This window comes from Pseudoalteromonas sp. SG45-2, from assembly GCF_014164115.1.
Taxonomy (GTDB): Bacteria; Pseudomonadota; Gammaproteobacteria; order Enterobacterales; family Alteromonadaceae; genus Pseudoalteromonas; species Pseudoalteromonas distincta.
The window spans coordinates 1-91019 of sequence record NZ_JACJEO010000021.1; the positions used below are offsets into that span (position 1 = coordinate 1).

100 protein-coding genes are annotated in these 91019 nt (G+C 39.9%); 31 read left to right on the forward strand and 69 right to left on the reverse strand.

Translation table 11 applies throughout. The annotated features are described in order from the left end of the window. Positions 1-868: 868 nt before the first annotated feature. From rplQ to H5116_RS15200, 18 genes are all read right to left on the reverse strand, one after another. Entirely contained in the window at positions 869-1270 is a 402-nt protein-coding gene (gene rplQ / locus H5116_RS15115; protein WP_002959450.1) for a 50S ribosomal protein L17, read from the reverse strand. 39 nt (positions 1271-1309) lie between these two features. Continuing rightward, positions 1310-2296, reverse strand: a complete 987-nt coding sequence (locus H5116_RS15120) for a DNA-directed RNA polymerase subunit alpha (protein ID WP_002959452.1) — start codon at positions 2294-2296, stop codon at positions 1310-1312. Positions 2297-2320: 24 nt separating this feature from the next. Further along, on the reverse strand, positions 2321-2941 hold the full coding sequence (rpsD, locus tag H5116_RS15125) for a 30S ribosomal protein S4 (RefSeq protein WP_002959461.1): 621 nt from the start codon (positions 2939-2941) through the stop codon (positions 2321-2323). 21 nt (positions 2942-2962) lie between these two features. Continuing rightward, entirely contained in the window at positions 2963-3349 is a 387-nt protein-coding gene (gene rpsK, locus H5116_RS15130) for a 30S ribosomal protein S11 (RefSeq protein WP_002959471.1), read from the reverse strand. 12 nt (positions 3350-3361) lie between these two features. Further along, a complete protein-coding gene (gene rpsM, locus H5116_RS15135; protein WP_002959473.1) occupies positions 3362-3718 on the reverse strand; it encodes a 30S ribosomal protein S13 in 357 nt (118 codons plus the stop codon). Between the two features lie 125 nt (positions 3719-3843). Beyond that, the gene (rpmJ, locus tag H5116_RS15140; RefSeq protein WP_002959476.1) at positions 3844-3957 is read right to left on the reverse strand and encodes a 50S ribosomal protein L36; all 114 of its coding nucleotides are present in this window, start codon (positions 3955-3957) and stop codon (positions 3844-3846) included. A 22-nt stretch (positions 3958-3979) separates the two neighbouring features. Continuing rightward, positions 3980-5308: a preprotein translocase subunit SecY gene (secY, locus tag H5116_RS15145; RefSeq protein WP_002959478.1), complete on the reverse strand. Its 1329-nt coding sequence runs from the start codon at positions 5306-5308 to the stop codon at positions 3980-3982. 10 nt (positions 5309-5318) lie between these two features. After that, complete coding sequence (rplO, locus tag H5116_RS15150) at positions 5319-5753, reverse strand: 50S ribosomal protein L15 (RefSeq protein ID WP_002959480.1); 435 nt, start codon at positions 5751-5753, stop codon at positions 5319-5321. 4 nt (positions 5754-5757) lie between these two features. After that, complete coding sequence (gene rpmD, locus H5116_RS15155) at positions 5758-5940, reverse strand: 50S ribosomal protein L30 (RefSeq protein ID WP_002959482.1); 183 nt, start codon at positions 5938-5940, stop codon at positions 5758-5760. 2 nt (positions 5941-5942) lie between these two features. Continuing rightward, positions 5943-6449, reverse strand: coding sequence for a 30S ribosomal protein S5 (gene rpsE / locus H5116_RS15160; RefSeq protein WP_002959485.1), 507 nt, complete (start codon positions 6447-6449; stop codon positions 5943-5945). Between the two features lie 9 nt (positions 6450-6458). Next, positions 6459-6809 carry a 50S ribosomal protein L18 gene (rplR, locus tag H5116_RS15165; RefSeq protein ID WP_002959486.1) on the reverse strand — a complete coding sequence of 117 codons (351 nt, stop codon included), beginning with the start codon at positions 6807-6809 and terminating at the stop codon, positions 6459-6461. A 9-nt stretch (positions 6810-6818) separates the two neighbouring features. Next, positions 6819-7352 (reverse strand): 50S ribosomal protein L6, encoded by a 534-nt coding sequence (gene rplF / locus H5116_RS15170; protein WP_002959488.1) that lies wholly within the window; start codon positions 7350-7352, stop codon positions 6819-6821. A 13-nt stretch (positions 7353-7365) separates the two neighbouring features. Next, the gene (gene rpsH / locus H5116_RS15175) at positions 7366-7758 is read right to left on the reverse strand and encodes a 30S ribosomal protein S8 (RefSeq protein ID WP_002959491.1); all 393 of its coding nucleotides are present in this window, start codon (positions 7756-7758) and stop codon (positions 7366-7368) included. A gap of 21 nt (positions 7759-7779) precedes the next feature. Continuing rightward, the gene (gene rpsN / locus H5116_RS15180; RefSeq protein WP_006794245.1) at positions 7780-8085 is read right to left on the reverse strand and encodes a 30S ribosomal protein S14; all 306 of its coding nucleotides are present in this window, start codon (positions 8083-8085) and stop codon (positions 7780-7782) included. A gap of 10 nt (positions 8086-8095) precedes the next feature. Beyond that, positions 8096-8635: a 50S ribosomal protein L5 gene (gene rplE / locus H5116_RS15185; RefSeq protein WP_010554915.1), complete on the reverse strand. Its 540-nt coding sequence runs from the start codon at positions 8633-8635 to the stop codon at positions 8096-8098. Positions 8636-8651: 16 nt separating this feature from the next. Beyond that, positions 8652-8966 carry a 50S ribosomal protein L24 gene (gene rplX / locus H5116_RS15190; RefSeq protein WP_002959496.1) on the reverse strand — a complete coding sequence of 105 codons (315 nt, stop codon included), beginning with the start codon at positions 8964-8966 and terminating at the stop codon, positions 8652-8654. Positions 8967-8976: 10 nt separating this feature from the next. After that, positions 8977-9345: a 50S ribosomal protein L14 gene (gene rplN / locus H5116_RS15195; protein ID WP_002959498.1), complete on the reverse strand. Its 369-nt coding sequence runs from the start codon at positions 9343-9345 to the stop codon at positions 8977-8979. A 272-nt stretch (positions 9346-9617) separates the two neighbouring features. Beyond that, entirely contained in the window at positions 9618-11588 is a 1971-nt protein-coding gene (locus H5116_RS15200) for an AsmA family protein (protein ID WP_182716543.1), read from the reverse strand. 232 nt (positions 11589-11820) lie between these two features. On the opposite strand from H5116_RS15200, the gene H5116_RS15205 reads away from it, so the two are divergent. The 8 genes from H5116_RS15205 (at position 11821) to H5116_RS15240 (ending at position 18797) form a co-directional block, all read left to right on the forward strand. Beyond that, on the forward strand, positions 11821-12240 hold the full coding sequence (locus H5116_RS15205) for a hypothetical protein (RefSeq protein WP_002959502.1): 420 nt from the start codon (positions 11821-11823) through the stop codon (positions 12238-12240). 8 nt (positions 12241-12248) lie between these two features. Beyond that, positions 12249-12449: a helix-turn-helix transcriptional regulator gene (locus H5116_RS15210; protein ID WP_002959505.1), complete on the forward strand. Its 201-nt coding sequence runs from the start codon at positions 12249-12251 to the stop codon at positions 12447-12449. 155 nt (positions 12450-12604) lie between these two features. Beyond that, a complete protein-coding gene (locus tag H5116_RS15215) occupies positions 12605-13768 on the forward strand; it encodes a hypothetical protein (RefSeq protein WP_182716544.1) in 1164 nt (387 codons plus the stop codon). 276 nt (positions 13769-14044) lie between these two features. Continuing rightward, a complete protein-coding gene (locus H5116_RS15220; RefSeq protein WP_182693254.1) occupies positions 14045-14731 on the forward strand; it encodes a TorF family putative porin in 687 nt (228 codons plus the stop codon). Between the two features lie 192 nt (positions 14732-14923). Then, the gene (locus tag H5116_RS15225) at positions 14924-15637 is read left to right on the forward strand and encodes a YIP1 family protein (RefSeq protein ID WP_039490481.1); all 714 of its coding nucleotides are present in this window, start codon (positions 14924-14926) and stop codon (positions 15635-15637) included. A 55-nt stretch (positions 15638-15692) separates the two neighbouring features. Next, positions 15693-16859: an efflux RND transporter periplasmic adaptor subunit gene (locus tag H5116_RS15230; RefSeq protein WP_024595210.1), complete on the forward strand. Its 1167-nt coding sequence runs from the start codon at positions 15693-15695 to the stop codon at positions 16857-16859. Continuing rightward, positions 16859-17566, forward strand: coding sequence for an ABC transporter ATP-binding protein (locus tag H5116_RS15235; protein WP_024594267.1), 708 nt, complete (start codon positions 16859-16861; stop codon positions 17564-17566). The genes H5116_RS15230 and H5116_RS15235 overlap by 1 nt, the downstream gene beginning before the upstream one ends. Further along, positions 17559-18797 carry an ABC transporter permease gene (locus H5116_RS15240; RefSeq protein WP_039490486.1) on the forward strand — a complete coding sequence of 413 codons (1239 nt, stop codon included), beginning with the start codon at positions 17559-17561 and terminating at the stop codon, positions 18795-18797. Before H5116_RS15235 ends, H5116_RS15240 begins: the two co-directional genes overlap by 8 nt. Before the next feature lie 13 nt (positions 18798-18810). Here H5116_RS15240 and H5116_RS15245 read toward each other — a convergent pair whose 3' ends face one another. The 4 genes from H5116_RS15245 to H5116_RS15260 form a co-directional block, all read right to left on the reverse strand. Next, a complete protein-coding gene (locus H5116_RS15245; protein ID WP_039490488.1) occupies positions 18811-19140 on the reverse strand; it encodes a Bor/Iss family lipoprotein in 330 nt (109 codons plus the stop codon). Continuing rightward, positions 19137-19448 (reverse strand): Bor family protein, encoded by a 312-nt coding sequence (locus H5116_RS15250; RefSeq protein WP_182693249.1) that lies wholly within the window; start codon positions 19446-19448, stop codon positions 19137-19139. The genes H5116_RS15245 and H5116_RS15250 overlap by 4 nt, the downstream gene beginning before the upstream one ends. A gap of 183 nt (positions 19449-19631) precedes the next feature. Beyond that, positions 19632-23210, reverse strand: a complete 3579-nt coding sequence (locus tag H5116_RS15255; protein WP_182716545.1) for a M1 family aminopeptidase — start codon at positions 23208-23210, stop codon at positions 19632-19634. Positions 23211-23219: 9 nt separating this feature from the next. Beyond that, positions 23220-24101, reverse strand: coding sequence for an ABC transporter ATP-binding protein (locus H5116_RS15260; RefSeq protein ID WP_002959519.1), 882 nt, complete (start codon positions 24099-24101; stop codon positions 23220-23222). A 187-nt stretch (positions 24102-24288) separates the two neighbouring features. On the opposite strand from H5116_RS15260, the gene H5116_RS15265 reads away from it, so the two are divergent. Further along, positions 24289-24966 (forward strand): nitroreductase family protein, encoded by a 678-nt coding sequence (locus tag H5116_RS15265; protein WP_024604482.1) that lies wholly within the window; start codon positions 24289-24291, stop codon positions 24964-24966. Here H5116_RS15265 and H5116_RS15270 read toward each other — a convergent pair. After that, on the reverse strand, positions 24959-25267 hold the full coding sequence (locus H5116_RS15270) for a helix-turn-helix transcriptional regulator (RefSeq protein ID WP_010554926.1): 309 nt from the start codon (positions 25265-25267) through the stop codon (positions 24959-24961). The genes H5116_RS15265 and H5116_RS15270 overlap by 8 nt on opposite strands. 285 nt (positions 25268-25552) lie before the next feature. Between H5116_RS15270 and H5116_RS15275 the strand changes: the two genes are divergently transcribed. After that, complete coding sequence (locus H5116_RS15275; protein ID WP_002959525.1) at positions 25553-25897, forward strand: rhodanese-like domain-containing protein; 345 nt, start codon at positions 25553-25555, stop codon at positions 25895-25897. Between the two features lie 15 nt (positions 25898-25912). Here H5116_RS15275 and H5116_RS15280 read toward each other — a convergent pair whose 3' ends face one another. The 5 genes from H5116_RS15280 to H5116_RS15300 all read right to left on the reverse strand — a co-directional run bounded on the left by H5116_RS15280 (position 25913) and on the right by H5116_RS15300 (position 28180). Next, positions 25913-26314 carry a DUF1801 domain-containing protein gene (locus tag H5116_RS15280; RefSeq protein ID WP_182716546.1) on the reverse strand — a complete coding sequence of 134 codons (402 nt, stop codon included), beginning with the start codon at positions 26312-26314 and terminating at the stop codon, positions 25913-25915. A 37-nt stretch (positions 26315-26351) separates the two neighbouring features. Continuing rightward, positions 26352-26897: a PH domain-containing protein gene (locus H5116_RS15285; protein ID WP_182716547.1), complete on the reverse strand. Its 546-nt coding sequence runs from the start codon at positions 26895-26897 to the stop codon at positions 26352-26354. A gap of 66 nt (positions 26898-26963) precedes the next feature. Beyond that, entirely contained in the window at positions 26964-27581 is a 618-nt protein-coding gene (locus tag H5116_RS15290) for a LysE family translocator (RefSeq protein WP_182716548.1), read from the reverse strand. Then, positions 27582-27764: a hypothetical protein gene (locus H5116_RS15295; RefSeq protein WP_024599480.1), complete on the reverse strand. Its 183-nt coding sequence runs from the start codon at positions 27762-27764 to the stop codon at positions 27582-27584. A 17-nt stretch (positions 27765-27781) separates the two neighbouring features. Continuing rightward, positions 27782-28180 carry a DUF3224 domain-containing protein gene (locus H5116_RS15300; RefSeq protein WP_182712836.1) on the reverse strand — a complete coding sequence of 133 codons (399 nt, stop codon included), beginning with the start codon at positions 28178-28180 and terminating at the stop codon, positions 27782-27784. Positions 28181-28269: 89 nt separating this feature from the next. On the opposite strand from H5116_RS15300, the gene H5116_RS15305 reads away from it, so the two are divergent. Next, positions 28270-30048: an ABC transporter transmembrane domain-containing protein gene (locus H5116_RS15305; protein WP_182695858.1), complete on the forward strand. Its 1779-nt coding sequence runs from the start codon at positions 28270-28272 to the stop codon at positions 30046-30048. On the opposite strand, the gene H5116_RS15310 is transcribed toward H5116_RS15305, so the two are convergent. Continuing rightward, a complete protein-coding gene (locus H5116_RS15310; protein WP_182716549.1) occupies positions 30049-30681 on the reverse strand; it encodes an OmpA family protein in 633 nt (210 codons plus the stop codon). It lies immediately after the preceding gene. A 190-nt stretch (positions 30682-30871) separates the two neighbouring features. On the opposite strand from H5116_RS15310, the gene chrA reads away from it, so the two are divergent. Next, positions 30872-32026 carry a chromate efflux transporter gene (chrA, locus tag H5116_RS15315; protein WP_182716571.1) on the forward strand — a complete coding sequence of 385 codons (1155 nt, stop codon included), beginning with the start codon at positions 30872-30874 and terminating at the stop codon, positions 32024-32026. Here chrA and H5116_RS15320 read toward each other — a convergent pair. From H5116_RS15320 to speA, 4 genes are read right to left on the reverse strand one after another with little or no spacing between them, the layout of a single operon-like run. Continuing rightward, positions 31983-33242: a mechanosensitive ion channel family protein gene (locus H5116_RS15320; protein WP_182716550.1), complete on the reverse strand. Its 1260-nt coding sequence runs from the start codon at positions 33240-33242 to the stop codon at positions 31983-31985. The two genes, chrA and H5116_RS15320, sit on opposite strands and share 44 nt — an antisense overlap. Beyond that, positions 33239-34159 (reverse strand): acetyltransferase, encoded by a 921-nt coding sequence (locus tag H5116_RS15325; protein WP_002959541.1) that lies wholly within the window; start codon positions 34157-34159, stop codon positions 33239-33241. Before H5116_RS15325 ends, H5116_RS15320 begins: the two co-directional genes overlap by 4 nt. 25 nt (positions 34160-34184) lie before the next feature. Continuing rightward, the gene (locus tag H5116_RS15330) at positions 34185-35063 is read right to left on the reverse strand and encodes an acyltransferase (protein WP_182716572.1); all 879 of its coding nucleotides are present in this window, start codon (positions 35061-35063) and stop codon (positions 34185-34187) included. 60 nt (positions 35064-35123) lie between these two features. Next, on the reverse strand, positions 35124-37004 hold the full coding sequence (gene speA / locus H5116_RS15335) for a biosynthetic arginine decarboxylase (RefSeq protein ID WP_182716551.1): 1881 nt from the start codon (positions 37002-37004) through the stop codon (positions 35124-35126). A gap of 199 nt (positions 37005-37203) precedes the next feature. On the opposite strand from speA, the gene speE reads away from it, so the two are divergent. After that, on the forward strand, positions 37204-38067 hold the full coding sequence (speE, locus tag H5116_RS15340; RefSeq protein ID WP_182716552.1) for a polyamine aminopropyltransferase: 864 nt from the start codon (positions 37204-37206) through the stop codon (positions 38065-38067). Between the two features lie 180 nt (positions 38068-38247). Here the strand turns inward: speE and H5116_RS15345 are convergent, their stop codons facing one another. The 3 genes from H5116_RS15345 to H5116_RS15355 all read right to left on the reverse strand — a co-directional run bounded on the left by H5116_RS15345 (position 38248) and on the right by H5116_RS15355 (position 41759). Then, on the reverse strand, positions 38248-39849 hold the full coding sequence (locus H5116_RS15345; protein ID WP_182716553.1) for a methyl-accepting chemotaxis protein: 1602 nt from the start codon (positions 39847-39849) through the stop codon (positions 38248-38250). Positions 39850-39913: 64 nt separating this feature from the next. Next, on the reverse strand, positions 39914-41146 hold the full coding sequence (locus H5116_RS15350; RefSeq protein ID WP_182716554.1) for a hypothetical protein: 1233 nt from the start codon (positions 41144-41146) through the stop codon (positions 39914-39916). After that, complete coding sequence (locus H5116_RS15355) at positions 41136-41759, reverse strand: methylamine utilization protein (protein WP_182716555.1); 624 nt, start codon at positions 41757-41759, stop codon at positions 41136-41138. The genes H5116_RS15350 and H5116_RS15355 overlap by 11 nt, the downstream gene beginning before the upstream one ends. A 158-nt stretch (positions 41760-41917) precedes the next feature. Between H5116_RS15355 and H5116_RS15360 the strand changes: the two genes are divergently transcribed. Beyond that, positions 41918-43960, forward strand: a complete 2043-nt coding sequence (locus H5116_RS15360) for a glycoside hydrolase family 97 protein (RefSeq protein ID WP_182716556.1) — start codon at positions 41918-41920, stop codon at positions 43958-43960. Positions 43961-43979: 19 nt separating this feature from the next. Here H5116_RS15360 and envZ read toward each other — a convergent pair whose 3' ends face one another. Both envZ and ompR read right to left on the reverse strand, forming a co-directional pair. Next, entirely contained in the window at positions 43980-45296 is a 1317-nt protein-coding gene (gene envZ, locus H5116_RS15365) for a two-component system sensor histidine kinase EnvZ (protein ID WP_182716557.1), read from the reverse strand. A gap of 5 nt (positions 45297-45301) precedes the next feature. Further along, positions 45302-46021, reverse strand: a complete 720-nt coding sequence (gene ompR, locus H5116_RS15370; protein ID WP_002959552.1) for a two-component system response regulator OmpR — start codon at positions 46019-46021, stop codon at positions 45302-45304. 195 nt (positions 46022-46216) lie between these two features. Between ompR and greB the strand changes: the two genes are divergently transcribed. The 4 genes from greB (at position 46217) to H5116_RS15390 (ending at position 50252) form a co-directional block, all read left to right on the forward strand. Beyond that, positions 46217-46696 carry a transcription elongation factor GreB gene (gene greB / locus H5116_RS15375; protein WP_002959554.1) on the forward strand — a complete coding sequence of 160 codons (480 nt, stop codon included), beginning with the start codon at positions 46217-46219 and terminating at the stop codon, positions 46694-46696. A gap of 116 nt (positions 46697-46812) precedes the next feature. Next, positions 46813-47124 (forward strand): hypothetical protein, encoded by a 312-nt coding sequence (locus H5116_RS15380; protein ID WP_138489777.1) that lies wholly within the window; start codon positions 46813-46815, stop codon positions 47122-47124. 50 nt (positions 47125-47174) lie between these two features. Beyond that, complete coding sequence (locus H5116_RS15385) at positions 47175-47756, forward strand: CBS domain-containing protein (RefSeq protein ID WP_024595749.1); 582 nt, start codon at positions 47175-47177, stop codon at positions 47754-47756. A 168-nt stretch (positions 47757-47924) separates the two neighbouring features. Beyond that, positions 47925-50252, forward strand: coding sequence for a Tex family protein (locus H5116_RS15390; RefSeq protein WP_154904138.1), 2328 nt, complete (start codon positions 47925-47927; stop codon positions 50250-50252). A 71-nt stretch (positions 50253-50323) separates the two neighbouring features. On the opposite strand, the gene H5116_RS15395 is transcribed toward H5116_RS15390, so the two are convergent. The 3 genes from H5116_RS15395 to bioH form a co-directional block, all read right to left on the reverse strand. Then, the gene (locus H5116_RS15395; protein ID WP_138489779.1) at positions 50324-51178 is read right to left on the reverse strand and encodes a putative metalloprotease CJM1_0395 family protein; all 855 of its coding nucleotides are present in this window, start codon (positions 51176-51178) and stop codon (positions 50324-50326) included. A 4-nt stretch (positions 51179-51182) separates the two neighbouring features. After that, positions 51183-51491 (reverse strand): hypothetical protein, encoded by a 309-nt coding sequence (locus tag H5116_RS15400; protein WP_002959563.1) that lies wholly within the window; start codon positions 51489-51491, stop codon positions 51183-51185. A 90-nt stretch (positions 51492-51581) separates the two neighbouring features. Continuing rightward, positions 51582-52319, reverse strand: coding sequence for a pimeloyl-ACP methyl ester esterase BioH (gene bioH / locus H5116_RS15405; protein ID WP_182694084.1), 738 nt, complete (start codon positions 52317-52319; stop codon positions 51582-51584). Positions 52320-52393: 74 nt separating this feature from the next. On the opposite strand from bioH, the gene H5116_RS15410 reads away from it, so the two are divergent. Continuing rightward, a complete protein-coding gene (locus tag H5116_RS15410; protein ID WP_182694083.1) occupies positions 52394-53071 on the forward strand; it encodes a ComF family protein in 678 nt (225 codons plus the stop codon). Positions 53072-53294: 223 nt separating this feature from the next. On the opposite strand, the gene H5116_RS15415 is transcribed toward H5116_RS15410, so the two are convergent. Next, positions 53295-55850 carry a M14 family zinc carboxypeptidase gene (locus tag H5116_RS15415; RefSeq protein WP_182716558.1) on the reverse strand — a complete coding sequence of 852 codons (2556 nt, stop codon included), beginning with the start codon at positions 55848-55850 and terminating at the stop codon, positions 53295-53297. 146 nt (positions 55851-55996) lie between these two features. Between H5116_RS15415 and nfuA the strand changes: the two genes are divergently transcribed. Then, positions 55997-56572 carry a Fe-S biogenesis protein NfuA gene (nfuA, locus tag H5116_RS15420; protein WP_002959571.1) on the forward strand — a complete coding sequence of 192 codons (576 nt, stop codon included), beginning with the start codon at positions 55997-55999 and terminating at the stop codon, positions 56570-56572. Positions 56573-56581: 9 nt separating this feature from the next. Next, positions 56582-56851, forward strand: coding sequence for a hypothetical protein (locus H5116_RS15425; RefSeq protein ID WP_002959572.1), 270 nt, complete (start codon positions 56582-56584; stop codon positions 56849-56851). A 9-nt stretch (positions 56852-56860) separates the two neighbouring features. Here the strand turns inward: H5116_RS15425 and dinF are convergent, their stop codons facing one another. Next, a complete protein-coding gene (gene dinF / locus H5116_RS15430; protein WP_182716559.1) occupies positions 56861-58195 on the reverse strand; it encodes an MATE family efflux transporter DinF in 1335 nt (444 codons plus the stop codon). Between dinF and H5116_RS15435 the strand changes: the two genes are divergently transcribed. Further along, positions 58175-59212, forward strand: coding sequence for a polysaccharide deacetylase family protein (locus H5116_RS15435; RefSeq protein WP_165724171.1), 1038 nt, complete (start codon positions 58175-58177; stop codon positions 59210-59212). The genes dinF and H5116_RS15435 overlap by 21 nt on opposite strands. On the opposite strand, the gene H5116_RS15440 is transcribed toward H5116_RS15435, so the two are convergent. The 13 genes from H5116_RS15440 to H5116_RS15500 form a co-directional block, all read right to left on the reverse strand. Beyond that, positions 59202-60233, reverse strand: a complete 1032-nt coding sequence (locus H5116_RS15440; protein ID WP_182716560.1) for a chemotaxis response regulator protein-glutamate methylesterase — start codon at positions 60231-60233, stop codon at positions 59202-59204. The genes H5116_RS15435 and H5116_RS15440 overlap by 11 nt on opposite strands. An 8-nt stretch (positions 60234-60241) precedes the next feature. Then, positions 60242-60859: a chemoreceptor glutamine deamidase CheD gene (cheD, locus tag H5116_RS15445; protein WP_039489124.1), complete on the reverse strand. Its 618-nt coding sequence runs from the start codon at positions 60857-60859 to the stop codon at positions 60242-60244. Then, positions 60849-61673 (reverse strand): protein-glutamate O-methyltransferase CheR, encoded by an 825-nt coding sequence (locus H5116_RS15450; protein ID WP_033020851.1) that lies wholly within the window; start codon positions 61671-61673, stop codon positions 60849-60851. The genes cheD and H5116_RS15450 overlap by 11 nt, the downstream gene beginning before the upstream one ends. Before the next feature lie 83 nt (positions 61674-61756). Beyond that, a complete protein-coding gene (locus H5116_RS15455) occupies positions 61757-64063 on the reverse strand; it encodes a methyl-accepting chemotaxis protein (RefSeq protein ID WP_182695874.1) in 2307 nt (768 codons plus the stop codon). Positions 64064-64108: 45 nt separating this feature from the next. Then, positions 64109-64594, reverse strand: coding sequence for a chemotaxis protein CheW (locus tag H5116_RS15460; protein WP_002959588.1), 486 nt, complete (start codon positions 64592-64594; stop codon positions 64109-64111). Continuing rightward, complete coding sequence (locus H5116_RS15465) at positions 64591-66681, reverse strand: chemotaxis protein CheA (RefSeq protein ID WP_182716561.1); 2091 nt, start codon at positions 66679-66681, stop codon at positions 64591-64593. The genes H5116_RS15460 and H5116_RS15465 overlap by 4 nt, the downstream gene beginning before the upstream one ends. Positions 66682-66691: 10 nt before the next feature. Continuing rightward, complete coding sequence (locus H5116_RS15470) at positions 66692-67054, reverse strand: response regulator (RefSeq protein WP_002959593.1); 363 nt, start codon at positions 67052-67054, stop codon at positions 66692-66694. Between the two features lie 8 nt (positions 67055-67062). Then, positions 67063-67335, reverse strand: a complete 273-nt coding sequence (locus tag H5116_RS15475; protein ID WP_002959595.1) for an STAS domain-containing protein — start codon at positions 67333-67335, stop codon at positions 67063-67065. A 151-nt stretch (positions 67336-67486) separates the two neighbouring features. Further along, positions 67487-68104, reverse strand: a complete 618-nt coding sequence (locus H5116_RS15480; protein ID WP_024595084.1) for an SCO family protein — start codon at positions 68102-68104, stop codon at positions 67487-67489. Beyond that, entirely contained in the window at positions 68101-69030 is a 930-nt protein-coding gene (gene cyoE / locus H5116_RS15485; protein ID WP_182716562.1) for a heme o synthase, read from the reverse strand. The genes H5116_RS15480 and cyoE overlap by 4 nt, the downstream gene beginning before the upstream one ends. Positions 69031-69042: 12 nt before the next feature. Further along, the gene (locus H5116_RS15490) at positions 69043-70032 is read right to left on the reverse strand and encodes a heme A synthase (protein WP_182716563.1); all 990 of its coding nucleotides are present in this window, start codon (positions 70030-70032) and stop codon (positions 69043-69045) included. A gap of 28 nt (positions 70033-70060) precedes the next feature. Further along, complete coding sequence (locus H5116_RS15495) at positions 70061-70555, reverse strand: hypothetical protein (protein ID WP_024595087.1); 495 nt, start codon at positions 70553-70555, stop codon at positions 70061-70063. Continuing rightward, positions 70545-71285: an SURF1 family protein gene (locus H5116_RS15500; RefSeq protein WP_182716564.1), complete on the reverse strand. Its 741-nt coding sequence runs from the start codon at positions 71283-71285 to the stop codon at positions 70545-70547. Before H5116_RS15500 ends, H5116_RS15495 begins: the two co-directional genes overlap by 11 nt. A gap of 14 nt (positions 71286-71299) precedes the next feature. Here H5116_RS15500 and H5116_RS20480 point away from each other — a divergent pair, with 14 nt between their 5' ends. Beyond that, complete coding sequence (locus H5116_RS20480; RefSeq protein ID WP_076915320.1) at positions 71300-71608, forward strand: DUF2909 family protein; 309 nt, start codon at positions 71300-71302, stop codon at positions 71606-71608. Here the strand turns inward: H5116_RS20480 and H5116_RS15510 are convergent. The 5 genes from H5116_RS15510 to lexA form a co-directional block, all read right to left on the reverse strand. Continuing rightward, positions 71511-72386 (reverse strand): cytochrome c oxidase subunit 3, encoded by an 876-nt coding sequence (locus tag H5116_RS15510; protein WP_002959610.1) that lies wholly within the window; start codon positions 72384-72386, stop codon positions 71511-71513. The genes H5116_RS20480 and H5116_RS15510 overlap by 98 nt on opposite strands. 35 nt (positions 72387-72421) lie before the next feature. Beyond that, the gene (locus tag H5116_RS15515) at positions 72422-72952 is read right to left on the reverse strand and encodes a cytochrome c oxidase assembly protein (RefSeq protein ID WP_024595090.1); all 531 of its coding nucleotides are present in this window, start codon (positions 72950-72952) and stop codon (positions 72422-72424) included. After that, positions 72952-74544, reverse strand: coding sequence for a cytochrome c oxidase subunit I (gene ctaD / locus H5116_RS15520; protein WP_154904130.1), 1593 nt, complete (start codon positions 74542-74544; stop codon positions 72952-72954). The genes H5116_RS15515 and ctaD overlap by 1 nt, the downstream gene beginning before the upstream one ends. Next, a complete protein-coding gene (gene coxB / locus H5116_RS15525) occupies positions 74544-75686 on the reverse strand; it encodes a cytochrome c oxidase subunit II (RefSeq protein ID WP_182693453.1) in 1143 nt (380 codons plus the stop codon). The genes ctaD and coxB overlap by 1 nt, the downstream gene beginning before the upstream one ends. Before the next feature lie 483 nt (positions 75687-76169). Then, entirely contained in the window at positions 76170-76787 is a 618-nt protein-coding gene (gene lexA, locus H5116_RS15530) for a transcriptional repressor LexA (protein WP_024595093.1), read from the reverse strand. Between the two features lie 167 nt (positions 76788-76954). On the opposite strand from lexA, the gene H5116_RS15535 reads away from it, so the two are divergent. After that, positions 76955-77395, forward strand: coding sequence for a PaaI family thioesterase (locus tag H5116_RS15535; RefSeq protein ID WP_182716565.1), 441 nt, complete (start codon positions 76955-76957; stop codon positions 77393-77395). Here the strand turns inward: H5116_RS15535 and H5116_RS15540 are convergent, their stop codons facing one another. Continuing rightward, positions 77396-77776, reverse strand: coding sequence for a hypothetical protein (locus H5116_RS15540; RefSeq protein WP_024595094.1), 381 nt, complete (start codon positions 77774-77776; stop codon positions 77396-77398). A 313-nt stretch (positions 77777-78089) separates the two neighbouring features. Between H5116_RS15540 and H5116_RS15545 the strand changes: the two genes are divergently transcribed. Then, positions 78090-78815 carry a hypothetical protein gene (locus H5116_RS15545; protein ID WP_182716566.1) on the forward strand — a complete coding sequence of 242 codons (726 nt, stop codon included), beginning with the start codon at positions 78090-78092 and terminating at the stop codon, positions 78813-78815. Positions 78816-78877: 62 nt separating this feature from the next. Here the strand turns inward: H5116_RS15545 and H5116_RS15550 are convergent, their stop codons facing one another. Both H5116_RS15550 and H5116_RS15555 read right to left on the reverse strand, forming a co-directional pair. Further along, positions 78878-79198, reverse strand: coding sequence for a chaperone modulator CbpM (locus H5116_RS15550; protein ID WP_024599636.1), 321 nt, complete (start codon positions 79196-79198; stop codon positions 78878-78880). After that, on the reverse strand, positions 79198-80166 hold the full coding sequence (locus H5116_RS15555; protein ID WP_182716567.1) for a DnaJ C-terminal domain-containing protein: 969 nt from the start codon (positions 80164-80166) through the stop codon (positions 79198-79200). The genes H5116_RS15550 and H5116_RS15555 overlap by 1 nt, the downstream gene beginning before the upstream one ends. Before the next feature lie 232 nt (positions 80167-80398). Here H5116_RS15555 and H5116_RS15560 point away from each other — a divergent pair, with 232 nt between their 5' ends. From H5116_RS15560 to H5116_RS15570, 3 genes are all read left to right on the forward strand, one after another. Continuing rightward, a complete protein-coding gene (locus tag H5116_RS15560; RefSeq protein ID WP_149603346.1) occupies positions 80399-81052 on the forward strand; it encodes an endonuclease in 654 nt (217 codons plus the stop codon). Between the two features lie 100 nt (positions 81053-81152). Continuing rightward, complete coding sequence (locus tag H5116_RS15565) at positions 81153-82760, forward strand: S41 family peptidase (RefSeq protein WP_182692764.1); 1608 nt, start codon at positions 81153-81155, stop codon at positions 82758-82760. Beyond that, on the forward strand, positions 82760-83131 hold the full coding sequence (locus H5116_RS15570) for a hypothetical protein (RefSeq protein WP_182712894.1): 372 nt from the start codon (positions 82760-82762) through the stop codon (positions 83129-83131). Before H5116_RS15565 ends, H5116_RS15570 begins: the two co-directional genes overlap by 1 nt. Before the next feature lie 71 nt (positions 83132-83202). Here the strand turns inward: H5116_RS15570 and hmpA are convergent, their stop codons facing one another. Together hmpA and H5116_RS15580 are read right to left on the reverse strand one after the other, a co-directional pair. Further along, positions 83203-84384, reverse strand: a complete 1182-nt coding sequence (gene hmpA / locus H5116_RS15575; protein WP_024605008.1) for an NO-inducible flavohemoprotein — start codon at positions 84382-84384, stop codon at positions 83203-83205. A 20-nt stretch (positions 84385-84404) separates the two neighbouring features. After that, entirely contained in the window at positions 84405-85637 is a 1233-nt protein-coding gene (locus H5116_RS15580; RefSeq protein ID WP_182716568.1) for an NnrS family protein, read from the reverse strand. A 279-nt stretch (positions 85638-85916) separates the two neighbouring features. On the opposite strand from H5116_RS15580, the gene norR reads away from it, so the two are divergent. After that, positions 85917-87473, forward strand: coding sequence for a nitric oxide reductase transcriptional regulator NorR (norR, locus tag H5116_RS15585; RefSeq protein ID WP_182716569.1), 1557 nt, complete (start codon positions 85917-85919; stop codon positions 87471-87473). Between the two features lie 32 nt (positions 87474-87505). Here norR and H5116_RS15590 read toward each other — a convergent pair whose 3' ends face one another. Beyond that, positions 87506-88405, reverse strand: coding sequence for a LysR family transcriptional regulator (locus H5116_RS15590; RefSeq protein WP_182716570.1), 900 nt, complete (start codon positions 88403-88405; stop codon positions 87506-87508). A 119-nt stretch (positions 88406-88524) separates the two neighbouring features. On the opposite strand from H5116_RS15590, the gene H5116_RS15595 reads away from it, so the two are divergent. After that, positions 88525-89091: an NADPH-dependent FMN reductase gene (locus H5116_RS15595; RefSeq protein WP_008138682.1), complete on the forward strand. Its 567-nt coding sequence runs from the start codon at positions 88525-88527 to the stop codon at positions 89089-89091. A 21-nt stretch (positions 89092-89112) separates the two neighbouring features. On the opposite strand, the gene H5116_RS15600 is transcribed toward H5116_RS15595, so the two are convergent. Next, the gene (locus H5116_RS15600; protein WP_154904115.1) at positions 89113-89553 is read right to left on the reverse strand and encodes a TerB family tellurite resistance protein; all 441 of its coding nucleotides are present in this window, start codon (positions 89551-89553) and stop codon (positions 89113-89115) included. Positions 89554-89652: 99 nt separating this feature from the next. On the opposite strand from H5116_RS15600, the gene H5116_RS15605 reads away from it, so the two are divergent. Then, positions 89653-90033 carry a hypothetical protein gene (locus tag H5116_RS15605; RefSeq protein WP_039489163.1) on the forward strand — a complete coding sequence of 127 codons (381 nt, stop codon included), beginning with the start codon at positions 89653-89655 and terminating at the stop codon, positions 90031-90033. Between the two features lie 2 nt (positions 90034-90035). On the opposite strand, the gene H5116_RS15610 is transcribed toward H5116_RS15605, so the two are convergent. Continuing rightward, entirely contained in the window at positions 90036-90626 is a 591-nt protein-coding gene (locus H5116_RS15610) for a hypothetical protein (RefSeq protein ID WP_182712897.1), read from the reverse strand. Between the last annotated feature and the right edge of the window lie 393 nt (positions 90627-91019).

The window sequence follows — 91019 nt, forward strand, 5'->3', positions numbered from 1 at the left end:
GCGATTATAAAGTTGAACTTTATCTCGCTAGGGCTGCGCATATTACGCTTTCCTATTTTTTTGTCAACACTTAAATTTAAACTTTCTAAAAAGATTCAATCTAAGTTTTACTTAACACCCTGAGTAGTTCGTGCCTCGCTATGCGTTGCTGTTTCCCGTCTCAGTGGGGTCGCATTATAGGGAGATCCGAAAACAGATCAACCCTTTTTTGAAGAAAACTTGAAATAATGTGCTGTTCGCTGAGTATTTGAGCTAAACGCTCAAAAACACAACTAAACCTCCTGTATTGAGGGGTTTAAAGAGCTATTTAAAGTCAAAGTTATGGTAACTAGTGATCAGTAGAGACATATTTGGATCATCAATGCTCAAAAAGCCAACCAATAAGTTAAGAGTCGTGTTACTAAAATCATTTGAAATAGTCAAAAGCTGAGATTTAAATTCATTGGGCTATATTTTTATTTGAGAAGTGAGTTTACTAAGGCCCCAATGGTTAGCTTTACTATGAGGTTCTTAGTACCGGTATATAGATAAGAGAGCGACCCCATATATCTTCTGAGCAGCTCTAATCACTAAAAACTTCGTTAGGGATTGCTTAATGGTAGTTAAATTCGAAGTGCTATTATTAATAATTGTAAATCACTATATAAAGTGAAAATACTCTTTAACTAAAACCGGATAGGCTATTTTGGATGAATGGTAAGTAAAGGTAACTAGGCTAAGTTATTAAAACAGCAGTCGAAACAACCTATCGATTCAGAATCTATGAGTCGATGCACATAATAGAAGGTAATTACTGGTTCATATAGTTTGACAAATTTTAGGCAAGAAAAAGCCGAGCATAAGCTCGGCTTTTAGGTTTCTTTAAGACTTACTCTGCAGACTGTGCGTCTTCTTGAACTGCTTCGCTAGTCGCTGGGCGACCAACTAGTTCAATATAAGCCATTGGTGCATTATCACCAGTACGGAAGCCACACTTAAGAATACGAGTGTAACCACCTGGACGATCCGCGTTACGTGGACCGATTTCACTGAATAATTTACCAACAACTTCATTATCACGCGTGCGAGCAAACGCTAAACGGCGATTTGCTACACTGTCAGTCTTAGCCAGTGTGATTAAAGGTTCAATTACACGACGTAACTCTTTCGCTTTTGGCAAAGTAGTTTTGATGATTTCATGTTTCACCAAAGAACCTGCCATATTGCTAAACATCGCTTTACGATGGCTACTGTTACGGTTTAATTGACGACCACTCTTACGATGGCGCATGACCCTATCCTTCTAACTAAACTAATATAGTGATTTAGATTATTCAGCTAAGCTTGCAGGTGGCCAATTTTCTAGGCGCATACCTAGAGAAAGTCCACGTGAAGCTAGCACGTCTTTAATTTCAGTTAGAGACTTCTTACCTAGATTAGGCGTTTTAAGAAGCTCAACTTCAGTGCGCTGAACTAAATCACCGATATATTGAATTTGCTCGGCTTTCAAACAATTTGCTGAGCGTACTGTTAATTCAAGATCATCAACTGGACGAAGTAGAATAGGATCGAATTCTGGCTTCTCTTCTTTCTCTTCTGGCTCAGTTACATCACGTAAATCTACGAATGCATCTAATTGCTCAGCTAAGATAGTAGACGCACGGCGGATCGCTTCTTCTGGATCTAAAGTGCCGTTTGTTTCCATATCAATGATTAACTTGTCTAAATCTGTACGTTGCTCAACTCGAGCTGATTCAACCGAGTACGCAATACGTTCAACTGGGCTAAATGATGCATCAAGCAACAATCTACCAATTGGACGCTCATCGTCATCAGAGGATAAACGACTAGATGCCGGCACATAACCACGACCACGTTCAACACGAATACGCATGCTGATCTCGCTGTTATTTGTAGTTAAATTACAAATAACGTGATCTGGATTAGCAATTGTTACATCGCCATCGTGCTGAATATCAGCCGCAGTAACAGGGCCTACACCAGATTTAGTCAGGGTCAGAAAAACTTCATCTTTGCCTTCTAACGTTACTGCTAAACCTTTAAGGTTTAATAGTATTTCAATGATGTCTTCTTGAACGCCTTCTTTCGCGCTGTACTCATGTAATACACCGTCGATTTCAACTTCAGTTACTGCACATCCAGGCATAGATGAAAGTAATATACGGCGTAAAGCATTACCCAGAGTATGGCCAAAGCCACGCTCTAATGGTTCTAAAACTATTTTAGAACGCGTTGGGTTGATAGCGTCGATGTCGACTAACCTTGGTTTTAGAAATTCTGTAACAGAACCCTGCATTTTATCCTCTCTTAACTCTTAACTTTACTTAGAGTAAAGTTCGACGATTAGTTGTTCATTAATGTCCGCAGACAGGTCTGAACGCTCAGGTAGACGCTTAAAGCTGCCTTCCAATTTCTTACCGTCAACTTCAACCCAAGTCGGCTTTTCACGTTGCTCAGCCAACTCTAGAGCAGCGATGATACGTGCTTGCGTCTTAGACTTCTCACGGATTACAACAGTATCTTCTGGAGTAATTACGTATGAAGGAATGTTCACAACACGACCATTAACTAAAATCGCTTTATGGCTTACTAACTGACGTGCTTCTGCACGTGTGCTAGCAAAACCCATGCGATATACAACATTGTCTAAACGTTGCTCTAAAAGCTGTAACAAGTTTTCACCTGTGTTGCCTTTAAGGCGAGCAGCTTCTTTGTAGTAGTTACGGAATTGCTTTTCTAATACACCGTAGATACGACGTACTTTTTGCTTTTCACGTAATTGTAAACCGTAATCAGATAAGCGACCTTTACGAGCGCCGTGCTGACCAGGTGCAGTCTCAAGTTTACACTTAGAGTCGATAGCTCTTACGCCGCTCTTAAGGAACAGGTCAGTACCTTCACGACGACTCAGCTTGAGCTTAGGGCCCAAATATCTTGCCATGTTATTTCTCCTAACCTATTGTTAAACGCGACGTTTCTTCGGTGGACGACAACCATTATGTGGTATTGGCGTCACGTCAGTAATGTTGGTAATACGGTAACCAGCAGCATTCAAAGCACGTACAGCAGACTCACGACCTGGACCTGGACCTTTAATGAAAACTTCTAGATTTTTTAAACCGTATTCTTGAGCAGCAGTACCTGCACGCTCTGCAGCAACCTGAGCAGCAAATGGTGTAGATTTACGTGAACCACGGAAACCTGAACCACCGGCAGTAGCCCATGATAGTGCATTACCTTGACGGTCGGTAATCGTTACAATAGTGTTGTTGAAAGACGCATGAACATGAGCCATACCATCAGCAACTTGTTTTTTAACCTTTTTACGACGAATTGGTGTCTTAGCCATAATACTATCCCCTTATCGCTTAATAGGCTTACGAGGACCCTTACGGGTGCGCGCGTTAGTCTTAGTTCTTTGACCACGTAATGGTAAAGAGCGACGGTGACGTAGGCCACGATAACAACCAAGGTCCATTAGGCGCTTGATATTTAAAGTAACTTCACGACGAAGATCACCTTCAACAGTGTACTTGCCAACTGCATCACGCAGTACGTCAAGAATTTCGTCTGAAAGTTCACCGATTTTTGTGGTTTCGGCGATACCAGTCGCTTCTAAGATAGCCTTAGAGCGAGTCTTACCTATGCCATAAATAGCTGTTAAACCAATAACTGCATGTTTATGATCAGGGACGTTAATGCCAGCAATACGGGCCACTAACACATCTCCTATATTCGAATTTGGTAATCAAAAGTTTGAAAAGCCCGTAAGGATACTCAAACGAAGACCAAATCACTACTAAAAACACAGGCCGAGAAAACTCAGCCTGCACGACTGTTTACTTAGCCTTGCCTTTGCTTATGCTTAGGCTCACTGCAAATTACGCGTACTACACCAGCACGTTTAATAACTTTACAGTTACGGCATATTTTCTTAACGGAAGCACGTACTTTCATTGCTCAACTCCGTAAACTGACCTTATCGACCGTAGCCTTTAAGGTTCGCTTTTTTCAGCACAGAATCATACTGATGAGACATCAGGTGAGTCTGTACTTGTGCCATAAAGTCCATGATTACTACAACGATAATCAAAACTGATGTACCGCCGAAGTAGAATGGCGTTTGCCACGCCATCGTCATGAATTCAGGCACCAGACAGATAAAGGTTATATACAAAGCACCTGCCAATGTCAGGCGTGTCATCACTTTATCAATGTATTTAGATGTCTGCTCACCTGGACGAATACCTGGGATAAATGCGCCAGATTTCTTAAGGTTATCTGCTGTTTCACGTGGGTTAAAAACCAACGCTGTGTAGAAAAAGCAGAAGAAGATAATAGCCGCAGCTAAAACAAGCGAGTACAACGGTTGACCTGGAGTCAACGTAGTAGCAACAGCTTGTAATACATCAGCGACTGGACCTTCACCTTGGCCGAACCAGCTAGCAATTGTACCAGGGAACAGAATTATACTGCTAGCGAAGATTGGTGGAATAACACCCGCCATATTTACTTTTAGTGGTAAATGCGTGCTTTGGGCAGCAAATACTTGACGACCTTGTTGGCGTTTAGCGTAGTTAACAACAATACGACGTTGTCCACGTTCGAAAAACACTACAAGATAAGTAACAGCGAATACGATTACCGCAACCATCAACAGTACAAAAACATTCAAATCACCTTGGCGCGCCATTTCGACTGTCGAACCAATAGCAGACGGCAAGTTAGCTACAATACCAACAAATATTAGAACAGAGATACCGTTACCGATACCACGCTCTGTTATTTGTTCACCCAACCACATAAGGAACATAGTACCAGTAACTAAACTCACCACTGCGGTGAAATAGAAACCCATACCAGGGTTAACAACTAACCCCTCCATCATGCCCGGTAAGCTAGTAGCAATACCGATTGATTGAATAGTAGCTAGCACAAGCGTGCCGTAGCGTGTGTACTGGCTAATTTTTTTACGCCCTTGCTCACCTTCTTTCTTAAGCTCTATAAACGGAGGATACATATGCGTTAATAGTTGCGTAATAATCGAAGCCGAGATATACGGCATAATACCCAGTGCTAACACTGAAGCTCGCTCAAGTGCACCACCACTGAACATGTTGAACATTTCAACAATGGTGCCCTTTTGTTGCTCGAAGAAATCGGCAAGTACAGCGGCGTCAATCCCAGGGATCGGCACAAATGAACCTAGACGGTAAATTATGATAGCACCCAATACGAAGAGTAATCGGCGCTTCAATTCCGAAAGTCCACCTTGTGCACTTTTTGTATCTTGACCTGGTTTAGCCATTAGTACTTCCTTAGTCTTCTACCTTGCCTCCGGCAGCTTCAATAGCTTCGCGAGCACCTTTAGAGGCTTTAAGGCCTTTAACGGTAACAGCGCGTGAAACTTCGCCAGATTTAACAACTTTAACGAAAAGAACGTTCTTTTTAACTAGACCAGCTGCTTGTAACGCGCTTAGGTCTACCACATCGCCTTCAACTTTAGCGATTTCAAAAAGGTTTATTTCTGCAGATACTAAAGATTTGCGAGAAGTAAAACCAAATTTAGGTAGACGACGTTGCATAGGCATTTGACCGCCTTCAAAACCAACGCGTACTTTGCCGCCAGAACGTGATTTTTGACCTTTGTGACCACGACCACCAGTCTTACCTAGACCAGAACCGATACCACGACCAACACGTTTTGGAGCAGTTTTTGAACCTGCAGCAGGTGAAAGTGTATTCAAATGCATCGAATTAACCCTCTACCTTAACCATGTAAGAAACCTTGTTTATCATACCACGTACACATGCTGTGTCTTCTAACTCAACAGTGTGGTTGATACGACGTAAACCAAGACCGCGTAATGTAGCTTTATGTTTCGGTAAACGACCGATAGAGCTTTTTACTTGTGTTACTTTTACAGTTTGATTTGCCATGGTTACCCCAGTATTTCGTCTACGCGAAGGCCACGTTTTGCAGCGATTGACTGTGGAGAATTCATATTCTCAAGAGCCGAAATCGTTGCACGTACTACGTTGATTGGGTTAGTAGAACCGTAACATTTAGAAAGTACGTTCTGAACACCAGTCACTTCTAGTACTGCACGCATAGCACCACCTGCGATGATACCAGTACCTTCAGAGGCTGGTTTCATGAACACTAGTGAGCCAGCATGACGTCCCTTAACAGGATGCTGTAATGTATTGCCATTTAGGTCTACATTGATCATGTTGCGACGTGCTTTTTCCATTGCTTTTTGAATAGCAGCTGGAACTTCACGTGCTTTACCATAACCAAAACCTACTTTACCTGCGCCGTCACCAACTACAGTTAGTGCAGTAAAGCTAAAGATACGACCACCTTTAACTACTTTAGACACACGGTTCACCGCGATTAGCTTTTCAGCTAGATCAGGCTGTTGTTGCTTTGCTTCTACGTTAGCCATAGTCTACTCCTAGAATTGCAAACCGGCTTCACGCGCAGCATCAGCTAGCGCCTTCACACGGCCGTGATATTTAAAGCCACTGCGATCAAAAGCAATCTTTTCGATGCCTTTGTCAGCCGCACGTTCAGCAACCGCTTTGCCAACTGCTTGCGCAGCTTCAACGTTACCGGTGCCTTTAACTGTTTCGCTAATAGCCTTTTCAACAGTAGAAGCAGCAGCCAGTACATTACCCTCAGCATTTACAACTTGAGCGTATATGTGACGTGGCGTGCGGTGGATAACAAGACGCGTTGTGCCTTGTTCAATATAATTTCTACGAGTGCGTTTAGCACGACGTAGACGAGCTGTTTTTTTATCCATCGTCTTACCTTACTTCTTCTTAGCCTCTTTACGGCGTACATTCTCATCTGAATAACGAACACCCTTACCTTTATAAGGCTCAGGTTTACGGTATGCACGAATGTTAGCAGCTGTTTGACCAACTAACTGCTTGTCTACGCCCTTAACTAGAACTTCTGTTTGGCTTGGAGTTTCAATCGTAATTCCTTCAGGAACTGCGAAATTAACTGGGTGTGAGAAGCCAAGAGTTAAATCTAATGTTTTACCCTTCGCTGCAGCACGGTAACCCACGCCTACTAACTGAAGTTTCTTCTCGTAACCTTCATGCGTACCAACAACCATGTTGTTGATTAGAGCGCGAGCAGTACCTGCTTGAGCCCATGCATTAGCTACGCCATCACGAGGTAAAGTAGTAATAACGTTGTCATTTACTTGTACTTCAACAGCGTTGTTGATTGTACGAGTAAGTTCACCGTTTTTGCCTTTAACTGTGATTTCCTGGCCTTTTAATGTAACTTCTACACCGGCAGGAACAGTAATTGGTGCCTTTGCTATGCGAGACATAGTTCCCCTCCGATTAAGCTACAAAACCAATGATTTCACCACCAACACCAGCACTACGTGCTGCGCGGTCTGTCATTAGGCCTTTAGAAGTTGATACGATAGCGATACCAAGACCACCCATTACCTTAGGTAATTGGTCACGTTTCTTATAGATACGTAAACCAGGGCGACTTACACGCTGGATATTTTCAATTACAGCTTTGCCTTCGAAGTACTTCAACTCGATAGAAAGCTCAGGTTTAGTTTCGCCGTTAACAGCGAAATCTACGATATAACCTTCGTCTTTTAGTACTTTAGCTAATGCTACTTTCAGCTTTGAAGTTGGCATCGTTACAGATACTTTCTTCGCTGATTGACCGTTACGAATTCGTGTGAACAAATCCGCGATAGGATCTTGCAAGCTCATAGTCTTACTCCCATGATTCTATTACCAGCTAGCCTTTTTAAGGCCAGGAATTTCACCGCGCATAGCTGCTTCGCGAACTTTAATACGGCTCATGCCGAATTTGCGAAGGAAACCATGTGGGCGGCCCGTAATGTTACAACGATTACGTTGACGTGCAGGGCTAGAATCACGTGGTAAAGCTTGTAGCTTAAGTACCGCGTCCCAACGATCATCTTCAGATGTGTTAACATCACTGATGATAGCTTTTAGTGCAGCGCGCTTTTCAGCGTACTGAGCAACTAGTTTTGTGCGCTTTGCTTCGCGCGCTTTCATAGAATTCTTTGCCATAACCCTACCCTTATTTCTTAAATGGGAAGTTAAACGCTTCTAACAACGCACGGCCTTCCTCATCAGATTTCGCAGAAGTAGTGATAGTAATATCCATACCGCGTACACGGTCTACTTTATCGTAATCGATTTCTGGGAAGATGATTTGTTCACGTACGCCCATGCTGTAGTTGCCACGTCCATCAAAAGACTTTGCACTTACGCCACGGAAGTCACGAATACGTGGGATAGCGATTGATACCAAACGCTCAAAAAAGTCCCACATACGCTCGCCGCGTAGGGTTACTTTACAACCAATCGGGTAGCCTTCACGCACTTTAAAGCCAGCAACAGATTTGCGTGCTTTAGTGATTAAAGGTTTCTGACCAGAGATTGCTGCTAGATCCGCTACTGCGTTATCTAAAATCTTCTTGTCAGCTAGGGCTTCGCCCACGCCCATATTCAATGTGATCTTTTCGATCTGAGGGACTTGCATGACAGAGCTGAAACCAAACTTCTCTTGAAGTTCAGCAACTACTTTGTCTTTATATACTTCATGCAGTTTCGCCATCATTCTACTCCAACTATTAGATAGTTTTACCAGTAGATTTAAAGATACGTAATTTCTTACCATCTTCAATCTTGAAACCTACACGATCAGCTTTACTCGTTTCCGAGTTGAAGATCGCAACGTTTGATGCATCCATAGATGCTTCTTTCTCAACAATGCCGCCAGCTTGGTTCAATTGTGGAACCGGCTTTTGGTGTTTCTTGATCAAGTTTATGCCTTCGACAAAGATTCGACCAGATTCAGTAACAACTGAAAGCACTTTTCCGCGCTTACCTTTGTCTTTACCTGCTAGTACGATTACTTCGTCATCACGACGTATTTTTGCTGCCATGATTGGCTCCTTACAGTACTTCTGGGGCTAGTGAAACGATTTTCATGAACTTATCATTACGAAGTTCGCGAGTCACAGGGCCGAAAATACGTGTACCAATTGGCTGTAAGTTATCATTTAAGATAACAGCAGCGTTGCTGTCAAAACGGATCAGAGAACCATCTGGACGGCGAACACCTTTTCTGGTACGCACAACTACCGCGTTTTTAACATCACCTTTCTTCACTTTACCGCGAGGAATAGCTTCTTTTACAGAAACTTTAATGATGTCGCCAATCGCTGCGTAGCGACGGTGAGAACCACCAAGGACTTTTATACACTGCACTTTGCGAGCGCCGCTGTTATCAGCAACTTCCAGCTGAGTTTGCATTTGGATCATGTTAATGACCTCCGGTGTAGTAATTACAACGTGTCTTAAATTTGTTTAAAATCAAGACATTTCGATTAAATCCCACTCAAAAACAAACGAGTTGTCTCTTAAGGGCGGGCAATTGTACCAGCATTGAGGGGGTAGCGATAGGTTATTTTTTAATTAATTTGGAGTGATGGGAAATTAAAGCTGAGTAATTACGGCTATGTAGCTATTTTACAGGTGGTTACAAAACAAACAAGGCACCTGTAATGTGCCTTGTTTGTTTAAAGTGTAATAAATTAACCAAATAAACCTTTTAATTTATCTTTAATTTTATCTTTTGCTTTGTCTTTGGCTTTTTCTTTTGCCTCATCGACCTTCTGCTTAGCTTCATCTTTGAGCGCATCACCAACATCTAGCTTTATACCTACATCGTGGAAAGGCCCTTTTATACGTAGTGGTATTTTAAAGCCAGTGCTGTCATCGGTAGTTCCCTGACCTTCGATAGATCCAACTATACCTGTAACCAAACGATAGTTGACCGTTGTTTGCGGTAAATCAACGTCGCCTTCACCTGATATTCTAATAAGTGGGCTGATAAGTGATAGGTCGGTATTTCTGCCAACGCCATTAGTAAAGTTAAAACTTCCAGTTAATGCTGAAAAATCTGTTTGCTCAGATTCTTCAAATCCGGTATCAAGCCCTTCAGATGCAGCACCAAAGTTACCTGAAATGAGTTCCTTACCTTTACGAACCATCTCAGCTATATTTGCACCTTTTACAGCTCCATCAGCAAACTCAAATCCAAGCTTTCCATTAAGCGCACCAATAAACGACTTTTGACTTTGGCCAGTTGTGTTTAGGTTCCAATTTAAAGACCCCTTACCCATTAGCTTGTCAAAACCTGCCGCATCCGTTAATAAAGGCTGTGCATCTATTCCAGCTAAGTCAAAGTTAGTTGATATTTTATAAGGTACTTGCTGTGCGTTTACATTGATAACGCCTTTACCTGACCCTTCATAAGCAGAAAAGCTATCTAGGCTTAGTTTTGCAACGCTATTTTTTAAAGCAACAGTAAATTGATTTGCGCCTAATTTAATATCATTGGCTTTTAATCCACTTGAACGAATCACTACATTTGCATCTAGTGAATTTAATGCACTTAAATCAATTTTAGTGTCATCCCATACTATTGGCTCTGCAGGTTTATCTTCTTGCTCTTCTGGCTCTTCTTGTTTGGCCACTGCTTCAGGTAGATACGGGTTTAAGTCAAGCATACCTAAATCAATATCAGCATTTACTGCTAAACGCTTACCTAGGTTAAGCTCGCTCTTACCTTTTATTTCTAATGCGTCTAACGTCGCAACTAAATCTTCTAGATTAAATTTCTCACCTAGTAGGTGCATTTTACCGTTTACACTAAATCCGTTAAATGCATTGTCTTTAGCGTCTAGCTCTACACCTTGCCATTTCGCAATACTTTTAACAGACTCACCGCTTAGTGCTAACTGACCTTTAATATCTTGGCCTTGCTTAGCTATGCTCCCTTCGAACGTTAAATCAACTAAACGAGAATCTAAGGTTTGTTTAACATTAAAAGTAGCACCTTCAATTGCTTTAGCAGGAGTATCTAATTTTATATCAAGATCAAAACGCTCTTTCATATAAGTAATACCCCCTTTTACTTCTAATGTTTTACGAAGTGAAGGAAGTAAAATAGCGAGTTCTAAATCGCTAATTTGTTGTTTGGCACCTGTTTGACCATCTAGATAAGTAAATGTGCCGCCATAAATAGCAACCTCACCTAACTCAATATCAAAGTTATCTGGAAGCTTTATCGCTTCACCTGATTGGCTCTGCTCTTTTGGTTGCTCTGCAACTGCATCAAACAACTGCCAATTGGCTTTACCATTTTTGTCGGTTTCTAATAGGATATTTGGTTCGTTTATAACAAACTTATCTAATTTAAACTCACCACCAAATAATGAAAACCAAGGTATGTGTACAGCAAGCTGTTTCATACTCGCCATATCGGCGCGCGAACCTGATTCCATATTTGCAAAATGCACGTCGTTAAGTTCTAACTTTAATGCAGGGAATACGCTAAGTGTTTTATCACCTTTAATAGTAAGAGTGCGCCCAGTTGTTTGTTCTACCTGTTCTGAAACTTTGTTAAAAATAGTATCAGTAGGGATTAAAAACGGTGCGGCAACAATTAGTGCTATACATAGTAAAAGTATTACACCTACAATTTTAAGTAAGGTTTTCATGATCGTCCTTTCAAACGTGCAAATAATGTTCTTATCATAGCGAGTGTTAGCCTTAAAATCATTGTCGTTCTGATAAAAAAGCTTTTTATTAGATATTACATTCCCATCCTGAATCGCCCCTGAAACATTTTGATACCTTTAGGTTACAAATAAATATTGACCCAATGAAACCTTAAGGTTGCATTGATACCTACAGGTTACATATTGTAAAAATTTTAAAAGGAAATGAGCTATGTCTAATTACGATATTAAAAGTGAAGAAAAATTTATGGGCCAAAATGCATGGTTTTCATTATTCATGGGGGTCACTTTATTAATCATTAGTGTTTACCCAATGCTTAATCAAACATCAGCCCCACTATTGTTTTTAGGAACTGCTGCTTTTTTAGGTTCATTCTTTATGTTTGTGATCAGAGGCGGGTTTACATGGAGAATGAAATACCACCTTACATATAAAGATGAGTATTTAAATACCATCGACACTATTGCCTATAAACATGTCGTGCTTGGCTTACTTTTTAGTATGGGTGGCGTGTACTTACTCTCCGATACTCTTGCTTTAGAAGTATCTCACAGCATGATGGCTACATTTTACCTTGCTGTAATGAGTTTAATATACGGCGTATCAATTCTTTGGCAAAGCAAAGATTAGGAGCAAAAGTGCAAAATAAAATTGCAAAATACCGCAAAGAAGCAGGCCTTTCTCAACAAGACTTGGCTGATCTAATTGCGGTTTCACGTAAGACTATTAGTACAGTAGAAACGGCACGATTTACCCCTTCGGTAATAATTGCTCTAAAAATAGCAAAGCATTTTAATACCTCAGTTGAAAGTCTCTTTGTACTAGATAAAAATGATTAATACATGTTAAAGCGTTAGTCTCATTCTATTAGCAAAAACACCGATTTAGCTACTTCAATTACAACGTATGGAGGACAGCGCTGTTGTTATTAGCGTAATTGCGCTAAAATAGACCAGCAAAAAAATATATATCTAAACCGGAGATTCTACAAGGCATGAAAAAACTGCTAATTTCACCGTCAAAAATGACGCTAGGCGAACAAGAAAATCAAATCTATCAGAACATTCTGAAGCAATCTTCAGAATTAAGCCTTAACCTTATGGCCGTGAAAGTAGAAAACCACCCTGATGATTTTTTACCTTGGTGTTACGAATTGCTAAGTGCAAGCAGAGATCGTATGAACTACGACTTACTAGAGCCGCAGCAATTACCAGTACTTAAGAAGCTACACGATCAGCTTATTTCAGCTATCAGCTTTTTACAGGTTAAAACTTTACGTATTGCTCCGTGGCCTGTAGTAAGTGTATTTGTAGAACAACACAAAGACGTTATTGCTCTTGATGAACAGCTTCGCTTAGTAGACTACATTAAGAGCATTCGTGAACAATCTCTTAAAGATATGATTCCTGAAGATTTACTTGCGTTTAGCGGTAAGCACATGGCATCACTTGATCCAAGCACATATAACTTTGACGTTGAATGGTTTGCATCAACAAAAAGTGCGAAGAGCTTTCATCAAATGCTTAGCGATTTACCAGGTGCCTTTGACGATGCACTAGTAAATATTCCACTTGAAGGTGACATTACTCAATACGAATATCAACAATTTGTTGCTGCTTATTCAAAAATATTCACCGACAATAATGAAAAACCAACACTTGCGCCTGCAACACGACTACTTGCAATGCGTCGCCCTGATATATTTACTCCGATCACAAACAATCGATTAGATGCATTATGCGGTGCCCTTGGTGTTTCTAAACTAAAAAATAGTGATTTTGAGCGTTACTGGCAAGATATTGTAAAAGGTATTCAAGCTATGTCATGGTACAAAATGGCTAAACCTAGTAATGAGTTAGAAGAACAATTAGTTGCTATTAAAGCACTAATCCCATGTTTCTTTCACTATGCTGATGCAAAAACACCAGATAACTCTAACTACATCAAACTGTTAAGTAAGCCTAAACGAACTACAACTACGACAGGTAAAACTCAGCGTAGAGGTAAAGAGTCTGCAGAAATTTTAGTAGACCGCGCACTTGCTGCTGACGATATTCCTGAGCACATTCGCAGTAAGCGCGATTCAATTGTGAGTGAAGTTCAAAAAGGTCGTAGTGTAAACGAAACAATTAGCCTTATGCGCACTATATTTGGCTAAAAACTTCTAATTTAGCCGTACTTTTATGGTGCGGCTAGGTTAATTTATGCACCAGCAGTGTGCGCAACATCTTCCTACATACCATCTCTCTTCTCAATCTATAAAATACAAGCTCATGTTTTTAATGTATAAAAATAATTTTTAATAAAAAATAATGAAGCTGGCACATACAGTGCAATTATCTCGTTAGTTAAACAATAAAAAGCCGTCAGCCTAAAGGTTCCGAATACATAATAAAAACCTTGGCGAGCAAAAATCATATAACGGGAAATGGACATGCTAAAACTAAAAAAAACCATCGCTATAAGTGCTATAGCATTAATGGGCGCAACATCTTTAACGTCAACAGCCGTACATGCTGAAGTAACAGCAAACGCAGCGGCAACATCAAACTACTTATGGCGTGGTCAAGAGCAAACTGGGGGCGATGCAGCTATTTCAGGCGGTATTGATTACGCTAATGAATCGGGCTTTTATGCAGGTACTTGGGCTTCAAATGCATCGTGGGCAGATGAAATGACCTATGAGCTTGATTTATATGCAGGCTTTGGTGGCGACATTAACGAAAGCGTTAGCTATGATGTTGGCTATATTTATTACGCTTACCCAGATGCAGCTTCTGAAGCTGACGCAGATTTCTCTGAAATTTACGGTAGCATCAGTGTTGAAGGCTTTACATTTGGTGCTTCAGTACTTGCAACATCAGCTGCAAGTGGTGATGGTACAGACTTTGGTGATTCACTTTACCTGACAGCTGACTACGGTTTTGCTATTGGCAGTAACGGCACTGAAATGGCACTTCACTTAGGCCACTACTCTGGTGACTTTATTGGCGATGATAATATCTTAGATTACGGTGTATCAATTTCGAAAGATGGTTTCACTTTTGGTTTATCTGATACAGATATGGATGACTCAGATATTAAAGCTTACGTTGCTTATTCTGTAGACTTTAATTTATAAGAAAGAATGTGTTACTTGCTGCGACACGAAGGGCCTTTTGGCCCTTTTCTCGTTTTTGAACAAGACCCCTCACACCTGTTAACAAAACGTTACAATTGAATGAAAACAATACATACATTTTCCTTTATTCTATTACCTAGTCACTGGGCATTTATAACTGCCTAGCCATAAAATAGGTATAAAGGAATAATAATGAAATCACCTAACGCGTTTAGCGCCCTACTCGATATTTATATAAGTCCTAGTAAAGCTTTCAATGGTGTTGAACACGCCAAAGGTTGGTCATGGCTTGCTTTTATAGTCATGTCTTTAGTTTCAATGGCGAGTATTTATATTTTTTATTCCACTGTTGATATGCAGTTTTTGATTAATGAGCAAGTAGCAGCATCAACTATTGATGCGACGATTGGCGAGCAAAAAATGATTCGCCAAAGTATAGAGCAAAATGCAGAAGGCCAAATATGGTTTGGTTTGTTTGGCGGCGTAATTGCTCTGGCTATCATGAATGCATTAATGGCACTTTATTATATGCTTGTGGCTAAACAAGATCCTGAATCAGAACATAGCTACGGAGCTTGGTATGGATTCGCTACCTGGACAATGATGCCAGTTGTTATTTCAAGCCTAGGAACAATTGCTCTTGTACTAAGTGCAAGTACAGATCAAATATCTCAACAAGCCGTATTTAGCTACGCATCTATTAACCAATTAATAATAGGACTTGAAATTGGCCATCCTTTTTATAGCTTATTAGAATCAATAAATTTATTTAGCTTTTGGAGCATTGCGCTGGGAATGATCGGCTTAAAATGCTGGACTAATTTTTCAACTAACAAAGCACTCCTATTCTCTGCTCTTCCTTCAATTATTATTTTTGGTATTTGGGCAATCATTGCAGCAAGTTAACTCTTAAGTGGAGGTAGATACTAGCTCCACATTACTTAATTCACGGATAGATAAAATGAAAAAAGCAATAATCATCACACTCGCTGTAGGCGCATTTATAGCCCTAATTGTGTCAAAGCAAATTTCTGGCGATGAAAAACAAGCCGAAGTAAATATTGCTCAAGTAGAGCTTGGCGACATTGCTGACTCAATAATGGCTTCAGGTAATTTAGTTTTTAATACACAAGTGCAATTACGCTCTGAAGTGACAGGCCGAGTAGATAAAATATTTGTTCAAGAAGGCCAAGGAGTTAAACAAGGCGATATGTTAATGCGCCTTGATACAACTGCTTTTGAATCAGAAGTTACCCGTAGTAAAGCAATCCTTCGCGCCACAGAAATTGAAATTAAACACAATAAAACACGCCTTGCTAACCTAGAGCGCCAACTTAAAAGACAAAAAGACTTATATGATGTCGGTTTAGGTAATCAAGAGAGCTACGAGAATATTGAAAGCGCACGCGATCTAGCTAAAATCGATATTGAATCACGAATAGAGTCGTACAACCAAGCACAAGCGTCACTACAAATTGCGCAAGATCGCTTAAGTAAAAGTGTATTTAGAGCTCCAATGAGCGGCTTGCTTGCATCTGTAAATATTAAAGAAGGTGAAACCGTTATAGCCGGTACTACTAATATTATTGGCTCTGATTTAATGCTAGTAGCCGATCCTAGCGCTATCTTAGCCGAGCTACGTGTGGATGAAACCGACATTGCGAGCATTAAGCTTAACCAAAAAGCGAATATTTATGCGGCCGCATACCCTAATAAACCATTTAGCGGCACAGTAATCAATATTGGTACTTCAGCTAAAAACCAAGCCGGCTCTCAAGGTTTATCGTTTAAAGTAAAAGTATTACTCGATACTACTGAGCGCCAGCTATATGCAGGAATGAGTTGTAGAGCAGAGATCGCAACAAGCATTGCCGAAAACGGTTTAAAACTTCCAATAGAAGCAATCCAAAAAGAAGACGATAAAACATTTGTATGGCGACTAAATAGTGATAACACCGTTAGCAAAATTGCCGTAACTGTTGGAATATCATCTGATATAGAGCAAGCCATTACTGACGGCTTAAATGAGGGCGACAAAATAGTTATTGGCCCTGCGCGCCCAGTAAGTCTTCTGACTGAAGGTGATGTGGTAAAACTTAAATCAGATGCAGACAAGGAAGAAGCCTAATGTCTGCGGTAATCAAGCTAGAGCATATTAATAAACAATACAAAATGGGCTCAGAGGTATTTAAGGCACTTGATGATGTAAACGTACATATAATGCAAAACGAATACGTGGCGATTATAGGACCTTCTGGTTCAGGCAAGTCGACCTTGATGAACTTATTAGGCTGTTTAGATACACCCAGCAGTGGCGAATACTACTTAAAAGATAAACTAGTAAAAAGTATGACCGAGACAGAGCTTGCTCATCAGCGTAATGAAAGTGTCGGGTTTATATTTCAAAGCTTTAACTTAATACCACGTGCAACCGCACTAGAAAATGTAATGCAGCCTTTAGTATATCGCTTTATCCCTAGTAAACAGCGCAAGCAACAAGCTCTAGAAGCACTAAAGCGGGTAGGTCTCGGTGATAAAGTTAATCATTTATCTAGCCAGCTATCGGGCGGGCAACGTCAACGTGTTGCTATTGCCCGCGCTTTAGTCACAAAACCACATATATTATTAGGAGATGAACCCACAGGTAATCTTGATAGTAAAACGACCCGCGAAATTATGGATTTGTTTGATGAGCTGCATAACGAAGGTCACACTATTATTTTAGTAACACATGAGCAAGAAATTGCCGATCATTGCCAACGCGTGATTCGTTTAGTGGACGGTAAAGTGGTAAGTGATGTAACTAAAGATGAAGGAATCAAGCAGCATGTTTAAATCAGCTCTTGCGATAATGGAAGGCACTAAGGCCGCTTTTTCAGCTATTAAAGCTAATGCAATGCGCAGCGCACTGACCTGTTTGGGCATTATTATTGGTGTTGCCGCCGTAGTTACTGTCGTTGCAGTGATGCAGGGTTTTACAAAGCAAATAAACGATCAACTTGCTGATATGTCGCCAGATGTAACAACAATAAAGCCTTACACCAGTATTGAACTCGAAATGGTTGGTAAAAATGCCAAGCTTACCTACGACGATTTTTTAGCTTTAAAGTCGCGTATAAAAGAAGCTGAAACGCTAACTGCCCTAATGTTTACCTGGCGCTTTTCGGGGGGAGCTGAGTATGGAAATAAAAGCCATTCATCGCGTGTTATCGGTACCGAGCAAGACTATCAAAAAGCGTATCGTACTTATCCTGAACTTGGTCGTTTTATTCGTGCTGAGGACGATGATAAACGAAGAAGGGTCGCATTTATCGGCCCTTCAATCATAGAAAAGCTAAACCTTCCTGAAAACCCAGTAGGTGAATATATAAAGCTAGGTGGTGAATGGTTTAGAATTATTGGCGTTGCTGAAAAACAAGGTAGCTTATTTGGTTTTGACCAAGACGATTACATTAATATTCCAATTAGTACCATGAGTGCTTTAGAAGGCGGAAGTACACAAACTAATGTGCAAATTATGTTTAGGTTAAATGAAGGTACTAACGAAGAACAAGTGCTTGCAAAAATAACTCGTGTATTGCGCCAACTGCATAAACTAAAAGAGAAAGATGAAAACGACTTTGAATTTGAAACCGCTGAAAAATCTCGTGCCCAAATAGATAAATTTACCAGCAGTGCTACTGCTATTACTGCTGGTATTGTTGGCATTAGCTTACTTGTTGGCGGTATTGGTGTTATGAACATAATGCTAGTGTCGGTAACTGAACGCACACGTGTTATTGGTACATTAAAAGCACTAGGCGCAACACCTGGTTTTATTATGTTGCAGTTTTTAGTTGAAGCCGTTGTGCTTTCACTTTTTGGTGGTTTAATAGGACTCATTATAGGATATGGCGCCGCAGGGCTTATTTCGTTTTTAGTCCCAAGTATGCCTGATGCATATATACCAGTATGGGCTGTAATACTATCGTTCGGATTTACATCAATGATTGGGATTATATTTGGTTTAGCCCCTGCTATTAAAGCAGCAAGACTAAACCCTATAGATGCACTGCGTTACGAATAACTATTTTAAATAATTATTTAGCTTTAAATGGTACCTTATTACATTGTACTTCTACTGTTTTAGGGTACCAAGCTGGGCCAATTTGATTCACAACCACCTCAGCTAAACCATTAGTAAACGATTTATACGTATGAACGCTTTGCCACTCCCCTTGTGGGCAATGTTTTGTTAAATCTAACGGCTCTGATCCCTCGTACAACGCAAGTGCAAAATTATGATGCCACTGTGAACTTTTTAGCGTCTTATTGCTTACTTTGCTCTGCATACCGTTATCAAAGTAAATATTTGTACACCCCGTTAAAATAATCAGTGTGCAACCGGCTGCAAATAGCTTGATGCTCATAATGCCTCCCCTAGTACTTGCTCTTGGCACCACACTTTAATGGTATGAGGCGAGTATATTCCAAGCGTAATTAAACTCAGCGCTCCATCACTAAACGTTTGCTGTGACTGCATTTGAATAACCGGTGTATTTGAACATATTTGTTTTACGTCTACCCGCTGCTCACCCACTAATCCCCATAAATAAAATGGGCGGCTATCTTCGTAATTAGCTTGGCTCGTTATTTTTGCTGTTGCCCGTGGCTGAATGGTTACCGCAGAACAAGCACTGAGGCTTAATGCTATCGCCCCTATAATTAATGGTTTCATACTCTTCCTTATAAACTAAATACCAGTAAGGTAACTTTATAAGAGAACATAAAATATTAGCGTAAAAAGCTGTGGGGAATATGTAGAAACGCTATGAAGTTTTATACAGTTTATTACACATAAAGGCCGCATAAATGCGGCCTTTAAAGTAGTCAGTTTAAGTGGTTAGTAAATAAATAGACTTTAAAACTTAGCTAAGTTGTTTTTACTGTCTTTGTCGACCAGCTTAATGTAAGGATCAACCCCTGCAAATAATGGTTTTTCTTTTACTTTTAGCTCAATAGTATTGGTACCAGATACTATTTGATGCTTTTGCGAGTAAATAACAAAGTCTTCAGCGAGTAAGTTTTCAGGGTCGTCGCTAAATAATGCAATATCAATTAGCTCATCGAGCGGCTGCTCAGTTTCTTCACCTTGTCCATCGGCATGCTGCTTAGTTGCTTCAACGCTCAGTGTTACTGTATAAAAACCTTCGCCATCAACATCATCAGTAACCGACACTTCTTTCATTTCAAGCTCATAAAGCGTTATATATTTAAACTGATCATCAATAAAACGTTGTTCAGCTTGTGTTGCATCTCGCTTTAAATAACTAAGTAAATCAAGTGTGGTTGGATATGGCGTTGATTGATATTTAAACTCATTCAAAAACGCTTTAAGTGCTGCATTTAAGCGTTTTTCACCTAAGCGGTCATACAAAGCCATCATCGCAACTGAGCCTTTATTATAGTGAAGATACAGCTGACCCTGCGTTTTATATAGCGGCATTTCTTCAAAGGCTTCACCTGTACGGCCCATTAAGTATTTATCTAGCTCGTACTTTAAGAATTTACGAAGCTTCTCGGCGCCAAAGCGTTTTTTTAGCACCATTAGCGCACTGTATTGCGAAAGTGTTTCAGAAATAACAGCACTGCCCTCTACATTGGCCCCCGAAACTTGATGCCCCCACCATTGGTGCGCAACTTCATGTGCGGTTACATAGTAAGGTAGGTCAACTTTATTCTCATCTCTTAGGTCTGTAATAAAACCAATACTTTCAGAGTAAGGCACCGTATTGGCAAAACTTTGCGCAAACGAGCGATACTTAGGAAATTCAATAATACGTAACTGCTTATGCTGATACGGGCCAAAGGCTTGCGTGTAGTAATCTATTGAGTCTTGTACCGATTCAATCATACGGTCAACATTCCATGCATGATCTTTGTGGTAGTACACCTCAATATTTACACCGTTATGCTCAACCTTTTTACTTTCAAGCTCTGCCGAAAGCACAGAGTAAAAGTTTATAATTGGAGCATCCATTTCATAAACAAAGGTGCGGCGTCCATCTTTTACACTCTCACTTTTTAAGTAACCTGGTGTAATAGCAAATTGTGACTCATCGGTGCTTACCGTTGCCTTATAGTTTATAAAGCCATTAGCAGGCCCAAACTCATTTTGCGTATAATAGCGGCTGTCTTCTAGTTTATGTGCGCGTTCAAGTTCAGGTAAATCGTGCTTGCGGCGCTCATACTTATCGGCAATTTGAAAATACTTTTGATAACCAAAATTTGGCAATAATTCTCCATTATTTACAAATGTACCGTTGTGCACGAGTTGAGTATCAGATCTCCTATCAACAAAACCGTCGTGTTCACGAGAAACTGAGAGCTCGCCTTCTCGTACTTCATTGGGCATTAGCGGTTGTTCAAACTCAAACCATACCATGCCAAAATCGGTTAAACGCTCTACTATTTTTCCGCCCGCCATTTTTACATCCCAGCTTTTAGATTGGCTAGGCTCGTTGATTAACACACGGGTTATTGGCTCGTTTGCGGTATTGGTAAACTTAATTTTAGCCACGGCATTTAAAGCACGCTTTTTAGGATAAATATCAATGTGTAAGTCAACATCAGTTATTATAGGCAGTGGCAAGTCTTTGTATTGTGAAAACTCTTGCTCATACCTTACTTGTAGCGCTTCGTTATCATCACTTGTTACAAACTCGTTGATTACACGGGTGTTGTAATAAATGTTATAACCCGCGCCCACAAATACCAATAAACTTATAACGGCTGCAATCTGGCCTTTTAAAGACATGTTGTAACGCACTAAAGATAAACGAGTACGCAATGATTGCGACGGGCCGCGATGCCATAAAGCAAACCCTACAATAGCTAAAAACACACTCAATGCCCCCCAATATAGGGTATACCAATGCGCGCCTTGTAAAAAATGTCCATAACCATTTATATCAGAATACGGTACGCTACTGCTTTGAGAAAAATGATACATATGATGCTCAAACCCGTAAGCACCCATTACCATTTGAGCAATGTAATACAGAATAAATAAACCCATACCTATGTATTTATTAGGGCTAATTATTTGTAAAAAGAACGCCAATATAGCCATCATAATTAAAGGCAGTAATGTAAGGTAACCCAACCTAAATAAGTACTGACCAAGCTCTAGGTTAAATTGCCCCTTAAATAGCTGCACTGCAATGGTAAACATCATGCCTACTAAATAAAGGCCACAAACTGCAGTGATTAACGCAATAATTTTAGATACCCAAAACACACTGTTATGCACCGGGAAACTGTCAACAATATCACCCATACCACTTTGGCGTTCTCGCCAAACCAGCTCTGCGCTGTAATAAGCAATAATGATAAACATAAACAAAGCGGAGGAGTTTTGAATAATGCCCACCATGTTTTGTGTGAGCGGCCAATCCGTTGTGCCATATGCGCCAATAGGTGCAAAAAGTGGTGCGAGTAACATAGTAATACTGACACCCGCTAAAATCATAAAAGGGGCACTTAATATAACTTGCTTAAGTTCAAATAAGCTGCGCATTACTAATTGCGATTTCGTATTTACCCCTTTTGACTTGTAATTTTTAGCGCTGCTAATAAGTGCTGCTTGTTTGTTTTTTACAAACGTTGAGACAGCAAATTGCTTTTTCTGTTTTTTAGTGACTACGCGATTACCTAACTTTCCGAGGCCAAAAAACATCGCTAAACTTATTGCTACCCATAAAATACGGTTAATTAAAAAATCGCCCGAAAGCGTTAACACTTCAGTATTTTTATCACTTACAGTCCAGTAACGGGTTAAGTCAATTAACGACCCTGTGCCAAATGGGTCTGCGTAAACAACAATATTTCTAAACGCTAAATCGTCAAAATAGATACTCGCCAATTGGTAGGTTATATAAACCACCACGGCCGTTACATATACCGCCATCATGGTTTTAAAATAGACCGCCACACTATTAAAAATAGCACTGAGGACCAATAAGCTTGGCACTGCTAAATATAAAAAAGGCGCTGCGTAATATATAAACTTATTGGGGCCTACTAGCTCGCTATCGAGCCAGCCAACCAACAAGCCAAATTGAGATCCCAAAAATACGCCTAGTGGCACGCTTAAAAACACAATAAGTACAACTAAGTAAGAACCAAAAAAACGCCCTGATTGATAAGCAAGCGGGTTAACGGGCTTACTAAACACCAGCTCATCCATTTTGGTCTCGCTGTTGCGAATCGCTGAGCTTGCAACAAAGTTAACCACTAAAAACATAGCAAGCGTACAAAAGGTAACCGTTAAAACCATAATGGTATAAGGCGAGTTCATATGAACATTAGCCCCACCTAACGGAAACTTACTACTGGAGCTTATAAAAAACGCCATAAAAAAGAATATTAATGAGGTCACATAAAACGAAGGCTGACGCATAAAATAGCGCAGCTCAAACGCTAGCATATTAAAAAACATAGCGCCCCCTTATGCTACTTGGCTGTTACGATGATTAAGCAACGTAGAAAAATACACATCTTCTAGGTTTGCACTGCTGAGCTCAAAACCTTCAGGGGCTTCATTGGCTAATACATGTAATATGGTTTGCCCAGCAAATAAGCGTTTTGAAATAACAGGCAGCTGCGGTTCAAGCTCTAGCGCTTCTTCTTGGCTCATGGCTTTGCGCCAAATTTGGCCTTGGAGTTTATCGGTAAGGGCAATTGGATTGCCCTCTAATAGTATTTTACCGCCTGCCAGCACCGCCATGTTTGGGCAAAGCTCTGCTACATCTTCAACAATGTGGGTCGATAATATAACGACTTTTTGCTCGCCTAAGCTTACTAACAAGTTATGAAAGCGATTTCGCTCTTCAGGATCTAGCCCTGCGGTAGGTTCATCAACGATAAGTAAGTCGGGGTCGCCTAGTAAGGCTTGTGCAATACCAAAACGCTGGCGCATACCGCCCGAAAAGCCACTTACCGCTTTTGAGCGATGTTGATATAAATTAGTATGTGCAAGTAATCCTTCAACCGACTCTTTACGCTCTGCTTTATTATGAATTCCCTTTAAAACAGCCATATGGTCCAGTAAGTCGTAAGCACTAACACGCGGGTACACACCAAAATCTTGCGGTAGATAACCCAAACGTTGGCGCAGAGCCTGTGGGTCTTTAAAAACATCAATACCATCAAAAGTGATTGAACCCGAATCAGCCGACTGCAGTGTTGCAATGGTACGCATTAGCGATGATTTACCTGCGCCATTTGGCCCAAGTAATCCAAACATCCCTTTGCCGATAGATAAATCAACACCTTGTAGTGCATGTACGCCATTATCGTAGGTTTTAGATAACCCTGTTATTGATAGCATTTTTACTTCCTTGAATATGAGTAATTATTTTTATAATGTTTTATACCACAAGGAAAATAGGAACATAAGTTACTTGCTGGTTAAATTTGTAACAACAAATAAACATAATTTAAACTCATAACACTTGCCTGCACTGTATTCACTCGGTATAAAAACCACATATACTTTTTATAAGAAACGAAAAGCCATGCAAGATCACCAAAGCCAGCCGTTAAATGACTTTATAGAATATCCACATGAAGAAATGCTAAATCGTGCTAACGAGTTTTTACAAACCAGCCAACGCCGCCATAGCATTCGCAGCTTTAGCGATCGCCCAGTACCAAAAAATATTATTGAAGCATGTATAAAAGCAGCTGGCACAGCACCAAGTGGAGCGAATCATCAGCCTTGGCATTTTGTGGCTATAAACAGTAGCGATGTAAAAAAACAAATAAGAGAAGCCGCAGAAAAATTAGAGCGTTCTTTTTACGAAGGCAGAGCAGGTGAAGAATGGTTAGATGCGCTAAAACCGTTAGGTACCGACGCCAATAAACCTTATTTAGAGCATGCACCTTGGCTTATAGCTGTATTTAGTCAAAAAAAGGGCGGCGTAAGCAGCGATGATAAAAATACGAATTATTATGTGCATGAGTCTGTTGGCTTAGCTACCGGCTTTTTAATTCAAGCTTTGCACCGCAGTGGTTTGGCAACCCTTACTCATACTCCAAAGCCAATGAGTTTTTTAACCGACATATGTAATCGCGATAAAGATAACGAACGCCCATACATGCTACTTATTACAGGCTACCCAAGTGATGATGCAACAATACCTGCTCATGCACTGGATAAAAAATCACTCGATGAAATAGCTACGTTTATTTAGTATTTTCTTGTCGGCAAAACCACTCATATAGCAAAGCAATGATCGACTCAACTTTTGGATCGGTCAATGAGTAATAAATAGTGTGCCCTTCTCTGCGAGTAGCAACCATATCCGCCTTGCGTAAACTTGCTAAATGCTGAGATAACGCTGACTGTGCTAAAGGTACATTTTTATTTAGCTCACCTACACTTTGCTCACCTTGTAATAAACTACATAAAATCATTAAGCGATTTTTGTTAGCCATTAATTTTAAAAACTGTTCGGCTTGCTCTGCGTTGACAGCTAGTTGTTCAATATTCATTTTTATTATTTCTCTTTTTGATACCTTTTTAAGTATAGACTTTTACATTAGTAGGTTCTAATATAATTAACATTAGACTTTACTAATATTAAGGTAATCACAAAATTAACGATGCCGTTTTATTAATCGGCGGAAGTGCTGTAGCAGTATCCGCACTATTAAGTTACTTTATATAAAGTAACTTTCAGTTTTTAACGTTATTTATAAGTATTAACTCAATTAACCTACTTATACCAAGTAGCACTCATTAATGTCTTTTTTAAGAAAAAGAGGATTTACAAACTAATGCTTACATCAATCCCTGATTTACTAAAAATTATCACACCTAACCAACGCCGTATTGACGCAGCGCAAGCGAAACTCGAACTTGAACAAAATAAGGGTTTACTTATTGATGTACGAGAACCTGCAGAGCACGCTACAAAAGCAGCTACTGGCGCTATAAATATTCCGCGTGGATTACTCGAGATGAAACTGATGGAAATAGAAAAAGACGCAGCTCGCCCTATTTACGTGCACTGCGCAAGTGGTGCGCGCGCAACGTTGGGAGCAGAAGCGTTAACGCGTGTGGGTTATGAAAACGTAACCGTTATTACCTGTGACGCAAACCAAATATGTAGTGTGTTTTAAACATCAACTGAATACTTATAATGATGCGCCTAGTAAAGGTAGGCGTTTAACTTTGTGATAAGTCAGTGCTAATTTAATACGCTCTTTAACTGGGTATTCTGGTAATGGCTTTTCACTATTTAATACAATTGCCCGGTTACCTTCGAAAGTGAGAGTGTGGGAATACAACTCTCTAAATGGGCTTACTAGCTTTGATTGGCAATGAAAAAACAAATAACACGAGGAGCCCTTAAAGCCTACGCGAATGGGGCTGCCATTTATTGTGTTATAACTTGGCTCTCCCCACTTTAAAGACTCTTCAACAGCTCCTAAGTTTTGCTCTTGTGCTACGGTATAAATTAACTCTCGTAATTTTATAAGCTTACTTTTTGCTATCTCAGGATAATTATTAAATATATTTTCTATTTCCGTATTCATAAAAATACCCTTATAAGCTTTACAATTTTAAAACAGGCTACTTTTGCTGCCTTTCATCAAGTAAAACAAGTAGCATCTGCTCAATATTTTTAACACTATAAGTAAGTGATCTCAGTAGCTCTTTCTCACTTTGCTCTGTTGCCTGCTGCGACGCTTTACCTTGGTTTGCCAATACATCTTTTTGCTCAAGTATCGCCTCTCTAAACTCACTCGCATTAACTACACCAAGCAAAGACACTAAAGCACCATTTCCTGACTGCCCAGCTGTTTCAAAGCTTAAACGATATAATCCAAAAATTCGCATGAGCGGCCCTTGGCTTAACCCTACATCTGTTATTTTTTCAAGCGGAATAGATTTTTCTTCTTTAAATAATATGCCACGTTTAACTACCAATTTTTGTGGTAATAAGTCAGCAGACATAGCTGCGAGTATTCGCCCGCCCACTAGCCATACAATCGCCAAGACAATGGGTAACAACGGAATAGTCACCAGCGCTAGTACACTAAAAAAAGCGGCCATTAGCATCCAGTATTGCTGAACCTTCGGGTCGAAAGATGCACTTTTTAAAATATGTTTTGTCATTGTTTTAATCCTTTATCTATATAACTAAAAATACACTCTGCAAGCTTCAATAATCTCTACTCAATCTTACAAGCTAATAACAACTTTTATAGCAAGAGCGATAAATACGACTCCCAGTATTTTATCAAGCCACGGGTTTTGTTTGGTAAATCCAAAGCGGTTTTTTGAAACCTCAGTCAGTAACGCCACCAGTAAATACCAGCCGGTATCAATTACAAACACGGTTAAACACATAATTATGCCCACACATAAAGTAAGTAGCTGAGGGTCAATAAACTGTGAGAACAAGGCTAAAAAGAAAATAGCGAGTTTGGGGTTCAAAAAAGCAATGGCAAAACCATCTTGTAATGCTTTAGCTGCACTTACCTCACTTTTTTGTACTTCAAGTTCGTTATTGCTGGGTTTTGCTAGCAATATTTTTATACCTAAATACGCCAAATAGGCTGCGCCTAAATACACGAGTATTTGATAAACAGTTGGAAACTGCGTCATTAAAGCGCCTAACCCTAATAACGATGCACCAGCATACAAGCCAACGCCAGTACCATGACTGAGCGCGGCAAGCATACCGTTTTTCATACTGCCGTTAAGTGAGTGCTTTAAAACCACCGCTAAACTTGGTCCTGGCGACATTGCGCCCATCATACAAATAGCCGCTAGGCTTAACCATACTGTAAATGTCATTTAAAGCTCGTCAGTTTCAATAAACAAAGTATAACCATGCACTTGGCCATAAAAGCCTGTCAATGGCACTGCGTTTATTACTTTCCAGCCATCTTGGTTTAATTCCTGTATGCGGTCATTCAGTGCGACTATATCTACCCCACCCAAAAAACGGGTCTTTCTAAATTCGATTACTTTTTGCATTTTAATCCTTGTGTATCTTATAAGGTGTATTCAAAATCGTAGTAGTGAATCCCTTGCTCAATACGTATTTTCATACTGCCCGTTAACCCTTCTAGCTCATGAGTGCCTGAATCGGGAATTACATTTAAAATTAGGCTGTCTTGGCCTTTATCCATAGTGCCAAAATGCTGCAGTACAAAACTGCCTTTTTTGCCGTCAAGCTCGCCTATTACTTGCTCTATGGCAACATAACCGGCACTGCCTTGTGTGGGTGTCATGGCGCTTAGCATTTCGCCTTGGCTGGTGGCATTTAAGCTACCTTTAAATGTTTTATCTATCGACATACGCCCTAAATTAACGCCGTTTTGGCCGCTTGCGTAACCTTCAATTGGGGCTAGATTTACATTAAATTCTCCACTTACGGTTGCAGTAGTCATAACGTTTCCTTATTGGCTAATATTTAATAGTATTGATTTTTATTATCTTAGTGCCATATCTATACCTTAACCTTTAAAAAGAATCCACTATGTCAAAAACAAGCCCTAAGCCCGAAAAAGCCGCTTTTAGTAGTTTATTACCTATTTTTGCTTTTATTAAACCGTATAAATGGATGGTAGTAGCGGCGCTTGCTGCCCTGTTAGTAACAGCAGGTGTTAACTTATCCTTAGGGCAAGGGGTTAAGTTTGTCATAGATCATGGCTTTATAGCTGGCTCTAAAGATCAGCTACAACAAGCTGTATTGGTGCTTATTGGTTTAATTAGTTTATTGGCTGTAGGCACCTTTAGCCGCTTTTATTTAATGTCGTGGATTGGCGAGCGAGTCAGTAACGATATTCGCAAAGCCGTGTTTAATCGCATTGTTACTTTGCACCCAAGCTACTTTGAAGAAAACCGCAGTGGCGAGCTTATGTCGCGTTTAACAACCGACACTACATTACTGCAATCAATTATTGGTTCATCATTTTCTATGGCGTTGCGCAGTGTACTTATGCTGGTTGGTGGACTTGCTATGCTGTTGTTTACTAATTTAAAACTTACTTTAGTGGTTGTTGCTTGTGTGCCGTTGGTACTTGTTCCTATGATGATATTTGGTAAAAAGGTGCGCAAACTTGCAAGCTCCAGCCAAGATGCCATAGCCGATATAAGCACCTATGCCGGCGAGATCATTCAAAATATTAAAGTTGTGCAAAGCTATAGCCACGAAGAGCAAGAGCAGCACGCTTTTGCACTTGAAACCGAAAAAGCCTTTAATGTGGCTAAAAGCCGCATTAAGCAACGTTCGTTTTTAATTGCAGCGGTAATATTTTTAACTTTTAGCGCTATTAGCGCAATGCTGTGGGTCGGCGGCAGCGACGTATTAGCAGGTACCATGACTGGCGGTGAGCTAGGAGCCTTTGTGTTTTACGCTATTATGGTAGCAATGTCGGTGGCAACCGTTGCTGAAGTATATGGCGAACTACAACGCGCAGCAGGCGCAGCTGCAAGATTACTTGAGTTACTTGCTGTTAAAAGTGAGATAGAAAACCCACTAAATCCACAAGATAGTTACTTACTAAAAAATAGTAACAGCCCTGCTATTACGCTTGAGAATATAAGCTTTAACTACCCTTCTCGCCCAGACGTAAGCGCACTTAATAAAATAAGTTTAAATATACTTCAAGGCCAAACTGTGGCTATTGTTGGCCCTTCTGGCGCAGGTAAAACAACCTTATTTGAATTACTACAGCGCTTTTACGATCCGGCTAGCGGAGCCATTAAATTTAAAGATATAAACATTAAAGAATTATCGCTTAATACCCTCAGAGGTAAAATGGGTATGGTCGCGCAAAACCCTATCTTGTTTAGCTCCGATGTAATGCATAACATTCGCTACGGCAACCCAAAAGCAAGTGACGAGCAAGTATATGCCGCTGCCAAACATGCTCATGCAGATGAATTTATTAAACAATTACCGCAAGGTTATAACAGTTTTTTAGGTGAGCAAGGTGTGCGGTTATCGGGTGGGCAAAAGCAACGTATTGTGCTTGCGCGTGCCATACTAAAAGACCCTGAAATACTCCTTCTTGATGAAGCCACCAGCGCACTCGATGCGCAAAGTGAGCACCATGTACAAGCAGCGCTTGAGCATTTAATGCAAAACCGCACCACGCTTATTATTGCCCATAGACTAGCAACGGTTAAACATGCCGATGTGATTGTGGTAATGGAAAATGGAGAGATTATAGCAACGGGTACCCACCAAGAATTAGTAGCAAGTAACCCGTTGTATCAAAAACTGTGTGAATTACAGTTTAATAAAGACTAATTATTCTTCAGTGTTTGGTACTATTTGAATTTCTACACGGCGGTTTTGAGCACGGCCATTTACACTATCGTTAGTCGCAATTGGACGTGTTTCGCCATAACCCATAGTACTTACACGCTCAGCCATGATTTGCTGGTTCACTAAGTAGTTTTTAACGCTTTGAGCACGTTCACGCGATAGGTTCATGTTGTAGCTGTCTTTACCTGTGCTATCTGTGTGGCCTTCAATACTTAGGTACGTTTTTTCGTATTTGTTCATCACTTTAGCAATAGCATCTAAGGTATCGTTAAAGCCAGACGAAATATAAGATTGGTCGGTCGCAAACGTAATATTAGATGGCATAACTAAACGCAAGTTATCTCCTTCACGTACAACTTCAACACCAGAGCCTGCAAGTTCATCACGAAATGCTTCTTCTTGCTTATCCATGTAGTTACCCACTGCAGCGCCAGCTAGTGCGCCGATAGCAGCGCCTATAAAAATACGCTTATCTTTATGGTTACTTGTTGCTTTACCTAATACGCCACCCGCTGCTGCGCCAATAGCCGCACCTTTGCCGGTGTTATTCATTTCACAACCAGAAAGTAATACAGCTACTACGGTTACGCTTAAAAGTGATTTAGTTAAAGTCATGGTGATACCCTATTCATTAAGAATTTAGCAAGAGTATGCAAATACATGTATGAACAAACTATGAAGAGAGTGTTAAAAGCAGCGCATCTTGCATGATTGTTAAACAGACCTCAAACTAATGTGCCGTTTTAATAAAAATGTCATACTACGCTGTGACAATTTAATGAATTTTACAAAGGATATTGGCGCAATGTTAATTGCTATTTTTAGACAATTTTTTTTACTAGGGTGCATGAGTTTTGGTGGCCCCGCTGCGCATTTAGGCTATTTTAAGCGCCACTTTGTAGACTCGTTAAATTGGCTAACTAACACGCGTTACGCACAACTTATTAGTTTAAGCCAAGCATTACCAGGGCCAGGCTCTAGCCAAGTTAGTTTTGCTATTGGTGTTGAGCGTGCAGGAGTACTGGGTGGTATAGCTGCTTTTGTAGGCTTTACCTTGCCTTCGTTTTTAATAATGGTGCTGCTTGCGGCTAGTGCCCATCAGTTTGACGCTGTTTACTTTGCAATTATTGCAGGCTTAAAGTTATTTGCCGTTGTTATAGTCGCTGATGCAACACTTAGTATGGCTAAAAGCTTTTGTACAAGTGGTGCGCTTAAGTTACTTGCGATAATGAGTACACTTGCCTTGGTGTTATTTCCAATGATGGGAACTCAAATAGCGATTTTAATCACTGCTGCAACAGTAGGTGCTATATGGCCTTTATTAAAACTTGGCACAGTAGCAGACGATGTTAGCAGTAAAAACAGTAATATTAATTGGATTGCACTGGGGTTATTTGCGCTCTTACTTGGGGTTAGCTTTATTCCACTAGGACATGAGTTTGCTTTGTTTACCCCTTTTTACCAAGCGGGTGCAATGGTGTTTGGCGGCGGACACGTAGTACTGCCGGTACTTCAAGCTGGCGTACCAGCATTGAGTGATGATCAGTTTTTAAGTGCTTACGCGAGTGCACAGGCAGTGCCAGGGCCAATGTTTACTATTGCTACTTACTTAGGCGCACAACTTACTTCTGAGCAACCTTTAGTGGGTGCCCTTATAGCTACACTGCTTATATTTATGCCTGGTTTTTTACTTATACTGGCGTTTCAGAAGAGTTGGATTAATTTGGCAAGTAAGCCACGTTTTGCAAGTTCAATAGCGGCGCTTAATGCAGCGGTAGTCGGTTTTTTAGCGGCCGCATTGTATTCACCAATTTGGACATCGGCTGTGTATAACCTTTGGCAGGTTGCGTTAGTAATAATTACATTTGCATGGCTGCGATTTAAAAAGCCACCTATTTGGTGGCTCTTAGCTTTATTTATTGCTGTGGGTCTTTTGCAGCACTATTTGCCATCACTCTAAATATTGGCTTATCTGTTTGTTGCTCGTTAGGAGGGCTTAATTGCCCACTAACACTTTGATATGCCCTAAGCCCAAACACTGGCAATACTGCAAGTAAATGGTCCATTATTTCGGCTTGTAGATGCTCGTACGAAATCCAGCGTTTGTCTTCACTAAAGCAATAAAACTCAATCGGTAACCCGTGGTTCATTGGTTGTAGCTCTCGTACCATTAACGTAAGCGACGTATTAATTTTACTGTGCTGCTTTAAATAGCCCTCAGCATAACGACGAAACAGCCCTAAATTAGAAACTTGAGCGGGTAATGTCGTCACTCGGATATAGTCATGAAGCGGAATAGCCGCATCTATTTGCTTTCTAAATTCATCACTTACTAAACAAATACTGTGCATATCTATATTAAGTGAACGTTTAATACGTCTACCGCCCGACTCTTGCATACCACGCCAGTTTTTAAACGAACCCGCAACTAGCATATAAGTTGGAATAGTTGTAATGGTGTTATCCCAGTTACGTACCTTTACAGTGTTTAAACCCAAATCAATTACTTCACCATCGGCGCCGTAGTTTTCTACTTGAATCCAATCACCATAGGTTACTAGGCGATTTGCTGCGATTTGAATACTAGCTACAAAGCCTAAAATAGTGTCTTTAAATACTAATAACGTAACAGCAGCAATAGCACCAAAGCCAGAGAGAATATAAGTGGGTGACTTCTCAAGGAAAATACTTACAATTAAAATAGCACACACAATAAAGGTGATTAGCTTAACAACCTGAATTAAGCCCTGAATAGGGACTTCGCGTGCAAACTCCAATTGGTTATAAATAGAACCCGCAATACTTACAATACTGCTAAAAATAAAACCTACATGAATAATTAGTATAGCTTGGCCAACCGTTTTCAAAATTTCAGCGGTCAGCTCATTAACCGGATAAACACTGTCAAAGGTCGCCAAAAATAATACGCTGCAAAGCATACCTGCAATACGTCTATTAAGCTTATTAAGCATAGGCGACAACGAACCAATACGTTGAGGCGAAAGCTTAGTTACCACTTTTTGAATGCCTGGTAACATTAACCTACGAGTAAATAAGTAAACAATTAATAAAGAAAAAATCCCTATTGAAACTGCGGTAATAGAACTAAGAAAATCCGCATCGGGTACTTTTTCAAACCAAGGAGCGATTAACTCCTGTAGGTGGGTGTTGGTCATAGTGTTTCAATTTCCTTACTGATTTGTGGTTCAGGTAAATCTTGTTGAGCATAAATATCGGCAAGCTGCTGATCTTTCGCAACCCATAGCTCATTCACATAATGTTGAAAATTAGCTTTAAATACGTCATCGGTTTGATAGCTGCCCTGCATATTGTCATTAATGGGCGTTACGTCTATTGAAACATAAATAGAATCTAGCTCGCCTTTGAGTAAGTTCCGACAAACGTGATCTGTTTTACCGCTATACACTAAACTTGTATTTAGCATGGCATCAAATTGGTTGGCTAGCACTTCAAGCGCAAAAGCAATGCCACCCGCTTTGGGTTTTAATAAGTGCTTAAAAGGACTTTGCTGCAGATTATGCTTAGCTGGCGTAAAGCGTGTGCCTTCAACAAAATTAACGATGGTAGTAGGATAGTGACGAAAATTGCGACAGCTGTGCTTTGTGCGCTCTACATCCAACCCTTTCAATTTTGGGTTTTTAGCAAGCTGTGCTTTGCTTACCCGTTTCATAAACGGCATACCCATAGCCCACGCACCAGTGCCAATAAAAGGCACGTATTTTAATTCATCTTTTAAAAAAAACTTAGGGGCTGGTAATGCATGTAATGAGCTAAGCACGGTTATATCTAACCAACTCGTGTGATTACATATAAGTAAATACCAACTTTTTGAATTTAAATCGCCACTTATATCAACCACAATATTAGGACAACCTAGCCACAAGCCAAACCGATTGCCATTACACCACCCTCGATAAGCGCTGTGCAATAAAGAGTTAACAACAGACAAAGGCAGTAATAACTTAATAAGCCCTAGTACAAATACTAGCGAGCCAAAAAGCATTACATTAGAAAACAATACGCAGCCCACAATTAAGCCGTTAAGCCAATTTGGTAACCACTTTTTTAGCATAACTGTAAGCTCATATTTTTGCCTTTTATTTGGGGTGTTTTTCGAGCGATTGTAATGTTTGCTCTTTATTTTCCCATAAACGATTTAGCTCGCATTGAAAGCGTACTCTAAATTCAGAATCGCCGGTGTAGTCACCAATAAGCTCTTCGCTTACAGGCCTTACATCCACGTGTACGTTGATATTTTTTACCTTACCACCTGCAAAATCCATGAATGTAGGAATGCCATCTGGGTAATGAATGGTAACGTTAACCACTTTAGTAATTTGCTCGCCCATCGCTTGCATTACAAAAGCAATACCGCCCGCTTTTGGTTTTAATAAATGTGGAAACGGGCTATTTTGGCGCGCGTGCTTTTGTGTAGTAAAACGAGTGCCTTCTACAAAGTTAACCACACTTACTGGCATCTCTTTAAATTTTTCGCAGGCTTTACGCGTGGTTTCTAAGTCTTTGCCTCGCAGCTTTGGATTCTTTTTTAATTGGCTTTTACTCGTGCGAGTCATAAACGGAAAATCAAGCGCCCACCAACACAAACCTAGAATAGGCACGTAAATAAGCTCTTTTTTCAAAAAGAAGTTTAAAAATGGAATTTTACGGTTAAACACGCGCTGCAATACTAAAATATCGACCCAGCTTTGGTGATTTGCAATTACTAGGTACCAATCCTTTAGCTTAAGGTCTTCAAGGCCAGTTACATTAAGTTTAGTTGGCGTAAATAACTTTTGATTTAAGCTATTAAAGGTTACCCAAATAGTTGCAAATTGCTTTGCAGCCCAGCTCATAACCTTTTGTAGAGGCTTAATAGGTATAAGCTTTATAAGCCCACAAATAAAAATAGGCACAAACCAAAAAAGTGTGTTTATTGTGTAAAAAATAATACTAAATACACCGCGAATAACTGACATTACTTCCATTCCTTTAAACATTGCGCAGCCACTAATACTGCGCTTTCAGTTGCTTACAAATTAATCTTCAAAATAGGTATAGCCTTCAAGGCCTGCATTAAGCTCAGCTAAATAACCTTCTTTACACTGCGCTGATACATCAAGTTTATTAACTTGGTACGCAAAGTTGTCAGCTAAAATGGCGCTATCATAGTCAACAAACTTTAATACATCCTTAACGCTATCACCTTTTATGGCATTGGTTAACACATAACCTTCATCGTTAAGCTCTACATGCACAGAATCAGTGTCACCAAATAGGTTATGTAAATCGCCTAAAATTTCTTGATATGCACCCACCATAAACATAGCAATGTGGTATTGCTCACCGTGTTTATATTCTGGTATTGGTAGGCTGGTTTCGATACCAGCGCCTTCAACGTATTCACGGATTTGCCCGTCAGAGTCACAGGTAATATCTTGAATAATCGCGCGCTGAGTCAATGGTTGAGTTAAGTTTTCGATTGGCATAACCGGAAACAACTGCTGAATACCCCATACATCAGGCAATGACTGAAATAATGAAAAGTTAACAAAGAGTTTATCGGCAAGCTTTTCGTTTAAATCGTCGAGGACTTCACGGTGCGCGCGCGCGTTATTACTAAGCGATGCACGTACACGATGTAAAATAGTAAAGTAAAGCTGCTCTATTTTCGCCCACTCTAGCATGCTTACTAAGCCATGCACGTACTGATCGTGCGCTTCGCTAAATAAGTGCATAGCGTCGTGATAAATCTCAAGTGCCATACGCGGGTTTAAACGCTGTAAACACTGCCACATTTCATCAAGCACTAACGCGCTATTTTCAAGCGGTGGCTCTGGATTTAAATGATTGGGCGCTTTTTCTACGTCAATTACATCGGTAATTAATACCGCATGGTGAGCGGTTAAAGCGCGCCCCGATTCGGTGATAATGGCCGGATGCGTAAGGTTATGCTGATCGCACACCTCTGCAAATGCATTCACTACATTACGCGCGTACTCTTCTACGGTGTAGTTCATTGAACACGCACTGCGTGAGCCAGAGCCCTCGTAATCAACGCCTAAGCCGCCACCCACATCAACGGTATTTAACGGTACGTTTAATTGCGTAAGCTCAGCAAAGTGGCGTGCGCATTCACGCAAAGCACGGTGAATATCACGAATGTTGGCAATTTGAGAACCAATATGAAAATGCACCATTTGCATTAAGTGCAGCTTATTATGCTTTTTAAGCACTTCAACTGCACTTAGTACTTGGCCTGCCGTTAAACCAAACTTGCCTTTTTCGCCGCCCGTGTTTTGCCACTTGCCTTTGCCTACTGAGTTTAGGCGAATACGAATACCAATAGCAGGTTCTATGACTAGGTTGTCTATTTCTTCAAGTAGTGTGGTTAGTTCTGAAAGCTTCTCTACCACAATTTTTACGCTGTGGCCCATTGCTTGACCAATACATGCTAAGCGTAAAAACTCACTGTCTTTATAGCCGTTACACACAATAGTAATTGGCTCTTTTGCTACGCCCAAAATAGCCATAAGTTCTGGCTTTGAGCCTGCTTCTAGGCCAACAAGCCCGCTTGGATGCGCTAATAGCTTACTTACTACAGAACGTTGCTGATTTACTTTTATTGGGTAAACACAGGTGTATTTTCCGTTATATTCACGATTTGCTCGCGCTTGCGTAAACGCGTTAGTAAGTGTGTCTACACGATTTTTTAAAATATCAGTAAAGCGTACTAAAACCGGCAACGTTAAACCTTGTTGCTTAAACTGCTCAGTTAATTGCGTTAAAGAAATGGCCGGTTTTGTTTGGTCGCCATCTGGGTAAGCCACCAGTTCGCCTTGTGCGTTAATATCAAAATAACCATCACTCCAATGAGCAACGTTATAAGTGGCGCGTGCTGTTTCTAAACCCCAGGTCATGGCAACTCTTCTTTAGTCAATTAGGTATAAAGGCGCATTTTAATACGTCACTATCCACTAGGCTAACAAAAATTGAACTTTCACTCACTCCTAACTAACTTTATTCGTCAAATCAGTTAAAATGTCATTGAGCAAAACGCCAAGCACTGGCAGAATTGCCCCTTTTTCATACTCAACCTAAAAAAGTGTAATAGTAACTATGGCAAATTTAGATCAAAGTAAGTGGTTTACTGAAATTAGCGACCGCGATGGCAGCGCATTTTCATTACGTATTAATAAAAAGTTAGATGAAAAACAGTCTCCTTTTCAAAAGGTAGAAATGTTTGAAACCACAGACTTTGGTAATTTAATGATCATCGACGGGTGTACTATGGTAACAACCCGCGAAAACTTCTTTTATCATGAGATGATCAGCCACCCTGCACTTTTAGCGCACCCAAACCCTAAAAACGTCGTTATTATTGGCGGCGGCGACTGCGGTACTTTACGCGAAGTATTAAAACACCCAGGCGTAGAAACTGTAACGCAAATAGATATAGACGAAGTAGTAACGCAAATGTCGTTAAAATACTTCCCAGAGCTTTGTGAATCTAACAACGACGCCCGTGCAACGGTTATGTTTGACGACGGTATTAAATACATGCGCGAAGCCGCTGGCGAATCTATCGACGTGGTTATTGTTGATGGCACCGATCCGGTGGGTCCAGGTGAAGGTTTATTTAATCATGCGTTTTACACAAGCTGTTTAGATGCACTGCGCCCAGGTGGTATTTTAGTGCAACAAAGCGAATCACCTCTTATGCATATGCCATTATTAGTTGAAATACGCGAAGCAATGCTAAGCGTAGGCTTTAACGATTTACAAACACTGCCATTCCCGCAACCAATTTACCCAAGCGGTTTATGGTCGGTAACACTTGCACGTAAATCACAAGCATTTGACGGTTTTAGAGAAGACGGCGCAGCACAAATAGCTGAGCAAAGTGAATACTACAACAGCGGTATTCATCATGGTGCACTCGCTACACCTAACTACATGAAACGCGCTTTTGATAAAAAATAATACTAATTCACTTTAGGCTTTGTTGACTTCTCAAGGTTAAAATTGCATTAAAAAAGGGACTTTTAAAGTCCCTTTTTATTTTTATAATGACGATTCAAACTGAACTCGAGCTGGCAAACAACATAAGTACAGTTATATTTCAAAACCTTAAAGAGCTATCTAACCAAATAATCAGTTTATTTAAACTTTAAATCGATGCACTAAGTGATTTAGCTCATCAGTCAATTGTTCCATTTTTTTAGATACATCCTCAGTAGTTCGAGCAAGCGCCCCCCCTTCTAAAGTTTGATCGTTTAATGATGATAGGTTTTGACTTATTTCATCTGCAACCGTTGTCTGCTCTTCAGTCGCTTGCGCTGTTTGCATCGCCATATCATTTACTTTAGTAGACGAGCTTTGCATTGCATTAAGCACATCATTAGTTTGACTAAACGAACCAACCGCATCATCTGCAAATTGCTTACCTTCATCTATCGCTTTAATTGATTGTTCTACGCTCGTTGCAAATTGCTCTATCATTTTTTGAATATCGTTTGTGCTTACTTGCGTGCGTGTAGCCAATGTTCTTACTTCATCTGCTACCACAGCAAAACCTCTGCCATATTCACCAGCTCGCGCGGCTTCAATAGCAGCATTAAGCGCCAGCAGATTTGTTTGCTCTGCAATTGCACGAATAACCTCAAGTACTTTGGCAATGTTATCAGAACTTTGTTGTAGCTCTGTAGAGCGCGCCATAGCTTGCTCCATATTTTGCGACAAAGAAATAATACGAGAACTAGAGTGCGCAACCGCTGTTAGTCCTTGCTGAGCTAAATTTAACGATTTATCAGCTTCTGTTGATGATTGCTGAGCAATACCTGCAACTTCTCTACTTGCTACACTCATCTCATGCACTGCACTTACTATTGACTCAGAGGCTTGGCTGAGCGTTTGATTTACAGCATTGTTTTTATTTGCAACCTGACTTAACTCACCTCCTAATTCACTTAGTTCTTTTGATTGCTCTAAAATATCGCGAATTAATTGCTGTAAGTTGTCGAGAAAACGATTGAACTGCGTTGCAAGTTCAGAAAATTCATCTTTAGACGTTATAGCGATCCTGCCAGTTAAATCGCCATCACCAGAGGCTATATCGTTAATACGAGAAGTTACATAGTTAATTTGCTGTGTTAATTGCTTAGGAATAAGGTAACTAAACCAACACGCCACTAATAAAATTAATATGACAAAAATAAGCATAGTTAACTTAGTTGAAGCAATTGTGTCTGATAGTTTTTGAACTTCTTCAACCGATGTTTGCTCTGCTAATTCACCAGCTTGATCAAGCGTAGATCTTAATTCGTCAAATGCTTTTTCTGATTGAGACTGTTTTTTTAGATTTGTTTTATCATTCATATAGGCCAGTGAAGCGTTTAACCAAGTATTATAAGCACCATCAAAACCGCGAAGCCCATTTATAGCTTTTGGATAGTCCGATAACAAAGCTAAGTACTGCTCTGACCTTTGCGTTACTTGCTCAGCATTTTCTTTATGCTCTTGCAAATAAGCTTCTTTATTGTCGTTATGTGCGACTAAATTTAACTCAGCAACCTTTGCTTGATACAAATCCCTGTCGGCACTCAAAGCAAGAGACACAGCCTTAATAAATTTATTCGATTGCACATCTAATGCATTTTTTTGTAAGTTAATTAAGTATGAATACCCAATAATTAACGACAAGATAGCAATACCTAAAATAACAATAGGAAAAGAGACTTTGACGCGGATACTATTCAAATTCATTAATTACTCCAAAAAAAAACATATTTAATACCTACTTTTTGATAATAAATCTAGTTTATAAAACCTAAAATCGCCATTGAGCGTTTAGCATTATTTGCTGCTGCGAGATTCGTTCATTAAATCCAATTGGCTCTCTATTTTTTGCAACACTTTTAAGTGCAGAACCTTCAACCCCTATTTGTAGTTTATTAGTGAGCTGGTAGCGCCATGTTGCGGTTAAACCTTCCCCATTGCTTGCATTAGGATCAAACGCAGTGGTGTCGTTATCTATCACTTTAAAGTAATCGTAGCGTACTGAAACTCGATGCTTGCCTTCTTTATGGCTTAACATTAAATAATGGCTGTAAAAGGCATTATCTATTAAAGCATTAGCGCCCATTTCGGTTTTACCATTGAGCACCTGTGCTATAAAGCGGGTTTTACTATTAAACTTATAAAGCCAAGCGGCGCTTGTAAAGCAAGTATCCCAAGCATACTGCCCTGTACTAATATTAAGCGTGGTTGGGTCGCCATTATTGTTGTAATAATAAATTCGAAATTGTGATTTTTTTAAGTAATCCCAGTGTACGCCAGCGTAATAGCCAAAACGTCCGTCTACTTCTTCAAACGGTAAAACCTGATTAGCTTGCCAGCGTAATTCATACGTATTTAATGCCGCTACAGGCGCAAATTTAACACTTTCGTTAAATGTAGTTTGCCTATCGTGTAATGCAAAACCACGCCAAGCAAGTAAAGTACCGGCAGGGTCATTGCCTTTAAATGTAGCACCTACAAAACTAAAGCTATGAGCGCTGTTAAAACGTTTTGCTGGGCGCTTAATAGTTATCTCTGCGCCAACAGTGCGTACTTCCTCGCCTATCCAGCTATTAATAGCTGAGTTTGTATAGTTATAAGGAGAAGTCCACCCTATATCAGGGTTTTCAAGCGACATAAGTGGATAAAAGCCCCCTACACGCACATGCCATTTATAGTTGCTGTTAGATAGCGGCTGATACTTTACATAAGCTTGCGTAAAACCAAGGCCAACGTCAGGATCTTGATTCGCATTTAACACCCCATGAGCCGACCAACTAGATGCTAAATCAACATTAAAATTTAAAATACCTTGGGATAAAATAAGTTCGTCGCTTTTAGTATCGTGCCGATATAGCCCAAGGCCGCCCTCTTGAAAGCTACGTATATCGTCACCCTGCACGGCTCTAATTTGTAACAAGCCTTTTACTTGTGCATACAATGCATTACTAAAACATAAAGCACCGGCTAAAAATATCAGCCTCGTTAAACGATTAATAGTCATCAAATTCATCCGTAGCAAAGTCAATTTGCTCCGCAATTTCCTGCTTTACTTTATAAGTGATCGGGTTAGTAGCCACAGTAACAGTTTGAGATTCAACCTTACTAATATCACTAAACCCAGAATGCCAAACACTTAACGTGTATTCGCCTACATTGGCATTTAAATCAACATGACCATTTTCATCAGTGATTGCAAAAATAGTACTATCGACCACCACAATATAACCTAACATCCAATCATGAATATTACAGCCAAGCTCAACAACCCCTGTTTGATCAAAAGTAATGGGCGCTTTTGGGTGCTCCTTATATAGCTTTAATTCAAATGTTTTAGCTTTAGAAAATGAATAAACGTGATGCATGATTGAGTCCCCATTCGGAAACTCTACCTTTGCATTTTGTGGGACAACTAAAATACGCGGCTTAAATTCTCGATTTTGCTGGGTCATCGCATAAGGTGCTTCTGGAGGAATAACGCCATAGGAATCTCCTGCAGTTAGCCACACAACAGCATTAGGTAATGGGCCATTATTAGCATTTTTAATTGTTATATTTGCTGCAAAAACTCCAGTACTAACACTTAGTAAAAATACACAAAGTAAGCTTTTTATCATTTTCTTGTCGCTATTATCAATTTGTTTACATTATAGACCGATTAAACCACTAAATTCTTTCTATTTTTTAAAACATTGAATACGTATGTAGGCAGTCGTATTAATCATCAACAGTCATTATCCTTAAATGTCACCACCGACTCATCTAAGGACACACCATGAGAATCCCTGCACTTGTGCTTTTAGCCTTTGCTAGTAATAGCTACGGACAAACTGTAGAGCTAAAATCGCCAGACACACAAATAACAGTAAGCATCTCTGACGAAAACAACACGCCAAGCTACGCAATAAAATTTAAAAACAAAGCGGTTATAAACAAGTCTTTACTGGGGTTTGAATTTAAAACACAAGCGGCCTTTAGCGACGGTTTTAAAATTAAAAGCATTGAACAACAAAGCGTTAACTCGCAGTGGCAACAACCTTGGGGCGAACGCCAAAACGTTGTTGACGAATATAACGAAGTAGCCGTTACCTTTACAAAAAACGAGCCAAATAAAGGCACCTACACCATTCGATTTAAAGCATTTGATAGTGGTGTAGGTTTTAGATACGAAGTGCCACAACAAACCGGCTTCGAAAATACAGAAATAACCAAAGAGCTGACTGAATTTGCAATAAACAATAGCCATGATGCAACAGCATGGTGGATACCTGCTCGTGGCTGGAACCGCTACGAATATGTTTATAACACCACCGCGCTTAACGAAGCTCCACTAGCTCACACACCATTTACGTTTAAAACAAGTGACGGTACTCATATTAGTATTCATGAAGCCGCTCTTGTTGATTATGCGGGTATGGTGCTTAATCAGCGCCGTCCAGGCACATTTACAGCAGACTTAACCCCTTGGTCAGATGGTATTGCCGTTAAAAAGCAAGGCGCTTTTAAAACACCATGGCGCACCATTCAAATAGCCGACAGCGCTGTTGGCCTAGTTAATTCAGATATAATACTAAATTTAAACGAGCCTAATAAACTCGGTGACGTGTCGTGGGTTAAACCTGGCAAATACGTCGGTATTTGGTGGGGTATGCATATAAACACGCAAACTTGGGGTAGCGGTAAAAAACACGGCGCCACTACGCAAACCACAAAATACTATATGGATTTTGCAGCGCAGTATGGTTTTGATGGCGTACTCGTTGAAGGCTGGAATATTGGCTGGGATGGCGATTGGTACTTTAATGGCGATGTATTTAACTTTACCAAACCGTACGATGATTTTGATATAGCAGCGCTGACTCAATACGGCAAAGAAAAAGGCGTACAGCTCATTGGCCATCACGAAACATCAGGCAATGTAAGCAACTACCGAGACCAAATGGAAGATGCCTTTACACTTTACGAAAAATCAAACGTCAGCCAAGTAAAAACAGGTTATGTAGCCGATGGCGGAAATATAAAACGTATAGACAAAAACGGTATTGCGCGCCATGAATGGCATGACGGCCAATTTATGGTTAACGAATACCTTTATAACGTAAAACTTGCAGCTAAACATAAAATTAGCATTAACACTCACGAGCCAATTAAAGATACAGGCCTGCGCCGTACTTATCCAAACTGGATTGCGCGCGAAGGCGCACGCGGACAAGAATACAATGCATGGGGTTCGCCACCTAACCCACCAGAACACGTACCAATGCTTGCCTTTACCCGCATGCTCTCTGGCCCTATGGACTTTACGCCAGGTATTTTTGATATGAGCTTTAATGGTTTAGGAGGCGATACAAACCGCCCACAAACTACACTTGCCAAACAACTTGCACTTTATGTTGTGTTGTATAGCCCAATTCAAATGGCTGCCGACTTACCTAAAAACTATTTGGCTAAGCCCGACGCATTTCAATTTATTCAAGACGTACCAACAGATTGGCAGCAAAGTATTGCCCTTGATGGCGAAGTAGGCGACTTTATTGTATTTGCCCGTAAAGAACGTAAAAGCACTAAATACTCAGGAAATGATTGGTACCTAGGTGCTGTTACTGACGAGAAAGCTAGAACTATTGAGGTGAAACTCGACTTTTTAGAGCAAGGCAAGAAGTTTGAAGCACAAATTTATAAAGATGGTAAAAACGCAGAGTGGAAAAACAATCCGTACGATATAGCTATCGAAAAACGTATTGTGACTACAAACGATAAACTTACGCTTAAACTGGCCACCAGCGGCGGTACTGCTATTCGCTTTAAAGCACTTTAATACAATAAAACCCCTGCATTTATTGTACAGGGGTTGATACCTTGATTGGCAAATATACTTGTGCACTTAAACCGCCTTCTGGGCGGTTTTCTAGTTTTACTTTACCGTCATGCATATCAACAATGCGTTTAATAATGGCAAGGCCTAAGCCACTACCTTCACTGCCACGTGCAGCATCGCCTTGCTTAAAGGGCTCAAACACAGACTCTAATTCGTTTTCAGGGATCCCAGGACCACTATCGTTTACAGCGATAACTACATATTTTTTGTTTGAATTAAAGTAACTAAGTACTTCAATATCGCCCTCAGAATAACGCAGCGCATTACCAATCATGTTGGTAATTACACGTTTAATAGCCACAGAGCTTAAGGGTATATTGCCTATATTTGGATTACTTTTAAACGTAATAGTACGTTGATGCTGAAGCTCAGAATTTACAACCTCGGCAACTAAAGCATTTATATCTTCGCAACTTAGCTCTTCACGTTTATGGTGGCGTAAATACTCAATAAACTGATCGATAATCCCGTTCATATCTTCTATATCGTAAATAATACCTTCACGAAGATAGTCGTCTTCATCAACCATCATTTCGGTGGCTAAACGGATACGCGTAAGCGGCGTACGTAAATCATGCGATACACCAGCCATTAGTAAACGGCGGTCGTTTTCAAGTGCGGCAATTCCGCGCGACATTTGATTAAACGCGCGCGTTACTTCTATTACTTCTGTTGAGCCTTCTTCTTCTAATTTGGTAGAAAAATCGCCTTTACCTACTTTTACTGCAGCTTGTTGCAGTGCTTTTAATGGCCTATTAAGGTGCCTTGCAAACAACCACCCACCCAGCACACTTAAAAAGCCAATACTTGATAAGTAAAAAGTTAAAAACTCTAAGTTATTCTCTTTAAAACCTTTAAGCGGTACTTTTACCCAATAACCTGGCGCTTGCGGTGCTTCAACCCAATAAATCAATGGATCAGTTTGGCTAATACGTACACGAGAATAACCACCAAGTTGCTCAGTCATACTACGCGATAGCATAGAATATTCGCGGCTTTGTCCAAGCCCTTGACGCATTGCTTCGCGCTGCGTCATTACTTCAATGCCGGTAATTTCAAAAAACTTCGCAGATACTTCGTCGTTTATTTCAACGCCATCTTCCCAGTCAATAAATACCGTTTTAATTTGCTTAGCAAGCATCAAGTTAACTTGCTCAATAGTTGGTTTTACAACATAAAAACTAACCGTAACATAAGACACTATTTGATTTATTAGCAACAAAGCCGCCACTAAAAAAACAGTTTGCCCAAAAGCACTGCGCGGAAACATGCCCATAAATATTACTTTTCACCATCGGGAACAAACACATACCCCAAACCCCAAACGGTTTGAATATATCGCGGATTAGCAGCATCTACTTCAATCATGCGGCGAAGTCGCGATACTTGCACATCAATACTTCGCTCAAGCGCACTGTAATCACGTCCACGCGCTAAGTTCATTAGCTTATCGCGGCTAAGTGGCTCACGCGGATGCGAAACAAGCGCTTTAAGCACTGCAAACTCACCACTGGTAAGCGATATTGTTTTATCCCCCTCACTCATTTCGCGCGTTGCTAAATTAAGCGTAAATTTACCAAAAGCGATTAAGTTTTCTTCAGCAGCTGGAGCACCTGGCACTTCTTTTGCGCGGCGGCGTAAAATTGCTTTTATGCGAGCAAGTAGCTCACGTGGATTAAATGGTTTTGGAATGTAATCGTCAGCGCCAAGTTCAAGACCAATAATACGGTCTACTTCGTCGCCCTTTGCAGTAAGCATAACAATAGGAATTTCATTTTCTTTTTGGCGTAGTCGGCGGCAAATAGATAAACCATCCTCGCCTGGAAGCATTAAATCGAGAACCATTAAGTGAAAGTTTTCACGCTCTAGGAGTCTATCCATTTGCTCCGAGTTTCCTGCGGTTCTAACAATAAAGCCTTGCTCTACTAAGTAACGTTCAAGCAAACTGCGTAAGCGCATATCGTCATCAACAACTAATACTTTTGTGGTCTCGTGTCCCATAATCTCTTTCTTATTTTTATATCCAATTACTAGTTAATATAAATGAAAAACTTAATAATCAAAAACTAATTACTTGCTTAGATTGTTACTGAACATTTCAAAGCTTCCTTACTCGTACTTTATTAAATTTTACGCTCGACAAATTTTGGCAAATTTAATAACGTGCACACCATTAGAGTTAATAAAGAATTGGCCATGAAAACAAATTTAGTTACCCGCGAAGGTTACTTGCAATTACAACAAGAACACGATCAACTATGGAACGTAAAACGCCCAGAAGTAACAAAAATAGTAAGCTGGGCAGCCAGCCTCGGAGATCGCTCTGAGAACGCAGACTATCAATATAACAAGCGTTTGCTGCGCCAAATTGACCGCCGGGTACGCTACTTACGCAAACGCATACCTGATTTAAAAATTATTGACTACTCTCCCGTGCAAGATGGAAAAGTATTTTTTGGTGCATGGGTTGAAATTGAAAACGAAGAAGGTGAAGTTAAAAAGTTCAGAATTGTAGGTCCTGATGAAATTTACGACCGTAAAGATTACATATCAATAGACTCACCTATGGCGCGTGCGTTGATTAAAAAACAAGTAGATGACGAATTTGAAGTGACCACACCTCAAGGAAAAAAGCAGTGGTATGTAAACAGTATCGATTACCAAAAAAAGAAATAAAAAGTTTTGATTCAGATCATGTTAACTTTTGATTGTGTAAATTAAAGCAATAAGCTATAACTGAATTATTCAAGTTGATTTGTTTAATTTGAAAGCAGTTAATTAAGGTCGTGATTATGTCAAACATGGTACAGCGCATATTTAGTAATGCCGTATTGTTTGCACTTTTAATGAGTGTAAGTTTGACGCTGCATGCCAGCAACACTGACGTAAACCTTGATAACGCTAAACTATCTAATCACTTTATTACTTGTGATATTCCTGACCAAGCAAACCTCGATTTTGACGTGGACTCTCACGTTAACACTATTACCTTTAGGTCGCCTCAACCACTTCCTAATGTCGTAGATTCTTTTTATAAGAGCACTAATCTAAACAGACCTTTTAGCACTGCATACCAACGCGGACCACCTAGCTATTTAATTTAATTCATAATTTTACAACTTAATTAAATTTTATAACTACTAAGGTGACTACTATGTCTAACTTTAAAGAATTACGTACCCAAAATATTTCTCATGGCGTTATTGCTAGCACATTTGCAGATGATCAACCATTAATCGATTTATCTTCTCCAGCGCTAAAAATGGTGAATAACTTTACTCAAAAAACACCTATTCGTGCAGAGCATGGAACAACGATTACAGATGCACTTAAACAAGTAAGTGCACAACAATCTGACTTTGTTTTAGTAACAGACGAACACCAAAAATTAATTGGCCTAGTTTCTAGCGCCGATTTACAAAGCTCTAAAATTACTATTATTGCAGAGCGCTTAAATATGCAACGAAGCGAAGTAAGCTTACGTGACATTATGACACCAGTTAGCCGCCTTACAGGTGTAAGTATGCAAAGCTTAAGCTACGCATGCATTGGTGATGCGCTGCAAACGATGGAGCATCAGGGCACAATGTTTTTATTAGTTACAACAGCGAGTAACGAAATTTGTGGTTTAATTTCAGCTCGCCAAATAGCTAAAACATTACATATTCCTGTACATATCTCACCTATTGCTCACTCTTTCAGTGAGGTATTAGAAAACATTGAGCACCCTCACTAGGGCGCTCTTTTAGTTGAATTGATTTGCTCCCGACCCAACCATCTTAAAGCAAGTAAAATAGCTTGCTTTAAGAGCTTTTCATTACTACCTCCTGTGATATTATTCAAGCAATTAACAGCGCCAGTAACACGCTTCTGGTCTTATTTTATTGTATAAAAAGGTTTTTGCATGAGCGATATCTCTGCACGTTTAGCCGGTGAGTTAAACGCACAGCAGCAACAGGTTGTTGCTGCAACAAAGTTACTTGATGAAGGCGCAACTGTTCCTTTTATTGCCCGCTACAGAAAAGAAGTTACAGGCGGCCTAGACGACACCCAATTACGCCTTTTAGAGCAGCGTTTATCGTATTTACGTGAACTAGAAGAGCGCCGTAGTTTTATTTTATCGACAATCGAATCGCAAAATAAATTAACGCCAGAGCTAAGTGCCGATATAACCAATGCACAAAGTAAAACAGAACTTGAAGATTTATACCTACCATATAAAGCTAAGCGCCGCACTAAAGGCCAAATAGCAATTGAAGCTGGTTTAGAGCCTCTTGCAGATGCACTATTTAAAGATGCTAACCTTGACCCAGAGCAACAAGCGGAACAGTTTGTAAGTGCTGAAAAAGGTTTTGCAGATACAAAAGCGGTACTTGAAGGCGCTAAATTCATCTTAATGGAACGCTTTGCTGAAGACGCAAAATTACTTGCTAAATTTAGAAGCCACATTAGCCAAAATGGCGCAATTGAAAGTACTGTGATTAAAGGCCAAGAGCAAGCCGGTGCAAAATACCGTGATTACTTTGAGCATCAAGAACTTCTTAAAAAAGTACCTTCTCACCGTGCGCTTGCAATGCTTAGAGCTCGAAATGAAGGTGTACTTCAGTTAAATATAAACCCAGAGCCTAGTGCAGAAAATTCAGCACAATTATGTGCAAACATGATTGCTGAGCATTACCGTTTAGATATTAAATATAAAGCGGCAAGTCCTTGGTTATTAAACGTTGTTCAATGGGCGTGGAAAGTTAAGCTAGGGTTACACCTAGAGAATGAGTTTTTTGCAGCAATGCGCGAAAAAGCAGAAGCCGGTGCAATAGATGTATTTGCTAAAAACTTAAAAGATTTATTAATGGCTGCACCTGCAGGCCCTCGTACTACTTTAGGTCTTGATCCAGGCCTTCGTACTGGCTGTAAGATTGCCGTTGTTGATAGCACAGGTAAATTACTAGCTACACAAACTATTTTCCCTCATGCACCACAAAATCATTGGGATAAATCAGTGCGTACGTTAGAGCAACTTTGCCGTCAGCATAAAGTTGAGCTAATTGCGATTGGTAACGGTACTGCATCACGCGAATCAGATAAGTTGGTTGCTGAGCTTATCAAAGCAAACAGCGAACTTAAGCTTAGTAAAATTATGGTTAGCGAAGCGGGTGCATCGGTTTACTCAGCTTCTGAATTTGCAGCTAATGAATTTCCAGATTTAGATGTTTCTATACGAGGGGCTGTCTCTATTGCACGCCGCCTTCAAGATCCTCTTGCTGAACTTGTTAAAATTGAGCCAAAATCAATTGGTGTTGGCCAATACCAACATGATGTATCACAAAGCCAGTTAGGCCAGAGCCTTATTTCAGTAGTTGAAGACTGTGTAAACTCAGTAGGCGTAGATTTAAACATGGCCTCGGTACCGTTACTTACACGCGTATCTGGTTTAAACAAAACATTAGCGCAAAATATCGTTAATTATCGCGATGCTAACGGCACATTTACTAAACGTAGTGAGCTTAAAAAGGTTGAGCGTTTAGGGCCAAAAGCATTTGAACAAGCGGCTGGTTTTTTACGTATTAACAATGGTAGCGATCCACTAGATAACTCATCAGTTCACCCTGAAGCTTATCCTGTTGTTAAACGCATTTGTGAACGCAATAGCGTAGATGTCAGTAACCTAATTGGTAACAGCGACTTTTTAACTAAACTTGCTGCTAACGATTACACTGACGAAAAGTTTGGCTTACCAACCGTTACCGACATTATTACTGAGCTTGATAAACCAGGTCGAGATCCTCGACCTGAATTTAAAACAGCTGAGTTTAAAGCCGGTGTTGAAAAAATTAGTGACCTAAAACCAGGTATGATTTTAGAAGGCGTGGTTTCAAACGTTGCTAATTTTGGTGCGTTTGTTGATGTAGGTGTTCACCAAGATGGTTTAGTGCATATTTCAGCAATCACGAATAAATTTATATCAGATCCGCGTGAAGTTGTTAAAGCTGGTGATATTGTAAAGGTTAAAGTTGTTGAAGTAGACGCTGCACGTAAACGCATAAGCTTTACTATGCGCTTAGATGACGATATTGACACAAGTAATAAGTCAGCAGCTCCAGCTACGCAAAAGCCACAAGCACGTGCTAATAATTCGCAACCTCGCGCTGCAAAGCCTAAACGTGACAACGGTAATGCGTTAATGGGCAATGCATTTGCCGATGCGTTCGCTAATGCTAAAGTAAAAAAATAATACTTGTACAACTAAGCTAAAACGAAAAAACCGCGTAAGCGGTTTTTTTGTGGTTATGTTTTGCTAAATTATTAACTTAACGCTGAAAAACTACTTTGGCTCGCTGGCGATGTAGCCATTTGGTAAAAATTAGCAATACGCCCCGCCCGTGCCTCAACATCGGCATCACGTGTTTGCTCGTCACTTTTAGCTGTTTTTGTATCGCTGCTTTCATCGCTAGAGAATGATGCTTCAAGTTTACTTTTTGCGTCTTCGTCGTCTTCTTTTTCAGGTTGTGCAAGCTCAGCTTGAGCCGCTGCTAGCTTTTGCGTAGCATCTGCGGCAATAGAGCGATCAGCTCCTGAAGGCTCTGCAGGCGCTAATGCGGCAGCGCGTACTGTTTGCATTTTGTCTATAGTCGCTTGCGGGTCACCCGGAATCTCTGATACATCTATTTGTACTTCTCCGCCAACTGCGTAGTTAGTACCATCTGGGCCACGTTGGTATTCATAGCTTGGCGAGCCAGCATATTGCCCGCCTACAGAAGCGTGTGCTTGTTCGTGTATTCGTACTTCAGTATCCCGTGCTTTTAGCTCTGTAATTTGTTGTTGTTCTTGTTCTAATTGCAGCTCTTCTTGCTCAGATTCTTTTTTCTCGATTGCTTCACTTTCTTGCTCAGTGCCCTCAGGATTTTCTGAGTTTCCATCGCGCTGCTGAACTGACTTTTCGTCTGCTATTTTTCCCGTTGCGTTATACGTCGCACCATCGCTACTGCCTGGCAATTTTGCTTTTTCAGCATCACTTTGCGCTTTGGTTTCTGTATTACTTGCGCTACTAGATGCGGGAGCCGGAATAACTTCGCGTAGTTGGTTGTCACGCCGTGCGGTTTCCGTATAAACATTTGCGGTGTTTATATTGATAGACGGAAATGGCGTGACAATATTCATAATACTAAACTTTAATATCGATTAACGTGCCAAGTACATCATCGGCCGTTTGAATTGATTGCGTGTTTGCCTTGGCATTAAATTCTTCAACTTTTAAGTTAACAAGCGCTTCATCAACACGAGCTGGTTGTGCTACTGGTGCAGTAATCGCCTCTTCAGGGCGTGCTGCCGTAAGCTGACGTTGCTGCGCTAATTGCGCGTCATCTTGTTGTTCTATACTGGCACGGTTAATCTCAGCACTGGCTTTTTCAATACCTTGGCTAGCTCGGTTAAACCCTTCTATACCACTATTAAATACTGATCCGATTGGCATATTAAAACCTCCACCAAATAAACATTGTTTAATTATCGCTCAGGTTCTGCTCAAAATAAAGCTTTAAACAGCGCTATTCTTAGCTCTATTTTAAAGCATTGATTTAACGACAGATAAAAACTCACTTTTATGAGAAATAAATGGTGCATGGGATGCTTTATCTAGTACTTCATATTCAAACTCAGTATTTAGTGCTGACATTTTGCTAATAGCTTTATAAGGTACTAAAGCATCAAGCCGGCCAAATACTCCTCTAATAGGGACTGGGCAATGAGTAAATAAGTCACGTAAATCGTCGTTTTGTAAAATATCTAAACCAGCACTCAGGGCATCGCTTTGGGGTGCGCTGTACTGATTTAGCAATTGTTTAAGCTGCTTTATATCATCACGCGCCGACTCGCTACCCATTGCTTGAATAGCTAAAAAGCGCTCTATTGTTTTTTCTCGATGATTAACTAACTGCTCTTTAAACTGCGCCAATACATTCGCTTTTATTCCAGGCCAATTATCTGCCTCTGCAAAAAAAGGAGTCGATGCTATTAAAATAACTTTAGATACCTTTTCAGGCCAATGCTTCGCAATATAAAGTGCAAATAATCCACCTAACGACCATCCCATTAAAATGCTCTTCGGCTTTAATTGCTTACTCAAAATTTCTGCTGCATCATGCAAAGTATAAGGGCTTGGGCACACATCGCTATTACCAAACCCAGGTAGGTCATGGCTACGTACATTTCCTGAATATAAAAACTCAAGTTCTGGCTGTACTAACTGCCATACGCCCTGATTCATTCCCCAACCATGTAATAACACTAACTCATTTTGCATATTTGCCTAACCTTTACCAAACTTAGGCTCATCATAACGTTTAGAAAGGCGATTGCAATGCAAGGAGCGAGTCTGTGAAACAAGCCGTTTTAAATTGGTTATTTCCCTCTTATTGCGTGCAGTGTCAAAACTCGATTGCGACCTCTTTAGGGCTATGTGATTATTGCCTTGAAGATTTACCATTGTTTGATTTTAGTAAGCATACGAGTTTATTGCATCGACCTGATATTATTGAGATGTTTCCTAATTGCGAGTTTGATAAATTATTTGCATGCGCTTTTTATCAGCCTCCCTTTGAGCATTGGCTTAAAAGGCTAAAATTTAATAATCAAATTCATTATAAAAAGGCATTGCAGCAAATTATACAAAAACAGTTAACGCAGTTTTTTGAGCAAAGCCCTAACTTGCCAGATACCTTTATTATTTTACCTCTTCATAAAAGCCGCTTTATTACTCGTGGATTTAATCAGGTAAGCCAAGTTTGGCAACCCTGTTTAGCTAATTACGCCCCACTAAGTAATGTTCTTATTCGCGATAAAAAAACACAAGCTCAGTCGGAGCTATCCAAAGCAAAGCGTATAAGAAACTTAAAAAATGCCTTTATTTGTACACAGGATATGGCCGGTAAAACAGTCGCTATTGTTGATGATGTGATGACGACAGGGGCAACATTAAACGCAGCTACTAGTGCACTAAAACAAGCAGGCGCTAAACAAGTGTGGGCTTTTACAACTTGCTTAACGCCTATTTAATTATTAAAAAGTATTAAACCAATCCGCAATAATACTTAATCATTTTGCGGGGCTAAACGTGTCGCTACCTGTGTTAAAAAATTCTCATTTACGACTGCATGGATGCAGAAGGTAGAGCAATGCAGAAGAAATTGCCGAGAACAACTAAATAGCGAATTTTTTGCCTAGCTATCAACGCGTTTTTCCATCCTCAAAATAGATTACTTAATTAAGCTAATTGGTATTATTCGCCATTTGCACGAAACGTATGACCAAAAAATAACGCATTGCTTAGTAGTCGACTAGTCCCATACCAGTAACCCCTAAATACAGGGTCGTCAGTCATACCAATCACAGTGCCTCGTCCATATGAGTGCGCAATTAAGCCAGCACCACCAGCAACTTGATCAACATTAACGGCATCAGTAAAACCTGCCAATAATGGGTTTTTAGTGTAGGTAAGTACATTTACGAATGGCGCATCGGAAACTTCTAGCAACCAAGTACTGTTTTTGAATACGGGCAATGTATTGCGCTTAAGTGAAAATGTAAGCGGATGAGTTAAATCTACATTAGTATTAAAAATAGCACCTGCAATACGTTGACGTCCTGCTAAATGGTCCTTATCGGCGTAGCTTAAACCTTTTGTTTTAAATGCACTTGCTACATCTTGGCGTGATAGATAGCTTGCTTTAAGTAATTGCTGATCAGCTAAAAATTTAGCACCGCCTTTATGGCCCCAAATAACGCCGCCTTTTCTTACCCAGCTTTTTATAGCCACTTTGTCGGTATCAGATAAGCTATTGTAGTTACCATGAGCAAGTACTATATGGCTGTAATTACTGAGTTCAATAGAGTTTAAACGCTCCATTTCAACAATTGTTGGCGCAACACCTACAAAGCGATCGAGGTAATACCATACTTCCCCAGCTTCGTACTGGCTTACGCCTTTACCACCTACCAATAATACTTTTGGCTCGCTAACAACCGCCATTGTACGAGACCCTAAATCGGCTCCTTTGCTTGTAAGCCCTGAGTTAATAGGCTTGATTGCAATTCCAAACTCGCTTTGTGCTTTATTTAATATTCCAACCCAATCATTATTCGTTTGTAAGCCTGCTGGCACAATAATACTACCAGCATCAAAGCTTACTTCACTTGAGTTTGATTTGGCTGTTAATGGGCTTAGCGCTACACGCGCTTTAATACCTTGCTTTAACAGGCTGTTTAGCATTTTAGGTGCTAGGTAATCATCCCACGAAAAGCCAAACGCATAGCCTTGCTCAAGTGAAGCAAAAGAAGGTTTTACCGCTTTTTGCCACGGTGTACTTGCAACCTCTAAACCCCAACTGCTTTTTACTTTTGCAAAAGGTAAGTTAAACGCATGCGCTAAAGTCCAGCCAGATACGTCATAAAAGGTGTTATCAGCAAAGTTTTTTTGCTCGCTAAAAATAGCTTTTATTAGGCGGTACTGTGGCTGGGCTAAGGGCACAAAGTAGCTATTGGTTGTATAGTTGTTGCCATTTGCCTTGAGTGATTTAGTAAGCGAAAAAGCATCTATTTGATGCTGTTTCAACAACCCTAAAAAATCTTTAATACGAGTGTTGTCATCCGCGCCCTCAATAACATAACCTTCAAAGCTTTCATCACTGGCTAAATCAGTAGCTTGATTATAAAACTTAGCTTGGTAATCAAGTAATGCTTGGCGGTTATCAACAGTGGCTTTAAAGGTAGATAAACTCGTTAATAGTTGATTTTTAATAGTAAAGGGAAAGCTCAAAGGTCCATTTATAGTGTCTTGGATATGCCCGCGAGAACTTGCTTGCTCAAATAAAATGCCTATGCCACCATTTACATCGGGATAGGTTGAACCTTTACCGTAATAGAAGTCGTCAAAGCTTTCTTCAGTAAAGTACAGTGCGTTGTTTTCATCTAACGTTTTTGCGTGATAGTTAGCAATCGCTTTAGTTAACGTTACATTTTCATCCGGTGTTATAGGATGCTTACGACTAGGAATACCTGGCTGAAAAAAGTAACTGCTGTTTGGTCCCATTTCATGAAAATCGGTTAAGACATTTGGTTTCCACTGATGAAATTTAGCAATACGCGCGCGCGATTCAGGGTGTTGTAGTAATAACCAGTCACGATTTAAATCAAACCAGTAATGATTGGTACGACTACTTGGCCAGTTTTCAACATGTTCACGGGTTTTAGGGTCGCTTGATAAGTTCATACCTCGGTTACTGTTGGCCCAGTTAGCAAAACGAGCAAGTCCGTCAGGATTAAGCGAAGGGTCGAGTAAAATAACCGTGTTGTTTAATAACTCATCTATTTCAGCACCTTGTGCAGCAGCTAAGTAATATGCCACCAGCAAAGATGAGTTACTACCTGATGACTCATTACCATGCACACTATACCCCATCCATACAACGGCAGGCTGCTTTGTAGAATTAGCATCTGATCCATCGTTACTTAAGCGTGCTAAGTGAGCTTGGCGTGTCTGCTCTATGCTTGATAACTTATCAGCTGCTGTAATTGTTAGCATGACAAGGGGGCGTTGTTCATGTGTGCGGCCAATCACTTCAAAATTTATACGGTCGCTTTTATCAGCAAGTATTTCCATATAACGTACGAGCTGATCGTGTCTCACGTGCCACTCTCCTACTTCGTAACCGAGTACTTGCTCAGGAGTAGGAATTGAAGGGTCAAATTTTACATCTTGTTCAAAATAATACGAAAGTGGCTTAGCTACACTTGAAAAGCTAAGCAACACCACCATTAATGTTAATACCAAACGCATATAAATCACTCAAAAAATGTTCGTTGTTTGCACGCTACCATTGCTTAAAATAGATGCCAACTTTTTACGCTCAACACTAGCCGCAACACGATGAGCGGAGTATGATACGCAGTATCCGAGTAATTTAGTCAAGTATAGATGGTTTTATGATTTCTATTTCCGAAACAGCGCAAGCGCATTTTGCTAAACTATTAGCAGATCAATCACAACAAACCAATATTCGTGTGTTTGTTGTAAACCCTGGTTCATCACAAGCGGAATGTGGTGTGTCTTATTGTCCAGAAGACGCTGTAGAAGCGAGCGATATTCGCCTAAACTTTAACGGTTTTGATGCCGTTGTAGATGCAGAAAGTGCTCCATTTTTAGAAGAAGCTGAAATCGATTTTGTTACCGACAAAATGGGTACTCAGTTAACGCTAAAAGCACCAAATGCAAAGGCGCGTAAAATAGGTGACGATGCATCGTTAAACGAACGTGTACAGCACATGCTAGAAACCGAAGTAAATCCACAACTTGCTAACCACGGTGGTCAAGTAAGCCTTGTTGAGATTACAGCTGCAGGTATAGCTATACTTCAGTTTGGTGGTGGTTGTAATGGTTGTTCTATGATCGATGTAACACTAAAAGAAGGCATTGAAAAAGAAATGATAGCTAAGTTTGAAGAAATCACCGGTGTTGCTGATATAACAGAACACGAAGCGGGCGATCACTCTTACTATTAGGCCTTGTAAATGCTAAAGCAGCTTATCTATCGCTTAGGGAGCAATCCTAAGCTGAGCTTAAAGCGCTTTTTTCGCGGCTTAGCACTGTTCGTGCTAGCCGTGATATTCATATCTATTGGGTATTACACCCACTACAGCTTACAAATAATTGGCGTTATAATTTTACTCCCCGCATTATTTTTTGCCGGTTGGGGCTACTGCGGTATTTTTGCCAATCGTTTTTCACAAGTTTTAAAAGATATGGGCCCTAAACACCATGACCCCGATCTCTGGAAATAAACCATTTATTTAATCTAATAGCTGATTATTTATTTTTAAGTGGTGATATTTAATTATTAATGTAACCCCGCGCATTAACATAAAACAGCTCATAGCCAGCCATAACCCGTTATTTTGCAAGTCTATAAACACCCAAAACACACCAAAAAAGCCAACTCCAGCTGAAAGTATCATACTGTTACGCATGTTCTTTGCTCGCGTAAGCCCTACAAAAATACCATCAAACAAAAAGCAACTCATGGCCAAAATTGGTAATACTACTATCCATGGTAAATAATGCGTTGCCTCTTGAATAACCTCTGGCACATTGGTTAAAAGCTTGATTATGGTGTTGCCAAATAATGCAAAAAATAGGCTATATAACACACCAAAAAGCATACCCCAAAATACGCTTATTTTAACCCACAGCTCTATGTTTTTAACACTTCCTTGGCCTTTCGCTTGCCCTACTTTTGCCTCAGAGGCGTAAGCAACGCCATCAAGAGCAAAGCTCACCAACATTAAAAAATTAAGTAAGACAGCATTAGCAGCTAATGTGGTTTCGCCTATACGCGCCGCGTAAAATGTCATAAAACTAAAGCATAATTGCAGTATTAAAGAGCGAATAAATATATCTCTATTCAAACTCAATAATTCAGCCATTTTGCTAATACTCAACCAATTCGGTACATTTAGATCAATGTCTTGTTTTTTAGCTAGTTTAGCCACTAAAAACAGTGCAAATACTAGTGCTGTATAGTCAGCAATAAGTGACGCCCATGCAGCGCCTGCAACTGCCCAATCTAAATAAACAACAAAATAAATATCGAGCACTATATTAACGATATTAGTGACGAGTAATAAATAAAATGGACCTCGACCATAATGCACACCAAGCATCCAACCCAGTAACACTAAATTACATAATGCTGCTGGAGCACTAAAAATACGAATGCTAAAATACTGATAAGCTTGGTTAAGTACGTCGCCATTGGCTGCGGAGAGGTAAGCAATAGCGTGCTTTATTAATGGGGATAACACAATTAATAGCACGGCCACTGCGCTTGCAAGCAATAGGCTACGTTTAAGTAAAGCGGCAAGTTGGGTTAAATCGTTTTTTCCGTATGCTTGTGCCACGAGTCCCGTGGTGCTCATTCTTAAAAAACCAGCAAGCCAAAATAAAATAGATATAACTGCAGAGCCAAGGGCAATTCCAGCTAAGTAATGAGCGCTTCCTAAGTGCCCAATTACAGCAGTATCAACAATTCCTAACAACGGCACTGTGATATTTGATAGTATCATCGGACCCGCTAACAACAGCAAGCTTTTATGGTGTGCCTTATTATGTATAAGAAATTGTTTCATTTAGTGTTATTTATCCTCATTAGTGTATCTGTACGGGCTCAAGCAGCCATTATTTTACAGTATCATCATGTTAGTGAAACCCTACCCGCTGTCACGAGCGTTAGCGCCAATACATTTACGGAGCACTTAAGCTATTTAAAAGAGCACAACTTTAACGTTATTCCTCTTAATGAGTTAATTAGCGCGCTTCAACAAGGTGAAACTTTACCTGATAAAACTCTAGCCATCACCTTTGATGATGGCTATAACAATAACTATGAACAAGCCGCACCTATTTTAGAAAAGTTTGGCTACCCGTACACTATCTTTGTAAATCCTAAATTAATAGACGAAGGTATGAGTTACGTAATGGGGTGGGATAAGCTCAAAGAATTATCTAAAAAAGGGGCATTAATAGCCAATCATAGCGGACAGCATGATTACTTACACCTTAAGCTTGAAAACGAAACCGATGCACAATGGCAATCACGTATTAAGCAAGATATTCTTAACTCTCAAAAGCGCATAAAAGAAGAAATAGGCCACGACTATAAATACTTAGCATACCCGTATGGTGAGTTTAATAACGAGCTGCAAGCACTCGTGACAGAGCTTGGTTTTGTGGGTATTGGCCAGCACTCAGGCGCTGTAAATAAAGATTCTAATTTTAGCCGCTTGCCGCGTTTTCCTGCATCAGGCTTTTACAGCAAGCTAGAAACCCTTATTACTAAGCTCAACTCACGCGCGTTTAATATCACCAATTTAACTTATCAAGATAGCGTTACACAGCAAAATCCACCCACGCTCACAATGGAATTTAAGATGGGTGATTTTCATAAGAGCCAATTTGCCTGTTATGTATCAAGCGTAGGCCAAGCAGATTTAAAATGGATAACTAAAAATACTGTCGAAATCACCTCACCAAAGGTGCTTAATAAAGGGCGTTCTCGTTTTAATTGCACGGCCCCTTCTATTTCAAGCCCTGGTGATTACTTTTGGTTTTCGCAGCCTTGGGTAATTGAAGCATCTAAACCTTAACGGCCTGATGTAAAAGCCGCTGGGTTATTTTATCCAGCGCAACTATCTCGTCAGCTGCATTTAGCTCAGCAGCTGCTTTAGGCATACCCCATACCACAGACGAATACTCATCTTGAGCCAAGGTATGTGCTCCGTTTTGTTTTAGTGCAAGTAAACCTTTTGCGCCATCACTCCCCATTCCTGTTAGTATGGCTGCAACTACGTTTTTAGCCCCAGTTTCAACTAATGAGTTAAACAACACATCTACCGCAGGTTTATGTCTGTTCACCGGCTCGCCATCATCAAGCTGGCAATACAAGCTAACACCTCGTTTTTTAATACTTAAATGAAACCCACCCGGTGCTATATAAGCCCAGCCTGCGCTAAGCTTATCGCCATGTTCAGCTTCTTTCACATTTATCGTGCATGTACGATTCATTCGCTCAGCAAATGAGGCGCTAAACACAGGAGGAATATGCTGAGTAATTACAATGGGCGGGCAATTTTGTGGCATTTTAATAAGCACTTCTTTTATAGCCTCAGTCCCCCCCGTTGAAGCACCTATCGCTATTACTTTATTAAGTAAAAACTGAGAATGAGTATTAATAGGCTCATTTGTGACGACCGTTTTTTTATAGCTTCTTACTCTTGCTCCAGCAGCTATTCGCACCTTTTGTTGGACAAGTGAGGCATATTGGCTCAATTGCTCTCTTACGTTATTAGTAGGCTTAGCTATAAAATCAACAGCCCCTAATTCGAGCGCTTCTAGTGTGGTAGGAGAGCCTTTTTGTGTCAGTGTTGAAATCATCACTACTGGCATTGGTCTTAATCGCATTAAGTTTTTTAAAAAACTAATACCATCCATTTTTGGCATTTCTACGTCGAGCGTTAATACATCAGGACTGAGTTTTTTTATCATTTCGCGAGCTTCGTAGGGATCCTCAGCACTCCCCACTACTGTAATGTCTTTAGCTTGTTGTAATATTTCAGTGAGTAAACGCCTAATTAAAGGGGAGTCGTCAATTATTAATACTTTAATCATGCATACTCCTAAAACAGCTCTATATCGGTTACTACTTCTTGCTTTTTAAGGTTTTGTAAGTAACGGACTTCGCGTTTTTCAATCGTATTATTATGTAGGTTTTTAAGTTTTTTCATATGAACTTTACCAGTGTTCGGGTGAAAAAATATTTTTCGCGGCCACGGCCCCCCCATATCATGGGCAACTAGATTTAATGCCTCTTCTTTAATATACGCTGCTGCAAAACTAATATTACCCAGCCCTATATCAGTCATCGCACTAATAATTTTCCCCCCGCCAAAAAGTTTTACTTTTAGGTTACACCGAGACGCGCCATTTTTTAAAACTTCGTTTATAAGATACTCCATAGCCCAATTACCGTACCGACAACTTAAACTATGCGCATTTTTAAGTTCTACTCCCTTTTGAATTGGTAACATAAAGTGATTCATCCCGCCAATACCAAGTACTTCATCGTATACACAAGCCGCAATACACGAACCCAGAACTGTAGAGATCAGTTCATTATTTTTAGAAACATAAAACTCACCCGGAAGTACTTTAGCAACAACGCTACCTCGGCCCGAATCCCAATATCGTTTAATATGTTCAAAGTTAGGTAATACCGGCCTGAACTCAGCGTGCATTTTGTCCCTTTTGGTACATAGTTTTCCCTAAGTTTTTGAATTGCGAATGCTCTTTACCCATACTTTCTGAGTGACCTAAAAACAAATAACCTTGTTCATTTAATATATTGGCGTAACGCTTAAAAAGCTGATCTTTTGTTTCTTTATCAAAGTAAATAACAACATTACGACATAAAATAAGATCAAATGATCCTTTCATTGGCCAGTCTTGTAATAAGTTTAAACGCTTGAAAGAAATAGACTCTTTTAGTTTATCTCTAACTTTATAATTTTCACCGTCTTTGCTTTTTAAAAACCAACGCTTAAGTTGCACGTCATCTAAGCCATTAACATTCGCTGCGGTGTAAATACCTTTTTGTGCTTTTGCCAATACATTAGAGTCTAAATCGGTTGCTAGTATTTTTACATCCCAATTGCTCGGAAATGCGTTATTTAAAGTCATCGCCAAACTGTAAGGCTCTTCCCCTGTGGAGCAACCTGCAGACCAGATTCTTACTCGCTTACTGTTTTTATTTGCCTTTAAAAGAGCAGGTACAAGCTCAGATTTTATAAATTCAAAGTGATGTATTTCACGAAAAAAAGACGTTAAGTTCGTTGTTATTGCATTAATAAAGGCATCAAACTCCTGATCTTTATGACTATTCAGATACTCTAAGTAAGCTTTAAAATCAGTTAATTTACGCTCCCTAATACGTCTTGCTAAGCGTGAATAAACCATCTCTCGCTTATGATCCCCTAATACAATTCCACATGCGCTGTAAACTAAACTGGCAATTTCCTTAAAGTCGCGGTCGGTACACAAAAACTCTTTCATTGTTCGCTCTCAATTAAACCTAACGCTAACAAGTAGTGCCTCGCTGTAACTATTTATTAGACGAGGCATAAAAAGGCTAAATATTAAAACTCTTCCCACTCATCAGCTGAGTCTACAAAGTTATCGCCCCTTGGCTTATTACTCACAAAACGGCTTTGCGGCTTATGAGATAGTTCAGGAGTTCGCATAGTTGATGACATCATTGTCATCTCTTGCTGATCTACTGAGAAAAAGTTAAGTAATCGGCGCATCTCATTAGCTTGCTCAGCCATAGACTCACCAGCAGCAGAGGCTTGCTCTACTAGAGCGGCATTTTGTTGCGTCATTTCGTCCATTTGAGAAATAGCTTTGTTAACTTGCTCAATACCCGCACTTTGTTCTTCAGATGCCTCCGTAATATCAGAAATCATTTGCGTCACTCTTTGCACCGACACAACAATCTCTTTAAGTGTAGCGCCCGACTCATTAACTAATTGAGAACCATCAGCTACTTTGCCTACACTATCTCGTATTAACTCTTTAATTTCTTTCGCTGCGCCCGCAGAGCGCTGCGCTAAATTACGAACCTCACCTGCAACAACCGCAAAGCCTCGACCTTGCTCACCCGCTCTTGCTGCCTCTACAGCGGCATTAAGCGCTAATAAATTCGTTTGAAACGCGATTTCGTCTATTACACCGATAATATCTGCAATTTTTTTGCTCGACTCATTAATTGCCGACATGCTCGTAACTGCTCTATTAACAACTTCACCACCTTGAATCGCTTTTTCACAGGTTTCTTCTGCCAAGTCGTTTGCTACTTTTGCGTTATCAGCATTTTGACGAACGGTACTGGTCATTTCCTCCATACTTGAAGCTGTTTCTTCAAGTGACGAGGCTTGCTCTTCTGTACGTTGGCTTAAATCAGCATTACCTTGAGAAATTTCTTCTGCACCACTGGCTACTAACGTTGCCGATGAATTTATGCGATTAATCACTTCTGTTAATTTATCTGCCGTAGCATTTGCGTCGCGTTTAAGTTTATCAAATGAACCTTTGTATTCTTTTTCAATACGTTTTGATAAATCACCACTTGCCATCGCATCGAGCATATTGCCAGTGTCGGCAACGGCATCATCAACTATTTTAACTAAGCTATTTAATCCTTGAGCCAAACGTAAAAAGAACCCTTCCTTCCCGTCTTCTGCAACTCTTGTATCTAATTCGCCATTACCTGCAGCACCAATAAGCTCAGCGATTTCTTTTTCAAGCGCAACTTCATTGGTTCTATCTTCCCACTCAACAATGGTGCCTAAATGCTTTCCGTCTTGACTGATCCAAGGTGAAGCAATCAAGGTAAAAGTGACACCTGCTAACAGTAGCTCGGCTTTATAGGGCTTATCTAGGTTTTTTAATAAATCACGTTGATGATTAGGGTGCTTATGAAAATCATCAACACAGGTGCCAATTAAATTATCAACAGAAAAGCTTGGCAATACGGTTTGTAATTCTTTTTCGCGGACTTTTAGCATTTGCTGAACACGGTCGTTCACAAATACTATTTTAAGGTTTTCATCAGCAATCATTACGTTTGCTTGGCAAACTTTAAGCGCATTTGCTAAATCGGCTGCTTTGCGAGATGCCTTTTCAAGCTCTTTTTGTTCAGTAATATCAGATGCATATTTAATCACTTTAAACGGCTTGCCGTTCATATCATAAATTGGATTATAAGATGCTTGAATCCAAACCTCCTGACCCTGCTTTCCTATTCTTAAATATTCCCCTGAATCAAATTCACCGCGACCTAGTTTGGCCCAAAATTCTTTATATTCGATACTATTTGCATGTTCGGGATCAATAAAAAGCCTATGGTGCTGGCCTTTAATCTCGCTAAGTTGATAGCCAAGCGCATTTAAAAAGTTAGCATTGGCATCAATAATAGTGCCATCTAAATTAAATTCGATAACCGCTTGAGATTTACTTATAGCACTAATTTGCCCTGAAGCTTCTGCTGTTATTAACTTTTGCTCAGTCACGTCGGTGGCAAACTTAACTACTTTTAATACTTGCCCTTGCTCATCAACAATTGGGTTATAAGTTGCTTGGATCCATACCTCAGTTCCACCTTTAGCATTACGCTTAAACTCATCTGAGATAAACTCGCCATTACGCAGGCGTTGCCAAAAGTTTTTATAATCGTTGCCCTGAGCTTCATCTGGGTCAACAAACATCGAGTGATGCTGACCTTGAACCTCCTCAAGACGATAGCCCATCGCGTTTAGAAAATTCATATTTGCAGTAATTATTTTTCCGTTAGGTTCAAATTCAATCACCGCTAATGATTTATTCAATGCGTCTACAATTAAATCATTACTTGATTTTGACTGCTTTGGATTACTAAACCATCCCATGCTCATCACCACCTTTAAGTTTATTATTCATTTAGTTTCTATTTGCTAAATATTCATTGTTTTTTGCAGGTCAATTAGCGCTACCATTTTTTCACCAACATTCACCAACCCAGCTACATATTCACAATTACTCGATTCAGACAAACTAGGAACCGCTTTCGCATCTTGCTCCGCAATACTGTAAACATCAGAGACGGCATCAACAGCAACACCTATAATTTTACTACCTAGTTCAAATTCTATTTTAACAACGATAACCACCGTTAATGGTCCATAGTCGACACTTGGTAATCCAAAGCGCAACCGTAAATCAATAATTGGCACTATTGTTCCGCGTAAATTAATAACGCCTTTTACAAATTCAGGTGCATTGGGCAGTACTGTAATTTCTTCCCAACTGCGAATTTCTTGTACTGTTAAAATATCAACGCCATATTCTTCATCAGCCATAATAAAAGTTAAAAACTGTTTTACACCTTGCTGTTGCTGAAGATTTAATTGGTTACTTAACTGGCTTTGATCTGAGCTCATAACGCCTCCAAAGTGGCTTGCGTTTCAATAGTTAGTTCTTGGCTACCTGGCTTTTTTAAGCCTGAGAGCTTTATTAAGCCGCTAATATCCACAATCAGCGATACACGCCCATCTCCTAAAATGGTAGCACCCGATACGCCATCCACTTTATGGTAGTTTGCCTCTAAACTTTTAATAACAACCTGCTGTTGAGACAGTAAATCATCAACTAATAAACCCACCTTTTGGTTATCTGTTTCTACAACAACAAGCAGCGTTTTATCGAGTGATTCAATAGCATTTTTATGATTAAAAATATCGTAGAGTCTTAATATAGGAATGTATTCGTCTCGAAGCCTCAATACATCAAGGCTTTTACCCACTCGACTCACTTTTGCAATATCAATTTGCAGTGACTCCACAATAGAAATGAGCGGAATAATATAAGTATGCTGAGCCACCTTAACTAATTGCCCATCTAAAATAGCGAGAGTAAGGGGTAATCTAATAGTAAACGTAGAACCAACACCGGGCGCTGAGGTTACTTCCACTGAGCCATTTAATGATTGGATATTTCGCTTAACAACATCCATCCCAACTCCACGACCAGATAAGTCACTTACCTCATCCATTGTCGAAAAGCCGGGCATAAAAATAAGCTCATTTATTTCATCGTCACTGAGATGGTTATCAGCTGAGATTAATTCGTTAGCGATGGCTTTTTCTTTTATTTTTTTTGTATTTAACCCTTGCCCATCATCCATTATTTCAATAACGATGTTTCCACCCTGATGAAATGCATTTAAGGTTACTGTGCCAACGGGATCTTTACCTGCCGCCAGTCTTTGCTCAACAGTCTCTAACCCATGATCAAGTGAGTTTCTTACTAAATGCACCATAGGGTCAGATATTTTTTCCATTACTGTTTTATCAAGCTCGGTTTGCTCTCCAATCAGCTTTAGCTCAACCTGCTTATTTAGCTTTTGCGCTATATCTCGCACTAATCGAGGAAAACGACTAAATACAAAATTAATTGGGAGCATACGAATACGCATCACATTTTCTTGTAAATCACGCGTATTATGTGCAAGTTGTGCTAAGCCTTCTTGTAGTAAAGTGATTGTGGCTGGTGTGATTTCTTGTTCGCTGAGTTGATTTAGCATGGCTTGTGTAATAACAAGTTCACCTACCATATTTATTAACGAATCAACTTTATCAATGCCAACACGTATAGAGGTAGATTCTGGTGCACTTGTAGGTTTTTTATCTTTATTAGCAACGGGTTGCTGTGGCTTACTTGGTAACTCAGCTACTTTTATTGAATCGGGTTCTTCAAGCTCAACAGCTTTAGGTATCTCATCTTGATTAGGTTGTATTGGCTCATCATTGCCAAATAAGCCGCCACATAATTCAACTTTTATATCGGCATCGTCTTCAACCCATTCAAACACTTCTTTTATGGCTTTTTCATCATGGCTAGTGCTTAAAAAAAAGCGCCAATGTAAAAAACATTCATCACTACTTAAATCGGTGATTTCTGGAACTTCATCGTAAAATACTGTGGTTTCTAACTCACCTAGCTCTTCAAGCTCACTGATCATATACAGTGGCTCGTTTCCTGTTTTAAATAAATGATGATGAGGTTTAAAGTCTATTTGATAGGTATTACTACTTGTTTGCTCTTCACAGCTTTGAGGTTTATTCTCATGTGTTTCATTTTTCATTCCAAGTACATGTTCAAATTGTACTTTTAACAAATCTGCTTCGGTTAAATCTGGCTCTTGTTCACCTTGAAGTGCAGCAAGTAAAGCGCGTAAGCAATCCACAGCTTTGAGTAATAAATTAACATGCTCGGTACTAAGCTCTCGTTCACCTTGGCGAATTTGATCTAGTAATGTTTCAAGTACATGAGTAAAGTCAGCAACGGAGCTAAAACCAAATGTCCCACTGCCTCCTTTTATTGAGTGAGCAGCTCTAAAAATAGTGTTGATAGTTTCTAAATCTTCCTCACCTGGCACTAAGTTTAATAGCTCAGCCTCCATGGTATCTAGGCCTTCAAAACTCTCTTCAAAGAAAACTTCAAAAAATTGACTTAAATCTATACTCACACTGCGCTCCTTAGCGAATAACTTTTTTAATTACCGCTAGTAGCTGATCGGGATTAAATGGTTTAACAATCCAGCCTGTTGCCCCAGCAGCTTTACCTTCTACTTTTTTTTCTAAACCCGACTCAGTTGTAAGCATCAGTAATGGTGTAAATTTATAACTAGGCAAAGTACGCAGCTCTCGTATTAATGTAATTCCATCCATTATTGGCATGTTTACATCTGAGATCACGGCATCAAAGTCTTGCTGCTTGGCAATAGCGAGAGCTTCACTGCCATCTTTAGCTTCGGTTACATCAAACCCTGCGGTTTTTAATGTAAAGCTCACCATTTGACGCATCGATGCTGAGTCATCAACCGCTAAAATTCTTTTCATATATACCCCTAACTTTTACTTTCGGTTGTTAAGTATTGGCTTAAGCCAAGTTTATTGATTGTATGTGTTAAGGCCTCGCTACTGCCTACCCAAATGATTTTGTGCTGTATGGTAAGTAGGTGTTTTTGTAAGGCGCATAAAAGTTGAATTGAGGCAGTATCAGCAGAAATCACATCGTTAATATCAAGACAGATATCATCGTTGCTATTGAGTTCGTGCAGTAAATCTTGATGTAGTGTTTCAACTTGCGTAATAGCAAGTTCGCTTGGAAGTTTTAGCATTTAGTAGGTGCATTCCCTGTCAATTCAATTCATAACAAAAGCTTAGCCCTAGTTATTAAAATTGCCATAAAATGCTTAATTAAATTTAAATCGTCGTTAAAAAACAAAAAAAGGAGCCTAAAGCTCCTTTCAAATTGGTAAAAAGTAAAAACTAGTTTTTGTAGTAATCGGCTATTTTTTTAAACTCTTTCGTTAAAGTCGTCGCATTAATTAATGGCACACTACCTTGTTTGAATTCTGGTTTAAAAATAGCTCTAACCGCTCCATTTTGATCAACCATAGCGACCGAAGCACTATGATCAACTGCATATTCTGATTCACTACTATCGCTAATGGCGTAAATTAAACCAAGCTCTCTAACAACAGGAAAAAGGTGTTTATGCTCCCCTGATACAGCTAAAAAGTCAGGATTAAAGTAATCTATATATTGCTTTCGTTTAGCTGGTGTATCGCGTTTTGGATCAACCGATAAAAACCAAATTTGCAGCGGATAATCTGCTTGTAAGTTTTTATAAACAGCATTTAACTTAGCAAGTGTTAATGGACAAATATCTGGGCAGCTTGTGTAGCCTAAAAATACTAAATTCCACTGTCCTAAAAATTGTTGCTTAGTCACTAATTCGCCGCGCTGATCGTTTAGCGTAAAATCAGACAATGGCTTTGCATTTTCGTAAACTAATGCATCTACATCTGGTGGACTATTTTCATTTGAACATGCTGATAAAAACAAAACTAAAACAACAATTAATCCAAGCCATAACTGCTTCATAAAGTGAGCCATTTATCTATAAATAAGATTACAAAGAGTACCATTAAATGAATAATCGAAAAACGAAATAAGTCCATTGCAGTCTCATCATTTCCAGCAATTTTTAATTTGACGGCTTTATATATAAACACTGCATTTAATACACACGCACCTATTAAATATATTAATCCAGACATACCAATTAAATAAGGTAATACGCAAACTACAGCGAGTAAAACAGAGTAGGCAACGACGCACGTTTTACAAAAGTCGATTCCATGGGTTACTGGTAACATAGGAATTTTAGCGCGTTCATAATCACTTTTTCGCGCTATAGCCAGCGCCCAAAAGTGTGGCGGAGTCCAGGTAAATATTATCATTACAAGTAACCAAGGGGCTGCTGCCATTTGGTTTGTTTCTGACACCCAACCTAATAATGGAGGCATTGCGCCAGCCAACCCACCTATAACAATATTTTGCGGTGTAGCACGCTTTAAAAATGATGTATAAACAAATGCATAACCTACCAATGCAAATAACGTTAATATAGCGGTTAAGGTATTAGCCCACACCATTAGCATAATAAAACCCGCAACCCCAATAACAGCTGCAAAACTAAGCGCATGTGTTTTACTTAAACGCCCTTTAGCCACAGGACGATGACGAGTCCTTGCCATTTTTGAGTCTATCTCACTATCAACCACATGATTAATAACCGCTGCAGCAGCAGAAAGTAGCCCTATACCTAACAAGCTAATAAACTGTACAGCCATACCGCGCCCTACATCAGGAGCCAGCGCTAAACCAACCCAAGCTGTTAGTACCAGCATGGCTACCACTTTAAATTTACTAATTGCTAAGTAGTCTTGCAGCAAATTATGAGTACGCGAAATTAGCGATTGAGTATTAACGGGTAGCAGTATTTTTTTATCAATTATAAGTGCCATTATATTTCCCCTTTATGTGCGTGATTTTAGGTAATAACACAACCTAACCATGCTTAATAATAGTATGGCAGCCATCAAGTTATGCGCCAGTGCAACTCCCAACGGAATATGCCAATGTACTAAAATAAGCCCTAAGCTAATTTGGCAAAGCAGGGTAAGCAATACGCTCACCACGCAATTTTTAATTTTTTTAGAGTACGCTTGGCTGTATATTTTCCACATAATTAGCGCCAGAACGATGCAAGTAACCAGTGCCCAAATGCGGTGTAATAAATGAATAGACATACGCGCTTGCTGCGATAACACACCAAATTCATAATTACTGTGCTCAAGTGGTAATTGAAATACGCTACTCAATGAAAACGGTTGTGCGTAATTACACAATGGCAAACCACTACAATGAGGAGCGGCGTAATTTGCAGCCAGCCAACCACCAAGTGCAATTTGGATAATCAATACACTGAGCGCAACTAAACTTAAACCAAAATAGCGTTTTGCGCCGCTATCGCCACCCATAATAGGTTTTGCGGTTAGCCGTAAATATAAAAGCGTTATAAGTGACAAAATACTAAAGCCACCTAATAAGTGGCCCATTACAATAAGCGGCTGAAGGTTCATGGTTACTGTCCACATACCAAGGGCAGCCTGAAATACCACTAGTAGAAGTAAAGCCAAAGGCAATTTAACTGGCGTAGTTGGATATTGGCGTTTTAAAAAAGCCAACACAAATAAACCTAAAATAAGTAAACCTAAAGCACCTGCAAAGTAGCGATGAATCATTTCTTTCCACGCTTTTGCGGTTTCGAACATCATATCGGGGTAGCTTTGAGTTGCTAAGGCTATGTCAGCCTCATGCTTAGGTACCATTAAAAAGCCATAACAACCAGGCCAATCGGGGCACCCTAATCCCGCATCACTTAAGCGGGTGTACGCACCTAAAGCAACTACAATCAAAGCGAGTAATCCTGTTATTAATACTAAGTTTTTATAATTTTTATACATCAGATACTCCAACTTAAGCTCAACTTAATTAGCTAGAACGAGAATAGTTAAGTAATTTTTTTAGATCTTTTAATAACCCTTTTTGTACTAAACGGTTTTCTTGTGGCTCGACCTTAAAGGGATATTCAAGTACCACTAACCCCATATGATCAATTAAATATAAACTTGCAGGATTTAAACTCTGTTGCTCGGTAATAATTTTCCATGGTAGATTTTTATTGTCGGGGCTTCCCATTACAGCCATATCAACCTTGCCTTGGTTTTTACCAAGTGCCACATATAAGTTATTAAGTGCATTGAGTTGTTCGCTGCATGGGGTGTTACATTCGTTTGAATAATTAAGTGCGATAGTCCATTGTTTGGGATTATTTTGCGGCCAATTTTTAAGTTTTATTTCTTGGCTTAAAAACTCGCCATTATTAGTAATTGCAGTAGGCAACCAATCAAACTTTAATGCGCCATATGCCAAAATTAATGGGATAGCGCAGCAACCCACAAACAACAAAAGGGGATTATTTTTCATTATGTGTCCTTTTTTTACTCGCAAAAATAGCCACAACAGCACATGCAACAGCAATTAAAAACCATTGCAAAGCGTAGGCATTATGCTTTTGAGGGCTCATAACAACGGCCTCATAATGAGGTGTTGCAATCTCATCACCAGTACCTTGTCTGTAAGCCATAAAATTAATTAATGATTGCTGGCTTTGGGTGCTCAGCATATTCAAGTCGATAGATTGGATTCTTGTAGGTAAGTCGTTATTTGTCGTTTTATCTTCAAGCGTGAAGCTACTTAAGTTATTTTCTTTTATTTGCGCTTTAAGAATAAAAACACCTGTAGGCAGAGTAACCTTTGGCAGTGTATCTCTAGATATAGGCGCTTTTACCCATCCTAAATTAACTAAAATCACTTTTTCTTCGCTATCTGGCTTTAGTAAAGCAAGTAGGTCGTACCCTACTTGTCCGTTATAAACTTGATTATCTAAAAGCCAATATTGGTTTTGCACAAACCGCCCTTTTAACTCAACCAATACACCAGTTTTGTTCCAGCTATCAGGCAGGTTAAGTAATTGAGACCAGCTCATCACACCACGAGTCTGTTGCTTAGCAATGGCGGTTAGTTGTTGCTGCTTTTGCTCACCTCGCTCCAACTGCCAAAACCCTAATCGCACACACACAAGTACAACAACCACAACCATACAAAGTGTGATTAGTGAGCTAAGCTTTTGTTTGTGCCATAAAACTAACTGCATAAAGGGTCAACTCAGTGATTATTAAAATTATTATCGTACTGTTGTTAATATTTATACTTTTTAACTTATTTAGAGCATTGTTTATTATGGTGTCAGGGAAAACAGGGGGACGACCAATGTCTCACTTTTTAGGTCGTCGCGTATTGTTTTCGGTCGTTGTTTTAGTTGTTGTTATTGCAGCGCTTAAACTTGGTTTTATTAAAGCAAATAATTCGCCAATAAACGCTACAGCACATATACAAATACAAACAAACACAGCCACACCACATCAACAAAGTGCCAATACCAAGCAGCTGCTTGAAAAGCAAAGTGCTTATCTTTAGTAAAGTGCCCTTTTAATATCCGTAAAAATATTACAAATAAAAGTACGGTTCCTAGCGTTACATGCATGCCATGAAAACCAGTCAATAAAAAGAACGTATTACCGTAAATACCCGCATCTAGCGTTAGGTTAAGATCATTATATGCATGCATGTACTCCTCAACTTGCAGTCCTAAAAAGCAAACACCCAATAAAATAGTAGCGCCTAAAAAAACCTTAAGTGGAGTGCGTTTATTGTTTTCCATCGCTACGTGGGCAAAATGTAGAGTAACTGAGGAAGTAAGCAGTATTAAGGTATTGATAAGCGGCAAACCTTGCCAGCCCATAGCTTGAGTAGTTTCGCCTGCAGGTGTTGAAACTAGCGGCCAAACGGCTTCAAAAGTAGGCCATAATACTTCATTGGTCATTGCATTATTGCCTGCGCCTCCAAGCCAAGGTACCGACAATACGCGTGCATAAAAAAGCGCACCAAAAAAGGCCATAAAAAACATAACTTCAGAAAAAATAAACCAGCTCATACCTTGCCTAAAAGAGCGATCCATTTGTGCTGAGTACAAACCTTGGTCCGACTCACTAATTACATTTTTAAACCAGCTAAACAACATATACACAAGCACAGCAATACCGGCATAAAGCAGGTAAACCCCGCTCCCCCCTTCTTTGCCTACACTCATAACTGTTAAGCCTGCCCCTACTGCAATAAAAAACAATGCAACAGCGCCCACAATAGGCCACGGGCTTTGCTCTGGTACATAATAATGCTCATATTCTTGATTCATTTTATTTACTCCTAGTTTCACACTAGTTTGAAAAGCTAGTTATTACTTGCCACCAGCTGTTCACTAATATCAAATACGGTATAAGATAAAGTTAATTCTTCAATGTCGCTTGGCAGTGCTGTATCAACATAAAAAAGTAATTTAAATTCAAGTTCTTCCCCTGCTTTTAGAGGTTGCTGATCAAAGCAAAAACACGCTATTTTATGTAAATACTTTGCCGCTTTACCTGGCGAGACTGATGGTACAGCCTGCATTACTTTATCTAGGTTGCTGTTATTTTTAGCACTAAACATTACTTCACGCATTGCACCGGGTTTTACCACAACACTGTATTCTTTTGATTTAACTTCAAACGGTGCACCTCTTTGCGCGTGAGTAGTAAAACTAACGCCAACTTCTCGGTTTTGTATTATTTGCGTACTTTGCTCTGCTTGCTCAAGCGAAGGTTTTCCATTAAGCCCTGTTACGTCGCAAAACACGTCATACAAAGGTACTAAAGCAAAGGCAAAGGCAAACATGCCTATGCAAATAAGTACTAAACGTTTGAGTAGCGGTGCGTGTGTCATTACTTGATTACCGGCGGCTTAGAAAAAGTATGATATGGCGCTGGAGAGTCAACTTCCCACTCAAGTCCTTCAGCCCCTTCCCATACCTTTGCAGGTACTTTATCACCGCCGCGTGCACATTTAATTACCACAGCTACAAACAACAATTGCGATAAACCAAAGGCAAATCCACCAATACTTATGATTGCGTTAAAGTCGGCAAATTGGAGTGCGTAATCGGGAATTCGACGCGGCATACCGGCAAGCCCTACAAAATGCATAGGAAAAAACAGTACGTTCACGCTCACCAGTGATAGCCAAAAATGCCATTTAGCTAACGTGATATTAAACATATTGCCCGTCCACTTGGGCAACCAGTAATAAGCTCCTGCCATTATCGAAAATACGGCCCCTGTTACTAATACATAATGAAAGTGCGCCACTACAAAATAAGTATCGTGATATTGAAAATCAGCAGGTGTAATTGCCAGCATCAATCCCGAAAAACCACCCAAGGTAAACAGCACAATAAACGCAATACTAAAAAGCATTGGCACTTCAAAAGTTATTGAGCCTTTCCACATTGTGGCAACCCAATTAAATACTTTTACTCCTGTAGGTACCGATATAAGCATGGTCGCGTACATAAAAAACAACTCGCCAGCGACCGGCATTCCAGTGGTAAACATATGATGAGCCCATACAATAAAGCTCAATAGTGCTATGGAGGATGTGGCGTATACCATTGAGGCATAGCCAAAAAGTTTTTTACGAGAAAAGGTAGGTACTATTGTAGATATAATGCCAAAGGCAGGAAGAATCATAATGTATACTTCGGGGTGACCAAAAAACCAAAAAATGTGTTGGAACATCACCGGGTCGCCACCGCCTGCGGCATCAAAAAAGCTGGTCGCAAAATACTTATCGGTAAGTACCATAGTGACAGCCCCTGCAAGCACTGGCATTACGGCTATTAATAAAAAGGCAGTAATTAACCACGTCCATACAAATAAGGGCAACTTCATCCATGTCATGCCTGGGGCACGTAAGTTCACTATGGTTACAATCACATTGATTGCGCCCATTATTGAGCTAATTCCCATAATATGTACGGCAAATACAAACAATGCAGTATTATCATTACTGTATGTTGTGGACAGTGGTGCATAAAAAGTCCAACCAAATGCAGGCCCCCCACCAGGCATAAATAACGATGCCAATAGGATTAGAAACGCAAACGGTAAAATCCAAAAGCTCCAGTTATTCATTCTTGGCAACGCCATATCTGGCGCGCCAATCATGAGTGGTATCATCCAGTTAGCAAGGCCTGTAAAGGCGGGCATAACCGCACCAAACACCATAATTAAACCATGCACTGTGGTCATTTGATTAAAAAAGTGAGGGTCGACCAACTGTAAACCTGGTTGAAATAATTCAGCTCTGATCACCATAGCCATTGCGCCACCAATTAAGAACATGGTCAGCGAAAAAATTAAATATAAACTACCTATATCTTTATGATTAGTTGTGTAAAGCCAGCGTTTAAAACCTTTAGCTGGGTGATGAGCATGATGAGCTTCATTGGCGTTAGGTTGTTCTACTATGCTACTCATTAGTTCGCCTCCACTTTGGCATCAAGTGCCGTCTGTATTTGACTCGGTTGAATAACATCACCCGTATCATTACCCCACGCATTACGTTTATAAGTAATAACCGCAGCTAATTGCTTTATAGATAACTGCTTGGCAAAAGCTTGCATTGCCGTACCGGGTCGTCCATGGATAACTACATCAATGTGATCTTTTATATCGCCAAGCACTATCGGGCTGCCTTTAAGTGCAGGAAATACGCCCGGTAACCCCATGCCAGTAGGTTGATGACATGCAGCACAATTAGCCATATATACTTGTTCGCCTAAAGTCATTAATTCTTCTTTTGGGAGGGTTTTATCAAGTAATGCGGCATCTGCTAATGCTGCTTTTTGTTTAGCCTGCTTTGCATCTGTAAGCCATGTTTTAAAATCAGCCTCAGATTTAGCGACCACCACAACGGGCATAAAGCCATGGTCTTTACCACACAACTCAGCACATTGGCCTCGGTAAGTACCTTCTTCGTTTATGTTCGTCCATGTTTCGTTTATAAAGCCGGGGTTCGCATCTTTTTTAACTGCAAAATCAGGTACCCACCAAGAGTGAATAACATCGTCAGAAGTCATTAAAAATCGTACTTTTTGATTTATTGGCAGTACAAGAGGCTTATCAACCTCAAGTAAGTAGTTAGGATTTTTATCTGCAAGATTCGCGATTTCATCTTGCGGGGTAGATAAAATAGAGTAGAACTCTACATCTTCGCCCATATATTCATAATGCCATTTCCATTGCGAACCCGTAATTTTAATAGTGAGATCAGCTTTGCTGGCATCTTCCATTGCAATTAGGGTTTTAGTGGCTGGTACTGCCATAGCAATTAAAATAACAAACGGAATTGCAGTCCAAAGTATTTCTACTTTAGTGCTTTCGTGAAATTGGGCCGGTACAGCCCCTTTAGATTTACGGTGATGAATAAGTGCCCAAAACATAATTGCGAACACTATCACCCCAATCACACAACATATTATAAATATGGTCATGTGCAGCTGATATACATTATTGCTTATATCGGTTACGCCTTTGCGCATATTGTATTGGCTGTTAGCCAAAACTGGGTGCGAAAAAACACATAATATAAGCCACAAGGTAGAGGTCAGTTTACCCATGTGACGGCTCCTTTGATGCTATTGCGAATGCAAAGCGAAGAGGCATACGGCTTAAACGCCAATTCGTTATTTTTATTTTTTTAGCCAATCTTATTTAATATTGATTGGTTTTGCTGCGCCAACAACGAGTTTGTGTATATTGTGTGTTCTCAAAACTAAAAAGCTGTGAGTTATTATTAGCTCAGCACATTAACAATTAGCTAAAAAACGAACAACAAGCAAGTTTTAGTATAAAAAACAATCAGGTGATATTGAATAATTAATAAAAATCAGTAATCAACTGGGCAACAGGAAGTTCAAAATATGAGCAAAACAAAGGGGTTTAACGCATTCGGAGGGGGGAAATATAAGTGCAAAAAAGTTTACAGCTTAAATAGTCAGTGGGCTGTTTACGCCCTATTTTTTAGTACAAATTTTAAAACAAAAATGCGTACTAATTAGTACGCATTTATAAAACTGCTTGTTTAAAAGCTATTTTTAAAGTCACATCCAATCAGCGTTTCTTATAACGCCAACGGCTAAGCCTTCAATATTAAAAGACTCATTCTCAAGATCTACTTCAATAGAGTCAAAATCGTCGTTTTCAGCATGAAGTAATACTTTACGACCCGCTTTCTCAAGACGTTTTACAGTTACGTCTTCGTCTAGGCGGGCAACAACAACTTGTCCGTTTTCAGCGGTTTGAGTACGATGTACAGCAAGTAAATCACCATCCATAATACCAATATCTTTCATGCTCATACCGTTAACGCGTAGTAAAAAATCTGCAGCCGGTTTAAACATTAATGGATCGATTTTGCAGTGACTTTCAACGTGCTCTTGCGCCAAAATAGGTGAACCAGCAGCAACACGCCCTATAAGCGGTAAACCTAATTGTTCTGGCTCTTCTTCTTCAATTAATTGAATACCACGGCTTGCACCTGGTTTCATTTTAATTGCGCCTTTTTTAGCAAGTGCTTTTAAATGTTCTTCAGCAGCATTGGCACTTTTAAAACCTAATGTTTGCGCTATTTCAGCACGTGTAGGAGGCATACCAGTGTCTTTAATAAAAACTTTAATTAGTTCGAGTATTTGAGCTTGGCGGTTCGTTAATGGTCGCATACAACTGGTTTTCCATACAGTACATTTAACTGTGAGTATATACAGTTAAATAAAAATCGCAAATTTAAATTAAGCCTTAAAATAGCTAAAGTAATTTCACTTGTGTACATTTCAAGGATATAACTAAAGCTAAGTTTATAAATGATTAAAAATGCAAAGGAGACATTATGAGTATTTGGTACCAGCCCATCACCTTAGAGCTGTGCAAGCAGTTAGAACAAGGCATTAATGGCCAAGGAACATTAATGAAAACTATGGGGATAGAAGTCACAGAAATTGGCGATGATTATTTGGTTGCCACAATGCCGGCAATTCCTGAGCATCATAACCCAATGGGCATGGTTCACGGCGGTGCTAACGTTGTACTTGCCGAAACAGTTGCCAGCTATGCCGCTAACTTTGTTGTCGATTTTACTAAATTTTACTGTGTAGGGCAGGAAATTAGCGCAAGTCATTTAAAAGCATCTCGCAACGGCACTTTAACAGCAACGGCTAGAGCGTTTCATATTGGCAAACGTAGTTCAGTATGGGAAATAAAAATTACAAATAGCCGCAATGATCTGTGCTGCGTATCAAAAATGACCGCAGCAGTCGTAGAGCGAAGATAGTTACTTTTCGATTGGGTAAATGGTAATTTCCATACCCGCACCAATCGCAGATATACGCAATAATGTATCTGCATCTAAGGCTTGATTAAAGCACTTAGGAGAAGTCCCTGATTCAAAACCAATATCAAACGTTCTACGTGAACAGCTTAACCATTGCTTTAGCGCATTACGCGAACACGATTCAATAAGCTCACATATATGGTTTATGGCTTTATCAGGTGTGCTCACCTCACCTGTAGCTTCAATACGCGCTAGTTGACGGTATTCGTCTTTGTCATAATGTAAAATCGTCGCGACTTTTTTCAAGTCCGCCACTAGCAAACTAATATCTTGCTTTGATTCAAGCTCAAGATCTACATTTAAAAATTGAATTTCCGACATCGTTTCGTATTTATCCTCTAATAATTTCATTGCAAACTTTAACGTAGTTTTACCGTTATACCAAATCAACTATGCTCTATTAACCACTTTATATGGATATTTCGCAGCTTTTAAGTATTTTTTAGCATTTAAAGCTAGCTGGATATCAAATATTCAGCTCAATTAAACAGATAAGTCATGTTAGGAATTTAAGTGTAATCTTTTTTATTTTTAAATGATTACAGTAAGCTATAGTTTAAACTGCGACAAAATGTCGCAGTAACTTATCCTATTAATGTAATAAACTAGCTTCTAAAAATAATAAGACTAAAACATGAATAAAAAAATATTTAAACATGCTCGCAAGTTACATAAATGGTTAGGATATTTATTAGCACTACAAATTTTAGCATGGTTACTAGGTGGTTTAATTATGAGTGCAATCCCTCTTGATAAAGTTCATGGGGAGCATCTTGCAACACGTACTCTTAATAACCCATTTACGCAGGCTGATTATGTTGCCTCCCTTGACGATATTGCCTCTCAGGTGTTTAATCCAACACAAATAATTTTTGAGAACTTCTTAACTACACCACTTATTACTGTCTTTAGTAATAACGAGCAGCAAAGCTTCAATGGAATAACAGGCCGACCATTTGAACCGCCAACTAAAATACAAATTACCGCAAATGCTAAAGCACACTTACTTATTGACGCTCAAGTAACAAGCGCTGTACTACTAAAGCAAGGTATGCGAGAAGTTGGATATAAAACCAATGTTTGGCAGGTACAATTTGACGACACATTTAACACAACACTGTACTTGTCAGAAAATAACGGCAAAGTTGTTACCGTTCGCAGCACGCTATGGCGAATATTCGACTTTTTTTGGATGTTACATATTATGGATTACGATGAGCGAGAGAATTTTAATAATCCACTGCTTATTAGCTTTTCAGCAACCAGTGTACTTTTTTGTTTAAGTGGAATATTACTACTTATACAAAATATACGACTAAAACGATTTATCCGAATTAAAAATAAGAATAAATCAAAATAGTCATATTGGTTTTTGAGAGCTAGCGCCCACTTATCAAAGAGTAAATAAGCCTAGGGCTTATTTTATTCCAAGTGCTTAAATCGACTCAAATGTCGCTTTAACATTTCGTTTTCGAAAATCAACTCATCACGCTCATCCAGCAATTGTAAAACTAAAGCTATTGCCGACCAATCTAACGAAAAGTCATGTTGGATACGGGCCGCTTTTTTAACTAAGGTCACTGCAGATACCGTAAATTGCCACTGCGTAACATGATCCCCCTCAATTGGAACCGCAATATTGTGCTCAACTAGTTCATACAAAATTGCTTCGCTAATATCACTGCTCAAACATAGCTCTTTGCTAGTAAGTAAATCGTCTTTTTGTGTCACGATAATTTGCATTATGGTTTGCTCCAGTTATTACGGGGATCAAAGTGAGCTTTTTTGGCTAATTCTTCCCACAGTTTTTTACTGGTATCATCAACAGATGTTGGATTAACAATTTTAAGCACAGCAAATAAATCACCTTTGGCTTTTTTACTCATTAATCCCTTACCTTTAATACGCAAGCGTTGACCAGACTGACTATTAGAAGGAATAGTTAATTGGATATTACCTGTCAACGTAGGTAAATTTAGCTTTGTACCAAGAGCCGCTTCCCATGGTGCAAGAGGGACAACTATATTTAGGTTATGACCCTCAACATCAAATAATGGGTGAGGCACTAAACTAATTTGTAAATACAAGTCGCCATTTTGCCCATTCGCTGACCCTAACCCGCCTTGCCCTTTTAGTCGAATTCGCTCGCCATTTACTGAGCTTGCAGGAATTTTCACTTTAAGTGATTTTTTAATTTCAGTGACACGGCCACTGCTGTCTCGCTGCGGTAACATAAACTCAACAGGCTTAACGGTATCAACTAAAGTCTCTTCAAGAAAAATTGGGAACTCTATTTCCACATCTTGTCCTTTTTGCGCGCGAGCGGCGTTACTTCTGCTCTGCCCGGAACGATCGAATCCACCAGCTCCGCCAAACATTGCATTAATAAAGTCAGAAAACTCTTGGTCGGTTTGAGGATCGCTTTGCTGATAATTACTTTGCGAAGAGGCATTGTTACCACCATAATGGCCTTGCTGTTGACGAGCACGATTTTGTTGGTGACGACGTAACTCGTCGTATTTTACCCGTTCTTCTTTGTTATGGATGACTTCGTAAGCTTCTGCTATTTCTTTAAACTTATCTTCTGCTTGAGGCTCTTTGCTTACATCTGGGTGATATTTTCTGGCTAACTTTTTATAAGCAACTTTAACCGCTTTATCATCTGCATCAGGCGATATTCCAAGCACTGCATAATAATCAACAAATTTCATTTGCAATCCAAATCCTCATATTGAGTAAGCTTTAAGCATACTCCTTAACGGGTAACCTTGTGTGGTTAAAATACGATAAATATTGAGAAATAAATGAATAGTGAAAGTAACTTTGAGTAAAAAAATTAATCAGGCACTTTTTATTAATATAAGCGTAGGCCTTAAGTTAACTTTATCTTTTATCTTCAGGGCTTTAAACTGCCTATTCCTGTAGTTCACATTTGTGATGGATATGACTCGATTTATTCTGGCCTTATTGGCTTGTTGTGTGTGCGTTTCGGTATCAGCCGAACAATTTACCCGTTTTTCAACGGCTAAAAGACATTTAATTAAAACCCTACCTGACAACGCCAAAAGCATTTACTGCGGTTGCGACATTAAAAAAGAAGGCAAAAAACTCGTTCCTGACCCGTCTAACTGTGGTTACATTCCTCGAAATACCCTTACCCGCTCAGGTAAAGTAAATGTGCGAGCACTACGCATTGAGTGGGAGCACATTGTTCCGGCGTGGGAATTTGGTCACCAGCTACAATGCTGGCAAGATGGCGGGCGTAAAAACTGCCGTAAAGTAAGTGCTAAATTTAGAAAAATGGAAGCTGATATAAATAACTTAGCGCCAGCTATTGGCGAAATTAATGCCGATCGCTCTAATTATCGTTTTGGTATGCTTAGCGAAAACGCCACACAATATGGTCGTTGCGAAGTAAAAGTAAACTTTAAGCAACGTGTAGTTGAACCGCCTGTTTATGCACGAAAACGTATAGCTGACACCTACGCTTACATGCAAAAAACATACGGTTTAAAAATCTCTGATAAACAGCAAAAGTTATTTAATGCATGGCAAAAGCAAGCATTCGCAGATACAAGTAGTGCGAGCAAGCTCTAAGCTTTAACACTCATTTACATAAATCAAAGTTATAAATGTTGAATAAACGAGCGAGTGTTGTAATATTTTAAACAACTTATTTACAAAAAAGCCCTTAACTATGTTTAAAAATAATAAAACCTCGCTTGCCATTTTCACTGCATTTGCGGGCTTTGCTTTGACCGGTTGTGGCGGCGGCGGTAGCGGTATCGACTCAGCCCCTGTAGTTACAACACCTGTTAGTAGCAGTCCAACATGGACTGCGGGTGTATTTGAACCCTCTAACGATTTAAAAAACTTTTGCGAAACCCCGCGTACGGGTAACGATCCCTTTAATAACAACGAGCCTTACCCAGATCAAGCCGGTTCTGCCCTTTACGAAAAACTCTGGCTTCGCTCTTGGAGCGACGAAACCTACCTTTGGTATGATGAGATTGCCGATAACGATCCTGAAAGCTTTGCCACAGTAGCCGATTATTTTGCCCAATTAAAAACAGAGCAGCTTACCGACTCAGGGGCAAAAAAAGATAACTTTCATTTTTCAGAACCTACTGAAGATTACTTTCAAGAAGCGCAATCGGGCGTTACTTCTGGTTACGGTATAAATTGGGCGTTTATTGGCGATACAGCCGACCGTATTTTACGCGTCGCTTATCTTGAAGATGATTCACCTGCAAGCCAAATAGGCTTTCAACGTGGTGATACTGTACTTTCAGTTGACGGTGTTAGCATTAATACCAATACACAGTCGGGTGTAGATACGCTTAACGAAGGTTTATTTAGTCCTACTAACGGCGACTCACATACTATTGTTGTACGCAGTAACGATGGCGCCGAAAAAACATTTAATGTAACCGCTGGCAATATTGAACAAACACCGGTTCAAAATGTTAAAACGATTACAACCGCAAATGGTTCAAGCGTGGGTTACATGCAATTTAATAGTCATATAAGCATTGCCCAAGAAGGGCTTATTGATGCAGTAAATAAGTTTAAAACCGATGGTATTGATGAGCTTGTAATCGACTTTAGATATAACGGTGGTGGTTTATTAGCACTGTCGGCACAATTGGCTTATATGGTTGCCGGTAATGCCAACGTTAACAACCGCTTTTATTATCAAACTCAACAAAACGATAAACAACCCGTTGATTCGCCTTTTCCATTTATTGATGAAGAAATAGATTACTCTACTTTTTTTAGCACAGGTGAAAACCTACCTGATTTAAACTTATCGAAGGTTTATGTATTAAGCACATCAGGCACCTGTTCGGCATCAGAAGCTTTTATTAATGGTTTAAAAGGTATAGACGCAGAAGTTATTTTAATTGGCGATACAACCTGCGGTAAGCCCTATGGCTTTACCCCAACTCATAACTGCGCAACAACCTATTACACTATTCAATTTAGTGGGGTAAATAGCAAAGGATTTGGCGAATACGCTGCGGGTTTTACACCAACCCCTACGCCACAATTTGATGCTGATGTTCAAGGTTGTGAAATTGAGGACGACTTTGATCATCAGTTAGGCGACAGTGACGAGGCCGTTTTAGCCACCGCATTGTTTCATGTTGAAAATGGCAATTGCCCAATTAGAACGGCTGCTGCAAAAGCAGAGCCAGCTAATTTTTCAAGCTCTCGTGAATCTCTCATTCCTTTAAATATGCCTGAGCAATTTACCCAGCGTAATATGGACTTAACTTGGCCAACACTGAGTGAGGAAAGGTAATGGATAAATTATTACTCCCATTAGCTACCTTATTCGCTTTAGGTGGATGCCAAAGTGTAAATAGTGATCCCGCTAAACCCGCTATATTAACGAGCGTTAATCCTAGCGTTATTGCAACACTACAACAGGCAATTCAACAAGCTAAGGGAGGCGCATTAGTAACACTTTCCGATTCCGTATTTACTAAACGTAGCGAACTGCTAATTGATCATGCAATGAGTAAAGGGTCTGATGGCAGAGTAATTATGGGCGCGCATAATATAAAATCTGAGAAGTTTATTTTGCAACTACGTAATAACCAATGCGAGCTTTACTATCCTAAAAAAGAGCTTACTACAGTACTTGAAGGTGTGACCTGTAAAGAGTTATAAAGCACTTTATTAGCGTTTATAAAAAGGCGCGCAGCACATCGCTGTACGCCTTTTTCTATTTTAAAGCGTTATTACAAGTCTTCATGCGGACCAAACACTTCATAATGAATCTGCTCGTTTTTAACACCTAGTTCAAGTAACTGCTTTTTTATAAATGCCATAAAACCGGCAGGACCACATAAGTAAAAGTCGCCATTACTCAATGGTAGCTGTGCTTGTACTGCATTTAGGTTCATTAACCCAGTAAAGTCAGCGCCCTCTGTCGCTTGGTTAAACCACGTTATTGTTTTCAAGTGGTTATTCTGCGCTGTTAGATCATATAAATATTTTGAAAACGAATGTTGCTGAGTATTTTCGCAAGCATGTAAATACATAATCTCTTGATTAGAATTGTCACTTAATAACGTTTCAAGCATAGCCAGCATTGGCGTTTGCCCAACACCTGCTGAAATGAGAACCACTGGACTTGTGTTATTGCGTAAAAAGAAGTCTCCTGCCGGCGGGTATAACTCAACAATAGTGCCTTGCTCTAATGAGTGTAAATAATTAGACACCATGCCAGGCTTTGGCTGTAGCTCTTTTTTAACACTAATACGGTAGTTTTTAGCGTTACTTTTTTGTGAAATAGAATACTGGCGAATTTCTTCATATTCAGCGCCCTCTGGCTTAACTTTAATACCTAAATACTGCCCTGGTTTATGTGTAATAACAGCTTCGCCATCAACTGGCGTAAGTGTAAAACTCGTTACTAGTTCTGATTCGGCCTGTTTGTTGGTTATTTCAAATTGCCGAGTTCCCGCCCAACCACCGTGTTTATTTTTACTGTGCTCATACAAAGCAGCTTCTTCGGTTATACAAATATCAGCAAGTACGCCGTAAGCTTCGCGCCAAGCGTATTCAACATCGGGAGTAAATTGCTCAGGAAGAAGTTCTTTAAGCGTACCAATTAAGTGTGCACCTACAATAGGGTAATGCTCAGGTAAAATATTCAAGCTTGTATGCTTATGATTAATACGTGTTAGCGCTTCTTTTAATACGGCTAAATTATCAATATTTTGTGCATACGCAGCCAATGCATTAAAAAGTGCAAATTGCTGACGACCTGTATCTTGGTTCGCCATATTAAAAATATTTTTAAGCTCAGGATTATGACTAAATAAACGCTTATAAAAATGATCGGTAACAACCGTACCCGCCTGCGCTAATAACGGAACTGTGCTTTTTACAATCTCAATGGTTTTATCAGATAACATATGTATTTCCTATGGATGAACTAACCACGACGCCCATCAACACGACGCCGCGTTAATATAGGTGTGCAGTGAATTAAAAATAATGAAAAAGCTACTAACCACAGCAAAGCACTTATTTGCCAAGCAAGGTGAGGCCTAATAATAAAAGGGAGTAATGAACGAGTAATAGCGGCCACAAGCAAAAATGCAAAAGCAACAGCCATGTAATGAGGAATAGCGAGTATCCGCCCTGTATGACCATGCGATACACGCGTCATCATTGCTAAAATCATCATACCTATTGTGCCAATAGTGATTAAGTGCAGCGCATCTTTAAATTGCATTGCACTGCTATAAAAGCTAAATGCAACCATCATTAACCCTACGCCTAACGCTAAGTAGGAAAAATGTAAAGACCATAACAACGGCACTCTCAATACCTTGCTATCCCACCAACAACCAGCCCTAAGCAGGTGAAGCGCAGCAACAGTTGCAACAACTAACGCAGGATTAATCGTGTTCAAAAACAACTTGTTGATGAAAAATAAAGTGATAGCCACAATAGATAAATACATAACAGCTTTATCTATTTTAGGAGTGCGAACTTGTGCGGCTAACCCCAGACCTTTAGCGGTAAAAAATGGTAAAACGCGGCCCGCAACAATGCCAACTAGTAAAGTAATAACCAGCACTGCGGTATCAACCACACCAAGTGCAAGCTGCATGTTTTGTTGTAAAACAAGTATTAAATACAATACATTGAGCCCACAAAGCACAGCTAAAATAGCTAAAAACGGATAGTTACTTTTGCTATTGGCTTTTAATAACATATTAGCCAACGCGGTTATGGCGCCTAGCCACCAAATAACTTGTAATGTAAGTGCAGCATATAAATTAAAATGAGCAATATCTGGCAGTACTACAAAAAATGCTAAGCGCGCTGCAAGCCATATAAACGTAAGCCACATAAGGGCTTTGCCACTTATGCTCGGCACGCCTGTCCACGTTTGTGCTGCGGTAAGTAAAAAGCCAACAGCTACAACTCCTGCAAAGCCAAACAGCATTTCGTGCGCGTGCCATAATGTCGCAGGTATCGATAAGTGCCAACTTGCATGGCCTGTTAAAATAAGTAGCCAATACCCCACTGACAAAAATGCCAATAAGCCACCGCCTAAAAAGAAAGGCCTAAAAGCTAGCATCCATAACGACCATTGAGATACTTGATGAATAGCAACGCGTGCTGGCATTGGCTCAGTTAAGTTTATAGGGCGCATTATTTTATTTCCTGCCCTACACCATACTGAGCAAAAAAGTATTCAGCGCACGCTAGTGCCTCATGCAGTGAACTAAACTGTGTTTGATTATTTAAATTATTCAGCATTAGTGTGTTCATGGCGATCTCTGTAACTAACTACGTTACTTAGCTATTACACATACTGTGCCAACAAGTTTAATTAATTAAATTCAACAAGTTAAATTAAATCACTTTACAGTGTGAGTCTTTATGACCTACTATAAATTAACTCATAAAAACACAAATAGGTCATTTTGACGTGAACCAGCAATTCAACCTTACACAAGTTGCTCTAGAGCTTGCTCAAAGTACACTACACGAGCATAGCTTTGATAAATTACTAGCAACGGTTGAGCGGGTTATTCCAAGTGATGCAAGTGCGTTATTAGTGCTTCAGGGCGAACAATTAAAACCACTGGCAATTAAAGGATTAATGCCCGACAGTTTAGGCAGACGATTTAAAATAGTAGAACACCCTCGCCTAGAAGCTATTTGCAAAAGCACACTCGCGCTTCAATTTGCGCACGACTGCCCACTACCCGATCCATACGACGGATTACTATTAGCTAAAACCGGCGACATACCGGTACATGCATGTTTAGGTTTACCTCTTTATGATAAAAACGCGCTACTTGGCGTACTTACGTTTGATAGCCTTAACGCCAATGCATTTAACAGCATAAGCGCTGATACACTCAATACCTTACAAACGCTGTGTAGCGCGCACTTTAAAACGGCCTTAGAACTTGCCCATTACAAACAGCATGCACAGCACTCAAGTGCATTAGTACAAGAACTAAATCGTGAAGCATTAACACGTGACGGCGGTGAAATTATTGGTCAAAGTCCACTAATGCAAACACTTAAAAACGAAATTAAACTCGTTGCAGCATCTAACTTTAGCGTGCTTATATTAGGTGAAACAGGGGTAGGGAAAGAGCTTGTTGCACGTAATATTCACTTAAATTCAGCTCGCAAAGATCAACTGCTTATTCACTTAAATTGTGCATCGCTTCCCGAAAACCTCGCTGAAAGTGAATTTTTTGGTCATGCGAAAGGGGCTTTTACAGGCGCACAAAATTCGCGCCAAGGTAAATTTCAATTAGCTGATGGCGGCACGTTATTTTTAGATGAAATTGGGGAACTACCCCTTGCCATGCAAAGTAAACTATTACGAGTGCTACAAAGTGGCGAAATACAAACGGTAGGAGAAGACACGCCAAAGTACGTAGATGTACGCGTCATTGCCGCAACCAACAGAAATTTAAAAGAAGAAGTAGCTCAAGGTCGCTTTAGAGCCGATTTATACCATCGCCTCAGTGTCTACCCTATTACTGTGCCACCACTTAGTAAACGCGAGCACGACATAACACTCTTAGCTGGTTATTTTATTGAGCAAACAGCCCGTAAATTAGGGATAAAACAATTAAAACTAAGCCCTGAAGCGCAAGTACTGCTTAATCAGTACAGCTGGCCAGGTAACGTGCGCGAGCTTGAACATGTCATTAGCCGCAGCGCCCTAAAAGAAAAACAAAGCCAATGGCAAAATCCGATAATAACCATTACAAGCGAGCACTGTGACTTAACACCGAGTGCGCCGCAAAACTCTCTAGTAGCAAGCCAAAGTACAACCAACACCTTAATCAACCAACCTTTAAAGCAAGCTGTAGAATCGTTGCAATACAACGTAATTACCGAGCAATTAAAGAAGCATAACTACAACTGGTCAGCAGCAGCAAGAGTACTTGAATTAGATAGAGCAAACTTAGTACGCTTGGCTAAACGCCTAGGGATAGAAGTAAAAAAAACACTATAATCATTTAAAATACAGCTAACACGCTGCTAAAACTATTGATTAGCAGCTAACTTACTAAAGTGTGTTTTTAACAACCCTGCAAAAGCTTGTACTTTAGCAGTACGATGCACTAAGTGATGCGTGACTAACCATACATCGGTAGGCCAGCTTAACTCACTGTGCAATATAGGCACTAAATCAGGATATTGCGCCGCTACGTCATGTTGTAATCCGCCAATGCCTAGCCCTTTAATGATTGCACGAGTCGCTTCTGCAGTTTCAGATACTCGCAGCTTTATTTGCGATGCAGGAATGTGCTCATCAGCCCATGCAAAATAAGGCACGCGGGCATTAAAACCTGCCACGCCCGATACAAAGTTATGTTGTTGTAAATCAATTAATAATTTAGGCATACCGTATTTATTAATGTAACGTTTATTAGCGTATAAACCCGATGAAAGCTGCGCCAAATGCTGAGCAATATAATCGCCTTCATCAGGTCTTGGGCCTGCACGCACTGCAATATGTGCTTGTCCGTGATCGAGCCTTAGCCTTTTTTGTTCTAAAATAACCTCAAGCTGCACTTGTGGATGTAGCGCCTGAAATTGCTCACATACATCACCAAGGACATCCATGAAGCCACTTACCGTCGTTAGCAACAAACTACCTCTAAGGGTGCTATCGGCCGCTACTATATCGTTTTGTAACTGCTCTAAGGAGCTATGGATTGTTTGTGCTGTTGCAAATAACTTGGTGCCAATTTCAGTAACCTTGTAGCCACGAGCATGGCGATGAAAAAGCCGTGCATTTAAGTTTTTTTCAAGATTATTAATTCGCCTAAGCACTGTGCTGTGGTGCACATTAAGCTCCTCGGCCGCTGCTGTTAGCGTGCCTAACCGTGCTACTTCGAACGCAACTTTAACGTCTTGCCAATCTTCAAATTTTATCGCCATGCTGCCTACCTTTTACTTATGTGCATATACGCACACAAGTGTTGCGTTTATTAGGGTTTTCTACAAGTGAAATTTTGCTACATTAGTCATGTAACTTAAAACATTAAAAGGCCACTACCATGTCAGCACCAAAAATTATCGCCCTAGCTGGAAGCCTTCGCCAAGAAAGCTTTAACCAAAAAATTATTAATGAGGCAGCACGTTTTGCTCTACAAACAGGTGCTGAAGTAGAAGTAATAAAACTAAACGAATTAAACATCCCACTATTTAACGAAGATATTGAAGCGCAAGGTACACCAAGCGATGTACAGCTTTTAAAAGATAAGCTACGTACAGCCGACGGTATTTTACTAGCAAGCCCAGAGTACAACGGCTCTATTACCGCAGCACTAAAAAATGCGATTGATTGGGCATCGCGTACAGAGCAAGGTGCTGTTCCTGCTTTTCGTAATAAAGTGGTTGCTTTGTTTGCAGCATCGCCTGGTGGGCTTGGCGGCTTACGCGGTTTAAATCATGTGCGTGATATATTAAGCGGCATTGGATCGTTAGTACTTGCCGATCAACTTGCAGTACCCGCTGTGCACACACTGTTTAATGAGAATGGGCAAATAAATGAACCTGTAACGGCTGAAAAAGTATCAGCCCTCGCTCATCAGTTAGTAAGCGTTGCAAGTAAGTTAAGATAACTTGCACGCCTAAATAACTAATTACTTTGTCGCTGCTATTTTGGCGGCGATAAAGTCGGTATGCGTTACATATAAAAGCCCTGCTACTTTACGTATAACGTAGTCTTCTTGGGGATCTATTTCTCCATCGGCATACGCTAAGCGCCATAATAACTCTATTATTTCTATTCGCTGCTCCGCGCTACAATGCTCATTAATCTGTTTTGAAAACTGAAAGTAATCTATCGAATCATCTAAGCTACTTGCCGCATTATTAGTAAGCTCATTAACCTCAGTGTCTGTTAAATTAAAGTACTTTTTTAAGGTTACAGTCAGGGTTCGTTGTTCATCATGTTCAAGCTTGGTATCTGCGCGCATAACTTCAATTAATAATGCAGCAACCGCTGTTTTTAAGTCGTGCTCTTGCATACTTGGCTGCTGTTCATCGAATACAGCAAAAAGTTGTTTTATTTGTTTGAACATCACACTTTCCCTTTTTGGGTGTTAGACTAATACGTAAAGAAATCGACCTTATTACTCTTATTAATGGGTATAAAGTTCGCAAATTAAAGGATACATTTTATGAAAGGAATAAACACACCACGCTTATTTATAGGCGCTACGCTGGTGGCCCTTTCGAGTGCAAATACTGCACTTGCTGAAAAAGCCGAAACCGAGAAGCTCTACGACTTTGATAACAAAGTACATTACTACCAAACACAAATTGGCGAAGACAACTATAAAATAGAAATCCAGTCAGACGATTACAAACACTTTACCAATCAAAGTGTATTTTTGTTACGTCATGCTGACCGTCTATGCCGCGGCAATACCTTTATGTTGAAAGTACTTGAAGGCGTGCAAGAGTACGAACGCTTTCCAACAAAACCACGCGCTTACCAACCTGATTTAAGTGTTTTACTCCAATGCGAAACTAAAGAAGATACAAGTAAGGGTAAGTAACCTTATTTATAACCCCAAGGTGCTGATGGTGGAGTAATCGGTTTAGTTAAATCAAAATCCACCTTAAACTCACGTCCTTGGCGAATTAATCGATAAGTAAATACTTCTGGGTAAATATACATTTGCCATGTATTACCTACAGACTGCGCAAGACCTTGTTTTACAAATAACTCTTTAGAGTATTGGTCTGCTGGAAACGACTGTATCTGCGCAGACCCTGCATCAAGCGTATGGCCACCATACATAGTTGATGCGTCGTCTGTTCCATCTTTATGACGATGATCGTGCTTTAAACTCAAGCCGCTACCCGTTTTAGTTATGATCCACGTACGTGATGCATCGTCTCCTACATGAAACGGTACTTGTAACTCAGTCTCACCACATTTACGTACATGCATAACCAGTTTTTTATCTGTAAATGAGCTTGGGCCTTTCGCGTTATCTACCGCTACTTCACCTTCAAAAGCTTTACCACAATGCGCTGCAATACTATTAAAAAAGGCATCATGAGTAGGAATAGACACTAACGGTGCAGGGCGTGCAAAGGCTGTCGATGAAGCAAGTAATAAAGTTGCTGCAGTTAATAATTTCATTTGTTTCTCGTTATAGTTATTTTAAAACACCTGTAATAGTACAGTTTTCTTAAGTACTTTATTAGAAGTATCTAAATAAAAATGAGAACAGGACAACTAGATAAAATTTTAAGTAATGATTAACGACTAAATATCTCTGCACTCATTAACAATCCTACTTTTATAAATATTAATTGCACACTCCGAGATGTGATTTTAACGTCGGGAGTCGCTACGCTCGAACGACCCACGTGATGGATGTTGGTATGAGTGTGTGTTAACTGCGCACATTTCACTTTTCTGCAGATGTAAAAAAGCCCGACTATTTCTAGTCGGGCTCTCTACAATGTGAGGTCGGTGCGCTACGCAGTAGGATGTCGTAGTGCCCACAGCGGTAGAAAGTCGTAGTGCCCA

Coding starts and splice junctions, on each gene's coding strand:
- rplQ (WP_002959450.1), bottom strand. CDS start 1,270: ATGCGCCATCGTAAGAGTGGTCGTCAATTAAACCGTAACAGTAGCCAT.
- H5116_RS15120 (WP_002959452.1), bottom strand. CDS start 2,296: ATGCAGGGTTCTGTTACAGAATTTCTAAAACCAAGGTTAGTCGACATC.
- rpsD (WP_002959461.1), bottom strand. CDS start 2,941: ATGGCAAGATATTTGGGCCCTAAGCTCAAGCTGAGTCGTCGTGAAGGT.
- rpsK (WP_002959471.1), bottom strand. CDS start 3,349: ATGGCTAAGACACCAATTCGTCGTAAAAAGGTTAAAAAACAAGTTGCT.
- rpmJ (WP_002959476.1), bottom strand. CDS start 3,957: ATGAAAGTACGTGCTTCCGTTAAGAAAATATGCCGTAACTGTAAAGTT.
- secY (WP_002959478.1), bottom strand. CDS start 5,308: ATGGCTAAACCAGGTCAAGATACAAAAAGTGCACAAGGTGGACTTTCG.
- rplO (WP_002959480.1), bottom strand. CDS start 5,753: ATGCATTTGAATACACTTTCACCTGCTGCAGGTTCAAAAACTGCTCCA.
- rpmD (WP_002959482.1), bottom strand. CDS start 5,940: ATGGCAAATCAAACTGTAAAAGTAACACAAGTAAAAAGCTCTATCGGT.
- rpsE (WP_002959485.1), bottom strand. CDS start 6,449: ATGGCTAACGTAGAAGCAAAGCAACAACAGCCTGATCTAGCTGAAAAG.
- rplR (WP_002959486.1), bottom strand. CDS start 6,809: ATGGATAAAAAAACAGCTCGTCTACGTCGTGCTAAACGCACTCGTAGA.
- rplF (WP_002959488.1), bottom strand. CDS start 7,352: ATGTCTCGCATAGCAAAGGCACCAATTACTGTTCCTGCCGGTGTAGAA.
- rpsH (WP_002959491.1), bottom strand. CDS start 7,758: ATGAGCTTGCAAGATCCTATCGCGGATTTGTTCACACGAATTCGTAAC.
- rpsN (WP_006794245.1), bottom strand. CDS start 8,085: ATGGCAAAGAATTCTATGAAAGCGCGCGAAGCAAAGCGCACAAAACTA.
- rplE (WP_010554915.1), bottom strand. CDS start 8,635: ATGGCGAAACTGCATGAAGTATATAAAGACAAAGTAGTTGCTGAACTT.
- rplX (WP_002959496.1), bottom strand. CDS start 8,966: ATGGCAGCAAAAATACGTCGTGATGACGAAGTAATCGTACTAGCAGGT.
- rplN (WP_002959498.1), bottom strand. CDS start 9,345: ATGATCCAAATGCAAACTCAGCTGGAAGTTGCTGATAACAGCGGCGCT.
- H5116_RS15200 (WP_182716543.1), bottom strand. CDS start 11,588: ATGAAAACCTTACTTAAAATTGTAGGTGTAATACTTTTACTATGTATA.
- H5116_RS15205 (WP_002959502.1), top strand. CDS start 11,821: ATGTCTAATTACGATATTAAAAGTGAAGAAAAATTTATGGGCCAAAAT.
- H5116_RS15215 (WP_182716544.1), top strand. CDS start 12,605: ATGAAAAAACTGCTAATTTCACCGTCAAAAATGACGCTAGGCGAACAA.
- H5116_RS15220 (WP_182693254.1), top strand. CDS start 14,045: ATGCTAAAACTAAAAAAAACCATCGCTATAAGTGCTATAGCATTAATG.
- H5116_RS15225 (WP_039490481.1), top strand. CDS start 14,924: ATGAAATCACCTAACGCGTTTAGCGCCCTACTCGATATTTATATAAGT.
- H5116_RS15230 (WP_024595210.1), top strand. CDS start 15,693: ATGAAAAAAGCAATAATCATCACACTCGCTGTAGGCGCATTTATAGCC.
- H5116_RS15235 (WP_024594267.1), top strand. CDS start 16,859: ATGTCTGCGGTAATCAAGCTAGAGCATATTAATAAACAATACAAAATG.
- H5116_RS15240 (WP_039490486.1), top strand. CDS start 17,559: ATGTTTAAATCAGCTCTTGCGATAATGGAAGGCACTAAGGCCGCTTTT.
- H5116_RS15245 (WP_039490488.1), bottom strand. CDS start 19,140: ATGAGCATCAAGCTATTTGCAGCCGGTTGCACACTGATTATTTTAACG.
- H5116_RS15250 (WP_182693249.1), bottom strand. CDS start 19,448: ATGAAACCATTAATTATAGGGGCGATAGCATTAAGCCTCAGTGCTTGT.
- H5116_RS15255 (WP_182716545.1), bottom strand. CDS start 23,210: ATGTTTTTTAATATGCTAGCGTTTGAGCTGCGCTATTTTATGCGTCAG.
- H5116_RS15260 (WP_002959519.1), bottom strand. CDS start 24,101: ATGCTATCAATAACAGGGTTATCTAAAACCTACGATAATGGCGTACAT.
- H5116_RS15265 (WP_024604482.1), top strand. CDS start 24,289: ATGCAAGATCACCAAAGCCAGCCGTTAAATGACTTTATAGAATATCCA.
- H5116_RS15270 (WP_010554926.1), bottom strand. CDS start 25,267: ATGAATATTGAACAACTAGCTGTCAACGCAGAGCAAGCCGAACAGTTT.
- H5116_RS15275 (WP_002959525.1), top strand. CDS start 25,553: ATGCTTACATCAATCCCTGATTTACTAAAAATTATCACACCTAACCAA.
- H5116_RS15280 (WP_182716546.1), bottom strand. CDS start 26,314: ATGAATACGGAAATAGAAAATATATTTAATAATTATCCTGAGATAGCA.
- H5116_RS15285 (WP_182716547.1), bottom strand. CDS start 26,897: ATGACAAAACATATTTTAAAAAGTGCATCTTTCGACCCGAAGGTTCAG.
- H5116_RS15290 (WP_182716548.1), bottom strand. CDS start 27,581: ATGACATTTACAGTATGGTTAAGCCTAGCGGCTATTTGTATGATGGGC.
- H5116_RS15295 (WP_024599480.1), bottom strand. CDS start 27,764: ATGCAAAAAGTAATCGAATTTAGAAAGACCCGTTTTTTGGGTGGGGTA.
- H5116_RS15300 (WP_182712836.1), bottom strand. CDS start 28,180: ATGACTACTGCAACCGTAAGTGGAGAATTTAATGTAAATCTAGCCCCA.
- H5116_RS15305 (WP_182695858.1), top strand. CDS start 28,270: ATGTCAAAAACAAGCCCTAAGCCCGAAAAAGCCGCTTTTAGTAGTTTA.
- H5116_RS15310 (WP_182716549.1), bottom strand. CDS start 30,681: ATGACTTTAACTAAATCACTTTTAAGCGTAACCGTAGTAGCTGTATTA.
- chrA (WP_182716571.1), top strand. CDS start 30,872: ATGTTAATTGCTATTTTTAGACAATTTTTTTTACTAGGGTGCATGAGT.
- H5116_RS15320 (WP_182716550.1), bottom strand. CDS start 33,242: ATGACCAACACCCACCTACAGGAGTTAATCGCTCCTTGGTTTGAAAAA.
- H5116_RS15325 (WP_002959541.1), bottom strand. CDS start 34,159: ATGCTAAAAAAGTGGTTACCAAATTGGCTTAACGGCTTAATTGTGGGC.
- H5116_RS15330 (WP_182716572.1), bottom strand. CDS start 35,063: ATGTCAGTTATTCGCGGTGTATTTAGTATTATTTTTTACACAATAAAC.
- speA (WP_182716551.1), bottom strand. CDS start 37,004: ATGACCTGGGGTTTAGAAACAGCACGCGCCACTTATAACGTTGCTCAT.
- speE (WP_182716552.1), top strand. CDS start 37,204: ATGGCAAATTTAGATCAAAGTAAGTGGTTTACTGAAATTAGCGACCGC.
- H5116_RS15345 (WP_182716553.1), bottom strand. CDS start 39,849: ATGAATTTGAATAGTATCCGCGTCAAAGTCTCTTTTCCTATTGTTATT.
- H5116_RS15350 (WP_182716554.1), bottom strand. CDS start 41,146: ATGACTATTAATCGTTTAACGAGGCTGATATTTTTAGCCGGTGCTTTA.
- H5116_RS15355 (WP_182716555.1), bottom strand. CDS start 41,759: ATGATAAAAAGCTTACTTTGTGTATTTTTACTAAGTGTTAGTACTGGA.
- H5116_RS15360 (WP_182716556.1), top strand. CDS start 41,918: ATGAGAATCCCTGCACTTGTGCTTTTAGCCTTTGCTAGTAATAGCTAC.
- envZ (WP_182716557.1), bottom strand. CDS start 45,296: ATGGGCATGTTTCCGCGCAGTGCTTTTGGGCAAACTGTTTTTTTAGTG.
- ompR (WP_002959552.1), bottom strand. CDS start 46,021: ATGGGACACGAGACCACAAAAGTATTAGTTGTTGATGACGATATGCGC.
- greB (WP_002959554.1), top strand. CDS start 46,217: ATGAAAACAAATTTAGTTACCCGCGAAGGTTACTTGCAATTACAACAA.
- H5116_RS15380 (WP_138489777.1), top strand. CDS start 46,813: ATGTCAAACATGGTACAGCGCATATTTAGTAATGCCGTATTGTTTGCA.
- H5116_RS15385 (WP_024595749.1), top strand. CDS start 47,175: ATGTCTAACTTTAAAGAATTACGTACCCAAAATATTTCTCATGGCGTT.
- H5116_RS15390 (WP_154904138.1), top strand. CDS start 47,925: ATGAGCGATATCTCTGCACGTTTAGCCGGTGAGTTAAACGCACAGCAG.
- H5116_RS15395 (WP_138489779.1), bottom strand. CDS start 51,178: ATGAATATTGTCACGCCATTTCCGTCTATCAATATAAACACCGCAAAT.
- H5116_RS15400 (WP_002959563.1), bottom strand. CDS start 51,491: ATGCCAATCGGATCAGTATTTAATAGTGGTATAGAAGGGTTTAACCGA.
- bioH (WP_182694084.1), bottom strand. CDS start 52,319: ATGCAAAATGAGTTAGTGTTATTACATGGTTGGGGAATGAATCAGGGC.
- H5116_RS15415 (WP_182716558.1), bottom strand. CDS start 55,850: ATGCGTTTGGTATTAACATTAATGGTGGTGTTGCTTAGCTTTTCAAGT.
- nfuA (WP_002959571.1), top strand. CDS start 55,997: ATGATTTCTATTTCCGAAACAGCGCAAGCGCATTTTGCTAAACTATTA.
- H5116_RS15425 (WP_002959572.1), top strand. CDS start 56,582: ATGCTAAAGCAGCTTATCTATCGCTTAGGGAGCAATCCTAAGCTGAGC.
- H5116_RS15435 (WP_165724171.1), top strand. CDS start 58,175: ATGTATAAGAAATTGTTTCATTTAGTGTTATTTATCCTCATTAGTGTA.
- dinF (WP_182716559.1), bottom strand. CDS start 58,195: ATGAAACAATTTCTTATACATAATAAGGCACACCATAAAAGCTTGCTG.
- H5116_RS15440 (WP_182716560.1), bottom strand. CDS start 60,233: ATGATTAAAGTATTAATAATTGACGACTCCCCTTTAATTAGGCGTTTA.
- cheD (WP_039489124.1), bottom strand. CDS start 60,859: ATGCACGCTGAGTTCAGGCCGGTATTACCTAACTTTGAACATATTAAA.
- H5116_RS15450 (WP_033020851.1), bottom strand. CDS start 61,673: ATGAAAGAGTTTTTGTGTACCGACCGCGACTTTAAGGAAATTGCCAGT.
- H5116_RS15455 (WP_182695874.1), bottom strand. CDS start 64,063: ATGGGATGGTTTAGTAATCCAAAGCAGTCAAAATCAAGTAATGATTTA.
- H5116_RS15460 (WP_002959588.1), bottom strand. CDS start 64,594: ATGAGCTCAGATCAAAGCCAGTTAAGTAACCAATTAAATCTTCAGCAA.
- H5116_RS15470 (WP_002959593.1), bottom strand. CDS start 67,054: ATGAAAAGAATTTTAGCGGTTGATGACTCAGCATCGATGCGTCAAATG.
- H5116_RS15475 (WP_002959595.1), bottom strand. CDS start 67,335: ATGCTAAAACTTCCAAGCGAACTTGCTATTACGCAAGTTGAAACACTA.
- H5116_RS15480 (WP_024595084.1), bottom strand. CDS start 68,104: ATGAAGCAGTTATGGCTTGGATTAATTGTTGTTTTAGTTTTGTTTTTA.
- cyoE (WP_182716562.1), bottom strand. CDS start 69,030: ATGGCACTTATAATTGATAAAAAAATACTGCTACCCGTTAATACTCAA.
- H5116_RS15490 (WP_182716563.1), bottom strand. CDS start 70,032: ATGTATAAAAATTATAAAAACTTAGTATTAATAACAGGATTACTCGCT.
- H5116_RS15495 (WP_024595087.1), bottom strand. CDS start 70,555: ATGAAAAATAATCCCCTTTTGTTGTTTGTGGGTTGCTGCGCTATCCCA.
- H5116_RS15500 (WP_182716564.1), bottom strand. CDS start 71,285: ATGCAGTTAGTTTTATGGCACAAACAAAAGCTTAGCTCACTAATCACA.
- H5116_RS15510 (WP_002959610.1), bottom strand. CDS start 72,386: ATGAATCAAGAATATGAGCATTATTATGTACCAGAGCAAAGCCCGTGG.
- H5116_RS15515 (WP_024595090.1), bottom strand. CDS start 72,952: ATGACACACGCACCGCTACTCAAACGTTTAGTACTTATTTGCATAGGC.
- ctaD (WP_154904130.1), bottom strand. CDS start 74,544: ATGAGTAGCATAGTAGAACAACCTAACGCCAATGAAGCTCATCATGCT.
- coxB (WP_182693453.1), bottom strand. CDS start 75,686: ATGGGTAAACTGACCTCTACCTTGTGGCTTATATTATGTGTTTTTTCG.
- lexA (WP_024595093.1), bottom strand. CDS start 76,787: ATGCGACCATTAACGAACCGCCAAGCTCAAATACTCGAACTAATTAAA.
- H5116_RS15535 (WP_182716565.1), top strand. CDS start 76,955: ATGAGTATTTGGTACCAGCCCATCACCTTAGAGCTGTGCAAGCAGTTA.
- H5116_RS15540 (WP_024595094.1), bottom strand. CDS start 77,776: ATGTCGGAAATTCAATTTTTAAATGTAGATCTTGAGCTTGAATCAAAG.
- H5116_RS15545 (WP_182716566.1), top strand. CDS start 78,090: ATGAATAAAAAAATATTTAAACATGCTCGCAAGTTACATAAATGGTTA.
- H5116_RS15550 (WP_024599636.1), bottom strand. CDS start 79,198: ATGCAAATTATCGTGACACAAAAAGACGATTTACTTACTAGCAAAGAG.
- H5116_RS15555 (WP_182716567.1), bottom strand. CDS start 80,166: ATGAAATTTGTTGATTATTATGCAGTGCTTGGAATATCGCCTGATGCA.
- H5116_RS15560 (WP_149603346.1), top strand. CDS start 80,399: ATGACTCGATTTATTCTGGCCTTATTGGCTTGTTGTGTGTGCGTTTCG.
- H5116_RS15565 (WP_182692764.1), top strand. CDS start 81,153: ATGTTTAAAAATAATAAAACCTCGCTTGCCATTTTCACTGCATTTGCG.
- H5116_RS15570 (WP_182712894.1), top strand. CDS start 82,760: ATGGATAAATTATTACTCCCATTAGCTACCTTATTCGCTTTAGGTGGA.
- hmpA (WP_024605008.1), bottom strand. CDS start 84,384: ATGTTATCTGATAAAACCATTGAGATTGTAAAAAGCACAGTTCCGTTA.
- H5116_RS15580 (WP_182716568.1), bottom strand. CDS start 85,637: ATGCGCCCTATAAACTTAACTGAGCCAATGCCAGCACGCGTTGCTATT.
- H5116_RS15590 (WP_182716570.1), bottom strand. CDS start 88,405: ATGGCGATAAAATTTGAAGATTGGCAAGACGTTAAAGTTGCGTTCGAA.
- H5116_RS15595 (WP_008138682.1), top strand. CDS start 88,525: ATGTCAGCACCAAAAATTATCGCCCTAGCTGGAAGCCTTCGCCAAGAA.
- H5116_RS15600 (WP_154904115.1), bottom strand. CDS start 89,553: ATGTTCAAACAAATAAAACAACTTTTTGCTGTATTCGATGAACAGCAG.
- H5116_RS15605 (WP_039489163.1), top strand. CDS start 89,653: ATGAAAGGAATAAACACACCACGCTTATTTATAGGCGCTACGCTGGTG.
- H5116_RS15610 (WP_182712897.1), bottom strand. CDS start 90,626: ATGAAATTATTAACTGCAGCAACTTTATTACTTGCTTCATCGACAGCC.